The organism is Rhizobium sp. FG113, from assembly GCF_057809895.1.
On the sequence record NZ_JBMDKV010000015.1, the window covers coordinates 56,343 to 168,237 of the forward strand.

The 111,895-nt window shown below is 61.2% G+C and carries 115 protein-coding genes, 2 tRNA genes and 1 pseudogene (2 of these 118 only partly in view); 34 read left to right on the forward strand and 84 right to left on the reverse strand.

Annotated features, from left to right (window positions below):
- Together aceA and ACODTZ_RS26455 are read left to right on the forward strand one after the other, a co-directional pair.
- Window positions 1-857 carry the 3' portion of an isocitrate lyase gene (gene aceA, locus ACODTZ_RS26450; protein WP_489029326.1) on the forward strand. It extends 433 nt beyond the left edge of the window, so the window shows 857 of its 1,290 coding nt (coding positions 434-1,290); the start codon falls outside the window, past its left edge; it ends in the stop codon at window positions 855-857.
- 23 nt (window positions 858-880) lie between these two features.
- Window positions 881-1,117 (forward strand): SMc00767 family acetate metabolism repressor, encoded by a 237-nt coding sequence (locus ACODTZ_RS26455; RefSeq protein WP_111561727.1) that lies wholly within the window; start codon window positions 881-883, stop codon window positions 1,115-1,117.
- 33 nt (window positions 1,118-1,150) lie between these two features.
- Here ACODTZ_RS26455 and ACODTZ_RS26460 read toward each other — a convergent pair whose 3' ends face one another.
- The 5 genes from ACODTZ_RS26460 to ACODTZ_RS26480 form a co-directional block, all read right to left on the reverse strand.
- A complete protein-coding gene (locus ACODTZ_RS26460) occupies window positions 1,151-2,020 on the reverse strand; it encodes a LysR family transcriptional regulator (RefSeq protein ID WP_209232725.1) in 870 nt (289 codons plus the stop codon).
- 298 nt (window positions 2,021-2,318) lie between these two features.
- Window positions 2,319-4,169: a methyl-accepting chemotaxis protein gene (locus ACODTZ_RS26465; RefSeq protein WP_489029328.1), complete on the reverse strand. Its 1,851-nt coding sequence runs from the start codon at window positions 4,167-4,169 to the stop codon at window positions 2,319-2,321.
- Window positions 4,170-4,366: 197 nt separating this feature from the next.
- Window positions 4,367-6,895, reverse strand: coding sequence for a methyl-accepting chemotaxis protein (locus ACODTZ_RS26470; protein ID WP_112979876.1), 2,529 nt, complete (start codon window positions 6,893-6,895; stop codon window positions 4,367-4,369).
- Window positions 6,896-7,195: 300 nt separating this feature from the next.
- The gene (locus ACODTZ_RS26475) at window positions 7,196-7,339 is read right to left on the reverse strand and encodes a hypothetical protein (protein ID WP_489029331.1); all 144 of its coding nucleotides are present in this window, start codon (window positions 7,337-7,339) and stop codon (window positions 7,196-7,198) included.
- A gap of 164 nt (window positions 7,340-7,503) precedes the next feature.
- Window positions 7,504-8,724 carry a BaiN/RdsA family NAD(P)/FAD-dependent oxidoreductase gene (locus ACODTZ_RS26480; protein WP_489029333.1) on the reverse strand — a complete coding sequence of 407 codons (1,221 nt, stop codon included), beginning with the start codon at window positions 8,722-8,724 and terminating at the stop codon, window positions 7,504-7,506.
- Between the two features lie 88 nt (window positions 8,725-8,812).
- Between ACODTZ_RS26480 and ACODTZ_RS26485 the strand changes: the two genes are divergently transcribed.
- The 5 genes from ACODTZ_RS26485 to edd all read left to right on the forward strand — a co-directional run bounded on the left by ACODTZ_RS26485 (window position 8,813) and on the right by edd (window position 15,776).
- Window positions 8,813-10,249, forward strand: coding sequence for a glutamine synthetase family protein (locus tag ACODTZ_RS26485; RefSeq protein ID WP_018898473.1), 1,437 nt, complete (start codon window positions 8,813-8,815; stop codon window positions 10,247-10,249).
- 10 nt (window positions 10,250-10,259) lie between these two features.
- Window positions 10,260-11,558: an NAD(P)/FAD-dependent oxidoreductase gene (locus tag ACODTZ_RS26490; protein ID WP_489029335.1), complete on the forward strand. Its 1,299-nt coding sequence runs from the start codon at window positions 10,260-10,262 to the stop codon at window positions 11,556-11,558.
- A gap of 134 nt (window positions 11,559-11,692) precedes the next feature.
- The gene (zwf, locus tag ACODTZ_RS26495) at window positions 11,693-13,168 is read left to right on the forward strand and encodes a glucose-6-phosphate dehydrogenase (protein WP_047508339.1); all 1,476 of its coding nucleotides are present in this window, start codon (window positions 11,693-11,695) and stop codon (window positions 13,166-13,168) included.
- A gap of 11 nt (window positions 13,169-13,179) precedes the next feature.
- The gene (gene pgl, locus ACODTZ_RS26500; protein ID WP_113009943.1) at window positions 13,180-13,878 is read left to right on the forward strand and encodes a 6-phosphogluconolactonase; all 699 of its coding nucleotides are present in this window, start codon (window positions 13,180-13,182) and stop codon (window positions 13,876-13,878) included.
- A gap of 77 nt (window positions 13,879-13,955) precedes the next feature.
- Window positions 13,956-15,776, forward strand: a complete 1,821-nt coding sequence (gene edd / locus ACODTZ_RS26505) for a phosphogluconate dehydratase (protein ID WP_111561720.1) — start codon at window positions 13,956-13,958, stop codon at window positions 15,774-15,776.
- A gap of 83 nt (window positions 15,777-15,859) precedes the next feature.
- On the opposite strand, the gene ACODTZ_RS26510 is transcribed toward edd, so the two are convergent.
- From ACODTZ_RS26510 to ACODTZ_RS26535, 6 genes are all read right to left on the reverse strand, one after another.
- Window positions 15,860-16,213: a hypothetical protein gene (locus ACODTZ_RS26510; RefSeq protein ID WP_112979872.1), complete on the reverse strand. Its 354-nt coding sequence runs from the start codon at window positions 16,211-16,213 to the stop codon at window positions 15,860-15,862.
- Between the two features lie 173 nt (window positions 16,214-16,386).
- On the reverse strand, window positions 16,387-17,478 hold the full coding sequence (locus ACODTZ_RS26515) for an ABC transporter ATP-binding protein (RefSeq protein ID WP_047508342.1): 1,092 nt from the start codon (window positions 17,476-17,478) through the stop codon (window positions 16,387-16,389).
- A gap of 24 nt (window positions 17,479-17,502) precedes the next feature.
- The gene (bglA, locus tag ACODTZ_RS26520) at window positions 17,503-19,155 is read right to left on the reverse strand and encodes a beta-galactosidase BglA (protein ID WP_489029338.1); all 1,653 of its coding nucleotides are present in this window, start codon (window positions 19,153-19,155) and stop codon (window positions 17,503-17,505) included.
- 45 nt (window positions 19,156-19,200) lie between these two features.
- Window positions 19,201-20,364 carry an ABC transporter permease subunit gene (locus tag ACODTZ_RS26525; RefSeq protein WP_489029340.1) on the reverse strand — a complete coding sequence of 388 codons (1,164 nt, stop codon included), beginning with the start codon at window positions 20,362-20,364 and terminating at the stop codon, window positions 19,201-19,203.
- 1 nt (window position 20,365) lies between these two features.
- Window positions 20,366-21,379: a carbohydrate ABC transporter permease gene (locus ACODTZ_RS26530; protein WP_047508348.1), complete on the reverse strand. Its 1,014-nt coding sequence runs from the start codon at window positions 21,377-21,379 to the stop codon at window positions 20,366-20,368.
- Between the two features lie 157 nt (window positions 21,380-21,536).
- Window positions 21,537-22,898, reverse strand: coding sequence for an ABC transporter substrate-binding protein (locus ACODTZ_RS26535; RefSeq protein ID WP_111561718.1), 1,362 nt, complete (start codon window positions 22,896-22,898; stop codon window positions 21,537-21,539).
- Window positions 22,899-23,170: 272 nt separating this feature from the next.
- On the opposite strand from ACODTZ_RS26535, the gene ACODTZ_RS26540 reads away from it, so the two are divergent.
- Window positions 23,171-24,193: a LacI family DNA-binding transcriptional regulator gene (locus tag ACODTZ_RS26540; protein WP_026283001.1), complete on the forward strand. Its 1,023-nt coding sequence runs from the start codon at window positions 23,171-23,173 to the stop codon at window positions 24,191-24,193.
- Window positions 24,194-24,204: 11 nt separating this feature from the next.
- Here the strand turns inward: ACODTZ_RS26540 and folD are convergent, their stop codons facing one another.
- From folD to ACODTZ_RS26670, 26 genes are all read right to left on the reverse strand, one after another.
- A complete protein-coding gene (gene folD / locus ACODTZ_RS26545; RefSeq protein ID WP_489029343.1) occupies window positions 24,205-25,104 on the reverse strand; it encodes a bifunctional methylenetetrahydrofolate dehydrogenase/methenyltetrahydrofolate cyclohydrolase FolD in 900 nt (299 codons plus the stop codon).
- 122 nt (window positions 25,105-25,226) lie between these two features.
- Complete coding sequence (locus ACODTZ_RS26550; protein ID WP_489029345.1) at window positions 25,227-27,011, reverse strand: GumC domain-containing protein; 1,785 nt, start codon at window positions 27,009-27,011, stop codon at window positions 25,227-25,229.
- Between the two features lie 95 nt (window positions 27,012-27,106).
- The gene (locus ACODTZ_RS26555) at window positions 27,107-27,919 is read right to left on the reverse strand and encodes a WecB/TagA/CpsF family glycosyltransferase (protein ID WP_489029347.1); all 813 of its coding nucleotides are present in this window, start codon (window positions 27,917-27,919) and stop codon (window positions 27,107-27,109) included.
- A gap of 249 nt (window positions 27,920-28,168) precedes the next feature.
- The gene (locus ACODTZ_RS26560) at window positions 28,169-28,702 is read right to left on the reverse strand and encodes a hypothetical protein (protein WP_111561713.1); all 534 of its coding nucleotides are present in this window, start codon (window positions 28,700-28,702) and stop codon (window positions 28,169-28,171) included.
- On the reverse strand, window positions 28,702-29,067 hold the full coding sequence (locus tag ACODTZ_RS26565) for a hypothetical protein (RefSeq protein WP_018898457.1): 366 nt from the start codon (window positions 29,065-29,067) through the stop codon (window positions 28,702-28,704). The genes ACODTZ_RS26560 and ACODTZ_RS26565 overlap by 1 nt, the downstream gene beginning before the upstream one ends.
- 17 nt (window positions 29,068-29,084) lie before the next feature.
- Entirely contained in the window at window positions 29,085-29,651 is a 567-nt protein-coding gene (locus ACODTZ_RS26570; protein WP_047507456.1) for a rod-binding protein, read from the reverse strand.
- Between the two features lie 32 nt (window positions 29,652-29,683).
- Entirely contained in the window at window positions 29,684-30,097 is a 414-nt protein-coding gene (locus ACODTZ_RS26575; protein ID WP_047507454.1) for a hypothetical protein, read from the reverse strand.
- Window positions 30,098-30,101: 4 nt separating this feature from the next.
- A complete protein-coding gene (gene fliR / locus ACODTZ_RS26580; protein WP_209232716.1) occupies window positions 30,102-30,854 on the reverse strand; it encodes a flagellar biosynthetic protein FliR in 753 nt (250 codons plus the stop codon).
- Window positions 30,851-32,938: a flagellar biosynthesis protein FlhA gene (gene flhA, locus ACODTZ_RS26585; protein WP_018898453.1), complete on the reverse strand. Its 2,088-nt coding sequence runs from the start codon at window positions 32,936-32,938 to the stop codon at window positions 30,851-30,853. Before flhA ends, fliR begins: the two co-directional genes overlap by 4 nt.
- Window positions 32,939-33,025: 87 nt before the next feature.
- The gene (fliQ, locus tag ACODTZ_RS26590; RefSeq protein WP_018898452.1) at window positions 33,026-33,292 is read right to left on the reverse strand and encodes a flagellar biosynthesis protein FliQ; all 267 of its coding nucleotides are present in this window, start codon (window positions 33,290-33,292) and stop codon (window positions 33,026-33,028) included.
- 69 nt (window positions 33,293-33,361) lie between these two features.
- The gene (gene flgD / locus ACODTZ_RS26595) at window positions 33,362-33,802 is read right to left on the reverse strand and encodes a flagellar hook assembly protein FlgD (RefSeq protein ID WP_047507450.1); all 441 of its coding nucleotides are present in this window, start codon (window positions 33,800-33,802) and stop codon (window positions 33,362-33,364) included.
- Window positions 33,793-34,242 carry a flagellar biosynthesis repressor FlbT gene (flbT, locus tag ACODTZ_RS26600; RefSeq protein ID WP_018898450.1) on the reverse strand — a complete coding sequence of 150 codons (450 nt, stop codon included), beginning with the start codon at window positions 34,240-34,242 and terminating at the stop codon, window positions 33,793-33,795. Before flbT ends, flgD begins: the two co-directional genes overlap by 10 nt.
- Window positions 34,239-34,586 (reverse strand): flagellar biosynthesis regulator FlaF, encoded by a 348-nt coding sequence (gene flaF, locus ACODTZ_RS26605; protein ID WP_047507449.1) that lies wholly within the window; start codon window positions 34,584-34,586, stop codon window positions 34,239-34,241. The genes flbT and flaF overlap by 4 nt, the downstream gene beginning before the upstream one ends.
- Before the next feature lie 41 nt (window positions 34,587-34,627).
- The gene (locus ACODTZ_RS26610; protein WP_081992980.1) at window positions 34,628-35,749 is read right to left on the reverse strand and encodes a flagellar hook-associated family protein; all 1,122 of its coding nucleotides are present in this window, start codon (window positions 35,747-35,749) and stop codon (window positions 34,628-34,630) included.
- Between the two features lie 4 nt (window positions 35,750-35,753).
- On the reverse strand, window positions 35,754-37,214 hold the full coding sequence (gene flgK, locus ACODTZ_RS26615; protein ID WP_047507446.1) for a flagellar hook-associated protein FlgK: 1,461 nt from the start codon (window positions 37,212-37,214) through the stop codon (window positions 35,754-35,756).
- A gap of 19 nt (window positions 37,215-37,233) precedes the next feature.
- Window positions 37,234-38,520 carry a flagellar hook protein FlgE gene (locus ACODTZ_RS26620; RefSeq protein WP_047507444.1) on the reverse strand — a complete coding sequence of 429 codons (1,287 nt, stop codon included), beginning with the start codon at window positions 38,518-38,520 and terminating at the stop codon, window positions 37,234-37,236.
- A gap of 128 nt (window positions 38,521-38,648) precedes the next feature.
- A complete protein-coding gene (gene rem, locus ACODTZ_RS26625) occupies window positions 38,649-39,320 on the reverse strand; it encodes a transcriptional activator Rem (protein WP_018898445.1) in 672 nt (223 codons plus the stop codon).
- Window positions 39,321-39,601: 281 nt separating this feature from the next.
- Entirely contained in the window at window positions 39,602-40,186 is a 585-nt protein-coding gene (locus ACODTZ_RS26630; RefSeq protein WP_047507442.1) for a lytic transglycosylase domain-containing protein, read from the reverse strand.
- The gene (gene fliK, locus ACODTZ_RS26635; protein WP_489029354.1) at window positions 40,107-41,525 is read right to left on the reverse strand and encodes a flagellar hook-length control protein FliK; all 1,419 of its coding nucleotides are present in this window, start codon (window positions 41,523-41,525) and stop codon (window positions 40,107-40,109) included. The genes ACODTZ_RS26630 and fliK overlap by 80 nt, the downstream gene beginning before the upstream one ends.
- 1 nt (window position 41,526) lies before the next feature.
- Complete coding sequence (gene motC / locus ACODTZ_RS26640) at window positions 41,527-42,972, reverse strand: chemotaxis protein MotC (RefSeq protein ID WP_489029356.1); 1,446 nt, start codon at window positions 42,970-42,972, stop codon at window positions 41,527-41,529.
- A 3-nt stretch (window positions 42,973-42,975) separates the two neighbouring features.
- Complete coding sequence (locus ACODTZ_RS26645) at window positions 42,976-44,235, reverse strand: MotB family protein (RefSeq protein ID WP_489029358.1); 1,260 nt, start codon at window positions 44,233-44,235, stop codon at window positions 42,976-42,978.
- On the reverse strand, window positions 44,232-44,873 hold the full coding sequence (locus tag ACODTZ_RS26650; RefSeq protein ID WP_112979859.1) for a hypothetical protein: 642 nt from the start codon (window positions 44,871-44,873) through the stop codon (window positions 44,232-44,234). Before ACODTZ_RS26650 ends, ACODTZ_RS26645 begins: the two co-directional genes overlap by 4 nt.
- Before the next feature lie 170 nt (window positions 44,874-45,043).
- A complete protein-coding gene (locus tag ACODTZ_RS26655) occupies window positions 45,044-46,009 on the reverse strand; it encodes a flagellin N-terminal helical domain-containing protein (protein WP_181459214.1) in 966 nt (321 codons plus the stop codon).
- Between the two features lie 288 nt (window positions 46,010-46,297).
- On the reverse strand, window positions 46,298-47,206 hold the full coding sequence (locus tag ACODTZ_RS26660) for a flagellin N-terminal helical domain-containing protein (RefSeq protein ID WP_047507430.1): 909 nt from the start codon (window positions 47,204-47,206) through the stop codon (window positions 46,298-46,300).
- A gap of 257 nt (window positions 47,207-47,463) precedes the next feature.
- The gene (locus tag ACODTZ_RS26665) at window positions 47,464-48,354 is read right to left on the reverse strand and encodes a flagellin N-terminal helical domain-containing protein (RefSeq protein WP_047507428.1); all 891 of its coding nucleotides are present in this window, start codon (window positions 48,352-48,354) and stop codon (window positions 47,464-47,466) included.
- A gap of 279 nt (window positions 48,355-48,633) precedes the next feature.
- Window positions 48,634-49,521 carry a flagellin N-terminal helical domain-containing protein gene (locus tag ACODTZ_RS26670; RefSeq protein ID WP_047507425.1) on the reverse strand — a complete coding sequence of 296 codons (888 nt, stop codon included), beginning with the start codon at window positions 49,519-49,521 and terminating at the stop codon, window positions 48,634-48,636.
- Window positions 49,522-49,900: 379 nt separating this feature from the next.
- On the opposite strand from ACODTZ_RS26670, the gene ACODTZ_RS26675 reads away from it, so the two are divergent.
- Window positions 49,901-51,808 (forward strand): O-linked N-acetylglucosamine transferase, SPINDLY family protein, encoded by a 1,908-nt coding sequence (locus ACODTZ_RS26675; protein WP_489029362.1) that lies wholly within the window; start codon window positions 49,901-49,903, stop codon window positions 51,806-51,808.
- Between the two features lie 112 nt (window positions 51,809-51,920).
- On the opposite strand, the gene fliP is transcribed toward ACODTZ_RS26675, so the two are convergent.
- The 13 genes from fliP to flgF all read right to left on the reverse strand — a co-directional run bounded on the left by fliP (window position 51,921) and on the right by flgF (window position 60,902).
- Window positions 51,921-52,658, reverse strand: a complete 738-nt coding sequence (fliP, locus tag ACODTZ_RS26680; protein ID WP_047507422.1) for a flagellar type III secretion system pore protein FliP — start codon at window positions 52,656-52,658, stop codon at window positions 51,921-51,923.
- Window positions 52,655-53,164, reverse strand: coding sequence for a flagellar basal body-associated FliL family protein (locus ACODTZ_RS26685; RefSeq protein ID WP_047507419.1), 510 nt, complete (start codon window positions 53,162-53,164; stop codon window positions 52,655-52,657). The genes fliP and ACODTZ_RS26685 overlap by 4 nt, the downstream gene beginning before the upstream one ends.
- An 11-nt stretch (window positions 53,165-53,175) precedes the next feature.
- Entirely contained in the window at window positions 53,176-53,892 is a 717-nt protein-coding gene (gene flgH, locus ACODTZ_RS26690; RefSeq protein ID WP_047507417.1) for a flagellar basal body L-ring protein FlgH, read from the reverse strand.
- Window positions 53,889-54,437 carry a MotE family protein gene (locus ACODTZ_RS26695; RefSeq protein WP_489029364.1) on the reverse strand — a complete coding sequence of 183 codons (549 nt, stop codon included), beginning with the start codon at window positions 54,435-54,437 and terminating at the stop codon, window positions 53,889-53,891. Before ACODTZ_RS26695 ends, flgH begins: the two co-directional genes overlap by 4 nt.
- Entirely contained in the window at window positions 54,434-55,555 is a 1,122-nt protein-coding gene (locus ACODTZ_RS26700) for a flagellar basal body P-ring protein FlgI (RefSeq protein WP_112979858.1), read from the reverse strand. Before ACODTZ_RS26700 ends, ACODTZ_RS26695 begins: the two co-directional genes overlap by 4 nt.
- Window positions 55,552-56,037, reverse strand: coding sequence for a flagellar basal body P-ring formation chaperone FlgA (gene flgA, locus ACODTZ_RS26705; protein WP_489029366.1), 486 nt, complete (start codon window positions 56,035-56,037; stop codon window positions 55,552-55,554). Before flgA ends, ACODTZ_RS26700 begins: the two co-directional genes overlap by 4 nt.
- 17 nt (window positions 56,038-56,054) lie before the next feature.
- Window positions 56,055-56,843, reverse strand: coding sequence for a flagellar basal-body rod protein FlgG (gene flgG / locus ACODTZ_RS26710; protein ID WP_047507406.1), 789 nt, complete (start codon window positions 56,841-56,843; stop codon window positions 56,055-56,057).
- A gap of 20 nt (window positions 56,844-56,863) precedes the next feature.
- The gene (gene fliE / locus ACODTZ_RS26715; RefSeq protein ID WP_047507403.1) at window positions 56,864-57,190 is read right to left on the reverse strand and encodes a flagellar hook-basal body complex protein FliE; all 327 of its coding nucleotides are present in this window, start codon (window positions 57,188-57,190) and stop codon (window positions 56,864-56,866) included.
- A complete protein-coding gene (gene flgC, locus ACODTZ_RS26720) occupies window positions 57,190-57,606 on the reverse strand; it encodes a flagellar basal body rod protein FlgC (protein ID WP_047507401.1) in 417 nt (138 codons plus the stop codon). Before flgC ends, fliE begins: the two co-directional genes overlap by 1 nt.
- A gap of 4 nt (window positions 57,607-57,610) precedes the next feature.
- Window positions 57,611-58,003: a flagellar basal body rod protein FlgB gene (gene flgB / locus ACODTZ_RS26725; RefSeq protein WP_047507399.1), complete on the reverse strand. Its 393-nt coding sequence runs from the start codon at window positions 58,001-58,003 to the stop codon at window positions 57,611-57,613.
- 169 nt (window positions 58,004-58,172) lie between these two features.
- Window positions 58,173-58,718 (reverse strand): hypothetical protein, encoded by a 546-nt coding sequence (locus tag ACODTZ_RS26730; protein WP_047507398.1) that lies wholly within the window; start codon window positions 58,716-58,718, stop codon window positions 58,173-58,175.
- A gap of 44 nt (window positions 58,719-58,762) precedes the next feature.
- Window positions 58,763-60,151, reverse strand: a complete 1,389-nt coding sequence (gene fliI / locus ACODTZ_RS26735; RefSeq protein WP_489029370.1) for a flagellar protein export ATPase FliI — start codon at window positions 60,149-60,151, stop codon at window positions 58,763-58,765.
- A gap of 16 nt (window positions 60,152-60,167) precedes the next feature.
- Entirely contained in the window at window positions 60,168-60,902 is a 735-nt protein-coding gene (gene flgF, locus ACODTZ_RS26740) for a flagellar basal-body rod protein FlgF (protein ID WP_047507394.1), read from the reverse strand.
- Window positions 60,903-61,176: 274 nt separating this feature from the next.
- Between flgF and motA the strand changes: the two genes are divergently transcribed.
- The 6 genes from motA (at window position 61,177) to ACODTZ_RS26770 (ending at window position 66,346) form a co-directional block, all read left to right on the forward strand.
- On the forward strand, window positions 61,177-62,049 hold the full coding sequence (gene motA, locus ACODTZ_RS26745) for a flagellar motor stator protein MotA (RefSeq protein WP_018898423.1): 873 nt from the start codon (window positions 61,177-61,179) through the stop codon (window positions 62,047-62,049).
- A 6-nt stretch (window positions 62,050-62,055) separates the two neighbouring features.
- The gene (locus ACODTZ_RS26750) at window positions 62,056-62,994 is read left to right on the forward strand and encodes a FliM/FliN family flagellar motor switch protein (protein WP_047507392.1); all 939 of its coding nucleotides are present in this window, start codon (window positions 62,056-62,058) and stop codon (window positions 62,992-62,994) included.
- Window positions 62,995-63,056: 62 nt separating this feature from the next.
- Window positions 63,057-63,626, forward strand: a complete 570-nt coding sequence (fliN, locus tag ACODTZ_RS26755) for a flagellar motor switch protein FliN (protein WP_047507388.1) — start codon at window positions 63,057-63,059, stop codon at window positions 63,624-63,626.
- Window positions 63,627-63,655: 29 nt separating this feature from the next.
- Complete coding sequence (gene fliG / locus ACODTZ_RS26760) at window positions 63,656-64,696, forward strand: flagellar motor switch protein FliG (protein ID WP_018898420.1); 1,041 nt, start codon at window positions 63,656-63,658, stop codon at window positions 64,694-64,696.
- 125 nt (window positions 64,697-64,821) lie between these two features.
- On the forward strand, window positions 64,822-65,901 hold the full coding sequence (flhB, locus tag ACODTZ_RS26765) for a flagellar biosynthesis protein FlhB (protein ID WP_047507385.1): 1,080 nt from the start codon (window positions 64,822-64,824) through the stop codon (window positions 65,899-65,901).
- A 4-nt stretch (window positions 65,902-65,905) separates the two neighbouring features.
- Window positions 65,906-66,346, forward strand: coding sequence for a hypothetical protein (locus ACODTZ_RS26770; RefSeq protein WP_047507383.1), 441 nt, complete (start codon window positions 65,906-65,908; stop codon window positions 66,344-66,346).
- Window positions 66,347-66,367: 21 nt separating this feature from the next.
- On the opposite strand, the gene visR is transcribed toward ACODTZ_RS26770, so the two are convergent.
- From visR to ACODTZ_RS26835, 13 genes and pseudogenes are all read right to left on the reverse strand, one after another.
- Window positions 66,368-67,117 carry a transcriptional regulator VisR gene (visR, locus tag ACODTZ_RS26775; protein WP_047507381.1) on the reverse strand — a complete coding sequence of 250 codons (750 nt, stop codon included), beginning with the start codon at window positions 67,115-67,117 and terminating at the stop codon, window positions 66,368-66,370.
- Window positions 67,118-67,130: 13 nt separating this feature from the next.
- Window positions 67,131-67,877 carry a transcriptional regulator VisN gene (visN, locus tag ACODTZ_RS26780; RefSeq protein WP_047507379.1) on the reverse strand — a complete coding sequence of 249 codons (747 nt, stop codon included), beginning with the start codon at window positions 67,875-67,877 and terminating at the stop codon, window positions 67,131-67,133.
- Window positions 67,878-68,190: 313 nt separating this feature from the next.
- A complete protein-coding gene (fliF, locus tag ACODTZ_RS26785) occupies window positions 68,191-69,879 on the reverse strand; it encodes a flagellar basal-body MS-ring/collar protein FliF (protein ID WP_047507377.1) in 1,689 nt (562 codons plus the stop codon).
- A 151-nt stretch (window positions 69,880-70,030) separates the two neighbouring features.
- The gene (cheT, locus tag ACODTZ_RS26790) at window positions 70,031-70,423 is read right to left on the reverse strand and encodes a chemotaxis protein CheT (protein WP_489029375.1); all 393 of its coding nucleotides are present in this window, start codon (window positions 70,421-70,423) and stop codon (window positions 70,031-70,033) included.
- Window positions 70,424-70,435: 12 nt separating this feature from the next.
- Complete coding sequence (gene cheD, locus ACODTZ_RS26795) at window positions 70,436-70,990, reverse strand: chemoreceptor glutamine deamidase CheD (RefSeq protein ID WP_047507372.1); 555 nt, start codon at window positions 70,988-70,990, stop codon at window positions 70,436-70,438.
- Window positions 70,987-71,376, reverse strand: a complete 390-nt coding sequence (locus tag ACODTZ_RS26800; RefSeq protein WP_018898412.1) for a response regulator — start codon at window positions 71,374-71,376, stop codon at window positions 70,987-70,989. The genes cheD and ACODTZ_RS26800 overlap by 4 nt, the downstream gene beginning before the upstream one ends.
- The gene (gene cheB / locus ACODTZ_RS26805) at window positions 71,376-72,416 is read right to left on the reverse strand and encodes a protein-glutamate O-methylesterase CheB (RefSeq protein ID WP_047507370.1); all 1,041 of its coding nucleotides are present in this window, start codon (window positions 72,414-72,416) and stop codon (window positions 71,376-71,378) included. Before cheB ends, ACODTZ_RS26800 begins: the two co-directional genes overlap by 1 nt.
- Entirely contained in the window at window positions 72,413-73,324 is a 912-nt protein-coding gene (gene cheR / locus ACODTZ_RS26810; RefSeq protein ID WP_018898410.1) for a protein-glutamate O-methyltransferase CheR, read from the reverse strand. Before cheR ends, cheB begins: the two co-directional genes overlap by 4 nt.
- Window positions 73,321-73,788, reverse strand: a complete 468-nt coding sequence (locus ACODTZ_RS26815; RefSeq protein WP_018898409.1) for a chemotaxis protein CheW — start codon at window positions 73,786-73,788, stop codon at window positions 73,321-73,323. The genes cheR and ACODTZ_RS26815 overlap by 4 nt, the downstream gene beginning before the upstream one ends.
- A 3-nt stretch (window positions 73,789-73,791) precedes the next feature.
- A pseudogene (locus tag ACODTZ_RS26820) lies at window positions 73,792-76,038 on the reverse strand (chemotaxis protein CheA).
- Between the two features lie 17 nt (window positions 76,039-76,055).
- Entirely contained in the window at window positions 76,056-76,421 is a 366-nt protein-coding gene (cheY1, locus tag ACODTZ_RS26825; protein ID WP_018898407.1) for a chemotaxis response regulator CheY1, read from the reverse strand.
- A gap of 2 nt (window positions 76,422-76,423) precedes the next feature.
- Window positions 76,424-76,714 carry an STAS domain-containing protein gene (locus ACODTZ_RS26830; RefSeq protein WP_047507366.1) on the reverse strand — a complete coding sequence of 97 codons (291 nt, stop codon included), beginning with the start codon at window positions 76,712-76,714 and terminating at the stop codon, window positions 76,424-76,426.
- 63 nt (window positions 76,715-76,777) lie between these two features.
- Entirely contained in the window at window positions 76,778-78,391 is a 1,614-nt protein-coding gene (locus ACODTZ_RS26835; RefSeq protein WP_489029382.1) for a globin-coupled sensor protein, read from the reverse strand.
- Between the two features lie 646 nt (window positions 78,392-79,037).
- On the opposite strand from ACODTZ_RS26835, the gene ACODTZ_RS26840 reads away from it, so the two are divergent.
- Window positions 79,038-80,462 (forward strand): ArnT family glycosyltransferase, encoded by a 1,425-nt coding sequence (locus tag ACODTZ_RS26840; protein WP_489029384.1) that lies wholly within the window; start codon window positions 79,038-79,040, stop codon window positions 80,460-80,462.
- A 4-nt stretch (window positions 80,463-80,466) separates the two neighbouring features.
- On the opposite strand, the gene ACODTZ_RS26845 is transcribed toward ACODTZ_RS26840, so the two are convergent.
- Window positions 80,467-80,772 carry a helix-turn-helix domain-containing protein gene (locus ACODTZ_RS26845; RefSeq protein ID WP_489029386.1) on the reverse strand — a complete coding sequence of 102 codons (306 nt, stop codon included), beginning with the start codon at window positions 80,770-80,772 and terminating at the stop codon, window positions 80,467-80,469.
- 35 nt (window positions 80,773-80,807) lie between these two features.
- Between ACODTZ_RS26845 and ybaL the strand changes: the two genes are divergently transcribed.
- The 4 genes from ybaL (at window position 80,808) to ACODTZ_RS26865 (ending at window position 86,497) form a co-directional block, all read left to right on the forward strand.
- A complete protein-coding gene (ybaL, locus tag ACODTZ_RS26850; protein WP_489029388.1) occupies window positions 80,808-82,619 on the forward strand; it encodes a YbaL family putative K(+) efflux transporter in 1,812 nt (603 codons plus the stop codon).
- Between the two features lie 54 nt (window positions 82,620-82,673).
- Entirely contained in the window at window positions 82,674-83,060 is a 387-nt protein-coding gene (locus tag ACODTZ_RS26855) for a hypothetical protein (protein WP_489029390.1), read from the forward strand.
- A gap of 92 nt (window positions 83,061-83,152) precedes the next feature.
- Window positions 83,153-85,693: a protein translocase subunit SecD gene (gene secD, locus ACODTZ_RS26860; protein ID WP_489029392.1), complete on the forward strand. Its 2,541-nt coding sequence runs from the start codon at window positions 83,153-83,155 to the stop codon at window positions 85,691-85,693.
- A gap of 108 nt (window positions 85,694-85,801) precedes the next feature.
- Window positions 85,802-86,497, forward strand: a complete 696-nt coding sequence (locus tag ACODTZ_RS26865; RefSeq protein ID WP_489029394.1) for a sensor histidine kinase — start codon at window positions 85,802-85,804, stop codon at window positions 86,495-86,497.
- 7 nt (window positions 86,498-86,504) lie between these two features.
- Here ACODTZ_RS26865 and ACODTZ_RS26870 read toward each other — a convergent pair whose 3' ends face one another.
- The 3 genes from ACODTZ_RS26870 to ACODTZ_RS26880 all read right to left on the reverse strand — a co-directional run bounded on the left by ACODTZ_RS26870 (window position 86,505) and on the right by ACODTZ_RS26880 (window position 88,429).
- The gene (locus ACODTZ_RS26870; RefSeq protein ID WP_489029431.1) at window positions 86,505-86,942 is read right to left on the reverse strand and encodes a response regulator; all 438 of its coding nucleotides are present in this window, start codon (window positions 86,940-86,942) and stop codon (window positions 86,505-86,507) included.
- Window positions 86,943-86,956: 14 nt separating this feature from the next.
- Window positions 86,957-87,661 (reverse strand): response regulator transcription factor, encoded by a 705-nt coding sequence (locus ACODTZ_RS26875; RefSeq protein ID WP_489029396.1) that lies wholly within the window; start codon window positions 87,659-87,661, stop codon window positions 86,957-86,959.
- A gap of 393 nt (window positions 87,662-88,054) precedes the next feature.
- A complete protein-coding gene (locus ACODTZ_RS26880) occupies window positions 88,055-88,429 on the reverse strand; it encodes a response regulator (RefSeq protein WP_489029398.1) in 375 nt (124 codons plus the stop codon).
- Window positions 88,430-88,685: 256 nt separating this feature from the next.
- On the opposite strand from ACODTZ_RS26880, the gene ACODTZ_RS26885 reads away from it, so the two are divergent.
- The 7 genes from ACODTZ_RS26885 (at window position 88,686) to ACODTZ_RS26915 (ending at window position 98,502) form a co-directional block, all read left to right on the forward strand.
- Complete coding sequence (locus ACODTZ_RS26885; RefSeq protein ID WP_489029433.1) at window positions 88,686-90,740, forward strand: sensor histidine kinase; 2,055 nt, start codon at window positions 88,686-88,688, stop codon at window positions 90,738-90,740.
- On the forward strand, window positions 90,727-91,152 hold the full coding sequence (locus ACODTZ_RS26890; protein WP_209232698.1) for a response regulator: 426 nt from the start codon (window positions 90,727-90,729) through the stop codon (window positions 91,150-91,152). Before ACODTZ_RS26885 ends, ACODTZ_RS26890 begins: the two co-directional genes overlap by 14 nt.
- A gap of 2 nt (window positions 91,153-91,154) precedes the next feature.
- Entirely contained in the window at window positions 91,155-92,768 is a 1,614-nt protein-coding gene (locus ACODTZ_RS26895) for a response regulator (RefSeq protein ID WP_209232697.1), read from the forward strand.
- A 62-nt stretch (window positions 92,769-92,830) separates the two neighbouring features.
- On the forward strand, window positions 92,831-94,390 hold the full coding sequence (locus ACODTZ_RS26900) for a VOC family protein (RefSeq protein ID WP_489029400.1): 1,560 nt from the start codon (window positions 92,831-92,833) through the stop codon (window positions 94,388-94,390).
- Between the two features lie 574 nt (window positions 94,391-94,964).
- On the forward strand, window positions 94,965-95,882 hold the full coding sequence (locus ACODTZ_RS26905; protein ID WP_489029402.1) for a glycosyltransferase family 2 protein: 918 nt from the start codon (window positions 94,965-94,967) through the stop codon (window positions 95,880-95,882).
- 55 nt (window positions 95,883-95,937) lie between these two features.
- On the forward strand, window positions 95,938-97,428 hold the full coding sequence (locus tag ACODTZ_RS26910; protein ID WP_489029404.1) for a lipopolysaccharide biosynthesis protein: 1,491 nt from the start codon (window positions 95,938-95,940) through the stop codon (window positions 97,426-97,428).
- A gap of 51 nt (window positions 97,429-97,479) precedes the next feature.
- A complete protein-coding gene (locus tag ACODTZ_RS26915; protein WP_047507341.1) occupies window positions 97,480-98,502 on the forward strand; it encodes a polysaccharide pyruvyl transferase family protein in 1,023 nt (340 codons plus the stop codon).
- 5 nt (window positions 98,503-98,507) lie between these two features.
- On the opposite strand, the gene ACODTZ_RS26920 is transcribed toward ACODTZ_RS26915, so the two are convergent.
- Both ACODTZ_RS26920 and ACODTZ_RS26925 read right to left on the reverse strand, forming a co-directional pair.
- The gene (locus tag ACODTZ_RS26920; protein ID WP_489029406.1) at window positions 98,508-99,401 is read right to left on the reverse strand and encodes a DMT family transporter; all 894 of its coding nucleotides are present in this window, start codon (window positions 99,399-99,401) and stop codon (window positions 98,508-98,510) included.
- A 154-nt stretch (window positions 99,402-99,555) separates the two neighbouring features.
- Window positions 99,556-99,984, reverse strand: coding sequence for an OsmC family protein (locus ACODTZ_RS26925; protein WP_018898387.1), 429 nt, complete (start codon window positions 99,982-99,984; stop codon window positions 99,556-99,558).
- Between the two features lie 271 nt (window positions 99,985-100,255).
- On the opposite strand from ACODTZ_RS26925, the gene ACODTZ_RS26930 reads away from it, so the two are divergent.
- Entirely contained in the window at window positions 100,256-100,462 is a 207-nt protein-coding gene (locus tag ACODTZ_RS26930; RefSeq protein ID WP_047507335.1) for a hypothetical protein, read from the forward strand.
- Between the two features lie 57 nt (window positions 100,463-100,519).
- On the opposite strand, the gene ACODTZ_RS26935 is transcribed toward ACODTZ_RS26930, so the two are convergent.
- Window positions 100,520-100,924: a heme-copper oxidase family protein gene (locus ACODTZ_RS26935; protein WP_111561686.1), complete on the reverse strand. Its 405-nt coding sequence runs from the start codon at window positions 100,922-100,924 to the stop codon at window positions 100,520-100,522.
- 229 nt (window positions 100,925-101,153) lie between these two features.
- Here ACODTZ_RS26935 and ACODTZ_RS26940 point away from each other — a divergent pair, with 229 nt between their 5' ends.
- Window positions 101,154-101,402, forward strand: a complete 249-nt coding sequence (locus tag ACODTZ_RS26940) for a hypothetical protein (RefSeq protein WP_018898384.1) — start codon at window positions 101,154-101,156, stop codon at window positions 101,400-101,402.
- Window positions 101,403-101,439: 37 nt separating this feature from the next.
- Here the strand turns inward: ACODTZ_RS26940 and ACODTZ_RS26945 are convergent, their stop codons facing one another.
- Together ACODTZ_RS26945 and ACODTZ_RS26950 are read right to left on the reverse strand one after the other, a co-directional pair.
- Window positions 101,440-101,673: a hypothetical protein gene (locus ACODTZ_RS26945; protein WP_026282982.1), complete on the reverse strand. Its 234-nt coding sequence runs from the start codon at window positions 101,671-101,673 to the stop codon at window positions 101,440-101,442.
- Window positions 101,674-101,828: 155 nt separating this feature from the next.
- Complete coding sequence (locus tag ACODTZ_RS26950) at window positions 101,829-102,098, reverse strand: hypothetical protein (RefSeq protein ID WP_047507331.1); 270 nt, start codon at window positions 102,096-102,098, stop codon at window positions 101,829-101,831.
- A 330-nt stretch (window positions 102,099-102,428) separates the two neighbouring features.
- Here ACODTZ_RS26950 and ACODTZ_RS26955 point away from each other — a divergent pair, with 330 nt between their 5' ends.
- Complete coding sequence (locus ACODTZ_RS26955) at window positions 102,429-103,409, forward strand: flagellin N-terminal helical domain-containing protein (RefSeq protein WP_112979836.1); 981 nt, start codon at window positions 102,429-102,431, stop codon at window positions 103,407-103,409.
- A 119-nt stretch (window positions 103,410-103,528) separates the two neighbouring features.
- Here ACODTZ_RS26955 and ACODTZ_RS26960 read toward each other — a convergent pair.
- From ACODTZ_RS26960 to ACODTZ_RS27005, 10 genes are all read right to left on the reverse strand, one after another.
- A tRNA-Phe gene (locus ACODTZ_RS26960) sits at window positions 103,529-103,604 on the reverse strand.
- 181 nt (window positions 103,605-103,785) lie between these two features.
- Complete coding sequence (gene yacG, locus ACODTZ_RS26965) at window positions 103,786-103,995, reverse strand: DNA gyrase inhibitor YacG (protein ID WP_489029410.1); 210 nt, start codon at window positions 103,993-103,995, stop codon at window positions 103,786-103,788.
- A 32-nt stretch (window positions 103,996-104,027) separates the two neighbouring features.
- Entirely contained in the window at window positions 104,028-104,648 is a 621-nt protein-coding gene (locus ACODTZ_RS26970) for a Maf-like protein (protein ID WP_018898379.1), read from the reverse strand.
- A 56-nt stretch (window positions 104,649-104,704) separates the two neighbouring features.
- Window positions 104,705-104,923 carry a translation initiation factor IF-1 gene (gene infA, locus ACODTZ_RS26975; RefSeq protein ID WP_003545338.1) on the reverse strand — a complete coding sequence of 73 codons (219 nt, stop codon included), beginning with the start codon at window positions 104,921-104,923 and terminating at the stop codon, window positions 104,705-104,707.
- Between the two features lie 130 nt (window positions 104,924-105,053).
- Complete coding sequence (locus ACODTZ_RS26980) at window positions 105,054-105,530, reverse strand: arsenate-mycothiol transferase ArsC (protein WP_489029413.1); 477 nt, start codon at window positions 105,528-105,530, stop codon at window positions 105,054-105,056.
- 5 nt (window positions 105,531-105,535) lie between these two features.
- Window positions 105,536-106,009 carry a UPF0262 family protein gene (locus tag ACODTZ_RS26985; protein ID WP_018898377.1) on the reverse strand — a complete coding sequence of 158 codons (474 nt, stop codon included), beginning with the start codon at window positions 106,007-106,009 and terminating at the stop codon, window positions 105,536-105,538.
- A gap of 3 nt (window positions 106,010-106,012) precedes the next feature.
- A complete protein-coding gene (gene hisD, locus ACODTZ_RS26990) occupies window positions 106,013-107,311 on the reverse strand; it encodes a histidinol dehydrogenase (RefSeq protein WP_413397024.1) in 1,299 nt (432 codons plus the stop codon).
- 38 nt (window positions 107,312-107,349) lie between these two features.
- Window positions 107,350-107,787, reverse strand: a complete 438-nt coding sequence (locus ACODTZ_RS26995) for a DUF2948 family protein (protein WP_489029416.1) — start codon at window positions 107,785-107,787, stop codon at window positions 107,350-107,352.
- Between the two features lie 162 nt (window positions 107,788-107,949).
- Window positions 107,950-109,242 (reverse strand): UDP-N-acetylglucosamine 1-carboxyvinyltransferase, encoded by a 1,293-nt coding sequence (gene murA, locus ACODTZ_RS27000; RefSeq protein ID WP_489029418.1) that lies wholly within the window; start codon window positions 109,240-109,242, stop codon window positions 107,950-107,952.
- A gap of 104 nt (window positions 109,243-109,346) precedes the next feature.
- The gene (locus tag ACODTZ_RS27005) at window positions 109,347-109,541 is read right to left on the reverse strand and encodes a hypothetical protein (RefSeq protein ID WP_018898373.1); all 195 of its coding nucleotides are present in this window, start codon (window positions 109,539-109,541) and stop codon (window positions 109,347-109,349) included.
- Window positions 109,542-109,694: 153 nt separating this feature from the next.
- Between ACODTZ_RS27005 and ACODTZ_RS27010 the strand changes: the two genes are divergently transcribed.
- Window positions 109,695-109,769: transfer RNA gene (locus ACODTZ_RS27010), tRNA-Thr, on the forward strand.
- A 117-nt stretch (window positions 109,770-109,886) separates the two neighbouring features.
- Here the strand turns inward: ACODTZ_RS27010 and ACODTZ_RS27015 are convergent.
- Window positions 109,887-110,216 (reverse strand): hypothetical protein, encoded by a 330-nt coding sequence (locus ACODTZ_RS27015; protein WP_489029420.1) that lies wholly within the window; start codon window positions 110,214-110,216, stop codon window positions 109,887-109,889.
- 235 nt (window positions 110,217-110,451) lie between these two features.
- On the opposite strand from ACODTZ_RS27015, the gene ACODTZ_RS27020 reads away from it, so the two are divergent.
- The 3 genes from ACODTZ_RS27020 to ACODTZ_RS27030 all read left to right on the forward strand — a co-directional run bounded on the left by ACODTZ_RS27020 (window position 110,452) and on the right by ACODTZ_RS27030 (window position 111,437).
- The gene (locus ACODTZ_RS27020) at window positions 110,452-110,595 is read left to right on the forward strand and encodes a hypothetical protein (protein WP_156144778.1); all 144 of its coding nucleotides are present in this window, start codon (window positions 110,452-110,454) and stop codon (window positions 110,593-110,595) included.
- Between the two features lie 133 nt (window positions 110,596-110,728).
- Window positions 110,729-110,983 (forward strand): hypothetical protein, encoded by a 255-nt coding sequence (locus tag ACODTZ_RS27025; protein WP_489029422.1) that lies wholly within the window; start codon window positions 110,729-110,731, stop codon window positions 110,981-110,983.
- A 211-nt stretch (window positions 110,984-111,194) separates the two neighbouring features.
- Entirely contained in the window at window positions 111,195-111,437 is a 243-nt protein-coding gene (locus tag ACODTZ_RS27030; RefSeq protein WP_018898368.1) for a DUF982 domain-containing protein, read from the forward strand.
- Window positions 111,438-111,765: 328 nt separating this feature from the next.
- On the opposite strand, the gene ACODTZ_RS27035 is transcribed toward ACODTZ_RS27030, so the two are convergent.
- Window positions 111,766-111,895, reverse strand: partial view of a hypothetical protein gene (locus tag ACODTZ_RS27035; RefSeq protein ID WP_489029424.1) — the final stretch only. Its footprint extends 131 nt past the window's final position; only the last 130 of its 261 coding nucleotides appear in the window; its start codon lies off the right edge, out of view; its stop codon occupies window positions 111,766-111,768.

Sequence of the window (111,895 nt, forward strand, 5' to 3'; positions counted from 1 at the left end):
TCGCCGATGCCGAAGCAGGGTTCGGCGGGCCGCTTAACGCCTTCGAGATCATGAAGGCCTATATCGAGGCCGGTGTCGCGGGGGTTCATTTCGAGGATCAGCTGGCGTCGGAAAAGAAGTGCGGCCATCTCGGCGGCAAGGTTCTGATCCCGACCGCCGCCCATATCCGCAATCTCGACGCCGCGCGCCTTGCCGCCGACGTCATGGGGGTGCAGACACTCGTCATCGCCCGCACCGATGCGGAAGCCGCAAAGCTCTTGACCTCCGATATCGACGAGCGCGACCATCCTTTCGTCGACTACGATGCCGGTCGCACGGTCGAGGGCTTCTATCAGGTGCGCAACGGGCTGGAGCCCTGCATCGCACGCGCCGTCGCCTACGCGCCGCATTGCGACCTGATCTGGTGCGAGACCTCGAAGCCGGATCTGGAGCAGGCGCGGCGGTTCGCCGAGGGCGTGCACAAGGTGCATCCGGGCAAGCTGCTCGCCTACAACTGCTCGCCGTCGTTCAACTGGAAAAAGAACCTCGACGACGCGACGATTGCCAAGTTCCAGCGCGAGCTTGGAGCCATGGGCTACAAGTTCCAGTTCATCACGCTGGCGGGCTTCCACCAGCTGAACTTCGGCATGTACGAACTCGCCCGCGGCTACAAGGACCGGCAGATGGCCGCCTATTCGGAGTTGCAGCAGGCGGAATTCGCCGCCGAAGCGAACGGCTACACGGCGACCAAGCACCAGCGCGAAGTCGGCACCGGCTATTTCGACGCCGTGTCGATGGCAATCACAGGCGGGCGGTCCTCGACCACCGCGATGGGGGAATCGACCGAGCACGCACAGTTCAAGCCAGCAGCCGAGTAACACGATCAGAGGAGGAGAAAGCCATGCCTACGCTCGCACGCGTCAAGGAACGCGCAGAGGAACAATCCACCAGCATGACACCGGATCAGCAGGGCATGATCCGCATGCTCGCCAATGATCTGCACCGGCTGAACCAGTCGGTCATGAAGGCGGTCGATGCAGGTGTTTCGGTCGAGATCGTCCGCTCGGCCCGCCATCACGGCGGCGATGGAAACTGGGGTGACTTGCTAATCCCCGTCATTGTTGCCGGCCGGAACTGACTAGCCCCCAATCCGAACCTGCAACGCGGCGCCTCAGCTTCGGCTGGGGCGCTTTCCCGCGAAAAGATCGCTGTAGCTCTTCAACAGCTTGGTCATGCGGTCGGCGACGGTGCGGATCTCCTGGCGATGCCGGTCTTCGTTGTTCATGACGATCCACTGCTGGTGGCGCAGATCCTGTAGCTCCGGGCCAAGGCGCTGCAGGTCTGGATCAAGATCGCCGACGAAACAGGGCAGCACCGCCTTGCCGGCGCCGGCGCGCACGAGGTCGAGCAGCGAGCGCGGACGATTGACGGTGGCGACGATGGCGCCTGCGGCATTGCGGTGCGGCCAGCGCAGATAGTTGGAGATCGCATCCTCCTCCCCAACAGCCAGCCAGCGCTCTTCCTGTTCGCCGGCATTGCGCCTGGCATAGACGGCGTAGGCCACCTCCCCCAGCAGCCGCGCGGCGAGATTGTTTTCCTCCGGCTCAAAGGCACGGATGCCGATATCGATTTCGCGATAGTTCAGGTTGGCGCGCGCCTCGCCTATCGTCATCGAGACCGCGAAATGGTCGCCGGGCATGCGGATGGCGCCGAAGTTCTCGGCCATCAGCCAGGCGACCCAGGTGCCGGCTGCGATCCGCACCGTCGCTCCGACGCTGCTTGCCTGGCGCCAGGCATCCACCTTGCGGGCGGCGGCCTCCATGTCCTTCAGATGATCGAGCAAGGACTGGCCATCCGGCGTCAGGCGGTAGCCGGTCTGGCTGCGGGAAAAGAGCGTGCGGCCGATCTCCTGTTCGAGATCGAGCATCCGCCGGCCGATCGTGGCCGGGCTCAGCCCGCTTGCGGAAGCCGCCCCCGTCAGGCCACCGAGACGCGCGACCTGCAGGAAGAGCTGAAAGGAATCCCATTGCGTGCTTTTCATGAATGAAAAACATAATGGGATTTCGTGCGTTTATGAAGCGAATTTTGGCGAATACCCTATGTCAATCTTCAATTCAGAAAGGACACGGTCATGATCGAGCTGTTAGCCTTCATCGAGCTCGCCAAGCTCAACGAGAGGAGTTTCGACCCGTATCGTGCGCGGGCCGAGGAGGCCTTCTACCAGGGCTACGGACAATCGAAGCTCGAGCGTTTCGCCGCTCGCGTTCTCGCCATGCTGCCCATGAAAAAGGGCCGCCCAGAGGGCAGCCCTTCGATGATCAAACCCGATGGAGAACCGATCAGGCCGCGTTTCGCATGCGGACCTGCTGCGGGGCCGAAGACGCATCGATGCGGAATTGCTGTATCAGCGACATGAGCGCATCGGCTTCGCTCGCCAGCTGGCGGCTCTGCTCGGTGGTATCCTCGACCATGGCCGCGTTCTTCTGCGTCATCTGATCCATCGCGTTGACGGAGCTGTTGACTTCCTGCAGGGCCGCCGACTGGTCGGCGCTGGCGGTGGCGATGGTTTCGACGTGCTTGCTGATCGCGATGATCTCGCTGCTGATCGAGGCCAGCACCGAGCCGGTCTTCTGCACCAGCCCGGAGCCTGCCGCGACCTCGCGGGTCGAGGTTTCGATCAGGCTCTTGATTTCGCGCGCGGCATCGGCCGAGCGCTGGGCGAGTTCGCGCACTTCCATGGCGACGACGGCGAAGCCCTTGCCTGCTTCACCTGCGCGCGCGGCCTCGATGCCGGCGTTCAGCGCCAAGAGGTTGGTCTGGAAGGCGATGTCGTCGATCACTTCGATGATCTGCTCGATCTGCTTGGAAGCCGCTTCGATGCGGTCCATCGCGGCGACGGTATCGCCGACCACGACAGTCGAGCTATCCGCCGTCTTCTTGGTGACGATTACGGCGCTGTTTGCCTCGCGGGCGCGTTCGGCCGAAGAGCGCACGGTGACGGTGATTTCTTCCACGGCGGCAGCGGTTTCCTCCAGGCTTGCGGCCTGGGCTTCGGTGCGCTTGGAGAGCTCATCGGCAGAGTGCAGCATGGAGCCGGAATTGCGGTGGATCGTCACGGCGTTGTCACGGATGCGCGAGAGCGTATCCTGCAGGCGTTCCAGCGAGGCGTTGAAATCGACCCGCAGCTGTTCAAGCCGGCCGACGAAAGGCGTTTCGATCGTTTCCGATACGTCGCCGCTCGACAGGCGGCCAAGGCCGGCGGCGAGCTCACTGACGGCAAACTGGATCTGGTCGTCGAGCGTGCGCTTTTCAGCGTCGTTTCGGCTGCGCTCCGCGTCGCTCAGGGCGCGCTGTTCAGCCGCCTGCGTCTCCAGCATGAGCCGGGCGCGCGCACCTTCCTGGAACAAAGCAAGCGCCTTGCCGATCGCGCCGAACTCGTTCTCTTTCTCGGTGCAGGGGATTTTCGTGTCGAGATTGCCCGAGGAGATCGTGTTGATGGCGCCCGTCAGGGTCTCAAGCGGACGGATCGTGGCGCGGATCGCGAAGTAGGCGATGACGCCGACGATCAGCAGGACCGCGAGGCCAACGCCGACCACGAGGGTCAGAAGCTGCTGCAGGCTGCTGTAATAGACTTCCATCGGAATACCGATGAAGAGAACGCCGACGGTGGAGCCCGTTGCACTCTTGACCGGGAAATAGCCGGTCATGAACTTCTTGCCGAAGAGATCGGCCGGGCCGTAATAGGCTTCACCCTTGGCGAGAGCCGCCTGCGCCGGATGGCCGGCGGCAAGCTTGGTGCCGACGGCGCGATCTCCGTTTTCCTTCTTCACATTGGTCGAGACACGGACATAGTCGTCACCCTGGCGCTCGAACACCGTGGCGTAGCCCGCGATGGAGGCCGCGGTGCGATCGACAAGCGCGTGGTCGCCGAGCGACGATGGCAGCTTCTCTTCACTGACGCCCACCAGCTTGTTGTCACGGACATCGACCTTCGCGGACGGATCGCCGGCTGCATAAAGCACCGCCATCGCGCGGCTGGCATCCTTGGCGTCGGTGACCGCACTGGTCATGACGTACGCGCTAAGATTGTAGTAAGTTACAGAAACAATCGCCGCTGTACTGAAAACCAGAAGAGCAAGCGTAATCGCGACGATCTGCCGAACAATAGACGCTGAGAAAAAGCGAAGCATACAAAGACCCCTGAGGAACAATCGAGGTCGAAACTAGTGGGAAAGTTTTAAGATAAATTGCAAAGAAACTGACGAACATCACATTCACAGCCGCAAAAATGCATGGGTGATTTCCTGCAGACTCACGCATTAGAAAACGTGCAAATGGCCCCGCTTCCGGAGCCATCGCAGATTCGTATAGATGATACCGGGCGTCGTCAGGCGGCGCGGTAGACCTTTTCCTGGCTGCCGCTGTCGATCTTGAACTGCCTGATGAGGCTAAGGAGAGCGTCGGCTTCGTTGGCGAGCTCGCGGCTGGCAGCCGTGGTTTCCTCGACCATCGCGGCGTTCTGCTGGGTCATCTGGTCCATCTGGTTGACCGTGGTGTTGACCTCCTGCAGCGCGCCCGACTGGTCGTGGCTGGCGCGGGCGATGACTTCGACATGCTCGCTGATGGCGACGATCTGGGTGCTGATCTTTGCCAGCACCGTGCCGGTCTGCTGCACGAACTGCGAACCGGAGTTCACCTCGTTGGTCGACTTGTTGATCAGCCCCTTGATCTCCTGCGCGGCAGCGGCCGAGCGCTGCGCCAGTTCGCGGACTTCCATGGCGACGACGGCGAAGCCCTTGCCAGCTTCCCCGGCGCGCGCGGCCTCGATGCCGGCATTGAGCGCCAGAAGGTTGGTCTGGAAGGCGATCTCATCGATGACACCGATGATCTGCTCGATCTGCTGCGAGGCTTCCTCGATGCGGGTCATCGCGTCGATCGCATTGTTGACCACGGTCGCCGAGTCATCGGCGCTGCGCTTGGCCTGGCGCACGACCTGATCGGCTTCCTTGGCGCGTTCGGCGGACGAGCGCACGGTGACGGTGATCTGGTCGACGGCGGCTGCCGTCTCTTCCAGAGAGGCGGCCTGGTTTTCGGTGCGCTTGGCGAGATCCTCAGCCGACTGGGCCATCTGGTTGCCATTGCCCTGGATCATTTCGACGTTGTCGCGGATCTGGCTCATGGTTGCCTGGAGGCGCATCATCGAGCCGTTGAAATCCTGGCGAAGCTGTTCGAGACGGCCGATGAAGGGCGTGTCGATCGTGGTCGAGATATCGCCCTGCGACATGCGCTCGAGGCCAGAAGCAAGTGCGTTGACGGCGAATTCGATCTGGCGGTCCATCTCGCGTTTTTCGGCGTCGTTGCGCTGGCGTTCGTGCTCGGAAGCGGCACGCTCCTCGTCGCTCTGCTCCTCGATGCGGATCTTGGAGATCGCGTTTTCCTTGAAGATGCCAAGCGCGCGAGCCATGTCGCCGATTTCGTCGTGGCGCTGTTCACCTGATATGCTGGTGTCGAGCGCGCCATCGGCGATGCGGCGCATGGCCGATGTGATCTGGCCGATCGGCCGCTGCAGGGTCAGGACGAGCGCGATGCCGCCGACAACCGAGAGCAGGATGCCGAGACCAGTCGTGAGAACGGAGATACCGTTGGCCTGTGTGCGCTCGACGCCGGCGGTCTGCTTCTGCAATTCGGCGAATGCGGTGAGTTCGCCCCAGACGGCGTTCAGCTGCGTGCGGGCGGAGGCGTAGTCGGCGACGCGCTGCTCAATGGTGGCGACGAGGCTTTCGGCATCCTTGTCCATCGAGGCAAGCGCCGGCGACATGGCGGCGACGATGTCCTCGGCGAAGTTCATGCCCTTGGCGCTGGCGAGCAGCGTGTTGAGGTTGGTGCCGAGCGTCGCGATTTCCTGGTGCAGGCGAACGCGGTTGTCCTTGTCTGGCTTGGCGGCGAATTCGCCGAGCACCAGCTGCAGCGAGTAGATCGCGCTTTCGAGGCGGCGCGTGTCTTCCAGCACGGAGTTGGTCTGGGCGATGCGGCTGTCGAGCTCGACGAAGGTGGTCGTGGCGGCACGCATCATCTGCGTCGCGGTCAGCTGGGTGTAGGTCGACATCTGGCGGAAGCGCGACACGAGACGGCCGAGATTGGCGATCGCCTCGTCGGTGCCGGCGTCAGCTGCGGTCGCCTGCGCCTTCACGTCGCTGATCGTCTGAGCGAGCGACTGCGTCATGCTCTTCTGGTTCTGCGGGACGGAGATCTCGATCAGGCGCTGGGCTTTAAGGATGCCTGGGAGCGCGTCGGTGACCACCTTGAGCTTGTCGGCCGGCAGTTGCGCCTTGCCGAAATCGGCCATCACGGCTGCCAGCGCATCGCCGCCCTTCAGGAGCCGATCGGCGGCGCGGAGCGTCGCGGTGGCATTGCCTTCGTCGTTGCGAATGTTTTCCTGCAGCTGCTGGGCGTCGTAATTGACGTTGAAGCGGCTGGAGATCATCACCTTCTGCGCTTCGTCGATCGACTTGCGCAGGGCTACTTCCTGTTCGTGCAGGGTCCAGAGCTTGCCGACGGTGTCGGAGATACCGGAAGTGCCATCGGTGGCGGCCTGCAGATTGGCGCGGCCGGCATTGTCGCCAATCTGCTTCAGCGTTGCGCTTAGCGTCGCATGCTGGGTGGAGACATCGGCGTAGAGTTTGTCGCGCGCTTCCTCATTGGTCACACGCAGGAAATCGTCCATGGAGCCGAAGAGATCCTTGAAACCGCTCAGCGACTGAAGGACGCTGTTGGAGATCTCCATTCGACCCTGAAGCAGGCCGGACGCATAAAGGCCGGTGAAGCCGACTGCTGAAATGCTTAAAACAAACGGCAAGACAAAGATGAGGACCTTGGTCTTGATCCTGAAACGGGAAAGAATCCTGTCAATAAACATGGGGGTTCCGGCCTTCCATACACCACTCCTCCCACCGGCGGCGAGATTGCGCGTCGGCTGAGTGCATCGAACATTTTGGAACAATGGGGGATCGCGAGCGCATGCTCGGACGGCAATCATTGCCTGTCACGCTCCGCAAGATGCGAGGCGCCCATAAGTCATACTAAAGCTTTGCCGAAGATGCGTTAATTTTTATATAAGCTTAGGTAGCCGGATATCGCAGCAAACCGGGCGTTCGCGCGCTTATAGTGCAGGCGCATAGGCGCGCCGCAAGGTCTCGCTGTCTTGAAGGGGAGTACCTTAGAGCATTCGCGGAAGGAAGAGCGCCATGACGGCGGCGGCGGCACTGGCGGCCAGGACGAAGTAGCGGATTGCGACAAGCCGTGTATCCGGCTGGGCCTTGGCAATTGCGATGGCGCGGGCGCGTCGTGTGTCCTTGTTCATCTGCAGAACCTCACTTCTCTATGTCACAACAATCCAACAAAAGACTGTGCTCGTAAAGCCTTATTTAGGAAGCCAATTTAAGCACGTCATCGGGACAGGATGGCGCACCCTGCTTAAGAACTCTTGAATCCTTCAACTGGTTTCATCTTTACGAAGAATAAGCTTTATAGACTGTCACCGGCCGCGACACCCGACGCCCAGGCCCACTGGAAATTGTAGCCGCCGAGCCAGCCGGTCACATCCACGCACTCGCCGATGAAGTGAAGACCGGGCACCGTCTTGGCCTGCATGCTGCGGGAATCGAGTGCTGCGGTGTCAATGCCGCCAAGCGTGACTTCGGCCGTGCGGTAGCCCTCCGAGCCCGAAGGCTTGATCGTCCAGTTCTGCGCGGCATCGACCAAGCGCGCCAGCACCTTGTCGGACATGTCGGCCATGTTGCCGGCGACGCCGGCGCGCTCGGTCAGGTATTGCGCCAGACGCTTGGGGAGCACCTCGCCGAGTGCTGTCTGCGCCGACTGGCGGCCATTCGCCTGCTTTGTCGCCTTCAGGTGCGCGAGGAGATCGACGTCGGGCTCGATGTCGACGGTGATCTCATCGCCCTCGCGCCAATAGGACGAGATTTGCAGGATGGCCGGGCCGCTCAGGCCGCGATGGGTGAAGAGCAGCGCTTCGCGAAAGGCGGTCTTGCCATGCCTGAGTTCGGCCGGAGCGGCGATGCCGGACAGGGGCGCGACGCTTTCGAGCAATTGCGGGTCGAGCGTCAGCGGCACGAGGCCGGGGCGGGTTTCGATCAGCGGTAGGCCGAACTGTTCGGCGATGCGATAAGCGAAACCGGTCGCGCCCATTTTCGGGATCGACTTGCCGCCGGTGGCGATCACCAGCGAGGTGGCGTGATACTCGCCCTCGGAGGTCGAGACGCGAAAGCCGTCTTCGGTCTTTTCGACCGCGGCGATCTCGGTGCGCAGCTCAAGCCTGACGCCAACCGCCTGCATCTCGTCCAGCAGCATGCGGATGATGTCCTTGGCGCTGTCGTCGCAAAACAGCTGGCCGAGCGTCTTCTCATGCCAGGCGATCCTGTGGCGATCGACCATGGCGACGAAGTCCGATGGCGTGAAGCGGGCCAGCGCCGACTTGCTGAAATGCGGATTGGCCGAGAGGAAATTCTTCGGCGAGGCGTGGATATTGGTGAAGTTGCAGCGACCGCCGCCGGAGATGCGGATCTTGTCGCCGGGCGCCTTGGCATGGTCGAGCACGACCACCGAGCGGCCACGCTGGCCGGCGCGGATGGCGCACATCATGCCGGCGGCGCCCGCGCCTATGACGATCACATCGCTTCTTCGCTGCACGGCTGTTTCCTTCGTCGAAAGGCGTCTTCTTTTTTCCATCAATAGGCGAAAGTCAACGTGCCTCCCCCCTCGCCAATTGCCAAACTCCGGTTATTATGGCTGCAAGATCAACGCAAACCGGTGTGTCATGTCCCCAAAAAAGACGACGCTGAAGCCTGCCAAGAACGTTCCCGCCTCGAAGAAATCTCCTCCGGACCCTGGATATCTTCGCGGCGTGGCCTCCTGGAAGGAAGCAGCGCAGTTCTTGCGGGCACGCGGGATCGAAGACATCGAATGCATCACGCCCGACCTTGCCGGCGTGCCGCGCGGCAAGATGATGCCGAGCTCGAAATTCACCTCGAACACATCGCTGGCGCTGCCTTCCGCGATCTATCGCCACACGATTTCGGGTGAATATCCCGAGGAGACCGAAAGCTTCCGCTACGAGCCGCGCGACAGCGATTTGAAGCTGGTGCCCGACCTTTCGACGCTTTCCGTCGTGCCGTGGGAGACCGATCCGACCGCGCAGGTGATCTGCGATATCGTCAGCGCCGATGGAGAAGAGGTCCCCTACACACCGCGCAACGTCTTGAAGCGGATCATGAAGCTTTATCATGATCGCGGCTGGAAGCCGATCGTGGCGCCCGAGATCGAATTCTATCTCGTTGCCAAGAACGACGACCCGGATTATCCGCTGCATCCGCCGAAGGGCCGCTCGGGCCGCGCCATTCTGGGCGGTCAGGGCTATTCGATCGCCGGGATCAACGAGTTCGACGAACTAATCGACGACATCTACCACTTCTCCGAAAAGCAGGGACTGGAGATCGACACGCTGATCCACGAGGAAGGCCCGGCGCAGCTCGAGATCAACCTTCGCCACGGCAATCCGATCGAGCTTGCCGACCAGGTCTTCATGTTCAAGCGGACGATCCGCGAGGCGGCGATGAAACATGGCATCTACGCCACCTTCATGGCCAAGCCGATGCAGGGCCAGGCCGGATCGGCGATGCACATCCATCAGTCGGTCATCCACGAGGACACGGGCAAGAACGTATTTTCCAACCCCGATGGCTCGCCCTCGAAGGAGTTCTTCCACTTCATCGGCGGCATGCAGAAATACGTGCCGAGCGCGCTCTGCATGCTGGCGCCCTACGTCAACTCCTACCGCCGCCTGACGCCCGACATGTCGTGCCCTGTTAACAACGCCTGGGGTTACGACAACCGCACGACGGCGTTCCGCGTACCGGTTTCGGATCCGCAGGCGCGGCGTGTTGAGAACCGGCTGCCGAGTTCCGACGCCAACCCCTATCTGGCGCTGGCGGCTTCACTTGCCTGCGGCCTGCTTGGGATCATGAAGGAAATCGAGCCGACGGCGCCGACCGAGGATTCGGCCAATGAAGGCTCGATCGACCTGCCGCGCGGTCTGCTCGAAGCCGTCGCGCTGATGGAGGACGAGCCTGCCTTCGAGGAAGTGTTCGGCCGCGAGTTCATCGGGCTCTATGCCGGCGTCAAGCGCGGCGAGTTCGAGACCTTCATGCAGGTGATCAGCCCGTGGGAACGCGAATTCCTTCTGCTCAACGTGTGAGGATGGCGCCATGACATCCGAACAGAAATGGCAGAGCCCGATCGCGCCCGGCATTTCGTGGTATCAGGCGACAGTGGGCGAGCGGCCCACCTACCCCGAACTCGACGGATCGAAGACATGTGACGTCGCCATCATCGGTGGCGGCTATACCGGGCTGCAGGCCGCCTATCATCTCGCCAAGGCGGGCGTGTCTGTTGTGCTCATCGAGGCCTGCCGGTTCGGCGATGGCGCGTCGGGCCGCAATGGCGGGCAGCTTGGCACCGGGCAGCGCTCGTGGCCGGAGGAGCTTGAGGAGGAGATCGGCTTCGAGCGCTCGAAGGCGCTGTTCGATCTGGCCGAGGACGCCAAAAAGCACCTCCTCACCTTCGCGACCGAGCACCAGATCGACATCGATTTCATGCCCGGCCAGATGAACGTGGCGCATAAGGCGAGCTACGAGAAGGATTTTCGCGACAATGTGGAGATCGGAGCCAGCCGCTACGGCTACCCGCACGCCACCTTCATGGACAGAGCCGAAACGCAGGAGCGGCTAGGGTCGACGCGCTTTTTCTGCGGCGTACGCGATACCGGCACCGGCCACATTCACCCGCTGAAGCTCCTGATCGGGCTGGCGCGGGCGGCGGCAGCTTCCGGCGCTCAGGTCTTCGAAATGACGAAGGCGACGGCGATCCGCCAGGGCGGCGGCAAGGTGACGATCGACACGCCGCGCGGGCAGATCACCGCCGACAAGGCGCTGATTGCTTGCAACGGCTATATCGACAATCTCGAGCCGATTACCGCAAGCCATGTCATGCCGATCCGCTCGTTTATCGGCGCCACCGTGCCGCTCGGCGAGAAATCCTCGGTCATTCCGGGCAGCGAGGCCGTTGCCGATTCGCGTTTCGTCGTGCGCTACTTCAGGAAATCCAAGGACGGGCGGCTGCTGTTTGGTGGCCGCGAGGCTTATACGGCGGACAATCCGCGCGACATATCGCAGCACATCCGTCGGCAGATCGCCGAGATCTATCCCGAACTCGATAACGTCGAAATCACCCATGCCTGGGGCGGATCGGTCGCGATCACCATGCCGAGGCAGCCTTTCGTGCGCGAGGTCATGCCCGGCGTCACCTCGATCGGCGGCTATTCCGGCCATGGCGTGATGCTTGCGAACTATTGCGGACGGCTCTATGCCGAAACTGTGATCGGGAAATCCAGGGACCTCGAACTGTTCAAGGCGCTGAAAATTCCGGCCTTCCCGGGTGGTCCGGCGATGCGTGCACCCCTGCTCTTCCTGGCGCTTTCCTGGTTTGCGCTGCGCGACAAGTTTTAGTCCGATTGCGCATTTCCTCGCGAGGCTTTTCGATCTAAAACCAGTGCCGGACAAATTCGTTGCAGCGCACACTGGCTTTTTTAAATCGATTAGATTAAAGAGGCCAAGAACCAGTCTGATTGAGAGATAGCCTCATGAGCAGCCAAATCATTCCCGTTGAACCTTTCGATTACGTCGTCTTTGGCGGCAGTGGCGACCTTGCCGAGCGCAAGTTGCTGCCGGCCCTCTACCATCGTCAGATCGAAGGCCAGTTCTCCGAGCCGACCCGCATCATCGGCGCTTCCAGAAGCGCACTGACCCACGAAGAATACCGCAAGTTCGCGCAGGACGCTCTGAAGGAGCACCTGAAGAAGGGCGAGTATGACGAGGCTGAGGTCGCCAAGTTCTGCGAACGCCTTTACTACGTACCTGTCGACGCCCGCTCCGACGCCGGCTGGGACCAGCTGAAGAAGCTGCTCGACGAGGGCAAGGACCGCGTGCGCGCCTTCTATCTGGCGGTCGCACCCGGCATCTTCGGCGACATCTCGCAGAAAATCCACGATCACAAGCTGATCACCAAGACCACCCGCATCGTCGTCGAAAAGCCGATCGGCCGCGACCTGGACTCGGCCCTGCAGCTCAACGACACGATCGGCAAGGTCTTCAAGGAAGAGCAGATCTTCCGTATCGACCACTACCTCGGCAAGGAAACCGTGCAGAACCTGATGGCGCTGCGCTTTGCCAACGCGCTCTATGAGCCGCTCTGGAATGCACAGCATATCGACCACGTGCAGATCACCGTTGCCGAATCCGTCGGCCTCGAAGGCCGTGCCGGCTACTACGATACCGCCGGCGCGCTGCGCGACATGGTGCAGAACCACATCATGCAGCTCGTCTGCCTGGTTGCCATGGAAGTCCCGTCCTCGATGGATTCCGAAGCGGTTCGCGACGAGAAGCTGAAGGTGCTGCGCGCGCTGAAGCCGATCGATGCGTCCAATGTCGAGCAGACGACCGTTCGCGGCCAGTATCGCGCCGGCGCTTCGGCGGGCGGCCCGGTCAAGGGTTACCTCGAAGAGCTCGAAGGCGGCGTGTCCAACACCGAAACCTTCGTCGCCATCAAGGCCGAGATCAACAACTGGCGCTGGGCTGGCGTTCCCTTCTACATCCGCACCGGCAAGCGTCTTGCCGGCCGCATGTCGGAGATCGTCATCACCTTCAAGTCGATCCCGCACTCGGTCTTCGACCAGTCGGCCGGCCGCATCAACCAGAACCAGCTGATCATCCGCCTGCAGCCGGACGAAGGCGTCAAGCAGTCGCTGATGATCAAGGATCCGGGCCCTGGTGGCATGCGCCTGCGCAACGTTTCGCTCGACATGAGCTTCGCCGATTCCTTCCAGGTTCGTAACCCCGACGCCTACGAGCGCCTGCTGATGGACGTCATCCGTTCGAACCAGACGCTGTTCATGCGCCGCGACGAAGTCGAGGCTGCGTGGCAGTGGGTCGACCCGATCCTCAAGGGTTGGGAATCCACCGGCCAGAAGGTTCAGGGCTACACGGCCGGCACCTGGGGCCCGAGCCAGTCGATCGCGCTCATCGAGCGTGACGGCCGCACCTGGCACGACAATCTCTAAGGATCGAAAGAATGGCAGCGACCATGCACAATTTTGCCAACGCCGCCGAACTGGCGCGCAACCTTGCCGACAAGGTCGCTGCATCGCTTTCGACGGCCATCGCCAAGAAGGGAACGGCTGAAATCGCCGTTTCCGGCGGCTCGACGCCGAAGGCATTCTTCCAGGAACTGTCGACGCGCGATCTCGACTGGACGAAGGTGACCATCACCCTCGTCGACGAGCGTTTCGTGCCCGCAGACAATCCGCGCTCGAACCATCTGCTCGTGATCAGTAATCTCCTGCAGAACAAGGCGAAGGCGGCAAAGTTCCAGCCGCTCTACCAGCCGGCGGCAACAGTCGAGGAAGCTGCAAAGCTTTCGACGGCGGCCACGGCTTCGATCGGCAATCCGTTCGATGTCGTCATTCTCGGCATGGGCGGCGACGGCCACACGGCTTCGTTTTTCCCTGGCGGCAGCAATCTTGCGGTCGCTCTTGATCCGAAGACGCCGCGCGGCATCATCACCATGGACGCTGACGGCGCTGGCGAACCCCGCCTGACCTTCACCTTCTCCAGCCTGCAGGATGCGGGGCTGCTCGTTCTTCACATCGAAGGCGACGGCAAGAAGGACGTTCTGGCGAAGGCCGAGGGTGCCGGCGACGAGGCGGAGATGCCGATCCGGGCAATCCTTCGCCGCGCCGCGACGCCCGTCGACATTTACTGGGCTCCATAAGCCGACGGCCTCAATGGCCAACACGGCTTAGAGCCGCGAACAGACAATCGAATACCAGCAAACGACAAGGATCTCCCATGTCCGCTCATTCGCGCGTTGCCGCCATCACCAACCGTATCGTCGAACGGTCGAAACCGTCGCGAGAACTCTATCTCGAGCGCTTGCGAAACGCGGTGGGCAAGAGCGTGGTTCGCTCTTCGCTCGGCTGCGCGAACCTGGCACACGGTTTCGCGGTCTGTTCCCCCGCCGAGAAGGATGCACTGGCCGGCGACCGTGTTTCCAATCTCGGCATCATCACTTCCTACAACGACATGCTCTCGGCGCATCAGCCGTTCGAGACCTATCCCGCGATCATTCGCGAGGCGGCAGCGGAAGCTGGCGGCATCGCGCAGGTGGCAGGCGCCGTTCCTGCCATGTGCGATGGCGTGACCCAGGGCCAGCCGGGCATGGAGCTCTCGCTCTTCTCGCGCGACCTGATCGCCATGGCTGCCGGTATCGGCCTGTCGCACAACATGTTCGATGCAGCCCTCTATCTCGGCGTCTGCGACAAGATCGTACCGGGCCTGACGATTGCCGCGCTGACCTTCGGCCATCTGCCGTCGATCTTCGTACCGGCCGGGCCGATGACCTCGGGCCTGCCGAACGACGAGAAGTCGCGCGTGCGCCAGCTTTACGCAGAGGGCAAGGTCGGCCGCGCCGAGCTGCTTGAGGCAGAGTCGAAATCCTACCACGGACCGGGCACCTGCACCTTCTACGGCACGGCGAACTCCAACCAAATGCTGATGGAGATCATGGGCTTCCATATGCCGGGCTCCTCCTTCATCAATCCCGGTACACCGCTTCGCGAAGCATTCACCCGCGAGGCGACCAAGCGGGCGCTGGCGATCACTGCGCAAGGCAATGAGTTCACGCCGGCGGGCGAGATGATCGACGAGCGCTCGATCGTCAACGGCGTCGTCGGCCTGCACGCCACCGGCGGCTCGACCAACCACACGCTGCACCTCGTTGCCATGGCGCGCGCCGCCGGCATCGAGCTCACCTGGCAGGATATCGCCGAGCTCTCCGAAGTGGTGCCGCTGCTTGCCCGCGTCTATCCGAACGGGCTTGCCGACGTGAACCATTTCCACGCGGCCGGCGGCATGGGCTTCCTGATCAAGGAACTGCTGAAGCACGGCCTGGTGCACGACGACGTGCGCACCGTGTTCGGCCATGGGCTGCAGGCCTACACGATCGATCCGCGCCTTGGTGAGGATGGAAACATCGTGCGCGAGCCCTCCCCGGAAAAGAGCGTCGATCCGAAGGTGCTCGCGAACATCGAAACGCCGTTCCAGGCCAATGGCGGCCTGAAAATGCTGCGCGGCAATCTCGGCAAGGGCGTGATCAAGATCTCGGCCGTGAAGGCCGACCGCCACGTCATCGAGGCGCCGGCGATCGTCTTCCACAGCCAGCAAGAGCTTCAGGACGCCTTCAAGGACGGCAAGCTCAACCGCGACTTCATCGCCGTCGTCCGCTTCCAGGGGCCAAAAGCCAACGGCATGCCGGAGCTGCACAAGCTGACGCCGCCGCTCGGCGTGCTGCAGGACCGCGGCTTCCGCGTAGCGCTTCTGACAGACGGGCGCATGTCCGGCGCGTCGGGCAAGGTTCCGGCGGCAATCCATGTGACGCCGGAGGCCGTCGACGGCGGACCTATCGCGCGCATCATGGATGGAGACATCATCCGTCTCGATGCGATCGCCGGCACGCTCGAGGTGCTTGTGGACGCAGCGACGCTCGCCGACCGCAAGCCTGTCGTGGCCGACCTCTCGGACAACGAATTCGGCATGGGCCGCGAGCTCTTCGCCCCCTTCCGCCGGGCCGTCGGCGCATCCGACAAGGGCGCCAGCGTGCTGTTCCACTAAGGCGGGGCGATCAACCGTTAAAAACGACAAGGCCCGCGAGACGATCTCGCGGGCCTTGTTGTTTTAATCGGCGCGATCAGCGATCAGGCGCGGATGTCGAGCACGCGGTCGCGATGGGCCGGGTGGGTGCTGTAGACGAAGATCTTGTTCAGCTCCTTGTCGGTCAGCATGCGCAGGAAGCGAACTTCCACGGTGTTGTTGGGATTAACACGGGTCAGCATGCAGCCGATCTTGGTGATGCGGGCATCGGGAAGATCGAGATAGAACTGACGCGGAAGGTTGAACTGCGTCAGGATCGCAAGGACCGCGCTGCTCTTGGAAATGCGGATGATGTCGCAACGGCGCGAGGCCATGTTCATGACGCCCTTCTCGGTATATTCGAGACGCGCCGCGTTCATCGTATCCTCCATCTTAAACCGCACTTCGCGGTCGTACATGAAGGATTCTTCCTTATTCAAAAAATGTCCTGATGACTGGGGGCTCGGTGTCGCCACTGTCGTATTCCTCTAAGTATGCAATGAGGAAAGACTACCAAGCGATCTTTAACAGAAGGTTCGAACAACATAGCGCCGGGCCGCATTATTCACACGGCCCGGAAGCGATTTACAACTTACTTGCGATAGGTTCGACCTTCTGCATCAAAGAGATGCAGCTTCGAACGTTCGGCCGAGAAATGCATCTTCTGGCCGCGCTTCACATCATAGATGCCGGGCAGCTTGACGATGATCGGCTCGTTCTGAACGAGGCCCTCGATATAGAGCAGCGTCACCTCGCCGAGCGCTTCCACGATCGAGACTTCGCCCTCGAAGAGATAGTCGTCGGTTGGACCGGCGATGCGCAGGTCTTCCGGGCGAACGCCGAAGCTGGCGGTCTTGCCCTTTTCGGAGGCTGCCGTCGGGATATCGAGCGTGACGGACTTGCCGCCGGTCAGCGTGACCGTCGTCGTGTTGCCGGCTTCCGTGACGGTGGCCGGGATGACGTTCATGGCGGGCGAGCCGATGAACTTGGCGACGAAGAGATTGGCCGGACGCTCATAGAGCTCCAGCGGCGCGCCGACCTGCTCGATATTGCCGGCGGACAGAACCACGATGCGATCGGCCAGCGTCATCGCCTCGACCTGGTCGTGGGTGACGTAGATCATCGTCGTATCGGCCATCTGCTCGTTGAGGCGGGCGATCTCGATGCGGGTGGCGACGCGCAGCGCAGCATCGAGGTTCGACAGCGGCTCGTCGAAGAGGAAGACCTTCGGGTTGCGGCAGATGGCGCGGCCGATGGCAACACGCTGGCGCTGACCACCTGACAGCGCCTTGGGCAGGCGATCGAGATACTTGGTGAGCTGCAGGCTTTCGGCCGCCGCACGCACGCGACGATCGATTTCCTGCTTGTTCTCGCCGGCGATCTTCATGCCGAAGGCCATGTTGTCGTAGACGGTCATATGCGGGTAGAGCGCATAGGACTGGAACACCATGGCGATGCCGCGCTTGGAAGGCGGGACGTCGTTTACCAGCTGGCCGTCGATATACATGTCACCGCCGGTGATGTTCTCCAGGCCGGCGATCATGCGCAGCAGGGTGGACTTGCCGCAGCCCGACGGACCGACGAACACAACGAATTCGCCCTCCTTGATATCAAGATCGATGCCATGGAGCACGTCCACGGCACCGTAGGATTTGCGAATGTCCTTGAGTGTCAGTCCAGTCATCGAGTTCTCCTCCTCCAGAAGTCTCTAGGCGAGCCGAGCGAAATACGCGCCCCAGGCGGGTATATCGATCTTGTCGCCATAGTTATTGCTGACGAAACCATGGCCCGTCAACGCCTGCCAGTTACCTTCAGGTAGAGCGACCAAGGCTTCGGTCGCGCTCATGTTGAAAACGCAGAGCAGTTTTTCGTTGCCATATTCGCGCTGGAAGACCAGCATGTCGCCCTGCGGCTCCATGAACTTGATCTCGCCCTTGGCGAAGGCCGGATGCTGCTTGCGGAAGGCGATGAAGCGGCGGTAGTGCTCGAGCACCGAGGTTTCGTCGCCCTGCTGAACGCTGACGGCGCGCAGAATATGTTCGACCGGGACCGGCAGCCATGGCTTGACGGTCGAGAAGCCACCCTGGGCGACCTGGCTATCCCAGACCATCGGTGTGCGGCAACCATCGCGGCCCTTGAACTCCGGCCAGAACTGGATGCCGTAGGGGTCCTGCAGGTCCTCGTAGGCAAGATCGGCTTCCGTCAGGCCGAGCTCCTCGCCCTGATAGAGGCAGACGGAGCCACGCATGGTCATCAGCATCGCCGCATATTGCTTGGCGAAGGCGTCACGATCGGCAACGAGCGAGCCCCAGCGGGTCACATGGCGCACGACATCGTGATTGGAGAGCGCCCAGCAGGCCCAGCCATCGGGGGCGGCAGTGGCGAAATCGTTCATCACGTCTTCGATGCGCTCGGGCGAGAGCGGATCCGGCGACAGGAACTCGAAGGCGTAGCACATGTGCATCTTGTCATCACCCGACGTGTATTCGCCGACGATCTCGAGACCACGCTGGCTATCGCCGACTTCGCCGACAGCGGCGATATCCTGGAACTCCTCGAGCACCGCGCGAAAGCGCTTCAGGAAGGCGATATTCTCCGGGCGGTTCTTGTCGTAGATGTGTTCCTGGAAATTGTAGGGGTTGACCGCAGGCGCCGTCGAGGCGTTGCGGCGCTCGGGAGCGAGCGCCGGATTGTCGCGCAATTCCTTGTCGTGGAAGTAGAAGTTGATGGTGTCGAGGCGGAAGCCGTCGACGCCGCGCTTCAGCCAGAAGCGGACGACATCGAGCAGGCGGTTCTGAACCTCGGGATTATGCAGGTTGAGATCCGGCTGCGAGGTCAGGAAGTTGTGCATGTAATATTGCATGCGGGTCGGATCCCACGCCCAGGCGGAGCCACCGAAGATCGACAGCCAGTTATTGGGTGGGGTGCCGTCCGGCTTCGAGTCGCTCCAGACATACCAATCGGCCTTTGCGTTGGTGCGGCTGGAACGGCTCTCGACAAACCAGGGATGCTGATCCGACGAATGCGAGATGACGAGATCGATCATCACGCGGATACCGAGGCGGTGAGCTTCGGCGATCAGGGAATCGAAATCAACCAACGTGCCGAAGATCGAGTCGACGTTCTCGTAGTCGGAGACGTCATAGCCGAAATCGCGCATGGGCGAGGTGAAGAAGGGCGAGATCCAGATGGCGTCGGCGCCAAGGGCCGCCACATGCGGCAATCTCGCGGTTATGCCCTTGAGATCGCCGATACCGTCGCCGTTTGAATCCTGGTAGGAGCGCGGGTAGATCTGGTAGATCACCGCGCCGCGCCACCAGTCCTTGTCCGCCGTCAGGTTGGATTGAGATGCCATGCTCATATGTGGTCCTGTTGGATATTGTCTTCTGAGTTTCCTGGGAAATCACTAGCCGCCCTTGACCGAACCCGAGAGCAGACCACGCACGAGATAGCGCTGCAGTGCGAAGAAGACGAGCAGCGGTACTATAATCGTGATGAAGGCCGAGGCCGTCAGGATTTCCCAGTTGCCGCCGCGCGAGCCGAGCAGCGCGTTGAGCGCACCCGTCAGCACGAGGTGATCCCTGTCGGTGCCGAGGAAAACCATGGCGACGAGCAGGTCGTTCCAGACCCAGAGGAACTGGAAGATCGAGAAGGAGGCGAGCGCCGGGAAGGACAAGGGCAAAACGATGCGGGTGAAGATCTCGAAATCACTGGCGCCATCGACGCGGGCGGATTCGATGATCTCCTTGGGCAGGCCCGCGATGTAGGATCGCAGGAGATAGATGGCGAGCGGCATGCCGAAAGCGGTGTGCGCCAGCCAGATGCCGGGATAGGTCTTAGACGGCGTATCGAGCAGCATGCCGACCTGATTGTAGAGCCGGAGAAGCGGGATCAGCGACATCTGCAGCGGCACGACGATGAGGCCGACGACCAGCGCGATCAGGAGCGCGCGGCCGGGGAATTCCATCCAGCTCAGCGCATAGGCCGCGAAGGCGGCGATCAGGATCGGGATGATCGTGGCCGGGATCGTGACCGTCAGCGAGTTGATGAAGGACTGGCCGATCCCCTCGCCCGTCAGCACCGTGCGATAGTTCTGCAGGGTGAATTCCGGCGGCGTGGCGACGGAGACGTAAACGCGGCGGCCGCCGTCATCCGGGCCGAAGGCGGCGTTCTTGGCGTAGCGATAGGTTCCGTCTTCGTTGACCGTGAGTGTGAGGCCATCGCCGAGATCCGCGGTCTCGCCGGCCTTGTAGGCCGAGGGCTGCGCGACGCGGGTGCCGAAGGCATTGATCGAGCGCCCCTCCTGGCCCTCCAGCACATTGCCTGTGATGACATAGGCGGGGCCATCCTGCTTTTGCTGGTCGACCTGGCCGAGACGGGCGGCCACGGTGCGCGACGAGCCGGAGAAGGCGGTCCACCAGCCGGAGACGACGATCTGGTCCTTGTCGCGCAGCGCGCTGACGAAGATGCCGAGCGTCGGGATCAGCCAGATGATGACGATCACGAGTACGGCTGCGTGGACGAACAGGCGGGCCGGGCCGATCTTGAAGAAATCGCGGGTCAGGGTCATCTCACTTGCCTCCCAGTTCGCGATTGGCGCGGCGGACGTTCCACACCATGATCGGTGTGACGGCCAGCATGATGATCAGCGCGATGACCGCACTTCGTCCGCTGTCGCCGCCGCCGCGGAACATCCAGTTGAACATGAGATTGGCGAGAACCATCGTGTCCCACTGACCGTTGGTCATGGTGAGAACGATATCGAAGACCTTCAGCACGAGGATGGTGATCGTGGTCCAGACGACGGCGATCGTGCCCCAGACCTGCGGCACCATGATGCGCCAGAAGATCTGCCAGCCATTGGCGCCATCGATGACGGCCGCTTCGATGGTCTCTTCCGGAATGCCGCGGAGTGCGGCCGACAGGATGACCATGGCAAAGCCCGTCTGGATCCAGATGAGGATGATCATCAGGAAGAAGCTGTTCCAGAAGGGCACCGAGATCCACACCTGCGGCGTGCCGCCGAAGAGCTGGACGATGGCGTTGAGCAAGCCGATCTGCGTGGCGTTGCCGCCACGATATTCGTAGATGAACTTCCAGATGACGGAGGCGCCGACGAAGGAGATCGCCATCGGCATGAAGACGATGCTTTTCGCGATATTGCCCCACCAGATGCGGTCGGTCATGACGGCGATGACGAGGCCGAAGAAGGTGCAGGCGGCGGGAACGACGGCGAGCCAGAGGATGTTGTTGAAGATCGACTGGCGGAACTCGCGGTCACCCAGGGCCCACTGGTAATTGCTGAAGCCGACGAACTCAGCCCCGGAGCGATCGTAGAAGGACAGGATGACCGTCGCGACCACGGGATAGACGAGATAGACGACCAGCAGGAAGAGCGCCGGGAACAGGAACAGCCACGGCCGGATGACGGAGCGGCGGTTGAGGTTCTGCGAGGCGGCGCGAATGTCGCCGTCCTTCACCGGAAGCGCCATATCAAGGAGCTTGTTCGAGAAATAGAAATAGGCCGCGCATGCGAATACGGCGACGACCACGACCCCCAAAGCGGAAACCAGCTGCGATAGCATTCATCCCTCCCCTGATGCCTACGTCTTTTTGAAATCACGCCGCCTGATGGCCGCTTGCTTCGGACGCAAGAGGCGGCGATGGCCGGCGCTTGTGACGGCGTCCGGCCAGGCATTAAGTCCATGCCGCCCGAGCAGGCGGCATGGAGATCAGGCGATGTTATTTGATGCCGTCCCAGGCGCTCTGGATTTCCTTGGCGGTATCCTGAGCGGACTTGCCGCCGACGAAATCGACCATGCCGGTCCAGAAGGCGCCGGCGCCGATCTTGCCGGGCATCAGGTCGGAGCCGTCGAAGCGGAACGTCGTTGCCGTCGTCAGGATTTCGCCTTCGCGCTTCATCTGCTCGTTGGCGTAGGCGGCCGTGTTGACGCCCTTGTAAGGGGTCAGGAAGCTCGACTGCGCCATCCAGACTTCATGCGCGATCGGCGTCTTCAGGAATTCCACGAAGGCGCGAGCGGGCTTGGAGTCCTTGGCGATGGTGACCAGCGTGCCTGCGCCCAGAACCGGCTTGCCGAGTTCGGGATGCGAGGCGAAGGTCGGCATGTAGAAGAAGTCCGCATCCTGGCCCATCTTCGTGCCTTCAGGGAAGAAGGACGGGATGAAGGACGCCTGGTGGTGCATGTAGCACTTCGGCGGCACGGCGAAGAGGCCCTTCGGGCTATCGCGGAAGTCGGTCGAGGCCACAGCCTTGACGCCACCATCGACATAAGCCTCGTTCTTGGCGAACTTGCCGAACTCATCGATGACGGAGACGACTGCGGGATCATCGAACTTCAGTTCGTTGGTGGTCCACTTGTCGTAGGCTTCCGGCGGCTGCATGCGCAGCATCAGGTCTTCGATCCAGTCGGTCGCCGGCCAGCCGGTGGCGCCGCCGGAACCGAGACCGATGCACCACGGAACGCCGCCGTCCTTGACGATCTGCTCGGAGAGAGCCTGCAGCTCTTCCATCGTAGTCGGGACCTTGTAGCCCGCTTCCTTGAAGTTTTCAGGCACGTACCAGACCAGCGACTTCACGTCGGCCTTGTAGGGGAAAGCGAAGAAGGCGTCCTTGCCGTCCTTGCCCTTGTAGGTGCCGTAGCCGACCCAGCTGTCGCCGGCGCCGTAATTGTCCTTGATCCACTTGGAGTTCTCATCGCCGAGCGGCGAAAGGAAGCCCTTGCTGGCGAGATCGGCGAGAAGGCCCGGCTGCGGCAGGATCGCGATGTTCGGCGGCGAACCGGCCTGCGTGTCGATAACGATCTGCTGTTCGTAGTTTTCCGAGGACGAGTACTTGGCGTCGATCCCGGTCGCCTCGGTGAAATAGGCGAGAATGCTGCGGAACAGCGTCTCGTCCTCGCCGCGCCATGGCCCGAAGATCGTCAGTTCCTGACCCTTCAGGTCGGCATTGGCCGCCTTGAAGTCATCGTAGCTCTTCCAGTTGAATTTGGCGTCCTCACCCGGCGCGAATTTCAGATCGGCTGCGGACGCGCCGCCCGCCAGAAGCGCTGCCACGGCAACGCCCATCAAAAATGACTTTTTCATGTGATCAACCTCCCATCACAATCCCAATCACGCCCTGCAACCGAAATTCCAAAGCGCTTTGACAACGAACTCATTTCACTTTCGGCATAAAAGAGTCAAGGCAATTCGCAAAACCCGGCTTGAGGCCTTTGGATATCGCAATGCAGCAACGCCTATGGGGCAATATGGAGCGATTTTTCTTGAGTCAAGCCGCGCAGCTGCTACATTGCCAAAAGCGCTTTGGATGCCATTTGGGAGACATGACCTCCAAGGCGTTGGAGGAAGTTTAACACGTGAATCTGAAACAGCTATCGGAAATGCTGGGCCTGTCCCAGACGACGGTGAGCCGTGCGCTGAACGGCTATCCCGAGGTCAACGAGGCGACACGCGAGCGCGTGCTGCGCGCCGTGCAGGAGACCGGCTACCGTCCCAACAAGGCGGCCCAACGGCTGGCGACCGGCAAGGCGGGTTCGATCGGCCTCGTCATGCCCACCGCGCCCGGGCATTATTCCGACGTGCATTTCGGCGAATTCCTGACCGGGCTCGGCGAGGAAGCGGTAAGGCACGACTTTCATTTCGTGATCATGCCCGCCGATCCCGACGACGAGGTGGGCGCGCTGAGGCGGCTGGCGATCAGCGGCAATGTCGACGCACTGTTCGTCGCCTATATGCGCGGACACGATCCCCGGCTGCCGCTCCTAAAGTCGCTTTCCATGCCGTTTCTCGTGCATGGCCGCTCGTTTGGGATTGAGCCCGATTACCCCTATCTCGACATCGACAACGAAGGCGCCTTCTACGATGCGACGCGGCTGCTGCTACAGCTCGGGCACACGCGCTTCTGCCTGCTGAACGGGCCGGAGCATCTGGATTTCGCGATCCGCCGCAAGAAGGGCGTCGTCTCGGCACTTGCCGAGCGCGGGCTGGAGCTGCCGGAGAACTGCACCAGCCACATGTCGATGACCGACGAACACGGGCAGTTCGCCATGGAGCGCTTCCTGCAGCTACCGGAGCCGCCGACGGCCATTCTCTGTTCCAGCACGGTGCTGGCGCTTGGCGCCATCCGCGCGGTGACGCAGGCGGGGCTGAAGCTTGGCGAGGATATTTCGCTGATCGCCCATGACGACGTGCTGCCGCATCTGAAGCCGGAGAATTTCTCCGTGCCGCTCACGACGACGCGCTCATCGCTGCGTGCGGCGGGTGTCCGGATCGCCGAGCGGCTGATCGGGACCGTCAAGCAGGACGGCCCCTTCCCCGAACAGGAACTGTGGAAGACGGAGCTGATCGTGCGGGCGTCGACGGGCGCGGCGCCGCGCTAGGTCTATCCGGATCAGAACTTCGGCGGCGTCTGGCCGGCGGCGCGATGCGCGGCAATCACGGTGTTGGCCATCAGCATGGCGATGGTCATCGGGCCAACGCCACCGGGAACAGGCGTGATGACATCCGCGACTTCAGCGGCCTCGGCGAATGCGACATCGCCAACGAGGCGCGTCTTGCCCTCGCCCTTTTCGGGCGCTGCGATACGGTTGATGCCGACGTCGATGACGGTGGCGCCGCGCTTGACCCAATCGGCCTTGACCATCTCGGGACGACCGACGGCAGCAACCAGGATATCGGCGTTGCGGCAAACAGCAGGCAGATCCTTGGTTCTCGAATGCGCGATGGTCACCGTGGCGTTGGCGTTGAGCAGCAGCTGCGCCATCGGCTTGCCGAACAGATTGGAACGGCCGACCACGACGGCGTTGAGGCCGGAGAGATCCTCGCCGTGGGTGCGGCGCACGAAGACCATGGCGCCGGCGGGCGTGCAGGAGACAAGGCCGGTCTCGAGATCGCCGACCGCCAGCTTGCCGGCGTTGACGACATGGAGACCATCGACATCCTTTTCAGGCAGGATCGACTGGATGATCGGCTCGGAATTCAGGTGCTTGGGCAGCGGCAGCTGCACGAGGATGCCGTGGATCGTGTCATCGGCGTTCAGCGAGGCTACCAGCGCGGCCAGTTCTTCCTGCGTCGTCTCGAGCGGCAGCGTGTGCTGCACGGACTTGAAGCCGCATTCCTTGGCCATCTTGCTCTTGGAGCCTACGTAAGCGTGGCTTGCCGGATCGTCGCCGACGATGATGACCGCGAGACCGGCCTGAACGCCGCTCTGCTTGTGCAATGCCGCGGTCGCGGCCTTCACCGTGTCGATGACCGAAGCTGCAACCTGTTTACCGTCGATTACTGTCGCCAAGACCGTCTCCCTGCCATTACCCGCCATTCTAGTCGGCGGCATCAGACACAATTTGCCCGTCCACGCCCTATCCTGCCTGAAACGAGAAATGCAAGAACAATCATGTCGCAGTTGAGCGACAATCAGGCCGTCGCCGCATAGGAGCGAAGGCGATCGCGCATGGCGGCGATCTCGGCGCGCAGGATTTCGACCTCGTCGGTGGCGTCCTCGACCACAGGCTCCGGCACGGATGCGAGCGGGATGTCGACCGACGGCTCGATGGCGGTGACGGGCTCGACATGCGCAACGTCTCTGCTCGGGTCCACGCGTCTGCGGAAGCCGGCAAGGCCGGCGAGCGCGCCGAGCGCCGGGGCAAGCCACGGGCTGCGGCCCGGTTCGATGGCCGTGACCACGGGCGCCTTGATGACCTGCACATGCGTGCCATCTGTGCCGATCGCGCCGGTGCTGAGCTGATCTTCGAGACGCTGGCGCGCAACGGCGGATTTCTCGCGCAGTTCCGTCAGCTTGGCGAGATCGACGCCGGTGTCGCGGCTTTGCGCGATCAGCGTGTTGCGTTGGTCGCCAAGCTGCCTGACGGCGGCGACCGTTGATTTGACTTCGTCGGCGGCATCGCGCGACAGCCTGCCGAGTTCCTGGCCGATGCTGGCGCGCAGGCCATCGACTTCGGCCTGCTGGGCGATCAGACGTGGATGGCGGGGGCCGAGGCTGGCGGCAAGCTGCGCTAGCGTCGATTTGGCAACGGCGTAGCGGCCGCGGCGGTCGTCCAGCGCCGGTGAGGTGATGTCTGCGGCAAGCGCACCGGTCAGCGCATCGTCTGCTGTCGCGGTCTTCAGCAGGTCGGCGCGCGTCTTCGCCGCCACGACCTTCTGCTGTGCGTCCTTCAGGGTCTCGTTGGCCTGCACAAGCTGCTGCTGCAGTCTGGTTGCGACCTCGACATTGCCTTCGCCGTTCTGCTTGGTGAATGCCTCGAGATCGGCGTCTGCCACCGCACTCGCCTTCTTCACCGCGCCGTCGTTGACGCTTGCGGCCGACACCGGATGCGCGACGGTCGAGACGAGATAGGACGCGATGCGCGCGGATTTCGCCGCACTTGCCGTCGTGACGCTGAAGCCGATCGTTCCCGACTTGGGGTCGGCGGATGCGCGAATGGCGGCGGCGAGAGATGCTTCGGCGCGCGAAACAGGATCGGCGGCGGCACCGCTGGCGGACAAGAGATCGACCGCGACATTGAACGCGCTGCCGCTGGCGCCGGCAAACTCGGCGTCGCGGTCGAGCTGCAATTTGGCGACGGCCATGGCGATAGTTTTCTGCGAGATCAGTGCATCATGCGCGGCGCTGACCAGCGCGTGATGCTCCTTGGCGGGACCTTCGACACCAAGCAGACTCTGCGCCCGAAAGCCGGATGGCTCGCTTGGGATAAGCGTTCCGCCAAGCGCGCCCAATGCGCACAGTGCGCCGGCTGCGATCAGCGAGCGGCCGCTGCGCGGGGATGCCGGCGCTTGATGCTCGACGGCTGCGTGGGTGATGGATTCGACGTGGAATTCCTGTGCGGCCAGATCGTCGATCAGGTCGTCCATCGCTGCGTCGTCCATGGCGGCATTGATGGTGGCAGCGTCATCGATGGGCTGATTTGGGGCCGTGGCGGTATCGTTGGCGGCCTCTAGCCTTTTGCCGAGGATGGTTTCGATGCGGCTGACGAGTGGCGCGGTGGTGTCTTGCGGCGCGGGTTGCTCAAGTTCCGGCAATCGCTGCGCCTGGAGAGCCCGTTCGATGACACGCAGGAGCTCGGCTTCCGGGACGGCCATTTCGTCCTGATAACGGCCGCTGGAAAAGCCGTTCGAGCCGGCTTCATCCTTCGGCTGGGATGACCATGAGTGGGTGGGACGTCTCGAATGATTTTCGCGCATCACCAAGTCTCGTGCATGGAACGATCGAACCCATCGCAGTCGCGTGTGGTTAATCGAGCCTAAACAGGCTTGGCAAACAAAAGGTTAATTTTCGCTCAATCTCGACGTGTATCGCCCATTTCCGAGCGCTTCATGATCACCTTGCGCCGGCTGAACCGGTACTTGGCTACGTGATAGAGAAAGACCGGGATGCCCAGCGCGTAGCGGCGCCAGAGCCGACCGGGTTCCTGGACGAGCCTATAGGCCCATTCCAGGCGCATCGAGCGCACCAGCTTCGGCGCGCGCGGCACCGAGCCGGAGACGAAATCGAACAGGGCGCCGACCGTCAGCACCAGCCGCGCGTGATCGGCGCGAATGTGCTTGTGCGCCCACTTTTCCTGCAAGGGTGTACCCATGCCGACGATGATGATGTCGAGATCCTGCGCCGCGATCTCGGCGACCACGGCCGACGGATCGTTCTTGTCGAAGAAGCCATCGGAGATGACGGCGAATTCATGCCAAGGCGCATGCCTGCGGAAATTGGATGCCGCGCGCTCGACCACGGCACGCGTGCCACCGATCAGGCCGATGCGGCGGGGTTGTTCCATGAAGGTCAGCAGGGCGGGCACGAAATCGGTGCCATTGAGATTGGCCGGGAAAGGCGATCCGTGGGCGATCTGCGAGGCGATGTTGAGGCCGATGCCATCGGGCAGCACGAGGTTCTGCGAGAGAATGTCGCGATACTCTTCATCGCGCAGCGCCAAGAGCATGTTGTGTGCGTTGACGAAGGAGATCGATGTCTGGCCGACGGGCATGGACAGGAGCTCGTTGATGAAGACGAGCGCGTCGTCCCAGCCGAGATCGCAGACAGGCAGATCGAAAATGGCGCGACGAGAGGCGAGGACCGCGAAGTTCGCGATCAGATTCATTCCCGCTTCCTGACGATAATGCTTCATGGCTCGGAGATCCCGGTAACACTGAGGTCTGCCTGGGATCAGGCGCCGGCTTCCAAATCTGGAATGCGGCGCGTATGTCAGCCCATCACGGGACGGTATAACAGGGCTACCTCAAACAACCTTTAGGAAAACCTGTCGACTTTGCTGAGCGATATCAGGGATTTGTTAACCATCGCGGATGGCTGGTCGCGGTGATGAGGCCACCGCGACGATAAGCGGGCGTCAACCGCCGGCGGCCGGGTCCTTGACGGGCTCTGGCGGCACGACATTGACAGGCTTGCCGGTCTTCTTCGGCTGCCCGGAGGCGTTGGCGGCGACCTCTTCCTTGGAGAGATAATCAAGCTGCTCCAGCAGCACCTGGTCGATATATTCGCCGCCCAGATGCGTGTTGAGATCTTTCTTGATCATGTCGCGGAAGGCAATCGGATCGAAAGCCTTCATGTTCGATATATCGACCATCTTGTTGCCGACGAGCAGCGAGAAGAGTTCGTCGGTGGTCATCTCGGTGAGCGGCAGGGTCGCGCCCTTGAGCATCTCCTTGTTGACCATGAAGGATATCTTGCCGAGGAAATAACCGCTGACGGCGCCCTCGTGGACAACAGGGATGGTGATGGACTCGCCCTTAACAAGCTCGACAAGGCTCTGCTTCGACTGATCGGGCGCGGGCGCCGGCGCCGTTGCCAGATGCACCGACATATAGACCGCCGCCAGCGTGATCACGCAGACCCAGACGCCTGTAAGAACGAGTTTAACCATCAGTGTTCACGCGCCAGGAACTGTTCCTGGGAGTAGGTGCCGTCGGCATCCGCATCCTGAACCGCGTTCTTCAGGAGATCGGCAACCGTACGCACTGCTTCGAGATGAGCCTCGACGCGACGGGCGTTGAGCGCCAGCTTTTCCTTCAGGCCATGCAGCTGCTCGAGATGCGAGGCAGCGAGTTCCTTGGGGTCCGTATCGCTGAAGAGCATCGACAGCTCATATAGGCAGCGGCTCTTGTGGGCATTCGACACCTTGAGATCGAACTGCGGATCGCTGCCGATACGCGTGTTCTCGTTGTCGATGATCATTTCCAGGCGTCCAAGAACCGATTTGATACGGTATTCGTTCGAGATTATTTCCATTGTTCTCCTCGATTCCCTTAGGCGTCGTTTGCGGACTTGTTGTCCGTCGATGTCACGCCAAATGTCTGGCGCTGAATTTCATTGATCATGCTGACCGCGGCATTGCGGTCATCCTGGTCGGTAGAGGCGTTGACGACCCTGCCTTCCTGTTTCTTCAAGGCATCGTGATAGAGCTGCTTGGCAACGCCGATGCCATCGCCCTTGGCGATGGTGTTGCCGAGCTGTTCGGCCATCATGCCCTTCCAGATGTCGCCCGTGGCGCCCTTGCCGTAGACGTCTTCGCTCTCGTTGGGCAGCATGTTCTTGATGAAGTTCTGCAGCACCATCGCTTCGAACTTGCGATAGGTCTCGGGAACTTCTTCCGTCTTGCCGGTGCGATTCTGGACGTCGCTGAGGCCTGCCTTGTTGGAGGCGCGGTCGAGAATGTCCACCGCCGAGGTGAAGCCCTTGCCTGCTTCGGCAAGGCTGTTGGCCGCGAATGCAGCCTGGTTTGCCTTCAGTTTTTCCTGAGCGGCCTGAACCTCCATGGGGTCGGCCGCCTTGACAACATCCAGCACCAGATCACTCGGGGGTGAAATCGCCACGTCATAATCCTCTTGATTTCAGATCGAGGGGATTATGAGTTTTGAAGCTTGCTGGAGGCTGGCGTACCGTATTTTTGATCGATGATATCATAGACCGCGTTGTCATCGGCCTCGCGGCGCTCGTCTTCGAGGGCCTCGCGCATGCCATCTTCCAGCCGGTCGCCCTTGGCGCGCTCCTGCTGAACGCGCATCTGGTGAACTTCCTGCATGCCGTTCAGCTGCTTGTCCTTGATGCCAAGCCGGTTGAAACGATCCGCATAGCCCTGCGAGAAGGCGTGATGCACCGGATCCATCGAGCCCAGCGCATGGATCACGCTGTCCATCTCTTCGCTGACTTCGGCGCGCTGGCGTGTGGTCTCGGCGAGATCGAATTCCGCCATCTGTTCGAGATGCCGCTGAACGGCGACGAGGCGTTTGAGCTTGTCCGAGCGCGTCTTCTCAGCCATCCGCCTACTGCCCGATAAACACGCTGGTGAACGACTGGCCGAACTGGCTGATCATCGCCGCGACGGCGAAATAGAACAGGAAGAGGCCGCCGAACAGCAGATAAGGCGTGGAGATGAAGTAAACAGGGATCTGCGGCGCCAGCTTGTTGATGAAACCGATCGCGACGTTGAACAGCAGGCCGTAGATCAGGAACGGGCTTGCGAGGCGCAGCATGATGAATGTCGTGGTCGACAGCGTGTCGGCGAACGAGATCAGCGTGGCGCGCATCTGCATGGCGCCGCCAAACGGCATCGATGTGTAGGAATCGATCAGGGCCCTGAAGACGATGTGATGGAAGTCCATCATGAAGAGAATCATCATGCCGGCGAAGATGATGAAGCCCGCGATGGCGCTTTCCTGGCCTTCTTCGAAGATATCGGCGGCGCTCGGCTGGGTATAGCCGATCATCATGGCGGCGATGTTGGCGGCGAACTGGAGGCCCAGCGTATAGAGGCGGGCCAGCATGCCGAACATCACGCCGATCAGCGATTCGCTGAAGATGAAGCCGATATAGGTCGCGTTCGAGGTACGGACGGCCGGATAGACCGTGTCCCAGAGCACCGGCATGATTGCCAGCGACAGCGCGCCGGCGATGAAGACCCGCAAGATCGAAGGGATACGCGCCGAGGAAAAACCCGGCATTGTCAGCACACAGCCACCGATCCTGCAGAAGATCAGAAAGAGTGCCAACACGGTCCCTTGCGGGTCAGTTATCATGAAATAGAGCCTAGAATCTTTATCTCGATGCCCTTTGCCAGTTCCACATGCGAGAGAACCGGGAGCGTGGCGAACAGGCGTTCGATGATCATGCGCACATAGGACCGTGTTTCCGGCGAGGTGACAAGGGCGAAAGGCAGGCCGCGATCCATGAATTCACGGATAACTTTGCTCGCCTGCTCGCTGAACTCCTCCAGCATGCGCGGATCGATGTCGAATTCGACGACTTCGCCCTTGTTGTCGCGCTTCAGCGCCTGGTGGAAGGCGAGGTCCCACTTGCTGCCGAGGCGCAGCACGCGAAGCACGCCGTTGTCGGCAAGGTCGCCGCAGAGCTGCTGCGACATGCGCACGCGAACGTGCTCGACGATCTGCTCGGTCTTGCGGACATGCGGCGCAAGTTCGGCCACGGCTTCGAGGATGAGATGCAGGTTACGGATCGAGACGCGCTCGGCAAGCAGCAGCTTCAGCACGGCCTGCAGGCCCGAATAGGACATGTGCGAGGAGCAGATCTCGTCGGCAAGCTTCTTATACTCGGGATCGAGACGATCGATCAGAACCTTGAGGTCCTTGTAGGAGAGAAGCGCCGGCAGGTTGTTGCGGATGACTTCGCTCATGTGGGTCAGGACGACGGAGACGTTGTCGATCGGCTGGAAGCCTTCGCGCTTCAGATCTTCCGTGAATGCCTCGAGTACGGAGACGGCCGGCATGCCGAAAGCGGGTTCGCGGATCTCGTCGCCCGGCACGCGCGGCTTGCGGCCGGAGCCGGTGACGACGAGGACTTCGCCGACGCGCAACTCGTTCGAGGCGACCGTCGTGCCGTGGATGCGGATCTGGTAGGACTTCTCGGTGATGGCGATGTCGTCGGTGACCTTGATCTCCGGAACGACGAAGCCGTACTGGGTCGCGAACTTCTTGCGCATCTTGCCGACGCGGAAGGCGAGTTCCTGGTGGGCGCCGAGAAGGCGCGAGGAGACCATCTTGCCAAGTGCCAGCTCGATTTCCGAGGTGCGCAGCACTGATTTGACCGAGTCCTTCTCCAGTTCTTTGTTCTCGACGACCTTCTTTTCTTCCTGCTCGCGCAGGATCTTGTTTTCCGCATCGATCTGACGCGGGATGAACCAGGCGCCGAAGGCGAGAACGCCACCGAGGAACATGAACGGGATGAACGGCAGGCCGGGCATGAGGCCAAGCACGATCATCAGTACCGCGGAGACCGACAGCGCGCGCGGATAGCCGCTCAGCTGATCGACAACGGCCTTGTCGGTCGAGCCGACGGTGCCGCCGCGCGAAACGAGAAGGCCGGCGGCCAGCGAGATGATGAGGGCCGGCATCTGCGATACCAGACCGTCGCCGACAGAGAGCTTGACGAAGACGTCAGCCGCTTCGCCGATCGGCATGCCGTGGCGGAAGTAGCCGATGATGATGCCGCCGAAGACGTTGATGGCGGTGATCAGGAGGCCGGCGATGGCGTCGCCGCGCACGAACTTGGACGCACCGTCCATGGCACCGAAGAAGGAGCTTTCCTCTTCGAGTTCCTTACGGCGGCGCTGCGCCTCGCGCTCGTCGATGATGCCGGCCGAGAGATCGGCGTCGATCGACATCTGCTTGCCGGGGATGGCGTCGAGGGTGAAGCGGGCGCCGACTTCCGCGATACGGGTGGCACCCTTGGTGATGACGATGAAGTTGATGGTAATCAGGATCAGGAAGACGATCAGACCGATGACGAAATCGCCCGACATCACAAGGCTCGCGAAGCCGGCGATGACGCCGCCCGCCGCATCGTGGCCTTCGTTGCCGTGCGAGAGAATGACGCGGGTCGTCGCGATGTTCAGCGACAGGCGCGTCATCGTGGCGATCAGCAGGATGGTCGGGAAGGACGAGAACTCGAGCGGCTTCTGGATCCACAACGCGACCATCAGGATCAGCACGGACAGCGCGATCGAGAACGCCAGGCCCATGTCGATGAGGAACGGCGGGATCGGCAGGAAGAGCACGCAGATGATGACGACAATGCCAAGGGCAAAGCCAACGTCACGCAGGCTGGGGCCGGCTTTCGGAAGGGGGAGTGCGGGTGGTTGCGCCATATCGATTCCGTCTCGTCATGAGATGTACGGGCATGATGCCCAGAATTCGGATCGATAGTTAAATGGCGAAGCTTGCGCGAGGGTGGCTCAGAAGCCGGATTGGATGCGCGAGAAGACGAGATTGGTGAAGATCGAGATCTGCGAGCCGACGAAGGGAGCGGAAATGCCGATCGTCACCAGAACAGCGACGATCTTCGGGACGAAGGTGAGCGTTGCTTCCTGGACCTGGGTCAGCGCCTGGAACAGCGCGATGACGAGACCGACGATCATCGCCGCGGCCACGGCCGGCCCGGCGGAAACGAGAACCGTCCAGATCGCCGCCTGGAACAGATCGAGTGCGTCAGCTTCATTCATCCAGGCAACCTCATATCGCCTTTCGGTCCGTCCGCAACCCGGCCGGACCGTCGTTCAGTTTCTTGTCGATCAGCTACCGGTCGTGGTCGAAGCCGGTGCCTTATCGGCGACAGTGATTCCCGCCTGGACAAGAATACTCTTCCCATCGGTGGTCGTCGCGATAATTCCGTCGGAATACACTTTTACAGAATCGACGGTGCCGGCGACGGAGCCATCGGCGCTGGTCATGTACTTGCCGACGTAGCTGCTGGCCTGCGTCAGGCTCGAGCTTGCCAGAAGCGTGTCCAGCTTGGTGTTGGTCTGGATCGTCTGCTCGACCTGCGAGAAGCTGGCGAGCTGCGCCATCTGCTGGCTGGCATCGACGGGTTCCGTCGGGTCCTGGTTCTTCATCTGGGCGATGAGGAGCTGCAGGAAGTTGTCGTAGTTGAGCGTCGCCTTCTGCTGAGCGGTCGACGTCGTCGATGAGGTGTTCTGCGTCGTTGTCGCGGAACCGGTTGCGCCTACCGCCATGGTGCGATCTCCTTGCGAATCTGCTCAACCATTGCAGGGTGCATTTCCTGGTTGTTCAGAATGTTGTCCTCGATAACGTAGAGACCGCGGATGGCCTTGAGAGCGTCGAAGGCGCGGCCGGTCGAAACCAGACCGTCGATGCGCTTCAGCTCGGCCAGAACTTCCTCGTTCTTGAAGCAGGTCAGAAGCATCGTCACCGACTTGCGGAACATTGCCGTCGACTGATCCTTGCCCTCAGGGTTGATCAGGATCATCTGCGCGATGAAGTAGAGCTGGCGCAGAGGCGTTGTCGCGTCTTCCGGCTGGAGAACGTGGTTTTCCAGAAGGAACGTTACATCATTCAGGAATTCCAGCGCGACCTTGCGATCGACGCGCAAAACCGCACCGTTGATGAAGATCTTTTCCCCGGCTTTTAGCGAGATACGAAGCGTGCTTTTCATTTAAGTCCATCCCTGATGATGGTGGTAACGTCAATAATGCCTTGAAAGTTGGTCGACTGCCGTTTCCGGATCCGGTCGCTTTCTTTCAAGATCCAAATAGCGATCGAGATCAGATTGGCGCGCAACTGAACTTCGAGCTGATTGTCCGGATGCTTGAGGTCTTCGATAAAGCTCACCCAAACGCGTCGGGTGTAAAACAATGCATCGATAGCCTCACGGCCATACTTCTCTTTGTCGCGTGCAAGCGCGAGTAGCTCGATGGACCGGTCGAGAACTTGACGTTCCCGCTCCTTGGCATCGGCCACCGAGTCTTGCATGACCTCGGCGTAAGAGAACTGATACATTCATGCATCCTTCTTTGTACTTGTACTTCTACCGCTGATCATCAGAGGTAGTTCACGAGGCTCAACTGCTGAATCTTTGAAACGATCGTGTATGCGGTTTCGAGCTGCGTCTGCAGGGTGTTGACCAGTGTGGACGCTTCCGACTGATCGACGCCCTGAAGGTCGACGAGCTTGTTCTGAATGATGCTGGACTGCGCATCGAGGGCGTCGTTGGCCTTCGTGACGCGCTCCTGGGACAGACCGAGCTGGCTCGCCTGCGTGACGATGCCGGTGGTGCCCTGCGCGGCGTAGCCGATTGCCTTCGAAGTGGTCATCGCCAATGCGTCGCCACTGAGGCCGGTGCCGGCGAGCGCCGAAACGGTGATGGACGCGAGCGCGAAGTAGCGCATGCCTTCGGAGTTCGAATTGGTCGAGGACGTGACGGTCTCGGAGTTGCTGATCCGGCTCGTCATGTTCTGGTTCGACGCGCTCGACCAGTCGGCCCATGCCGGTGGTGTCACGTAGGCCAATGGCGGGGTCGGCGCGCCAACGCCCGTAGGCGGGAACGGCAGCGGCGTCGAGGTCGCATTCAGCGTATCCTGCGAGAACATCGGCTCGACGAAGTTGGAGATGAACGTGTCCATCTCGTCGCCGGTCAGTTCGGACTTGGTCTTGCCGAGGCTGCTTGCCCAGGCATCGAGATTGGTCTGGATCGCGGTGGTCGCGGCATCCGTCTGGTCGGTCAGCGGCTGGATATCGGTGTTGATGCCGGAGAAGAGATATTCGCCGTTGAGCATCGAGTTGCCGGTGTCCATCAGCGACGACAGCGCATCGCCCGCCGACTGCATCGCAACGGTGATGCTGGTGTTGTCCTGGCTGCCCTGCAGCGCCGTCAGCTTCGAGACGAGCGCATCGCCCGCCGTCTTCATGCTGGTCAAACCAAGCTGGGATGCTTCGAGACGGCCGGATACAACCGAGTTGCTGCCCTTCAGCGCCTGGATGCGGGTGACTTCCGCGCTGAAATTCACGCTCTTGGCGGCACCCGAGCCCAGCGAGGCACCGATATCAGCGTAGACACCGGTCGTGGCTTCAAGCGAGGATTTGACGAGCTGGGTCTGCGACTGGCGAATGGTCAATCGCATCGCGTTTTGAATAGCCGAACTCGAAATAAATGAACTTTTCATGGGCTTACCTCGCAATGTCCAGCAGCGACTGGTACATCTCGTTGACGGCGTTCAATATCTTCGTCGCCGCCTTGTAAGACTGCTCAATATCAAGCAGCAGTGTCAGTTCCTCGTCAAGGTTGACGCCTGTCTCATTTGAGTACGCTTCGGTTGAGCGCGAGAGGGCAGCGGTTGTATTTTCCGATGCCGTCGTTGCGTCGCTTCGCATCTGTTCGAGCCAGCCGACCGAATTCTGCGCGTAGCTGATGATGCTGACATTCGAGGAGATGCCGGCGTCCGAAGAGAACGTCTGTGCCGAGCCCAGCGCGGTGTAGAGGTCATCGAGGTTGTCGGAGAAACCGCTCGCGCCTTCCGTGTTGAGGTTGGTCAATCCGGTGATGGAGCCGTCGCGCAGCTTCATCGGATCGCCACCCTGGCTGGTGATTACCGCTGTGTTTACCGTAATCGTACCTGCGATGCCGTTGATGACATCCGTGGTCGTCGGCGTATCGCCGTCGAGGCCCGTCGATGTCTTCCAAACGAAGAGACCCGGCTCGGTCGTCGCGCCGTCGGTTTCCGAGAACATCGTCACCAGCGACCTTGCAACTTCATCGAGCTGCGACTGGAAGGTCGGAGCGACGTCGTCGCGGATCTGCAGGAGGGACTGAAGGCTGCCCTGAGCGGTGGTCGTGGACCCCTGCCCGCTGGTGAGCGCCACGCCGTCGATGTAGACGCCGTTGCCTTTCGTTCCGGTCGTGTAGGTTTCCTGCGACACGAAGGTGACCGCGCGCGGAATGGTGTCGAAGACGACCGTGCCGTCATTCGTGTAGAGCGCCATGTCGCCATTGGCGCGATCGGCGGTCTTGACGCCGACGATCGAGGAAATCTGCTTCAGCAGCTTGTCGCGCTCGTCCAGCGCATCGGCCGGGTTGCCGCCGCTGGCGGTCGCGCCCTTGACCGCGTCGTTGGCCGTCTTGAACTGCGCGAGCAGCGTGTTCAGCGTGTTGACCTGGGTCGAGATCTCCTTGTCCGCGTTCTGGCGGATAAGCTGGACCGACTTGGTCGCGTCGTTCAACGAGTTGGTGACGTCCTGCGCCGCGGTGACCGCGCTCTGCGCCGCAATCGCGCTGCTCGGCGACGTGCGGAAAGCTTGGAGTTTCTGCTGGAAGGTCGAGAGATAGGTGGCCGGCGACGTCTCGTAATCATTGCCGCCGAGCACCGACTTCAGGTCGGTGAGGCCGCTCAGCAAGGTCTGCTGAGCGCTATCACCGGCGCTTGCCTTCAGCCACTGCCGCATCAGGGCGTCTTCTTGCGCCCTGCTGATCTTTACAACCTGCGCACCGTTCAGCGAGGTCGTGACCATCGCCTGACGGCGCACGTAATCGCTGTTGCTGGAATTCGAGATATTGTTCGATACGACGCTGCTCTGAGTGCCGGTATTGTTGAATATGCTCTGCGCGGTGTTCAGTGCTGATGTAAGCGACATGGCTAACCCGTTACCCTACTTATCTCTTGAGGTTGACGAGGACGTCCATGATGTCGGACCCCGTCTGGAACACCTTGGAGTTGGCAGTGTAGCTGCGCTGCGATTCGATCATTTCGGTCAGTTCGCCGGCGAGGTCGACGTTCGAGCTCTCGATCGCACCCGACTGGATGGAGCCGAAGCCGTTGGTCTGCGGGAAGCCCGTGACGGTGACGCCCGAGGTGCCGTTGGCGCTGTAGACGTTGCCGCTCATGAGCGTCATGTTGTCCGGGCTTGCGACGGTTGCCAGCGGAATGCGGTAGAGCGGCTTGGAGGTGCCGTCAGCATACTTCGCCGAGACCGTGCCATCCTTGCCGATCGAGACGCTGTCGACCGGGCTTGCAGCCTGGCCGTTCGGCGTACCCTTGCCGGAGAAGTCGGAAGCGAGCTGCGTGAAGCCGGAGAGATCCATCTGGATCTGGCCCGTCGTCACCGGGTCATCGATCAGAAGCGAGTTGCCGGAGACAAGGTTGCCCGACGCATCGAATTCCATCGTGCCACCGCCGACGGCGTCCGTCGAATAGGGGAAGGATGTCGTGCTACCGACCGTTGCGTCGGAATGGCGGTAAACCGCGACTTCCCAGGTGCTCGCTGCGCCCGTTGCAGGCGGCGGCACCTCGGCGTCCGTCTTGGTGAAGTAGAAATCGTATTGGACGGTATTGCCGAGCTTGTCATAGCCGACCATCGAGATCTGCTTCGTGTCAGCGGTGACGGGAGCGGTGTTGCTGCTCGGCAGGTTGCCGGTCGCAATTTCGGCGCCAGAATCCAGGTTACCGGCGAAGGTACCAGCCGTGGAGGCGATCGCCGTCAGCCCGGACTGGGCGACGTTGACAGGAACAAGGCCGGAGAAGCCGTTGACGACGACGGCGGGCGCACCCGAATCGTAGGAGTAGCCCATCAGCTTGAAGCCGGCGGAGTTGACGAGGTTGCCTTCGTCGTCCTTGGTGAAGTCGCCGGCGCGGGTCAGAACCGGAACGCCGTCGGGGCTCTGGACGATGAAGAAGCCGTCACCGGAGATGGCGAGATCGTAGCCCGAGGTCGTGTAGGAGATATCGCCCTGTGCGGAGACCGACTGGCGAACAGACGTCTGCACGCCGCCCGAATTGTAGTTGCCCGAGCTCGAAGGCAGGACAAGCGACGAGAAGGCGGTCGATACCGCCTTGTAACCCGACGTGTTTACGTTGGCGATATTGTCGGCCACGGTGCTGAGGCGGTTCGCCTGTGCGTTCATGCCGGACACAGCCGTCTTCATGCTGCCGAAAATGCTCATCTGAAAACCTCGATTCCCTTAGTAGGCTTGAGAGTATCCGGTGGGCCTTGCGTGAAGCTGTCTGGCATTTGCGTGATCGAAGAAAGATCGGAGCCTAGACCGCTGCGCCCATAGCGGACGTTGAAAAACTATTCCCAATCAATGCAGTAGCCGAGGAAGCGCTTGGAATCGACCGGGTCGACACCGAGCTTCTTGCGCAGCTTTTTACGAAGCTTGGAAATGTGGCTTTCAACGACGTTCTCTTCGACTTCCTCGTCGAAAATCCCGTAGATGGCATTGAAGATCTGGGTCTTGGTGACGCGGCGACCGCGGTTGGCAATCAGGTATTCGAGGATGCGGCGCTCGCGGCGCGGCAGTGCGAAGACTTCGCCGTGGATCTCGGGATCGCGGCCATCGGAGAAGACGCGGATGGCGCCGATATCCGTGTGCGTCGAAATAGCCTTCAGGCGGCGGCGGATGGCCGCTGCGCGTGCAAGGATTTCGCGGGGGTGAACCGGCTTGCGAACAACGTCGTCAACGCCGCAATCAAAAAGTGCAAGCGTGTTTTCGAGCGAGGGCTGGTCGCTGACCGCGATGACGGGTGCCATCGAACGATCGCGAATGGCGCGCGGCAGCTCGAATGTCTGCTGTCCCTGGCCAATCAAAAACGCCTCGACAGCCGCGATATCCGAATCGGCAGCCGTCTGCACCCACTCTCCAAACTCGTTTGGATCAAAACCGGTCGAAGGAATACCTTCTCGACCAAAAAGGGAAGTGTAGCCATCCTTCACGAGCTCACGCTCATCAACCACTACGATCATTCGTCCGCCTCCGAATCACTTGTGGCACATCGATGACCTATGGGTACGAATCGCACGATTCTGGGACAAGCTGTAGGAACTCACTGGCGGAAATTAATAGTTGTTAAGAATTGCCCCCCGATTTGCTCTATATTTAGTGGGTAGGCAAAATTATGCACACAAAAGTTTCGTGGAAAAGTTAACATGTCCTAAATTGTGACTTGCCTTGCCACATTGGCCCGAATTCTTGCCATATTATGACACATTTCCGGTTTGTTCTTTTTTCGCTATCTTTGGGCGAGTTAGCCGCGGCAGAAATTGCTCGCATTGGGAGTCCATTTCCCATAGCCCGTGGCGACCAGATTGGCGATGACGCGGCAGACATATTGCTTCTGCGCGGGGTCATTATTGGGGCCGGCGTGGTAGCGGGCGACCGCCATGGTCCAGGTCTCGTGGCGATCGTGCAGGTTCTTGAGGAACCGTGCGGCGTATTCCACGTTGGTGCGGGGGTCGAACATCTCCTCCAATGACCGAAAATTCTCCCCGTGGTAGAACTGGTTGATCTGCATGCAGCCGACATCGATCAGCTTCGCGCCCGACCTGTGAGCCGTATCCACCTGCCTCAGCGCGTCGCGCTCCGAGGGCGGGAAGAAGGGCTTGCCCTCTATGTTCAAGGCATAGGGGTAGAGCGAGCCCTTGCGGCCCGTTTCGGTCAATCCGACGGAATAGAGGATGCCCTCGGGGATACCATACTTCAGTGCGGCCGACTGGATCTCCTGCTCGCAGGCGCCATCGGACGCCCGCGCGTCAGAGGTATACGTCGCCAGTGCCGCCGCTGCCAGAGGAGCCAGCAGAAGCGCTCGTAGCGTCGCTCTCACCTGTAACATTGAAGCCCCCTGCACTGCGCTGCCCCGTTTGATTCTGACGCTCACGCGCCTCGCCGCCCTGCCCCTGCGCAGAGCCCTGCTGCGAGCCGCTCTGGGCGTTCGTCTGGCTGCTGGTATCGGTGTTGGCGACGGGCGCCATGCTGACGCTCACGCCGTCGATGGCGTAGCCCTGGCTGCGCAGAGACTCCAGCATCTTCGTGTGGTCTTCCCTGAGCTGCCTGTAGGCTGCTGCTGTCTCGACCTTGAGATCGACGTTCAGCGTGTCGCCCTGCAGCCTCAGCGTCGCGGTGACGAGGCCGAGATCGATGGGGTTCATCTGGATCTTGAGCGTGTTGACGACCTTGCCGGTGCTGCTGAGCTCAGCAGCGTTCGACAGGGACGACGATGCCTGCATGGCATGCGCCCATTCCTTGTCGCCGGCGATCGCTGCCGTGACGGCCGCGGAATTCGTGTTCTGCGCAAGGCCGATATAGCGGCGGGAATCGAGGATCGTGACCGTCTCGACATTCGCCTTTCCGCCAACGTCGGCCGCATCCTTCTCGATGCCGAGATGCATGTCCATGGACGTGCCACGGCTGTCGGCGCGCGTCAGCCGGAAGGTCTGGCCTACCGTATCACCGGCATCGGTAGCGCCGGGCATGTCCACGTCGGACGCGGCGTCGCTGGCCGAGGTCAAGGCGCTGGCGACATCGGCGACGGCGTCACCCTTGGTTTTCTGCTTGCCGGAAGACTTGTCCTTGGCGTCAGTGGGCGCAGAATCCTGCGCCTTCTGTGCGAACAGTGCGGCAGCGGCGGCCGATGCACCATCGACCGGCGTGTTTCCGAGCATGCTCAGGACATCCGAGACAGCATTGTCGTCGGCTGATCCGGGCTTGGCCTCGGTCTTGACCGGCTTGCCTGTCTTGTCGTCCTTGGATGTCGGCGCGGCGATCTTGTCGGCCACGTCTTCGGCAGTGCCATCGACTGCAGCATCATCGATCTGCTTGCGCAGCGACTTGATATCGATCCGGCCCGTCTTCTGAGCGTCCTTGCCGGCATTGGCCGCCGTCGCATCGGCTTCCGCCTGCGCCAGTGCGGCTGAATTGCCAAGATCGATTACAGCTTTCGGGTTCTGCCGATGCGGCGCCGGGCCTACGGCGCCGTTGCCGCCATCTGCAGTACCAGAGGGCTGTTGGCCATCGGCATTGGCGCCCTGGTTGCGATCGGAACCGGCATTGGCCTTGTTCAGAACGTCCGAGAAGCCACCGCCTTCGGTATCCGAGCCCTTGCCGGCCGGCCGGCTGGCTTTCGCGCCTGCGGCAGCATCTGCGGCACCGGCCGGAACGCTGATATCCATCATATCAATTGCTTTCCTTGTTCAAAAGACCGTCGATCTCATCCAACTGAGAGCGGCTCGAGGTCACAAATGAGCTGAATGCAGGGTCGGCGTTCTGTAGATCCGCTGATTGCGATCCGGCCGACGGCATGGCGTCGGGCACCGCCCCCTCTCCGGCCGATCCTCCCTCGGCCGCCTGTTCAGAACTGGCTTCTTGACCATCTGGTGTATTAGCAGAGCCTTGCGTCAGGCTTGCAGCGTCCGGTTGCCGAAGCACCTGCTCGGCCACCGACCGCGCAGCGGCCCGCAAGATCTGGTCGCGCGGCGAAAGCGCCTTGTCAGCGATCGTCGAAATATCGCGGGCGGCCGTATCGATCTTGTCGGTCGGGATCGCGGCCATGCCGCCGTAGAAATCAGCCAATGCGCCAAAGGCGTTGTTGTTGTCGCCCGACAGGGCCTGGGCGCGGCCGGCGGCCATGCGGGCGAGTTCGCCCTTGCCCGCTATCGCTGCGGCACGCGCGATCCGCAGGTAGATTTCCCGTTGGCGCGCCTCATCCATGAAGGACAGGATGCCGATGACGTCATCCGGCTTCACATCATGATCGTGATCGACCAGCAGCTTGACGAAGAGATCGGCGAACTGGCTGGCATAGGGCGAATGCAGGAAGCGGCGGATGTAGCGCTGCGAATATTGCAGCCCCTGGTCCACCAGCCCCTTATCGACGCAGATCGCGACCGAGCGGCGCAAGGCCGCCTCCTCGATGATCGTGCCGGGCGCATTGAGACGCGCGAGATCGTAGAGCTTGAGCGCCTCTTCCGGGCTCTTGGCGATCGTGACGTTGCCGCCGACCAGCGCCAGATAGGGACCGATCTTCTTGTCCTTATATTCCTCGGCGGTATCCACCAGCGTCTTGGCGACGAGAAGACCCTTGCCGCTCAGATATTTGCGCAGGATGTCGGTCACGCGGTTGTCGAAGTAGCCGTTGACGTCGCGCGCCACCAGATATTCCAGCGTCTGCGGATTGCCGCCGCTCATGGCGTAGATCAATGCGGCATCGACGTTGCGATCGTCATCGAAGACGGCCGGATCGACGGCGCGCAGGCGCTTGTCGATGGTGCCGAGCATGAAGCGCTGCATCTCGCTGGCGGAATGGTCGCCGAGCACGACGGAATCCTGCACGAACTGCAGGGAGCGCAGCATCTTGTAAGGTACGGTGTCGCCGCTATCGTCCTGCGGCACAACAGGCAGCGCCTCGGCCGTCGATGTTGCAGCACCATGCGCGGCAGCAGGGGCTTCCGCTTCGGCAGGTGCAGGCGTCTCGCCATGCCCTGCCGGCGCCTCGGCGTGTCCAGCTGGCGCCTCGGCGTGGGCGGCGAGCGGCGCGGCTTCTTCCGCGCGCACAACGCCGCTTGCCGTCAGCGCAAGGCTGAAAGCGAGGGGCAGGAGATGCCTGTGCTGCCGGCGCTTCATCGATTATCCCTGATCGGCCTGGAGAAGAATTTCGATACGACGGTTGGACGCGTTGAATGGATCTGCGGCGTCCTTCAGCTTGCGGTCGGCGAAGCCGGAGACCTGGGAGACGCGCTTCTCATCGAGCCCGCCGCGCACCATCATGTAATAGGCGGCCTGGGCGCGATCCATCGAAAGACGCCAGTTCTCGTTCTCGCCCTTGTACTGACGGCCGTCAGTATGCCCGCGGATGGCCACGACGCCGTTCTTCGCCTTCAGCACCTCACCGATCTTCTGCATTGCAAGGACCATCTCCCTGCGCGGCACGGCGGAGCCCACGTTGAACATGGAATCGTCGCTCTGGTCGGAGATGCTGACCAGGAGGCCACCTTCGGCCGGGGTTACCGTCAGACCTTCGGCCAGCTTGCCGGCGATGCCGCCGATCTGCTGGGCGATCTGCTGCTGAAGATCCTTGGCTTCCTGCTGCTGCTCGACGGCCTTTTGCTCAGCGGTCTGCGTGTCAGGCGCGATACCATCCTTGTCGGCGGTCTTGTCATTCGTCTTGTCGGTGGTCTTGTCCGCCGTTTCAGGGTTCGCGGCGTCAGCGGCCTTGGCTGCGGCCTGCTCAGCCTTTGCGTCTTCGGCCTTCGCGAGTTCGATCGCCTCCTTGGCCGGATCGTCCGGCTGCGTCTTGTCGGCGCGAGTCACCTCTATCTGCTTCGTCCAGAAGTCGGGATCGAAAGGATCGCGATAGGCTTCACCGCCATCGGCGCCGGTCGCGGGGCCGGAATCGGCCGCACCGCCCTCGCCCTTGGCGCTGACGTTGGCCTGCTGGCCCACTTCCTGGGCGATTTCGGCGAGAACCGAATAGGGGTTCTCGAAGAAGTCAGCTTCGGAATAGTTCTTCTGGTCGCCTGATGTCGAGGTCTGGTCCTCGCCGCTGGCGGCGGCGGCACCCTGGTTCGGCTGGTCCTCTTTTTCCTTCGACCTGTCGGCCTTTTCCTGCCCGTCGGCCTGGTCGACCGGCTTCTTCAAGCCCTTCTCGGTCGGCTTTTCGTCCGAGAGCTTGATCGGGTTGAAATAGGTGGCGACGGAGGCCTTGGTCTCTTCGTTGGCGGCATTGACCAGCCACATGACGAGGAAGAACGCCATCAGCGCGGTCATGAAGTCGGCATAGGCGATTTTCCAGGCGCCACCATGGGCACCATCGTGATCGCCACCACCATGTCGCTTGATGATGATGACCTCGTTCTTGCCGTGGTGATGATTTTCGCTGTCGCTCATTCCAGAACTTTCTTGACGCTCGCCGCCCAGGCAGACATGCGGGTTACGAGTACCGAGTCATCAAACTCGGCGATCAGGTCGATGTCGTCGTTTTCATGATGGCGCAGCAGGTCCGCCTTCTCGCCGAGTTCGTTCTTCAATATATTGAAGAGCGTTTCCGGGCCCTTGACCGTGATCGTGCCGGTCTCGCCTTCCAGAACGGCATCGCGGAGCTGCGCGGCCAGTTCGACGGCAGCCTTTTCGGCGAGCGCTTCGGTCAGGACGGGAGCCAACGTGCGTGCGACCGTGGCGCTCACAAGATCGGCGACCTCGGTGGAGATTGCCTTGATCCGCGAGGAAACAAGCTCGGCGATCTCGGTCTCGTACTTGTTGCGAAGCTCTTCGATCTCGCGCTGGTGAACGAGCGCAACGGTCTGCGCTTCAGCCTCGAATTTCTCGGTCAGCTCGGCGGTCGCCTTGGCCTCGCCCATGGCGTTGGCATCACGGCGCTCCGCCTCGATATCGACCACCGGCTCGGGGGCGATGTCGTCGAAACCACCGAAACCGCCCAAATCGTCGGAAAACGGTGTTTCGACCACGGATGGGGCGACGACGGCTGGTTCGCCAAAGTCTTTCAGACGAGACAGCAGCGCGCTCACTCAACCCACCTCGTATCAGCAGAAGCCTGCGCCATGCCGCGCCTCACATTGCACCAAACAAATATTTCGCGCGGTTTTTCACCACGCCCGTTGTCCCTGACCCTAGGAGGCCAAACTTGTGCGAAGATGAAGGGCGCCGCCGCGGGGCGGCGCGCAACCGTGGCCCGCAATCACTGCAGCAGCACGAGAACCTTGCTGGCGGCGGTATTGAGGATGGAAACCGCCTGCACGCCCATCTTCTGCTGGGTCTCCAGAGCCTTCTGGCGCACGGACGCCTCGTCCATGTCCGTATCGACAAGCGCACCGACATTCTTCTCGATGATATCGGCCATGTTGGCGGTGTAGTCGATGCGGTCGTTGATACGCGCGCTCATCGTGCCGAGGCCGGCCGCGGTCGTGGTCAGCGTCGAGAGAAGATTGTCGACAACAGCCATCATGTCATCGACCTGCTCGGTCGTGGTGTTGTTGTCGAGCTTGATCTCGTCGCCATCGGCGCCGGTGACCGATCCGGCACTGAGCAGATAGTAGTTGCGTGGGGCGGTCGAACCCGTGTCGTTCAAGGTGCTTGCGTCGACAGTCTTGGTCAGCAGGCCGCGATTGGCGTTGCTGGTGTCGATCATGACGGTCTGGTCAGCCGGGAAGGTGATGTTCTGCGGCTGATATTCGCCGGTCGGCGCCCGGGTGAAGCCGCCAATGACCGAGCGCGAGGTGGTCAGCGTCGCATCCTGGTTGAACAGCCAGTTTTCGCCGGCGATGCTCGTCGACTGAACCGTCGTCTGCATCTGCTGCTTGAGCTGCTCGATCGTCGTGTTGAGCTTTTCCTTGTCGACGCCGTCTTCCTTGGCGCTGACAAGCGTTGCGCGAATGCTGGTCAGCTGATCGATCAGGCTATCCATCGCGGTATAGGCGGTATCGACCTTCGAGGCACCAACGCCGAGCGCATCGTGGATGTTGGTCATGGAGCTGCCATCGGAGCGCAGAACGCTCGCAAAGGACCAGTAGGTCGCGTCATCCGCCGCCGTTTCCACGCGCATGCCCGATGATACCTGCTGCTGGGTGGTCGCTGCTTCCTTGTTGATGATCCGCAATGCGGCGAGAGCGTTTACCTGGGCGGAGCTGGTGATTCGATAGGTCATTTTTGGAGCTCTATGGTAGAGGAGAGGATAGACCGGACCGCCGGCAGCGACAGGCGTGGCTTCATGCCGCCAACCGGATTTTTCCGATCGGCTCGTCGCTAAACAAATCAATTCTTAAGAGAAGTTAACCAAGGCCTACAGCCAGCGCAAGTAGCCGACAAACGGTCTCGCAAGCCTCGCGCAACCTTGATTCTCTTTTCAAAAACAAAGAGAAAGCCGCGTCTTGCGAGACGGCTTTCAAGGCTTTCACGATTGTCTTCAGGGCGTTTGGAACGCCGGCTGACCAGCTTAGTTCTGGAACAGCGTAAGGACGTTCTGGGCGCTCGAATTGGCGATCGACAGCGACTGGATCGCCAGCTGCTGCTGGGTCTGGAGCGCCGTCAGCCTGCTCGATTCCTCTTCCATGTCGGCATCGACGAGACGGCCAACGCCTGAGTCGATCGAGTCGCTGAGATTGGAAACGAAGCTGTCCTGAAGGTCGATGCGGGTCGAGATCGAGCCCAGCTGCGATGCCGCCTTGGTAAGCGCGCTGAGGCCGGTCTCGACGTTGCCGAGCGTGGTGTTCAGATCTTCAACGCTGAGCTGCGAGATGTCCATGTTGTAGATGGAGCCGTAGGTACCGAACTCAGAGCCGATGACGCCGGTGGTGGTGTCGATCTCGCCGGTTGCCTGCATGCCGAAGAGGACGTTGCCATCGGGATTGTCATCGAGATTGTAGTCGGTTGTCTGAACCGAAACCTCGCCATTGGCGCCGCGAACGAAGGACGACACGACACTCTTCGTGCCGCTGCCGGCGACCCAGTTCTCGCCCGAGAAGGAGGCGGACTGCGCGACGCTCAACAGCTGCTGCTGGAGCTGGCCGATCTCATCCTGGATCTTCGTCTTGTCGACGCCGTTTTCGGTGGCGGCGACAACCTTGGCCTTGATCTCGCTGACGATGTTGATGGCATTGTCCATCGCCGCATAGGCGGTGTCGACCTTCGCCGCACCCAGACCGAGCGCGTCGGAAACGGCCGAGAGAGCCTTGTTGTCCGAGCGCATCGTTGTCGCGATCGACCAGTATGCGGCGTTGTCCTTGGCTTCGGCAACACGGTATCCGGAAGACACATTGCCCTGTGTCGTCTCGAGATTGGTGTTGATGCCGCGGAGTGTCTGAAGCGCGGCCATGGCCGCAACGTTGGTCAAAATGCTCGTCATGAAAAGAGCGCCCCTTGTTGGCAAACTTTTAAAAAGGGACATCCCGGTCTACCGCCGGGAACGGTTCATCAGCCTCATGCCTGCTAACCGCTTCTTAAGCTTGGTTAACATACCGTTTAATGATGGCCACAAGACATGAGTTTGGTTAACAAAAAGTTAACGGCAATAAAAAAGCCGCGCTCCGGAGAGCGCGGCTTTCGAAAACCACCCGCCGAAGCGGCGGCGTATTCCTTTGCTGGCGCCTGGCGCCGGCGATCTTAGCGGAACAGCGAGAGGATGTTCTGCGAAGAGGAGTTGGCGATCGACAGCGACTGAACAGCGAGCTGCTGCTGGGTCTGGAGTGCCGAAAGCTTGCTGGACTCTTCTTCCATGTCCGCATCGACCAGACGGCCAACGCCGGAGTCGATCGAGTCGGAGAGCTTCGAAACGAAGTCCGTCTGCAGGTCGATACCCTTCTGCAGCGAGCCGAGCTTGGAGCCGAGCGAGGTCATGCTCTTCAGAGCGCTTTCCGCGTCGGTGATCAGTTCATCGATCGCACCCTTGGTGTCGGTCGAGGTGATCGAGAACTCGGAGATCGAGTCGGTGATGAGCGTGCCGGAGCCCGGGCGATCCAGGATGCCGGTCTGGTCGTCGCTGAAGAGCAGATCGTCGGCCAGAGCGGAGTAGCCCGAGGTGCTGACGCTGACGCCGCCTGCAGTACGGATGAAGGAGGAGACGACCGACATGGTCTGGCCAACAGAGCTGGAAACCCAGTTTTCGCCGTTGAACGAAGCCGAAGCCGAGATGCTCTTCAGCTGCTGCTGAAGCTGCTTGATTTCGTCGTTGATCTTGCCCTTGTCGACGCCGTCTTCGGTCGCGGCAACGAGCTTGGCCTTGATTTCGGATACAACGTCGATCGAGCTCTGAACGGCGGTGTAGGCCGTGTCGACCTTGGCGGCGCCCATGCCCAGTGCGTCGGAAACGGCCGAAAGGGCGCCGTTGTCGGACTTCATGGTCGTTGCGATAGACCAGTAAGCAGCGTTGTCAGCTGCCTTGCCGACGCGGAGACCAGACGACACAGCGCTCTGGGTGTCCGAGAGGTTGTTGTTCACGCTACGCAGCGTCTGAAGAGCTGCCATTGCGGAATTGTTCGTGAGAATGCTGGTCATTTTAAAAAGCCCCTTTTTCGGCAATTTTTCATACGAAGGGACATTCCGGACTATTACCGGAAACGGCGGTCAGCGTCATGCCTGTTGACCGTGCATTTGCTGATCAACTCACCGTTTCGATGAGCCCATATGACGGCAACATGGTTAAGAAACACTAAACCCGGCGGGAAGAAATTTAAGAAATACCCGAGACTTAGCCGAAGCTAACGTACCGCAATAAAAAATGCGGCCGGGAAAGCCCGGCCGCACTGAATTTCAGATGTCTTGCGTTTTCCGCTATTAACGGAAGAGCGAGAGGATGTTCTGCGAAGAGGAGTTCGCGATCGACAGCGACTGGATCGCCAGCTGCTGCTGGGTCTGCAGTGCCGAAAGCTTGCTGGACTCTTCTTCCATGTCCGCATCGACCAGACGGCCAACGCCGGAGTCGATCGAATCGGAGAGCTTCGAAACGAAGTCGCTCTGCAGGTCGATACCCTTCTGCAGCGAACCGAGCTTGGAGCCGAGCGAGGTCATGCCCTTGAGAGCGGTTTCCGCGTCGGTGATCAGGCTGTCGATGTCGCCCTTGGTGTTGGAAGAGCTGATCGAGAATTCAGAGATCGACGCGCTGACCGTGCCGCTGCCGTCACGATCGAGAATGCCGGTGCCGCCAGCGAACAGCAGATCGTCTGCCGACGAGGTGTAGCCGGCCGTCGAGACGCTGACGCCGCCTGCGGTGCGGATGAAGGACGAAACGACCGACATGGTCTTGCCAGCGGCCGAGCTGGAAACCCAGTTTTCGCCGTTGAACGAAGCCGAAGCCGAGATGCTCGTCAGCTGCTGCTGGAGCTGCTTGATTTCGTCGTTGATCTTGCCCTTGTCGACGCCGTCTTCAGTCGCGGCAACGAGCTTGGCCTTGATTTCGGTTACGACGTCGATCGAGCTCTGAACGGCGGTGTAAGCCGTGTCGATCTTTGCCGCACCCATGCCCAGCGCGTCGGAAACGGCCGAAAGAGCGCCGTTGTCGGACTTCATGGTCGTTGCGATCGACCAGTAAGCAGCGTTGTCAGAAGCCTTGCCAACGCGCAGACCCGACGACACAGCGCTCTGGGTGTCAGAAAGGTTGTTGTTGACGTTACGCAGCGTCTGAAGAGCCGCCATTGCGGAGTTGTTGGTGTTAATGCTTGTCATGGATCCGTCCCCGAAATTCGATACCAATGGAGGACATTACCGGACTTATGTACCGGCAATGACGGTTCGGCTTCATGCCACTTGGTCATTCTGCATTGGGACCAAACCCGTCATGTCGAGGATGACTTTCGCAGCAAAACCTTGCGGACTAATTAATGGCACTCCGCCATTTTCCGAACGAATACAAATGGTTAACTAGTCGTTAAAGCAGAACTTAAACAGCTTAACGGCATTTTCGGGGTTACTCGTCCCCCTGTCGCTTCCTGCCTCAGGCAAGGTTCACGTGTCATTCTGGGCCATAATGGCCTCATTGGGTCCGCGGCAAACCGGCCGGCGGCACCTGGTGTTTGCCGCGTAAAGAACTGAACGAGGTTTGAACGTGAATCGTGTGGTTTCGTTTTCCGCAGCATCAAAAGACTATCAGAGCGGGCGCTATACCAAGTCGCTGGAAACGCTGAATGCGTTGCTCGAAACACAGCAGGATGCGAAGACCTACGCCCTTTTGGCCCGCACTCTGTTGCAGCTGGGAATGAAAGCCGATGCGGCAATGGCCTTCGCGGTGGCCGGCGAGAAGGCTGGACAAAGCGGATCGGAATTTTCCCGCAAGGCAGCACTGCTCTATTTCGAGGTCGGCAATCACGACGAGGCAATCAGACTTGGCCTGCGGCATATGCTGAACCAGAGCCTCGATGCGGAGCTCGCCTATGCGCTGGCCTCGATCTACAAGAAGCGCGGCCAGGAAGAGTTGCTCAGCCCCTTCGTCAAGGTGCTCGCGGAAAGCAGCAACAGTGACCACACGCTGCTTGCCATCCGGTTGCTCAAGAACGACCCGAGCGACGAAACGCAGGCGCTGCTGATCCGCAACCTGTTCAAGCGCTTCCCGAAGCTGGTGCCGTTGCGTTTCCTCTATCTGATGTTCGCCAGACATGTCAGCGATCTGACGAGTATCAAGCTGCACAAGCAGATCATCGACGAGTTGATCGCCAATGGCCAGACCGCGTTCCTGCACCATGAGAGCGAATTCTATAATCTTCAGTGGTGTGGCGACGAAGCGCTCAATCGCATGACGTCGAGCATGAACAACGCCGTGACGGCCGAGCAGACCACCGCACGACGCACACGACCGCATCAGTGGGCGGACAAGATCCGCGTCGGCTACCTCTCCAACGACCTCTTCGAGCAGCACGCGACCATGAAGCTGATGGGCCGTGTTCTGGAGCTGCACGACAGGGACCGATTCGACATCACGCTCTATTGCCATTCGCGCGCCTCGAACCTGGAGCACAATACGTTCGACCGAAGCCTTTGGGGCCGGGTTGTCGAGGTGGGCGATCTATCCGACGCGGCGATGGCCGAACGGATGCGGGCCGACGGGATCGATATTCTGGTCGATCTAAAGGGCCCGACATTCGAGACGCGCTATCACGTTTTGAACAAGGGGCCCGCCCCGATCCAGATTTCCTGGCTCGGCTTTCCGGGCAGCGCCACGAACACGGATGTCGACTATATCATCGGCGACCGGTTCGTTCTGCCGGAGTCCTCGCGCCCGCATTATCATGAGAAATTCATCCGGCTGCCGGACACCTACCAGCCGAACGACCCCTTCCACCGGCCGACACCCGGCTTCGTGGACCGCGGCGAATTCGGCCTGCCCGACGACAAGTTCGTCTTCGCCTCGTTCAATGCCAGCCGCAAGATCACGCCGGAAACGGTTGACGTCTGGTGCAACGTGCTTCGCCGGGCGCCGAACAGCGTGCTTTGGATGATGGCGGTCTCGAAGCAGACGGAAGCCAATCTTCGCGAATATTTCAAAAGCCGCGGAATTCCAGCCAAGCGTCTCGTCTTCTGCGGCCACGCGGATTATCGCAGCCATATCGACAGGCAGCAGGCGGCCGATCTCGCGCTCGACACCTGGCCGTACAACGGCCACACCACGACGTCGGAGCAGCTCTGGGGCGGCTTGCCCGTTCTGACGTTGAAGGGCACCAACTTCGCCTCGCGCGTGACCGAGAGCCTGCTGAACGCGATCGGGCTGCCCGAACTGGTGGCCGATGATGCACAGGGCTATGAGGACATGGCTGTCGCGCTCTACGAGAACCCCGAGCGGATCGCCGAATTCAAGCAGACGATCGACGACAACAGGATGATCAAACCGCTGTTCGACGCGGAACGTTTCTGCCGGCACCTCGAGACAGCCTACGAGATGGCAGTCGAGCGCGCCAAGCAGGGGCTGGAGCCAGACCACCTGGACGTACCCGCCCTGCCCGCCAGAACCACACCGTTCTGACACAGCTTGCGACGGGTTCGCGATCTTTTAAAACATCAAAACAAAAGGCCGGCGATCTGATCGCCGGCCTTTTGTTTTGAAAGCTTGGACGGTGTCGTCCGCGTGCAGTGCCTCAGTTGAAGGATCGGACCAGGCTGCCGACGAGCAGGTTCCAGCCGTCGATCAGGACGAAGAAGAGTATCTTGAACGGCAGGGAGATCGATGTCGGCGGCAGCATCATCATACCCATGGCCATGGTGATGGTGGCGACGATCAGGTCGATGACGAGGAAGGGAAGGACGACGAGGAAACCGATTTCGAAGCCGCGCCGAATTTCCGAAATCATGAAGGCGGGAACGAGCACGCGGTAGTCGATCGTGGCGCCGGTATCGACCGTCTGGCCGCGCTCACGGGCGAGATCGACGAAGAGCGCCAGATCCTTGTCGCGGGTGTTGCGCGTCATGAAGGTGCGGAAGGGCTCGGCGATCCGCTCCACCGCCTGTTGCTCATTGATCTGGTTCGACAGGAGCGGCTGAACGCCATCTCGCCATGCCTGATCGAAGGTCGGCTGCATGACGTAGAAGGTCATGAACAGCGACAGCGACAAGAGGATCATGTTCGAGGGGGTGGAGGCGAGGCCGAGGCCGGTGCGCAGGATGGAGAAAGCAATGACGAAGCGCGGAAAGCTCGTCACCATGATCAGGATGCCGGGCGCGACCGACAGAACCGTCAAAAGACCGAAAGTGCGGATGATCCATGCCGCAACCGAACCGTCCACCGGCAGGTTGAGCAGGTTCGACGGGAGCTGCTGCGCATGCGCCAGCTCCGGGACCGCCATCATGGCAGCCAAGATCACTAGGAATCGAATCATTCGATGACGAAGGTCCTGAACATGACTTTCGATACGCGTCCCTGCGCCCGAAGGTCAACACGCTCCTGGATGTCATCCCTAAGATATTCGAAGCCGCGCGGGCCCTCGATCTGCTGCAGCGAAACAGTCCGGATATAGGCCATGATATCCTGGTGGATATCTTCGGCGAGCTTCACATCCGGCGGGCCGGAGAACAGCAGCGCCACTTCGAGACGCACCCAGTTCTCGGAGGGATAGGCGAGGTTCGAGGTGATCGGCTCGAGCTGGACAACGTTGTTGGCTTCCGTCGAGATCTTCTGGAGCCCGGTCTCGCCAGCCTTTGCCTGTTCGGCCGCCGCAGCGGGCTGTTCGGCCTCCTGCGCGGATTTCACGCTGGGCGCGATCATGCCGCCGACGACCCAGCCACCGCCGCCGCCAAGGAGTGTCAGGACGGCGAGGCCGATGATCGTCATCATCATCGCCGACTTCTTCTTCGGCTGGCCCTCGGTGCCTTCTGCGTCTGCCATTGTGCCGGACCTTAGAGTGGCGAGAGGATATCGACGGCCTGCTGGCCGCGCGGGGGCTGCTGCACTTCCATCAGACGGCCGCGGCCACCATAGGAAATGCGCGCTTCGGCGATCCTGTCGTAGGAGATTTCGTTGTCGGCGGTCACGTCCTGCGGACGCACGATACCGGCGACGTTCAAGATGCGCAGTTCCTGGTTCAGGCGCACTTCCTGCGAGCCGCTGACGACAAGGTTGCCGTTTTCGAGGATGCCGGTGACGACGGCCGCGACCATCAGGTTCAGCTTGTCGGTGCGCTCGATCTTGCCCTTGCCATCCGTGCTCGTGTCGGAGCCATAGGTGACGTCGGTTTTCGACGACGGGTTCCAGCCGAGGATGTTGGCCTGCGCGTCCCAATTCAGCCCGCTGCTGTTCTCGCGACTGCGCTTGCTGTTGTTTTCGAACGAGCCCTTGTCGTTGATCGAGATGTTGACCGTCAGGATGTCGCCGACGTTGAGTGCGCGAGCATCCTTGAACAGAGCGGCCTTGGAATCACTCCAGAGCGAATAGCCCTGGGCGACCTGGCGCGGCTGCTTCGGATACATCGACATCTGCTGCGTCTGGCCATAGGCAAGACCGCTGCCGATCGGGCTCATGGCGGGCGCACGGCCGATCTCGTTGATCGCCTGCGGGGATTGGCAGCCGGCCAGAATGGCTACAGCGGCAATCGCGACCGGGAAACGCTTGTTCATGAGGGGTCCTTCGACGTATTGGGATCGGACGCGCTGGCGATGATATTGGCGATAACCGCAGCTTTCTGCGGATCCATCTCGTTCAGGATCAGGCTCGACTGCGTGGCGTTCAGCCGCATGATCACGGCGGCCGCCACTTCGACCTTCACTTCCTGAAGCTGCAGCGCCGCGGCGTCCGGCTTCATCTTCTTGTAGATATCGGTCAGCCCGGCCTCGGCCTGCTTCAGGAAGTCGTTACGACGCTTCAGCCAGTCCTGATACTCGTCGCGGCGCTTCGTCATTTCGGCCATGCGGCTATCGACGTCTGCCCGGAGCTTGTCGAGTTCCTGCTTCTGTAAAAGATATCGCTGTTCGCGGGCGGGTTCGGCGATGTTGCTGCAGAACTGCTTGATTTCTTCCTCGGAGGTAAGCTCGCCACCTGCCGAGGTGCGCGCTTCCTGCGCGAAGGCGCCGGGAATGGTCAGCATGACGACGGCAGCCGTAGGCAGGACCAGGCGTTTCGCCAGCTCCGAAACCGTCATGTTCGCGAAAGAGATCTTCGTCATTGCAGGACAAGCTCCGCTTGCAGCGCACCGGCTGATTTGATGCCCTGCAGAATGGCGATGATGCCATCCGGCTTGACGCCGATGTTGTTAAGGCCGGCCACGAGGGTCTTCAGGTCAGGCCCGTCGATGAGAGCGACATTGCCGCCCGTTTGCTGAGCCGTGATATCCGTCTGCGGCTGGACGGCGGTGACGCCGCGCGAGAAGGGCTCGGGCTGAATGACCTGAGGCGTTTCGCTGACCTGAACTGTGAGCGTGCCATAGCTGACGGCGACCGGTGAGACGCGGACATCCGCGCCGATGACGATCGTGCCCGTCCGCTCGTTGATGACGACCTTGGCGGGCGTATCGGTCTCGACAGCCAGATTTTCGATATCCGCCATCAGACGCGTAAGATCCGCTTCCCTTGGCTTCTGGACGATCACTTCCTGCGCGTCCTTCGCCTCGGCGACGGGGCCGCCAAAGCGGCCGCGCGCGTAGCCGTTGACCACGTCGGCGATGCGAACAGCGGTGGAGAAATCCGGATTGCGCAGCTGCAGGACGAGGTTGATCGAATCCTTGAAGCGCGACGGAAGCTCTCGCTCGATGATGGCGCCGCTCGGCACGCGACCGGAAGTCGTGACGCCTTCGGTCACGGTCGCGGCCTGGCCCTGCGCGGTGAAGCCGGAGACGACAACCGAGCCCTGGGCGACGGCGTAGATCTGGCCATCGGCGCCCGACAAAGAGGTCATGATCAGCGTTCCGCCGCGCAGCGATGTGGCGTCACCCAGCGAGCTGACGTTGACGTCGAGCCGGCTGCCGGGGCTTGCAAAGGGCGGCAGGTTGGCGGTGACCATGACGGCCGCGGTGTTCTTGGCGTTCGACTGGCCACCCTGCGTGGAGATGCCGAGGTTCTGCAGCATCGCGCGCATCGACTGTTCGGTGAAGGGCGATGAACGGAAGCCGTCGCCGGTCCCCTGGAGACCGACGATAAGGCCGTAGCCGATCAGCTGGTTGTCACGGCCTGATTGCAGCGACGCAATATCCTTGATGCGCGAGCTCATCGCCGATGCCGGCGTGACAGCCAGGACGTTCGGCGCAAGCATTGCAAGTGCGATGAAAAGACGAAATAGGATCTTCATTTTGCAGCCACGTGTATGGTGCCGTTCGCGAGCACGGTGCCGCTAACGATCACGCCGGAGTCCATGTTGCGCACACGGATCATCTGGCCGGTCATGCCATCTTCAAGCGGAGAGCCGGCGGCCGAGATTGCCATGGCGCCGACCGTGAAGATCAGCCTGGTCGAGGAGCCGCGCGTGACCGTATAGGGCTCGCGCAGGGCCGAGATCGAAATCGACTGGCCGGGAAGCAACGTTCGCTTGGAAATCATGCCATCCACCTGGCCGATGGACTTGGCGTAATCGCCCTGCAGATTGGGGTTGGTGACTTCGACTTCCTGCAGCTGGGCACTGGAGATCGTTTCGCCGGGATAGATGATGGTGGTCGGAATGACCGCGTAACCCATGTCGGCGGCGGCAAAAGCCATCGGCGCCGCAAGGGTCATGGCCGCAACCAGTGCGGCTTTCGCCCATCCACGAAGATGTTCTACCCGGCAAAACGTCATGTTTCGGCCCTTCCCTGTTACTTCAGGTTCTTGCTGACGATGGAGGCCATTTCGTCGGCGGTGGTGATGACTTTGGAGTTCATTTCGTAAGCGCGCTGTGCCGAGATCAGCTCGGTGATTTCCTTCACCGGGTCGACGTTGGACGATTCCAGGTAGCTCTGCTTCAGATAGCCGTAGCCCGGATCGTCGGGTGTGCCGACGACGGGCTGGCCGGAAGCCGGCGTTTCCTGGAAGAGGTTGTCGCCGAGCGGCTTCAGACCGGCTTCGTTGACAAAGTCGGCGATCTGCAGCTGTCCGAGAGTCGTGGGCACTGTCTGGCCCGGCAGCATTGCCGTCACTTCGCCGGAGCGGCTGATGGTAAGCTGCGTCGAACCTACGGGAATGGTGATGTTCGGCGCGACCGTGTAGCCGTCGACGGTGACGATCTGGCCGGTCTCGTTCTTGTTGAACGCGCCGGCACGGGTGTAGAGCGTCGTGCCGTCTGGCGCCTGGATCTGGAAGAAGCCACGGCCGATCAGGGCGACGTCGAGGTCGTTGCCGGTCTGGGCAAGTTCGCCCTGGATGTGCAGGTTGCGGACAGCGGACGTCTGGACACCGAGACCGATATTCGCGCCCTCGGGCACGATCGCCTGGTTGGCGCGGTTCGAAACGCCCTGCGCGCGTTCGGTCTGGTAGAGCAGATCCGTAAACTCGGCGCGGGCGCGCTTGAAGCCTGTGGTGTTGATGTTCGCGATGTTGTTCGCGATGACCTCAAGATTGGTCTGCTGGGCATCCATGCCCGTTGCTGCAATGGCAAGCGCTCTCATGGCTCAATCCTTAAAATCAACTACATCTGCATCTTGGTTACTTCGAGGAAGGCCGAAACGACCTTGTCTCGAATGGCAATCGCGGTCTGAAGGGTCTGCTGCGCCTGCATCACGGCATCGACGACTTCACGCGTCGTCGCGGTGCCCTTGATGCCTTCGAAGGACATGTTTTCAGCGCCCTTGATCGAATTGACAGCGTTGGTGGCCGCATTACCGAGGACAGATGCGAAGCTGGCGTCGTTGGTGGCGCTTTGGGCGGACGACGAGGCCTGGGATTTGCCGAGATCGACGCCGCTCAGATCACGCGTTACCGACAGGGAGCTGAGGCTGTTTATGCTGTTAATCATTATTGGCTCTTCAGAAGGTCGATTGTCGATGAAACGAGATCGCGGGTTTGCTTGATGACCTGCAGGTTGGCGTCGTAGGAGCGGTTGGCCTCGCGCATGTCGGCCATCTCGACCAGCATGTTGACGTTCGGAAGCTTGACCACGCCCTTGGCGTCCGCAGCAGGATTGTTGGGATCGAATTCGGTGCTGAACTTTGATTCATCGACGCCCAGCTTCTTGACGTTGACCGTCGTTACGCCCGTTGCGCGATCCATGGCTTCGCCGAAGGTTATGGTCTTGCGGCGGTAAGGATCAGCGCCTGGGGTATCCCCCGTGGAGCGAGAGTTTGCGATGTTTTCCGAGACGATGCGAAGACGCGTCGACTGCGCCTCAAGGCCGGAGGCTGCGATTTTGGAAGCGGCTGACAAAGGATCCATGTTTTTAGCTCTTCACCGTCATAAGCATCAATCGGTTGAATGACCCCACGAGCGAGGTGTTCAGCTCATATTGGCGCTTGATTTCGCCAGCCTTGGAGAGCTCCTCGGCGAGACCGACCGTGTTGCCCGATTCCTGCACGCCCATTTCCTCGTCAAGCGCAGCATCCTTAACGTCGATGTCGTTCTTGGTGCTGAGATCGTTGCCGCTCAGATGTGCGGCGTTGGTCCGCGCCATCGCCACGTCCGAATTGTCGAGAACAGCCTGAAAAGGCGTGATGTCCTTGGCGCGATACTTTGGCGTGTTGGCGTTCGCGATGTTGCCGGCAACGACTTCCTGACGAATCGACAGCCATTCCGCCTGCCGCGAGGCCAAGTCGAACAGTTGAATCGGTTGCATGGAACTCTCCTTTTTACTGCCCCGAACCTAGGTCGGTAATCTTGCGTCAGACTTACGGAGAATGCGTTCTTGCTTCATAAGGGCGAGCTGGGATCGGCAGAGACGAAAAAGGCTCCCCCGCTGGGCGGAGGAGCCTTGAAAAGCCGATGCTGGCCCGACGTCCACGACGTCAGTAAACTTCACCCCTGGACGTGATGATCACCCATTTTCCGTCGCGCTGCTCGAGCGTCGCAAGACGGCTCTCATCCGGCAGGATCGAGCCGACGCGAACGACATACATGCCCGATGTATCCTCGATCAGCGCACGGCCGTTGGCGACATGCAGCAGGCGGAAGGCCGACTTGCCGGGGAACGGCTGATCTTCGGCGGGGGCGCCCTTGTTGTCTTCCTTGCCGATGGAGGAGACCGTTGCCGTCGTCAGCGGGTCGACCGGGACCTCGGGCTTTACTTCCGGCGGGTTCCTGTTGGCCATCGCCAGCGGTGAAACGCTGAAGACATTGCGCGCCGGCCAGTTCGGCAGGTCGCGCGTGCGGTCGCCTTCGGCGACATTGAGACCGAACTTGTTCTCGTTGAAGAACACGTACCACGGAAAGATCGCGGATGCGCCGGCGAGCAGCAGACCCGCGACCGTGAGAACGCGATCGTTGAACGTCGACCTGCGACGGCCCTGCGGCTTCAGCGGCGGAATCTTTTCGTCATCGTCGAAATCGGTCACATCTAGTCTTTCTATCTTCAAGCGTCGGCTATCTTCTAATTCGGCTATCTGCGTACCGGCTGGTTGCCGATGCCGGCGGCCGCCTTCAGGGCTCCGGCCAGGTCGGCGAAGGAATCCGGGGATGGCTGATCGCCGGGGGATTGCTTCAATACGTCGTAAATGACGGGCACCTGCTTGACCGCCATGTCGAGATCCGGATCGGCGCCCTGCCGGTAGCCGCCGATCAGGCGAAGATCGCGGGTTTCCTCGTAGCGGTGAACGAGGGCCTTGAGGCGCGAGACGAGCTTCTCCTGATCCGGCGTCCAGGCCTTGCGGGCCAGACGCGAGATCGATGCGAGCGGATCGATCGGCGGATAGCGGCCCTCGTCGGCCAGGCTGCGTTGGAGAACGAGGTGGCCGTCGAGAATGCCGCGGGTGGAGTCGGCGATCGGATCGTTGTGATTGTCGCCATCGACGAGGATCGAAATGATGGCGGTGATGGTGCCGGTGCCTTCCGGGCCGGGGCCGGCGCGCTCGAGCAAGCGCGGCAGTTCGGTGAAGACGGAGGCCGGATAGCCGCGCGCGATCGGCGGCTCGCCGGAAGCGGTCGCGACTTCGCGGATCGCGTGGGCGAAGCGCGTGACGCTATCGACGATCAGCAGCACGTTGTCGCCCTGGTCGCGGAAATGCTCGGCGATGGTGATCGCCGTCAGCGGCGCCATCTTGCGCAGCATCGGGCTTTCGTCGCTGGTCGCAACCACGACGACCGATTTCTGCATGTCGGCGCCGAGCGTATCCTCGATGAATTCGCGCACTTCGCGGCCACGTTCGCCAACGAGCGCAATCACGACCTTGTCGAAGGCGTCGGCGCGGGCAAGCATGGAGAGCAGGGTCGACTTGCCGACGCCCGAGCCGGCGAAAATGCCAAGACGCTGGCCGAGACACAGCGGAGAGAAGATGTCGATCGCGCGCACGCCGGTCTTGAAGCCCTTCTCGACACGCTGGCGTGTCATCGAGGGCGGCGCCGTGTTGGAGATAGAGCGGCGCTTCAGTCCCTCGACAACGGGGCCCTTGCCGTCGATCGGCTCGCAGAGCGAGCTGATGGTCCGGCCGCACCAGCTGTCAGACGGCGCGATGCGGAAGGCGCCCTTGCGGATGACGGTATCGTGAACACCGATCGGCTCGCCTGGCTCGATGGGGCAGACATAGGCAAGATCCGGCTCGACGCGCACGACTTCACCGAGATGCACGCCCGTCGCCGACTTGTGGGCGACGAACTCTCCCAGACGCAGATGACGCGACAGGCCCGTGACCGTGTAGTGACCGGTCGCGATGGTCTGCACATGGCCGCCGGGGGCGATCATGAAATCGGGATTGGCGTAGCGTGCGGAGAGCGCTTCGAGATGGATCAGCTTCTTGGAAAGCGCCGCCTCGGTCAGCTGTTCATTGCCCATGGATCAAACCTTCCGCTTAGCGGCTACCGCCCAGCGTCTTGATGGCTTCGCCGAAGGAGGATTCGCTGTCCTTGGTGAGCGAGGTCATGCTTTCGAAAGCACGGTTGACCTCAATCAGCTGAGTGATTTCGCGCATCGCGTTGACGTTCGAATTTTCGAGATAGCCCTGCTGGACGCCGACATTGAAGCGGTCGACAACGGCGGTCGGCGTCTGGGTGGTCATGATGCCGCTGTTCTCATAGCGGAGATAACCCTTGGAGATATCCGCCTCGAAGAGGCCCAGCGCGGCGACCTGCCGGTTGTTCTGGTAGATCATGCCGTCGGCGCCGACCTTCGGCTCGCCAGCGGTTCTGTCGAGCATGATCGGCCCGCCGCCGGTGTCGAGCACCGGATATCCGCGCACAGAGACCAGCTCACCGTTATCGGTCAGCGTGAAGCGGCCATCCTTGGTCAGAACCCGGCCGGCTGGCGTGTCGAGCGAGAACCAGGCATCGCCCTTGATCGCGAAATCGAGCATGTTGCCGGTGTGGTTCATTTCACCATTGTCGGCGGACAGGTAGTCGTTGCCTTGCGAAACATAGGCGATCTTCGCGTTGAGCTTGTTGTCGGTATCGCCAATCAGCTGGTTGAACTTGACCTCGGTGCCGCGGAAGCCGGTCGTGTTCACGTTCGCCAGGTTGTCCGCGATCGTGTCGAGGCGACGCATAAGTGCCATCTGCGACGACAGCGAAACATAAAGACCGGATTGCATCTGGGTAGGCTCCTGGCATTGGCGATGAACGTTACGAAACCAGGGCGTTTGCAGTGTGTTCGACCCCGATCCCGCTGAGGCGGCATCTCAGACATGGGCATGGTGGCCCATTCGTCACCAATAGATTGTCAGCAAATCCTTGCGCGAAGCTGGCATCTGGAATGCTTGGCAAAAAGCTTGCCGGAAAGCTTAATCGTCAAGGCAAGGATCAGCCTCACGCAAGCCAGCGCTCCTATCCCTTCGGTTGAAAATAACGATCAGGTTTGGACTGGCGATGAATATCATTATCGGATTTGTGATTGTCTGCGGCTGTATCGTCGGCAGCTTCATGGCCATGGGCGGTCACATCGACGCGCTCTGGCAGCCCTTCGAGCTCGTCATCATCGGCGGCGCCGGCATCGGCAGCTTCATCATGGCCAACCCGATGAAGGTCGTGAAAGACTCGGGCAAGGCGCTTGGGGAAGCATTCAAGCATTCGGTTCCGAAGGAGCGCAACTACCTCGACACGCTCGGCGTTCTCTATTCGCTGATGCGCGACCTGCGCACGAAGTCGCGCAACGAGATCGAAGCTCACATCGACAATCCGGCCGAATCGTCGATCTTCCAGTCCGCGCCGACCATCCTGAAGAACAAGGAAATCACGGCGTTCATCTGTGACTACGTTCGCCTCATCATCATCGGCAACGCACGCAGCCACGAGATCGAAGCGCTGATGGACGAAGAGATCAACACGATCCTTCACGACAAGATGAAGCCTTACCACGCCATCCAGACGATGGGCGACGCCTTCCCGGCAATCGGTATCGTCGCGGCCGTTCTCGGCGTCATCAAGGCCATGGCGCACATCAACGATTCGCCTGAAGTTCTCGGTCACCTGATCGGCTCGGCGCTCGTCGGTACCTTCCTCGGCATTCTGCTTTCCTACTGCGTATGCTCGCCGATCACCTCGCAGATCAAGATCGTGCGCTCCAAGCAGCACCGCCTCTACGTCATCGTCAAGCAGACGCTGCTTGCCTACATGAACGGCTCGGTTCCGCAGGTTGCTCTCGAATACGGCCGCAAGACGATCTCGGCCTACGAGCGTCCTTCGATCGACGCCGTCGAGCAGGAAATGATGAACCCCGGTGGCGAGAACAAGGCGGCCTAAACGGACATGAACGCTCAACTCCAGAAACCATTGATGGACGACGCGCTGCTCGCGAAGCTGACAGGCCGGCTGGGCGACAAGGCGACGGTGGAAAAGCTCTGCGCCGCCTTCGGCGACGTCTACCGGGTGTTTCTCCCCGATGTCATCAAGAGCGAGACCGACCTCGACGTGCAGGTCAACTATCTCGGCTGCCACGCCGGCTACAAGCACGACCTGGTCGCCGATCTCGGAGAGAGCGTAACGCTGGTCGACGGATCGCTTCGCAACTGGTCGCCCGACTTCACGCTGTCCTGCGGCAACGGTTTCGTCATCACGCTGATGGAGCATCTGCTCGGCGCATCACCCGAGACTGTCGAGCAGCCGGCGGACCGCCTGCTCTCGATCATCGAGCTGGAACTGGCCGTCACGGTGTTCGAAAAGATCGCCAACGTGCTGCGCTCGGCCGTCAACGCGCCAGGCGGGTTCGAGCCCAGCCTCGAGCTGCCGCACGCCGCCGAGACGCGGCCAAAGGCGCCGGACGACAAGCCGGATGAATTCGCAGCCGCGATCAACATGTCGATCACGCTGTCAGGCATCACATCGGAATTCTCGCTGATCGTTCCCCAGGCTGCGCTCTTGAAGACGACCGTTGTCGTGCCGCGCGCCAAGAACGCATCGGCCAATTCGTCGGAATGGACGGAGCAGATGAGCGAGCAGGTCCGCCGCTCGCAGGTGACGCTGGAAGCAAAAGTCCGCCTTCAGGAGCTGACGCTGCGCACGATCTCCAAGCTTGCGGCCGGCGACGTCATTCCCTTCCTCGACAGCGGTGACGTCCGCGTCGATGTCAGTGCCAACAGCAAAGAGCTCTATGTGTGCGAGTTGGGGCGCTCGGGCGAGAATTATACCGTCCGGGTGAAGGATACGATCAACTCGGATGACGACCTCATCCGCTACTTAATGAATTAACCGATTTCGGCCCCTGCCCCTCAAGGCAGGTTGAGGCAAGTTTCAACTGGAATAGTGATTTCATGGCGACGAAAAAAACAAAGAGCACCGATCTCGAGCAACCAGGCAACGAAGCCGAGCTTGATCAGGCTATCGATGACCTGCGTGGCGTTCTGAAAACCGACGCGGACGGCGGCATGCCCGATTTCGGCGGCGGCGATCTCGACGCGTTTGGCGGCGGCACCGATCTGTCGGCCTTTGGTGGCGATCTGGAGACCGGCACCGACACCGACTTTGGTGGCGGCGATTTCGGAGGCTCCTCTGACTTCGGCGGCGTTTCCGATTTTGGCGACAGCTCGGCGACCCCTGGCGTCGCAGCCCCGCTCGGCAGCGCGATGCAGTCGAACATGGATCTGATCATGGACATCCCGATCGATGTTCAGATCATGCTCGGCAGCAGCCGCATGCAGGTCTCCGGCCTGATGAACCTGAACGAAGGCGCCACGATCGCGCTGGACAAGAAGATCGGCGAGCCGGTCGAAATCATGGTGAATGGCCGCAAGATCGCGCGCGGCGAGATCACCGTTCTCGAAAATGACGACACACGTTTTGGCGTAAAACTGATAGAAGTTTTAGGTACTAAGAAAGCCTGATCCCGCTGTAGGGACGGAGAGGTTAGACCATGATGGACTTTGACGATTTCGGCGGCGCTCTTGCCGAGAAACCGTTGACCCAGGCTGAGAAAGCAGCGGCCGTTCTCCTCGCGATGGGGAAAGGGGTTGCTGGCAGACTGTTGAAGTATTTCACGCAGGCCGAACTGCAGACGATTATCGGATCCGCGCAGGCTCTGCGCGCGATCCCGCCGGATGAGCTGCTCGGCCTTGTGGCCGAGTTCGAGGATCTGTTCACCGAAGGTGCAGGTCTGATGGACAACGCCAAGGCGATCGAAAGCATCCTCGAAGAAGGGCTGACGCCCGACGAAGTCGACAGCCTGCTTGGCCGCCGGACGGCGTTCCAAGCCTATGAAACCTCGATCTGGGACCGGCTGGGCGAAGGCGATCCCGCCTTCATCGGCAAGTTCCTGCTGCGCGAACACCCGCAGACGGTCGCCTACATCCTTTCCATGATGCCCTCTTCCTTCGGCGCCAAGGTGCTGATGCAGATCCCCGACGGCCGCCGCGCCGACATCATGAACCGCACCGTCAACCTGAAGTCCGTGAGCCCGAAGGCAGCGCAGATCATCGAAAAGCAGGTCATGACGCTGCTCGCCGAGATCGACGCCGAGAAGAATTCGATCGGCTCGACGAAGGTTGCCGAACTGATGAACGAGATGGACAAGCCGCAGGTCGATACCCTGCTCACGTCGCTCGAATCGATCAGCCGCGAATCGGTCAACAAGGTTCGTCCGAAGATCTTCCTGTTCGAAGACCTGATGATCATGCCGCAGCGCAGCCGCGTCATGCTGCTGAACGACATTTCCGCGGATATCCTGACCATGGCGCTGCGTGGCTCCTCTTCGGAGATGAAGGAAGCCGTTCTCGCCTCGATCAGCCCGCGTCAGCGCCGCATGATCGAATCCGACCTGCAGAGCGGCACGACGGGCATCAACCCGCGCGAGATCGCGATCGCCCGCCGCGCCATTGCACAGGAAGCGATTCGTTTGGCCAATTCCGGCCAGATCCAGCTCAAGGAAGGCGAAGCCGAAGGTGCGGCCGCCGCCTAAGCCGCTGTTACTGTGTACAGATAGGCCCGAGACGAACGCCGCGATTGATCGCGGCACCCACGGGGACTACAAAAGCAAGGGTCGCGCGCTGGCGCGGCCTTTTCTTTTGAGTAGGAGTCGCGACCGTGGCGGACGACGACAAGGACAGTAAAACAGAAGCGCCTACCGCGAAAAAGCAAAGCGACGCGGCTGAGAAAGGCAATACCCCCTTCTCGCGCGAACTGCCCCTCTTCGCCACGGTTCTCGCCACTTACATCTATCTGATCTTCTTCTTGCCGAACGGGCTCAGCGCCGTCGGGGCTTCGCTGAAGGATATTTTCGAGCAGCCGGACCAGTGGAAGATCGATACCGGCCCTGATGTCCTGTCGCTCTTCGTCCACCTCGGCTGGGTCTGTGCGCAGCTGCTCGCGCCAGCGATGATTCTCTTCATGGTGTTCGGCGTTGCCGCTTCGATCGGCCAGAACCTGCCGGTGCCAATTCTCGAGCGGATCAGGCCGCAATGGTCGCGCATATCGCCGGCCAAGGGCTGGTCGCGACTCTTCAGCCTGCAGGGCCTCATCGAGTTCGGCAAATCGCTGACGAAGATCGTCATCGTCGGCGTTGTCATGGTGCTCATGCTACGCAGCGACTACTTCGCGTCGATCGATGCGATATTTTCCGACCCGACGACGATCTTCACCCGCATGATGTCTGCCATGCAGAAGATCACGCTGGTGGTTTTGATCGCGACCGCGCTGGTGGCGATCGTCGACTTCTTCTGGACGCGCTATCACTGGTTCACCGAGCTGAAGATGTCGCGCCACGAAATCAAGGAAGAAAACAAGCAATCGCAGGGCGACCCATTCGTGAAGGGCCGCCAGCGCGCATTGATGCGCGACCGCGCAAGACGCCGCATGATCGCGAACGTGCCGCGCGCCACCATGGTCATCGCCAACCCGACCCACTTTGCCGTTGCGCTGCGCTATGTGCGCGAGGAAAACGACGCGCCGATCGTCGTTGCCAAGGGCCAGGACCTAATTGCGTTAAAAATCAGAGAGATCGCCGAGACGAACGGAATACCGGTTTTCGAAGATCCGCCGCTTGCGCGCTCCATGTTTGCGCAAGTCTCGGTGGATAGTGTCATCCCGTCAGTATTCTACAAGGCCGTCGCGGAACTCATTCATCGGGTGTACGCGGCGCAGGCCAAGAACAACCGGGTAAGATAAACGAATGAAAAAATGCCCCTACTCTGCCCAGCGCGAGAAGATTCTTGCCGAAGCAATCAGCCCGGTCGCCACCGAATTGCGGCTGCTGGACGCTTCGGACCTGATTTCGATCCTGCGATTTGAGTATTACGGCAATCTTTCAGACCTCGTTTCCTCGGCAGCCGAGATGTTCTTTCATCCCGGCACGGTCAATTTCGGCCATGGCGGCAGCTATACGCTGGAATGGGGCGGCAAGCCCGAGGTTGTCATCGACCTGGAGATCAAGCCGCGCGGCGTGACCGTCTACGCGCAGCTGACGCTCGCCGCCGAGCATGCCGGCATCGAGATCAACCACATCGCTTTCGAGAACCCTTCGGCGAATCCGCACGAAAACACGGCGTTTCTCGAGCACAGCCTCAACCAGGCGCGCTACAATGTGCCGCCGCTTCAGGCGCTCGCGAGCTAACTATTCCGCAGAAAGCATGTCTCAGCTGATGTAGCCGAGCCGGATTGCCTTGGCGATCGCCTGGATGCGGTTGACCGAATCCAGCTTGATCGTCGCCGAGCCGAGATAGGCGTTGACGGTGTGCACCGACAGGCCCAGCTTGTCGGCGATTTCTTCGCTGATGCGACCATCGCCGGCGAGCTGCAGGCAGGCGATCTCGCGTTCGCTGAGCGCTTCGGCGGCGGCGACGCGACGCTCGTCGAGCGACAGCAGGTCGATCATCACCTGGCAGGCGCGGCCGTGCAGCTCGACGACCATCTCGTTCGGTGGATCGAGATCATCGCCGGTGAAGACGACGAAGCCGTTGCCGATCGCGCCGAGGCGAACGGGGAAAGCAAGGCCGGAGAACGGCACGAGGCCATCTGGAAGGCGCACGACGAATGGCGCCATGCCGATGGCGCCAGGGAAGCTGCGATCATGGCTGCCGGCCCAGGCGAGCGGCAAGAGCGACTTCTCGACGTGCTCGATCAGCGCGTCGCCATAGGCATCGACAAAGTTCTTGTGCAGTGAGGCATTGGCCGAACCCCAGTTCTCCAGCTCGCAGATCAGGCGCTGCTTGGCCGGGAGGCCGGAGCCCGACATGCGGTAGACCGCGAAGTTCTGCGCGTCGGCGAGCTTCTGCATGGCGACGAGGCGCGGGAAAAGATCGGATCGGCTGCTGACCCTGTTGGCGCGCGTGGAGCGCGAGATGGTGTCGGAGCTGCTGATCGACCGGCCCGATGCATATGCCATGAGCGCGCCCTCCTTACACCAGGTTGTTTCTGACCGCGAAAGCGATGGCTTCGGAACGGGTCTTCGTCGCCGTCTTGCGCATGACGCTGGTAATGTAGTTGTTGATCGTGTTTCGCGAGATGCCGAGGATCATCGCGATTTCGTCGCTGGTCTTGCCTTCGGCGATCCAGAAGAGACACTCGAGCTCGCGATCGGTCAGTTCGAAGTCGCGATCGGACTTGGTACCGCTGTACTGTAGCAGGCTGGTGTAATAGGCCGTGAGAAGGCCGACATCCCTGAGGCGCTCCTGCGAGAGGATGAAGCCATCGTCGAACAGGAACATCAGCGCCAGGCGCGAGCGCCCGATATTGAACATCAGCGAACAATATTGGCGGCTTGCACCATCGGGAACGTCAGCTGTGTCAGGCAAGACGGCGAAATGCGGCTGGAAGAGCTGCATGCACTTCTCAAGCTCGGTGGCGCGACCGAAACCGCCCACGAACGCCTCTGCGAGATTGGTGACGAGATCGAATGGCCAATCGGACGAGACCACGAAATCGAGGCCGGCTTCCTGCAGCAAATCAGCGCGCGCCAGGAGATAGTGCGAAGCCCCCACGTAATCGGTCAGGATGCGCAACCCCGGCTGCAACCTTCCCGTGCCCGCTATCTCACACAGCTGGGCAATGAGTTCCGAGCGCGATGACAGGTTGGTCGCAGCAATCCCGACGAAGTTCCCTGTCCTCGTTTCGCTCTTGAGAGCTTGCAATATCTGCATGTCCATTGGCAATTCCTGAGGCTGAGAACCTATCACGAAAAAAGCTTGATCACGTCTGTCAGCAAAGAAATGCACCTTCCCCGCGAATCATCCAAGGTTACGTCAATGAAAGCAAATCACCATCTCCGAGTTCTGGGGATTTACTTTTGTCGCGAACTGTGCGGCGATTCGCACAAGGAATTCATCTCTTAGAAGTTATAGTAAGCTAAGATGATTCGAGGCCATATGGCAATACGATTCGCGTCAAACGCGAGTCATGCACCGTTTTCGTGCTTGCGATGTGCCAAAAAAGATAAGGGCCGGTTTCCCGGCCCTTTTGTTATGCGGCGTTGTCGACCGCCCATTTCCTGAGGATTTTCGCTGCGCGTTCCTCGTTGATCTCGACCATGCGGGCGAGCTTGCGCTCCGGCCCTTCCTTGACCCGGCGATTGAAGCTGCCGTCGTCGTCGCCGAGGCTGAGGAGATCTTCCGTGCTGTCGAAGCCGAAGTCCGAGCCGAAGCCGTCCATGAGGGCTCCGCCGCTGGCGTCGCCTGCCGGAGCGAAGTCCGGAAGTTCGAGACCGGCGCTTTCGATCGAGGTGTCGCCGGCGATTGCGGCACCGCCACCGTTCATGCTGCGGACCATCGGACGGACACCCATCCAGATGACCAGGAAGGCGACGACCACGAAGGCGAGCGAGTTGATGATGCCGGCGAGGTTGCGGCTCAGCATGTCCATGACACGGACGCCGGAACCGGTTTCCTCAAGAAGCTGGTTTTCGAGGAAGTCCATGGCCGTGACGGTGACCACGTCGCCGCGATCGGTGCGGATGCCGGAAGCGGACGAAACAATCTTCTGCATCTCGGCGAGATAGGCATCGATCTTCGCCTGATCGACAGGCTCGCCGACCATCTTGGCGATACGGCCCTTGTTGACCACGACAGCGATCGACAGCTTTTCGACCTTGTAGCTGTTACGCGTGGTCGCCGTGGTCTTGCTGTTGATCTCGTAGTTGGTCTGCTCTTCCTTCTTGTCGGACTTGTCCTGCGAGGCCGGTCCGCTTGAGCCACCAGACGGAGGAGCGGCCTGCGGCACGTTCTGCTGGACGGTGGTGGCGTTGTCGTTGGCTGTCTGCTGCGACTGGGCCGCTTCCTTCGTGGAGCGCACAGAGCGCTCGACCTTGGATTCCGGATCGTAGACGGTTTCCTGGATCTGCTGGGCGTCCGTGTTCAGGTCGGCGGTAACGCTGGAACGGAAGTTGTCCATCCCCAGGAACGGGGCGAGCGCCTTGTCGATGTTGGATTCGATCTCGGACTGAACGTTCTGGACGATGCCGAGCGAGCGGTTGAGGTTGCTGTTGCTGGCCTCGTCGCCGGAGGCGAGCAGCTGGCCGGCGGAATCGAGAATGGTCACGTCACCGACATCGAGCCCCGGCACGGCCGAGGCGACGAGGTGACGGATGGAGCTTGCCGCGGCGCGGCCGGTCGAGGCACTCGCTCGAAGCATGACGGATGCCGTCGGCTTCTGCTCGGCGCGGCGGAAATTGCCGACCTCGGGCATGACGATATGAACGCGTGCCGCCGATACGCCGGAGATGGATTGGATCGTGCGGCCAATCTCACCTTCCAGCGCGCGAACGCGGGTGACTTCCTGCATGAAGGAGGTCAGGCCGAGCGAGCCGACCTTGTCGAAGAGTTCGTAGCCGGCATTGTTGCTGTTGGGCAGGCCCTTTTCGGCGAGCAGCAGACGCGACTTGCCGGTCATGCCGGCGGGCACGGTGATGCTCGAACCGTCGGAGCCGACCTGGAACGCAATGTTCGATTCTGCGAGCGCAATGCTGATCTGGTTCAAATCGGACGAATCAAGCCCGACATAGAGCGTTTCCTGAGCGGGTTTGTTCACCAATAGAGCGGCGCCGAGAATAAGCGCCACGGAAACCACCCCGATGCCGGCCAACGCCAGCAGGCGATTCCGCCCAAGGGAACTGAAGTTCCTAATAACCGGAAGTAATTGATTTAACAGATTCATTCTGTTCTCGCACGATCTTTACAGACAAAGCAGGCCTATCGCCTAATTTGACCTATAGAAGCCGAAACTTGTGCGAGCGTTTCGTATTGACGTGTAAGTAAGAGGCCGGGCAGAGCTTTCCCGATTAGCATGAAGCCAACCAGGAAAGGCTCTAGAAGAAATCGAAGTCGCCGGCTGCCTTGTTGATCGGCTGGGAATGATCATGGCGCATGCCGCCACCGCCCAGTGCGCGCTGCATCTCGCTGAGCTTCACGAGGCTGAGCGCGGTTGCGACGTCGACCATCCATTCATTGGAGATCTCGCCGGTTATCGTGTCGATGAATTCGGCGATGCCGCGCGCCTTCTGCACGGCAAGATCGATCCCCTGCAGGACCTTCATGCTCTCAGGGGCGTTCAGCAGATTCTCGCCGCCGATTTCCAGAAGCTGAGGCTCGATCCGTTCAATCAGATAGGCGACATCGTGCAGTTCCGACACGACCCGCATCAGGATATCGGGCAGTGCTTCGACCGGCGACGGCTGATCCGCCTGCGCATTCACATTCATTAGGACCTCGGCTCAGAAGAATTCGATACTGGTTTCAACTGGCTTCTGCGGAGCAACCGGACGCTGTTCGAGCGCGACGGTCTTCTGGGTTTCGGCACCTGTGAGCGGGTACTGTCGAGCGCGACCGGAAACCGGCCAGAACTCGAGCTTGCGCCCGTGATCGCCGCCGGTGCTTGAACCGACGATGGGGATGCCTTCATCCTTCAGAAACTGCGTGGCAAAAGCGGCATTCTGTTCCCCGACATTCGAGAATGTCGAGATCGTCTTCGCTCCTCCGAAGATCTTGGCTTCCAGGCGGTCGCGACGCGCGCCCTGCTTCAAGAGACCGTTGATCAGCAGTTCCATGAGATGCACGCCATAGCGCGTGGCATCTCCCCCCGTCATAGGCGTCGTGGCGTTGCCCGGCAGAAGGAAGTGGTTCATCCCTCCCACGCCGGCCACAGGATCCCGTAGGCATGCAGCCACACACGAGCCAAGAATGGTCGTCAAGACCGCGTTCGGATCATTCAGGACCTTCCATTCGCCCTGAATGATATGAACACGGCGGGCCGCAACCTCGATCGTCATTTCAATGCTCCAAATACGGCCTCGATGGCCGCCTTCATCTTTTCGATCGTGAAGGGCTTGGCCAGGACGTTATTGGCGCCGAGTGCCGCTGCCTTGGTGACCAGCGCGCGGTCGCCCTGCGCGGTGAGGATGATGAACGCCGCCTTCTTGGTCGTCGGATTGCTGCGAACAGCCTGCAAGAAGCCGAGACCGTCCATGTTGGGCATGTTGAAGTCGGAGATGACCAGGTGATGCGGCTGCTGGGCCATGATCTTCATGCCCTGCACGCCATCGCCGGCGGCGGTGATCTGCTTGAAGCCGAGTTGGGTCAGCGCGTCGCTGAGCAGCAGGCGGCTGGTGACCTGATCGTCAACGATCAGAACTTTGATTTTCTCTGCGAGTGACATTAGTCAGTTCCTTCCTTACGGGCGGTCATCTTCAAGATTTCTTCGCCAATGGCATTGAGTGGCAGCTGTTGTTCGACAGCCCCGAGTTCGAAAGCTACTCTCGGCATCCCGTAGACCACCGAGGTCTTTTCGTTCTGTCCGAGGGTACGGGCGCCTGCATGGCGCATTTTCAGGAGACCGGCGGCGCCGTCGCGGCCCATTCCGGTCAGGATCACGCCGACAGCATTGCGACCCGCAAGCTCGGCGACCGAATCAAAGAGAACATCGACCGAGGGGCGATGGCCGTTTACCGGCTCGCGCTCGACAAGGCGGCAGCAGGGCGCCGATGGATTGACCACCTGCAAGTGCCGCTCACCGCCGGGTGCCAGATAGATCTTGCCGATTTCGAGCCGCGCACCATCGGTCGCTTCCTGCACGACAGGAGCGCAGAGGCGGTTCAGCCGCTCCGCGAAGCTCTTGGTGAAAGTCGACGGCATGTGCTGCGTAATCACCGTCGGCGGGCAGTTGGCCGGGAATTTCTGCAGCACGGTGATCAGCGCTTCCACGCCACCGGTCGAGGAACCGATCGCGACCACCTTGCGGCCGACACGATAATCGGCAACCGCGGGCGGCGGTGTTACGGGCTGCGGGGCCATGATCGGGCGGCGCTGCGAGCGGGCGGCGGCCTTTACCTTTTCGGCGAGGTCGGCGAAGGGGCGCATGTCGCCCGGCTGCGGCTTGCTCACGCAATCGAACGCGCCGATCTCCAATGCCGCCAATGTGGCGTTGGTGCCGCGATGCGTCAGCGTCGACACCATGATGACGGGCATCGGGCGCAGGCGCATGATCTTTTCGAGAAAATCGAGGCCGTTCATGTTCGGCATTTCGATGTCGAGCGTCACGACATCCGGATTGAGCTTCTTGATCGCCTCGCGCGCTTCCATGGCGTCGCCGGCCTGGCCGATGACGTCGACGTCAGGATCCGACTGCAGCACGGCGGTGATGAGACCGCGCATGGTGGGAGAATCGTCAACAACGAGAACACGTGCCGCCATGCTCATCCCTTCCTCCCAAAGCCCTTGGTCGTATAGCGGTATGTGGTGATACCGATATTGTCGAAGACATGCTTGGAATCGCCGGACACCCGCTCGGAATGGCCGATATAGAGATGACCGCCCTCGGGCATGAGCTCGGCGAAGCGCGACCAGATCTTCATCTGGGTCGGTTCATCGAAATAGATCACGACGTTGCGGCAGAAGATGATGTCGAACTTGCCCTTGAACGGCCACTGGGCCATCAGGTTGAGCTCGTTATAGGTGATCAGCCGCTTGACGCGATCATCGACCTGGAACTTGCGGCGCCCGTCGATATTGACCTCGCTGAACCACTGCTTGCGCATGGCAGGCGAAACGGTTTCGAGCGCGTTTTCGTCGTAGGCGCCAGCGCGGGCGATGGCGAGAATCTTCGGATCGATATCGGTGGCGAGGATCTTGAAATCGTAATCGGCGATATTCGGCATCATCGACAGCACCGTCAGCGCGATCGAATAGGGCTCCTGGCCATCCGACGAGGCGGCCGACCAGATGCGGACGCGACCGCCCGACTTGGCACGCTGCAACAACTCCGGCAGCACGTGATCGCGCATATGCTCGAAGTGATGGTTTTCACGGAAGAAGCGCGTGAAATTGGTCGTCAGATGCGACAGCATTTCGCGGCGCGGCCCAGCACCCGCCTGCGAAGACACCAGCGAACAGTATTCGCGGAAGCCGGAGAGGCCGAGATTGCGAATGTGCTTGGAAAGACGCGAATAGACCAGCGATGCCTTGGTCTCGTTGAGGAAAATGCCCGCATCCGAGTAGATCATCGCGGCGATTTCCGTGAGGTCGCGGCGCGTCAGCGGGTATTCGCCGCTCGCCAGAACCTCATCGGGGCTCCCCGGTCTTACATCTTTTGCACTCAAGACACTCATGCAGCTTCGCTTTCCGCGTCAGGGAATATGGCTTCCAGTTCCAACAGGCAGATCAGACGTTTTTCGATCGCCATGATCCCACGCGCGAACTGGCGCTGCAGTTCGGACGCGATCTCGGGCGTTGGCTGTACGTTGTCTTCACTAACAGTCAGTATATCCGACACCGCATCTACAAGCAGACCAACTACTTTTCGGTGAACTTGGGCCACAATAATGACATGGCGCTGCGTCGGCTCGGTCGGCTTCATGCCGAGACGGGCCGATAGATCGATGATCGGCAGCACGGCGCCACGCAGATTGATGACCCCTTTCATGTAGGAAGGCGAGTGCGGCATGGCCGTTGCCGGCGTCCAGCCGCGGATCTCGCGAACCGACATGACATTGACGCAAAACTCCTGATCGCCGACGCGGAACGCGATCAGCTCGCGGTGCCCTTCGCTCAGATTTTTCACGATATAGGACATAACTTAACCCGCCGCCGCCAGGGATACTTCCTGTCTCAGCGCCTGGCCGCGCGAAGCGCCCACGACTGCGTCGACATCGAGAATGAGCGCGACACGACCGTCGCCCAGGATGGTTGCCGCGGCAATGCCCGGAACGTGGGTGTAGTTCGCCTCAAGGCTCTTGATGACGACCTGACGCTGACCCTGGATCGCATCGACCATCAGCGCGCGCTGACCGCCGCCTTCGGATTCGACGAGCAGGGCAACACCTTCGACCGGATTGGCCTGGGTGGCGCGGAAGTTCAGGATGCGACCGACATCGACCAGCGGGCAGAAGGAGTTGCGGATCGAGATCAGGCGATGGCTGGCACCGAAGGAGTGGATGGCCGAAGCTTCCGGCTGCAGCGTTTCGACGATCGCGGTCAACGGAACCACGAGTGTCTGGCCAGCGACCGTGACGACCATGCCGTCGAGAACGGCGAGCGTCAGCGGCAGGCTCATGGTGAAGACGGAGCCCTGGCCCGGCTTCGATGTGATGCTGATACGACCACCGAGCGCCTGGATCGAACGCTTGACGACGTCCATGCCGACGCCGCGACCGGAGATGTCCGAGATCTGGTCCGCGGTCGAGAAGCCCGGCGCGAAGATCAGGTTGTCGATCTCCTCGTCGGACAGGTTGGCGTCCGGCGAGATCAGGTCATTGTCGATTGCCTTCTGCTTGACACGTTCGCGGTTGATGCCGCCGCCGTCATCCTGCAGTTCGATCAGGATGCGGCCCGAACGATGCTTCGCGGTGAGCTTGATCGTACCCTCAGGATCCTTGCCAGCGGCAGTGCGCTTTTCCGGGCTTTCAATGCCATGGTCGACGGCATTGCGGATCATGTGGGTCAGCGGCTCGGCAATCTTGTCGATAACCGTCTTGTCGACTTCGGTATTTTCACCTTCTGTGACGAGGCGGATCGACTTGCCGACCATGTCGGCGACTTAGCGGACGATACGCGACATGCGCTGGAAGACCGGCTTCACCGGCTGCGCGCGGATCGCCATGACCGAATCCTGGATCTCGCGGGTGAGCTGCTGCAGCTCCTCGAGGCCCATGTTGATCGAAGAGGTGCCGGTCGTGTCGTTTTCGATGACGCTCTGGGAGAGCATCGCCTGGTTGATGACGAGCTCGCCGACGAGGTTGATCAGGCGGTCGACGCGATCGAGATCGACGCGGATGGTCTGGCCGGCGCTGTTGGCGGCGGCATTGTTCTGGGCGGCGGCGGCAGCAGCGGCGTTGGCTGCAGCGGCCGATTCCTTCTTTTCGACGCGGGCGGCGGCGGACGCGATCTGCGTCACGTTCGAAGCCGTTTCGGCAGCAGCAACTGCAGCAACTGCATCGTTCTTTTCAGCGGCCGGAGCTTCCGGGCCGTCATCCAGCGCCGAGAGGTCGAAGGGAACGGGCACCATCGGCAGTTCCTCGGCCGGAGCGGCTTCGGTTTCGGCGGCGACGGTCGTGATGGTCAGCTCGCAATCCCACTCGGCGAATTCGAAGACCGCGCGGATCGCTTCTTCGCCCTTGTCGGTCTTGAGCGTGATGTTCCAGTAGAAATAGGCGGCTTCGGGATCGAGCTCGTCGACACCCGGCAGCGCATCCATGTTGCAATAGATGCTCATCTCGCCGAGGCGGCTCAGATCGCGCAACAACAGTGTCGCATCGTTGCCCTTGGAATAGAGCTCGAAGCGCGGCTTGAAGGTGATCTCGAAGGTCTCGTCGTCGCTGAAGTCGTCGAACGAGAACGGGATCGGCTCGAAGCCGCTCTCGTCGGTCGGCTTGACGGGTGCTGCGGCAACCGGCACTGGGGCGGCTGCAGGCGCTTCGGAAGCGGCTGACGGCGATGGGAGTTCGCCGTTGGCAAGCGCTTCCAGCTCCTTGACGAGGCCACGGCTGCGGCTTTCGTCGACGCTGCCGCCGTCACGGGCGGCATTGGTCAGGTCCGCGAGCACGTCGGCCGACTTGAGCATGACCTTCAGGACGTCCTGGGTCGGCTCTAGCTTGTTGGAACGAACGCAATCAAGTGTGGTCTCGAACACATGGGCGAAGGCGACGAGATCGTCCAGACCGAAGGCGCCAGCGCCGCCCTTGATCGAGTGAACGGCGCGAAATACCGCGTTGACGGTTTCCGGATCACGATCGCCATCATTCATTTTCAGAAGACCGGATTCCAGTTCCGCGAGCTGTTCCTCGCATTCCTGGAAAAAGATCTCTTTGATTTCGTTCATATCCATAAAAGAAATTCCTGAGTTTAAGCGGTTACGCGCTCAATGGCATCGATCAGCTTGGCAGGGTCGAAAGGCTTGACGATCCAGCCGGTGGCGCCGGCCTGGCGTGCACGATTCTTCTTCTCGGCATCGCTTTCGGTCGTCAGGACCAGGATCGGAATGGCGCGGTACTTGTCGTTGCGGCGAACGCCTTCGATGAAGCCGAAGCCATCGAGACGCGGCATGTTGATGTCGGTGACGATGACGTCGGGGTGGGATGTCTCCAGAACCTCGAGACCTTCGACGCCGTCTTCAGCCTGGATCGTCTCGAAGCCCGCATTGTTGAGCGTCACGAGAAGCATGTTACGGATCGTCCGTGAATCATCCACGGTCAGCACTCTTTTCTTCATTACTAAATCTCCTTGGCGAGCAGCGGGTGAACATCCACACCGATCAGCTGCATGGTTTTCTGAAACGCGTCCGAAACCTTGGTGAAGGTGAACGCATGCTTGTCTTGATCCCAGGTCTTGGCGGCGGACATCAGCACCTGCGCGCCGAGAGCGCCGATGCGCTCGACGGCCGATGCGTCGATCGACACGGCGCTGCCGCGCATCGACAGGAACTTGTCGCGCAGAGCCGATGCTTCATTGAGGTCAATGGTCGCCGCCAGATTCAGCGTCTTCCCACTCTTTTTTGCTGCCATCAGACTTTTCCTATCTGCTGATTGGCGCCCAACGAATGTGAGCCGCCGTCATAATTCAGTGCTTCAGTAAGCATTTCGTCCGCCTCCGAAACTTGCGAGCGGAGGGTTGAAATCGAATGCCGCGTCGGCTTCCTCGACAACCCGGCGGGCGGGCTGGACATCGACGGCGCGAACGGGGCGACGCTCTGCAGCCTCGGCGCGATTTCGGGCGATGCGGAACTCGCGAACCGTGCGGCCAAGCTCGACGATGACGGTGTGGAGATCGTCGGCGCCGTCGGCTGCATGCGATGCGGCGCCGGCACTTTCTGCGACGCGTGCGCCGAGACCCTTGACGTCGGTGGTAACCACGTCGAGCACGGAGGCGTTGTCGCTGGTCTGGCTGGCGACCGAGGCGATGGCGGCGTTGATATCGGTGACCTGGCGCACGATGCTGCCGATCGAATCCTGCGTACGGCCGACCATCTGCACGCCGGCATCCACCTGCGACTTGGTGGTGGTGACCAGCGTCTTGATTTCGCGGGCAGCATCAGCCGAGCGTTGCGCCAGCGCACGGACTTCCTGCGCGACAACAGCAAAGCCGCGGCCGGAATCGCCGGCGCGGGCGGCTTCGATGCCGGCGTTGAGCGCCAGCAGGTTGGTCTGGAAGGCGATCTCGTCAATGGCGCCGATGATCTGGCCGATGCGCTCGGCGGACTGCTCGATATCGGCCATGGCGGAGATGGCGCGGCCGACGACCTCACCGCTTGCTTCGGCTGCCGCGCGCGTCGATGCGGCTGCGTCCTCGGCCGCGCGGCTGCCGGCGACGCTGCGACGCACGTTTTCGGAGAGATCGGCGAGTGTCGCGGCCGAGGCCAGCAGCTGCTCGGCGTGGCCGGAGGCGTGGCCGGAGAGATTGCGGGCGGACTGGCCAAGCACCTGCACGGATGCCTCGGCCTTCAAGGTGCGTTCGCTGATCGCGCCGAACTCGGTCTGCAGTGCTTCCAGCGCGCCGTTCAGCGCCAGGGCGACATCATTATGCGGACCGTCCTCGGTGACGACGGCGCGGGCCGTCAGGTCGCGGGCGGCCAGACCTTCGATGACGTCGGAGAATACGCGGGCGACCTCGGCCTTGTCGCTGTTTCGCTGATCGGCGATCTGGCGCTGCTGCGAGGCCCGCAGGGAATTGAAGCGCAGCGACACGGCGATCTCGACATCGACCATCACGAGGCGGATGAGCGCGGTCATGAGATCGGCGATCTCGCGCTTGCGGCGCTTGACGCTTGGCAGGAAGGAGGAGCCGGCGAGCTCATCGGCGAGGCCGGCTATGACATGTTCGAGGACGACGCCATGGCCGGCGACATGCCAGCGAGGGTCCAGTCCCATCTTGCTTTCGGAATCCGACAGGACCTTGACGCGCTCGGCGTAGAGGCTGTCGAAGCGCGCATCGGTCAGCACATCCCAGTGCGACGTCTGCAGATCATGGAGCCGATCGACCTGACGCTCGCTCTCGAAATTGCGGGCAGCATCGGGGAAAGACTGGAAACGCTGGAAAAGATCGCGAAGGCCTGAGGTCAAGTGCTGCTGGAGCGCCGGGCGATAGCGCCGCACCATCTCGCACTGCTCGGCATCGAGGCCGGCAAAGCGCAGGCGGTCACGCAGGCTGCCCGCCTGTGCTCCACGATCCTGATCCGATGGCATATTCTGCCCCACGCCTGTCCCCAAACCAATGCCCGGGCCTATTGCCCGAAGAGAAATCAAGCCTCCTGACATCGACACGGATAACGATCGGACGTGACGCGGGCTAACGCCGGCGCTCAGACCTGTCGCGATCAGTGCGGACTATCTTAGAGCTACTTGAGAGATCGATACCGGATTAAGCCGGTACGGCGGTTCGGCGTCATGCCTGCTAGGAACGCTACAATTTTCCCATTCCGACGTGTATTGCAATGTTTATGGTTAATTCCTTGCCTGAAGGTTAATACCCATTTTATGAATGTCGGCTTTCGGAGCAACGCGAATAACCATCCATGAAATACTGGTGTGACGTTGCGCCGCTGCTACAAGTTCGAAGCAAGCTTCGTGTTATATCCCCGGCAAATCACGACATGACGTCATAGGGATTGAGCAATGATTGTTCTGGGTTTGGGGGCATGTTTTCTTGCTGTGTCTGTTCTCACAGCCGTCGCACTTCTCGACCGTATTGAAGCGGGCCGCGTTGCCATGCCTCTGCGGGTGCTTTGAATTCCCGTCATAAAACAACAGTAATGGGCGTGTTTAACCACTGAGCCGGCGAAGCGTTGCGCATCGGCCGGAGGTGGTTTGTCCAGCTTACGGAATCAGACGCATGTCCCCACGCCTCGGTATCCTCATCATTATCGGCGTGACGCTTTGGCGCATCGTCACCTTGCACTTCGACACGACGGATCTGTTCGTCGATGAGGCGCAATACTGGTTCTGGTCGCAAAATCTCGACTTCGGCTATTATTCGAAGCCGCCGATGATCGCTTGGGTGATCCGCGCGATGACCGAGCTTTCGGGATCGACCGCGATCTTCTGGATCAGGCTGTGCGGGCCCCTTGTTCACATGGCGGCCGCTTTCGTATTGATGAAGATCGCCAAGCGCTTCGTCAGCCCCGAGATCGAGGGGTGGACGGGTGTGACCTACATCACGCTGCCCGGCGTCGCTCTGTCTTCCGTCTTCTTCTCGACCGACGTCATCCTGCTCTTCTTCCTGGCTGTCGCGCTTTTTGCCTATTTCGGCCTGACCCGCCAGCGCTCGATCGCACTGGCGCTATTGATGGGCGTGGCCTTCGGCTGCGCCTTCCTGTCGAAATACGCCATCCTGTTCGTCGTGCCCGGCGGCCTGATCGCCCTGCTGCTTCTGCCGATGGCGCGGATCGGCTGGCGCGACTTCTTCATTTCGGCGGTGACGGCCGTCGTGGTGGCAGCGCCGAACCTCTGGTGGAATGCGACCCATGACGCCACGACGATCAAGCACACGACCAGCATCGCCCACTGGAGCGGGCTGAGCCTCAATATCGGGCACGGGATCGAGTTCTTCGCCGCGCAGTTCGGCGTTGTCGGCCCTATCGTGTTCTTCGCGATCCTCTGGGCGGTCTACCGGGCTTTGAGAGGGCAAGGCAGCCCGATCGAGAAATTGCTGATCTGGCTCTCCGTGCCTGTCGTGCTCCTGATCACCTTCCAGGCGCTGATCGCCAAGGCCTACGCCAACTGGGCGGTGACGGCTTATGTCGCCGGCACGATCCTCGCCGTCTGGCTGCTTCATCGGGTCTGGCCCAAGGGGCTTCGCGTGTCGTTCGCGATCAACGGCACGGCCAGCCTGCTCTTTCCGCTCGCCGCCATCTTCGCGCACCAGCTGGTGCTGCCGAATGGAAACGAGGTGATGAAGCGTTATCTCGGCCGCAGCGACGTCAGCCGCGAAGCCGGCGATCTGGCGCGGCAGGCGGGTACCGCGATCATCGTCAGCGACAGCCGCGATATCCTGGCGGACATGTACCATACGCTGAGAAACGAACCCTTGAAGATCTATGCGCGGCCGCCGGCGGAAGCGCCTGACAACTACTATGAGCAGACCTTCGCGCTGCCCAATACTGTCAGTGACGACGTATTGTTCGTGACCACACAGCCCTTCGAATGCGCGGAGACGCCGCAGACCATCAAGTCATGGCAGCCGAGCGAAGGCTACTATCGCGGAAACATGATCTACGCCTACAAGGTGAAGGCCGGCTGCCTGGAAGCGGCGAAGTAGCGTATCATTCGCTTGCGGACCGCAGGCAGATACAGGTGCCCTTGCCTTCGACCTCGATGAAGGCAACGCCGCCATTTTCGAAGGCCAGCCTCAGTTGCGCTTCCGTGGCGCGGTGCAGCTCGTGGTGCTTGCCTTCATAGTCGCGGATCGTGCTGCGGGAAACGGCGGCATGGTCGGCGAGATCGACCTGCGTCCAATCCAGCAGACCCCTGGCCGCACGGCACAAAGCGGGGGTGAGAATTGTTTCCTTCGCGCCTTGACCCATAATGTCAAACCACCCATATTGGTTGATATTAGCCATATATGTCATAATTTAATCAGGATTTCCAGTCGGGGAGACCGCGTATGCCGCACGATACACCTTTGATTTCGACAATCGTCGGGGGTCTCGTGCTTGCGTTCATCCTCGGGGCCTTCGCCAACCGGCTGAAATTGCCGCCCCTGGTTGGCTATCTCATCGCCGGCATTCTGGTGGGGCCGCACACACCGGGCTATGTGGCGGATCAGAACCTCGCGCCCGAGCTTGCCGAGATCGGCGTCATCCTGCTGATGTTCGGCGTCGGGCTGCACTTCTCCCTGAAAGACCTTCTCTCCGTGCGCGGGATCGCGGTGCCGGGCGCCATCGTGCAGATCGGCTTCGCCACCCTGCTCGGCTGGGGCCTGGGCGCGCTGATGGGATGGCCGACGGGCGGGAGCCTCGTCTTCGGGCTCGCTCTTTCCGTCGCGTCGACCGTCGTGCTCCTGAAGGCTTTGCAGGAGCGGCGGCTCGTCGAGACGGAGCGCGGCAAGATCGCGGTCGGCTGGCTGATCGTTGAAGACCTTGCCATGGTGCTGGCGCTCGTCCTCATTCCGGCAGCCGCCAGCATCGGCAGCGGCCACGGAACCGTCGAGCCGCTGTCGGCCGCAGTGAACCGCATATTCGGCCTCGACATGGGTATCGGCGGCATCATCGGCATGACGCTGGTCAAGGTGGCGCTCTTCGTTGGCGTGATGCTGATCTTCGGCCGGCGCGTCATTCCCTGGACGATGCACCGCATCGCCCACACCGGGTCTCGCGAACTCTTCCGCCTCGGCGTCCTGGCAATCGCGCTCGGCGTCGCCTTTGGCGCATCGAAGCTCTTCGGCGTGTCGCTGGCGCTCGGCGCTTTCTTCGCCGGCATGGTTCTCGCCGAAAGCGAGCTCAGCCATCGGGCGGCGCAAGAAAGCCTGCCGCTTCGCGACGCCTTCGCGGTGCTGTTCTTCGTTTCCGTCGGCATGCTGTTTGATCCGAACATCCTGATCGAAAAGCCGATCCCGCTGATCGCCACCATCTTCATCATCGTCATCGGCAAGTCGGTCGCCGCCTTCCTCATCGTGCAGCTGTTCCGCAAGCCCGTGGGAACGGCGCTGACGATTTCGGCAAGTCTTGGCCAGATCGGTGAATTCTCCTTCATTCTCGCAGCCCTTGGCGTCGATCTCGGACTTCTTCCGGAAGAAGGCCGTGACCTGATCCTTGCCGGCGCCATCATATCGATCATCCTCAACCCGCTTCTCTTCTATGCCTGCGAAAAACTGCGGCCACTGCTGGAGCCGAAGCGCGAGGAGCCCCAACCCGAGCCGGCCGCGGAAGCCACGGCCGAAGTGGTGGAAGAGCCGCCGGTCGTGGTGGACGAAGTGCATGCGACCAAGCTGTCGGGCCACGCCATTCTCGTCGGCTATGGCCGGGTCGGGAGCATTGTCGGGCAGAACCTGAAATCATCAGGCACACCCTTCCTCGTCATCGAGGATTCCGACCACCGGATCGCGGCGCTTCGCGATCAGGGCATCGAAGTGATCGGCGGGAACGCGGTCACGCGCGAGGTGCTCGATCTCGCCAATCTCAAGGGTGCGCGAAGCCTGGTCATCGCCATTCCCAACGCATTCGAGGCTTGCCGCGTGGCCGAACAGGGGCGCGAGGTCAATCCCGGCGTGCTGATCGTGGCGCGCGCGCATTCGGATGCCGAGGTCGAGGAACTGAAGCAATATGGTGCTGATACCGTCATCATGGGTGAGCGCGAAATCGCCATGGGAATGCTTGACCGTCTCTCTCAAGTGCATCATGACAGTTCACCCTATGAAGTCGAGACCGAGGCTGGTATAAGCGCGGCCGAGGAAACGCCTTCTCCAGAGAAGCAATGAGAGAACTTTGCGCCGTTGAGCCGGTTCGAGATTGAAAATCCGCAGGACGACCAGATGAGGTTCGATACGCGCCGCATGACCGGTCGCGTTGCCGTCTCGCTGGCCGTCGCGATCTTCGCCTATCTCGGCCTGTTGTTCGGCGGCAATCTCGTGCTCGGCCCCGCGCGCGGCCCCAACAACGCATTCTCCTCTTCGAGCAAGGACAGCCAGCCGCTGCAGCTGGGCGCGCGCGACGTCGTGCGCGGCGTGCTGGCAGCCGACCGGAAGGTCGCGCAGAAATACGCGACCTATGCTTCCGGCGACGCGGCTACCGCTGACCTGCAAGTCTTCGAGCGCCTGTCGCTCGGCTTCATCAAGCTTTCGCAATCGACTTCGCCCGCCTTCTACGCGGCTGACGCGAAGCCCTATGATTCGCATGGACCGCCCGCTTTCGCGGCCTGACGACACGCGCCCCGGCGCCTCCCATTGCATTTACGACACGCCTGCCTGCGCCTGAAGCGCAGGTTCCAGCGTTATCAAGGATAGACAACACAATGCGCACCTCACCATGGCTGGTGGCCACCTATACGGTGATCATTCTCCTCGGCATTCTGATCGCACTGCCGAATGCCCTGCCGCAATCCACATTGCAGCGCCTTCCCTCGTGGCTCCCGCACCAGCAGGTCTCGCTCGGTCTCGACCTTCGCGGCGGCTCGCACCTCGTTCTCGAAGTCGATGAAGCCGACCTGACGCGCGAGCGTCTGCAGTCGCTTCTGCAGGACGCGCGCCGCGTGCTGCGCGAAAAGAACATCCAGCCGAAGTCGGTGGTTCGTAACCAGAACCAGATCGTCGTGACGCTGAACGACCCGGCACAGACCGACGAAGCCGTCACGCAGCTGCGCACGCTCGGCAACACGATCGCAACAGGCATTTCCGCCGGCCAGTCGGACCTTTCGGTCACGACCAGCGGCGGCAACATCATCGTTGCCTTCTCGGCCGCCGGTATCTCCAGCAACGTCGACAGCGCCGTCCAGCAGAGCCTTGAAGTCATTCGCCAGCGCGTCGACCAGGTCGGCGTCGCCGAACCGACGATCCAGCGCATTGGCGGCAACCGCGTTCTCGTGCAGCTTCCGGGCGCGCAGGATCCGACCCGTCTTCGCCAGCTTCTCGGCTCGACCGCCAAGATGTCCTTCCACATGCTCGCGCCGAACAATGCTCCCGGCCCCGGCGTGACGATGCTGAAGGATGACGAGGGCAACACCTATCCGGTTCTCGACCGTGTCGAAATCTCCGGTGACCGTCTTTCTGACGCCCGCGTCAGCTTCGACCAGAGCCAGCAGCCTGTCGTCAGCTTCCGCTTCGACAGCGCCGGCGCGACCCGCTTCGCCGACATCACCCGCCAGAACGTCGGCAATCCCTTCGCCATCGTTCTCGACGACAAGGTGCTGAGCGCGCCTGTTATCCGCGAGCCGATCACCGGTGGTTCCGGCCAGATCTCGGGCAACTTCTCGACCGATACGGCCAACACGCTTGCCGCCATGCTGCGCGCCGGCGCCCTGCCCGCCAAGCTCACCGTCATCGAAGAACGCACGGTTGGTGCCGACCTCGGTGCCGATGCGATCCAGATGGGCATCTATTCCGGTCTCGTCGGTTTCGTCCTCGTCGCGGCCTTCATCTTCCTGCTCTACGGAACCTGGGGCATTCTCGCCAACGTCGCCCTGCTCATCCACACGATCCTGACCTTCTCGGCACTGACGCTTGTCGGCGCCACGCTGACACTGCCCGGCATCGCCGGCGTCGTGCTCGGCATTGGCCTTGCGGTTGACGCCAACGTTCTGATCAACGAGCGCATCCGTGAAGAAACCCGCAAGGGCAAAGGCTCGTTCGCGGCCATCGACACCGGCTTCCGCCGCGCCTACTCGACCATCATCGACGGCAACATGACGGCGCTGATCGCCGCCGCAATCCTGTTCTGGTTCGGCACCGGCCCGGTTCGCGGCTTCGCCGTCACCATGGCGCTCGGCCTGATCATCTCGATGTTCACCTCGGTCGCGTTCGTTCGCGTTTCGATGATCGAGATCACCCGCCGCTTCAAGCTGAAGACCATCAACATCAAGCCGCTGCTGCCGGTCTTCTACCCCTACGACAAGCACATCCAGTTCATGAAGGCGCGCTTCTTCGGCGTGACCGTCTCCGCGCTGCTGTCGGCCGCATCGGTCGTGCTCTTCGTCCATCCTGGCCTCAACTACGGCGTCGACTTCCGTGGTGGTATCCAGATGTCGGTGAAGACGCAGGAAGCAGCCGATCTCGCCAAGTTCCGCGAAGGCCTGAACAGCCTCGGCCTCGGCGAAGTCTCGCTGCAGTCCTATGGCGACAACAACACCATGGCCGTGCGTGCTCAGCGCCAGGACGGCGGTGAAGAGGCGCAGACGGCTGCCGTCACCAAGCTGAAGGACGAAATCGTCAAGATCGATCCGTCGGCAACCGTGACCGGCACCGATGTCATCGGCCCGAAGGTCAGCGGCGAGCTTGCATGGGCGGGTATCCTGTCCGTCGTGATCGCCAGCCTCGCGATGCTGCTCTACATCTGGTATCGCTTCGAATGGCCGTTCGCGGTCGGCGCCATCGTCACGCTCATTCTCGACGTGACCAAGTGCATCGGCTTCTTCGCGCTGACGGGGCTCGACTTCAACCTCACCGCCATCGCGGCGATCCTGACGCTGGTCGGCTATTCGGTGAACGACAAGGTCGTCGTCTACGACCGCATGCGTGAAAACATGCGCCTCTACAAGTCGATGCCGCTGCGCGAACTGATCGACAAGTCGATCAACGAGACGCTCGCCCGTAGCATCTACACCAACGTCACCGCCTTCCTCGCTTTGCTGCCGATGGCAATCTGGGGCGGCAGCGCGGTCGAAAGCTTCGCGATCCCGATGGTGTTCGGCATTCTCGTGGCCGCCGCATCGTCCGTGTTCATCGCGGCGCCGATCCTGCTCTTCCTCGGCGACTGGCGTACGCGCCACCGCGCCGCGGTTTCGAGCAACGACGACAAGGTCGACATCATTCCGCCGAGCTCGCGCAAGTCGGCAGGCTGATCCGGGTCGACCTTTTCAGGTTGTTTCGTGAAATTGATGCGGGCGCCGGTTGCAGAACCGGCGCCCGCTTTCTATTCTCCGCCTGGGCTTAAATCCGGCGGACGAGACATGTCACCATCGACGACAGAGACCGACGAAATGCGCATCAAGCGCTTTCTCGCCATTGCCTCGCACGACCTGCAATCGCCGCTCAGGCACATCGCCATGTATGCAGAGATCCTGATCGACGAGATCGGCGACAGGATCGATGCCGAGCACCTGGAATATCTAAGCACCATCCTTGCCAAGACCCAGGCCGCTCAGGAGCTGACGAAGGGACTGATCAGCTTCGCCTCCGGCGCGCCGAGGCTTGTGATCAGCGATGTCGATACCAAGCTGCTGGTGACGCAGATCTGGGCGGAACTACGCTTCGAGGTCGATGCGCCGAAGGCCACGATCGAGACAGGCGACATGCCTGGCATCCGGACCGATGCTGGGATTCTGGGGCTGGTGCTGAAGAACGTGATGGCGAACGGGCTGATGCACCGCGCTGATGCCGACGAGGCATGCCGCCTGACGGTCGAGGCGGAGCTCGATGCCACGCATTGGACGATCCACATCGCCGACAACGGCCCGGGCATCGCGCCGGAGCATCAGGAGAGCGTGTTCACCGCCTTCTGGAGCCTGCTGCCGGAGGGTGCCGCGAAAAGGCCGGGCCTGGGGTTGGCAGCGGCGCGGGAGCTGGTGACCGCGCTTGGCGGGACGATCTCGCTCACATCATCGGCGGAGACGGGAAGCCGGTTCACGATCCGACTGCCGGTTTGATGGCACGTCAGATGTTGTAATCGTCCTTCCAGACGTCGGGCATGTCATAGCGAACATATTCGCGGATGATGTGCTGCAGCGTCTCGACGTCGATCTCGTCCTTGCCGATACGAAAGTCGACGCCGTAATCCTGGAACTGCTGGAAGTAGCTGTCCGAGACATCCATCGATATGACGCCAATCGGGCCGGTGAAGCTCGCGGCGCGCAGCTTCGGCACGGTCTCGCGAAAATCGGCGTTCGGCAGCAGGCGGTTGTCGAGCAGGATCAGATCGAACCTGTCGCTATTTAGCTTTGCCAGCGCATCGCTGACCGATTGCGCGTAGTCCATCTCGACTTTCGGCTCTGTGAGTGCCGCGACGGTCTTCTTCAGGGAGCGGAATTCGATGAATTCGTCATCGACGAACAGGATCTTGACGGCCTCGCCGCGAACCGTCTCTGGTTTCACTTCAGCGTTTTCGGTCACGAAACAAGTCCCATGCGCAACGCCATGGCCACCATGTGCACGCGATTGACCGCGCCTAGTTTCCGCACCGACGCCGCGATGTGCGAATTGACGGTGTGCTCCGACAGGCCGAGGATGATGGCGATCTCCGCCGATGTCTTGCCTTCACTGGTCCAGCGAACCACTTCACTCTCCCGTTGGGTCAAACGGCCTGACATTTCGTTGACCAGGATTTCTTCGTAGAACTTGTCGAATATCCGCATCGTATCGAGCAGGATATCGGCGACTTCGCCCTGGTCCGGCTGCTGGCGCTTGCCGCTGAAGGCGACACAGTAGCGGCGCCCCTCAGGCGTGAAAAGCGGGATGAGCAGAAAGCTGTTTGTGTCGAACTCATTGAGGACGAGATCGGGCGGGTAGCCCTCCAGATTGTTGGCCCTGCCGCTCATGGGGGTCGCCAAGAACTGCGCGGCCTTTGACTTGATGAAGCCGAGCGCGCGGCCCATGGCGTAGACGAAGAAGCCGGTCTGGCGCTCGGCGACATTGGTGATGATGATATCGCGCGCGCCGAAGGGTTGCGACGCCTCGGAGATGCGGGCGAGCGCGAAGCTGTCGAAGGCATAGTGATGCGCGGCCGCCTTCAGAAGTCGAAAGAAATCCGTGCGGTTGATCGCCCGCCCCAATTCCGGGCCAGCGTGAAATGGAAGTGCCATCGCGCTACTCATTCCGCATTCCTGCTTCTTGGCTCCTACGTGCCTGTGGTTACCGGTTGAGCGGCATCCCCGAACTCTGGAGACACGCGCCAGACTGATACAGTTAATGACCGAGTGCGGAGTTTCGAGGGAAACCGCCGCGACGCGCCGATCACAAAATCGGCATGCGGCCTCTGTTTCCGCCTATTCCCATGCCGTCAGCGATGCGTTTCGCGCACCAGCGAGACGACAGACTTCGGTTACGGATTTTTCCAGGGTTGTTTCGTCAACAAAGTCAAACGGCTCTCCCCAGCATCGTCTCACACTGCTTCATGCGTATAGTGTGAAATGTAGCCAAAGTCGTGTCAATGAGACTTGCAACCATTGCGTCATAAATACCTAAGAAAGTCGATTGTCTTTGATAGACTATTGCCCGGGGCCCACGAGTGCACTGAGGTCGATCGGTTTTTCGACGTATAGATCCGCCCCGCAGGCCAAGGCCCGCTCGCAATCCGCCGTCGCGTCCGACCCCGAGCAGATAGCGATTCGCATCGAGACGAAGCGTTGATCGGCGCGCAGGCGCGTGACGAGGCCGATGCCGCTATCGACGGGCATATAGAGATCGACGATCACGAGCGCCGGCAGCGCCAGACCTTCGGCGGCGGATAAGCACAGCGCCTCAAAGGCGGCATCGGCGGTCTGGAAGCATGAAAGAGCGATGTCGGGGCGTTCCTTGCGGCAGACATACTGCGTGTAGAATAGGTCGTCGCGGCTGTCATCCACGTAAAATACCGCCGGCATTACCACCCTCCCGTGCTCGCGCCGGCGCCCCGTTCGACCGCAGGGCACAGCATCCGTATCGGGCATATTGCCGGTCGGCGCCGAAGCCGCAACTATCGCGGCAGATGTATATTGAATAATTTTCAATTCTGGAAATAGTAACCGCCGGACGGGAGAGCAACGCGTGGTGAAGCCGATCATTGGTCGAAGGACGAGTGCCCCCTGGCGCCAGGAACGACACCGTTTGACCACGATCGTGCTCGGCGTGCTGCTGCTCATGCTGGGCGCCGTGATCCTTTTCGCCTGGGTGCGGCAGATCGAGCCTCTTCTTTTCCTGATACCGGATTCGCCTGCGATGGCGATCAACACGGCGATATGCTTCTGCCTCACCGGGATCGCGCTCGTCATCTCGGTCTATACCGGCGCCAATGCGCGCCTTGCCGCTTTCCTGCTGTTTTCGCTCGCCGCCGCGATGAGCGGGGTGCGGCTGATCGAGCTGACATTCGTCGGACGCCAACCGCAGATCATGGAGCGCTTTCTGGCCGGCATTTTCGTCGATCCGGCATTCTTCGGCCGCGTCGGCGGCGGCATGGCGCTGATCACCGCCGTGGTCATGTTCTTCTCCAACCTCGCTCTGGCGCTCACCCCGCCGGACCAGAAGGGCAAGGCGCGGCTGTTCGAGGAGCTTGTCGGCTATGTGGTGATCGGCCTCGGCATCGCGGCGCTGGCCGGATACGCGATGCATACCGAGCACATCTATCGCTGGGGATCGAACATCGGCATGGCGGTGCATACCGCCGCCGGCGTGACACTGCTCGGCTCGGCGATGCTGGTGCGATCCTGGTGGCTGCAGCCGGATCATCATGGCGGCATGCCCGTCTGGCTGCCCGGCGCGCTGTGCTTCATCGGGCTGATGATCGATCTCTATACCCCGCTCGGGGTGGTGAACGGCATGATCTATGTGCCGCTGATCCTGACCTCGCTGTGGTTCAACAGCCGCACGGCGCCCTTCAACCTGGCCTTCGTCTGCTCGATCCTGATCCTGCTCGGCTTTCTCGCCGTCGACCGGCATGGCGAAGGCTATGGCTACGAGGCGACGAACCGCGCCATCACCGTCGGCATGCTCTGGCTGGTGGCGACCTTCGTGTTCTTCTTCCAGCGCAAGAGCGACAGCCTGGATGCCGAGCGCATCCGCTTCGACACGGTGACCCGCAATACGCCGAACGCGATCGTCGCCATGGACCCGCAGGGCAAGATTTCGCTGTTCAATCCGGCAGCCGAGGAGATGTTTGGCCGGACATCGAAGGAGGCGATCGGAGAGAGCGTCCATATACTGCTGCCGGAGACCTTTCATGCGGGGCTAGACGACTATTTCCGGCGATCGCTGCTCTTGAGCGAGGAGGGCGGGACCGGGACGACGGGCACCATCTCCGGCATCCGGCGCAATGGCGAGACGTTCCCGCTCGATGTGTCGCTCAGCGCCTTCCGGACCGGGACAACCGTTACCTTCGTCGCCATTTTGCGCGACATCAGCCTGCGGGTGCAGCAGGAGGAACAGCTGCGGACAATGTTCCGCCAGCTTCAGGCTTACACGGCCGATCTGGAGCGCAGCAATTCCGATCTCGACGAGTTCGCCTATATCGCCTCGCATGACCTGAAGGAACCGCTGCGCGGGATGCACAACCATTCCCGCTTTCTGCTTGAGGACTACGAGACGGTGCTCGACGAGGACGGCGTGCGTCGCATCAACCGCATCGTCCGGCTCAGCCAGCGCATGGAGAAGCTGGTCAACGACCTGCTCTATTTCTCGCGCATCGGGCGGCAGCAGCTGGCGGTGAAGCGCACCGATGTCCATGCCATCGTCAAGGACGTGGTCTCGACCATGGAGCTTTATCTGGAAGAGCGGCGGGCGAAGGTGCTGGTCGAGGGCCAGCTTCCTGACGTCGTCTGCGATTCGCTGCGGCTGACGGAGGTCTACCGCAACCTGATCACCAATGCCGTGAAATACAACGACAAGCCCGAGCCGGTCGTGACCGTCGGCCACGTCGCCGAGCTTTTGGGCGAAGACGGGCGGCGGACGAGCGACGTCTATTTCGTGCGTGACAACGGCAAGGGCATTCCCCGCGAGTTTCACGAGGATATCTTCCGCATCTTCAAGCGTCTGGAAAAGACGCAGGAATCGGACGACGGCACCGGCGCCGGGCTGACCTTCGTGCGCAAGATCATCGGCCGTCACGAGGGCGACGTCTGGCTGGAGTCAGAGGTTGGCCAGGGCACGACTTTCTATTTTACATTGGGTCACAAGCGCGAGGGGCAGCATGCAGCACCGTGAAACACAGCCGATCCTGATCGTCGAGGACAGCGAGGACGATTACGAAGCAACCATCCGCGCCTTCAAGCGCGCCAAGCTCAAAAACCCGGTGCAATGGGCGCCATCGGGCCAGCAGGCGCTGGATCTGCTGGCGACGATGGAAACACGGCCGGGCCTCATCCTGCTCGACCTCAACATGCCGGGGCTCGATGGCCGCAAGACGCTGGAGGCGATCAAGTCCAACCCGGCCTGGCGGAAAATCCCGGTGGTGATCCTGACCACGTCGGACGACGAGCGCGACATCGAGGGCTGCTACGCGCTCGGCGCCAACACCTATGTCCAGAAGCCCGTCGATCTCGACGGTCTGTTCGCGGCCATCCAGCGGTTGAAGGAATACTGGTTCGAGATCGCCATATTGCCTCTGGAGGGGTGAGCATGGCCGAGGGCAGCGCGGTACTTGTTATCGACGACAATATCGACGACCGCGAGGTTTACCGGCGGATGTTGGCGCGCGCGCCGGGCGCGAACTATGTGGTCTACGAGGCTGAAAACGGCGACGAGGGCATAGCGCTCAACGCGCAGAAGCGGCCGGATTGCGTGTTGCTCGACTACTCGCTGCCGGGCCGCGACGGCGTCGGTGTGCTCGAGGAGATATTGAAGCTCGACCCCTCCGCCAACGTGATCATGCTGACTGGCCAGGGAAGCGAGACGATCGCCGTCGAAGTGATGAAGGGCGGCGCGCGGGATTATCTCACCAAGGACACGCTTTCGCCGGAGACGCTGCACCGCTGCATCCAGAGCGCCATCATGCATGGCGATCTCGCGGCCAAGCTGGAGCAGAAGCAGCAATCACTCGAGATTTTCACCCGCGCCATGGCCCACGACCTGAAGGAGCCGCTGCGGACGATCAAGTCGTTCAGCAGGCTGCTGCAGGCATCGCCCTCGCTCGCGCATGACGATCACGACCTGCTCGGCTACGTGCTCAGCGCGGCCGACCACATGGAGGAGCTGATCGTCAAGGTGTCGGGCTTCTCGAAGCTCGAGGCCTCCGGCGATCTCGAGGCCAAGCCGGTCTCGCTGTCGGCGATCGTCGACCAGGTGGAGCGCAATCTGCGCGAACAGATCAGCAGCCGTGGCGCCGAGATCGAGCGTAGCTCCTTGCCCCAGGTGATGGGCGACGGGACGCTTCTGGTGCAGATGCTGCAGAACATCATCTCCAACGCCATCAAATATTGCGAGGCCGGGGTGCCGCGCGTGCGCATCTCGGCACAAGGCGAAGGCACGCTCTGCCGGATCGCCGTCAGCGACAACGGGCCCGGCATCGCGCGCGATCATCGCGAACTGATCTTCCAGCCATTCAAGCGGCTGGTCGGGCGCGGCATCGAGGGGACGGGGCTCGGGCTGGCGATCTGCCGGCGGATCGCGCAGCTGCATGGCGGCGCCATCTGGTGCGAGGATGCCGATGGCGGCGGCACGACCTTCATCATGGAGCTGCCGCTGGCCTTGAGTGAGGCGGACAGGGCGCCCAAGGGGGCGGCAAGCCCACGGCAAGAGGAGCAGCGCACGGATAAGATCGGCCGGGTGGCCGAGGTGCTTCTGGTCGAAGACAGCCCGGCAGATGTGCAGCTTTTGAAGATCAAGCTGATGAGGCGTGAGAAGGTGACGTTCAACCTGCATCTCGCTTCGAACGGCCTTGAGGCGATGCGGTTTCTTCAGGAGCGGGCAACCGGTGGTCACGATCCTTTGATCGACCTCATCCTGCTCGATATCAACATGCCGATCATGGATGGGTTCGAGGTTCTGGAGGCGCTTTCACGCGACGCGCGGCTGAGGACGATACCGGCCTTCATCCTAAGCACATCAAGCGATGAGGACGACATGGAGCGCGCCAAAACGCTTGGCGCGCGGGCCTACATGATCAAGCCGCCGACGCGGCAGCAGCTGGAACTTGCGCTGCAGGATGTTCAGACTTTGGATTTGCAGCCTTGCGGAGATGCCCTAATTCTTTATGGAGAGCAAACAAGGCACCAAGCAAACGCAACGATATGACTGTTATCCTCACCTTCATCTCCGCGCTCCTTCTGTACCCAATGCAATCCGGGCTCCCCTCTATGGCTTCAGGCATACACCACATCACGCTGCTGACCCGAAAGGTGCAGGCGAACGTCGACTTCTACGCCGGCTTTCTCGGCATGCGGCTGGTCAAGCAGACCGCCGGCTTCGAAGACGCGACGCAGCTGCACCTCTTCTATGGTGACGCGGAAGCCACGCCCGGCTCGCTCGTGACATTCCTTGTCTGGGAAGATGGCGCTCCTGGCCGCGCCGGGTTCGGGCAACTCAGCGAACTGGCGCTGGCGATCGACCCTTCCAGCATCGGCTACTGGCTGACGCGGGCGATGAGCTTCGGCGTCCGCACGGAAGGTCCGGCCGACGAATTCGGCGAGCCGGTGCTGCGCTTGAAGGATCCCGACAACATCATCGTCAAGCTTGCCGGCACGCCGGCGCTGAAATCGCCTGCTCCCTGGCATGGCGCCGGCATTCCGGTCGAGCACGCCGTGCAGCGGGTGCGCGGAACGACGATGCTCACCGAAGAGCCGGAAAAGAGCCGCGCCTTCGTCGAGAGCCACTTCGGTTATCGCTTCCAGGAGAACCGCGGCAATATCGACCGGCTGGTTTCGCAGTCCGGTGATATCGTCGACATCAGGAACGCCAAGGGATTCTGGTCGAGCGCATCGGGGACCGGCACGTTCGACCATGTGGCGTTCCGCGCAGAGGACGACGCGGCGCTGTCGAAGGTTCATGATGCGCTGAAGAGCGAGGGTGCAAGCGCGTCGGATATCAACGTGCACGACCGCAAGTATTTCCGCTCGCTCTATGTGCGCGAGCCGGGTGGCACGCTGATCGAGCTTGCGACCGACAAGCCGGGCATGACGGTGGACGAGCCGGCGGCGACGCTGGGCGAAAAGCTGTTCGTGCCCAAGGACCCGATCACCGATCTCAAGGACCTGAAGGTGGTTCTGCCGCAGTTCTCGATGCCGGGCGAGCCCCGGATCAATTATCGCGAGCTACCCTTCGTGCACCGCTTCTATACGCCGCCTAACCCCGACGGCACCGTTCTTGTGCTGCTGCACGGCTCGGGTGGCAACGAGACGACGCTGATGCCGCTGCTGCACAAGGTGGCGCCGCGCGCGACGCTGCTCGGCGTGCGCGGACGCGCGACAGAGGAAGGCATTCCGCGCTGGTACAAGCGCATCACGCCGTTCTCCTTCGACCAGCAGGACATCAAGAACGAGGCTGAGGCCTTCGCCGCCTTCATCGACGGCGCGGTGAAATCCTATGGGCTCGATCCGAAGAAGCTCGTCTATGTCGGCTATTCCAACGGCGCCAACCTTCTGAACTCGCTGCTCTACCTGCACCCGAACCTGGTTCACAAAGCGGTTCTGCTGCGCTCCATGCCTGTGCTCAGCGAATTTCCGCATGCGGACCTGAAAGGCACCGATCTGCTTGTCATCAGCGGCAAGACGGACGCCTATGGGAAATATGCAAGCGACCTCGAAACACGGCTGAAGACCTCGGGCGCAACGGTCGATTCGACCGTCATTCCGACGGGGCACCTGCTCGGCGATGACGATGTTCCGGTCATTCAGAAGTGGCTGACGCACGAGGAATAGCGCGTCAGCGGGTTGGCCAGCGGAGCTTCATCCACTGTCGGCAGGACACACCCGCTGGTCGTATTCTGTAATTTCTACTCGGACCCGTCGCATTCTTCCAAGTTATGCGGCGGGTTTTTCTCTGGCAAAAATGTCCGATCCGGCCGGTCTTCTTCGTCGATATTGGTCCGACGAGAACAGCTGTCTTTTACCTCTCAGCCATTTCGCCGGTGCGAAGAAGCGCAATGCGGCCATGAGAAAACGGCGAAAGCAACGTTATTGCACTTCTATATATTTTTATATTCACAATGCTTAAATCTGGTCTATTTCGACAATAATCATAATCAATCAAACAGAATTACGACTTCGTGAATATTAAATAAACACGAATTATTACAATTACTTTTCTTCACTCCAGAAATAATATCGCATTAATATCACCCTTCTGCGATTAATAATATACCAGCAAGAAATCACCACATTGTTTTGGTTTTTCAGCAAACTGTATTGGTTTGCTGCAACGCAAAATGTTTCTTGCCGAGGTTGGGGGAGCGCCCTACCCTTCCCCCGACATCGACTGCAGAAGGGAACCCGAATGCCTCCTCAGCCCGTGGACATCAGCCTGATCATCTCGTCGAGAAATCGGGCTTATGGACTGACGAACTGCCTGGATGCCGTATCGAATGCTGCGCGCCAGACCAGCGATCTGAGCCTGGAACTCGTCTTCGTCGACAATGGTTCCACCGACAACACGTCCGCGATCGTCAGCGAATGGGCAAAGACGGCGCCGATCAGCACCAATCTCGTTTACGAAGCGAAGCCCGGTCTTTCGGTTGCGCGCAATAGCGGGCTGGCTGCCGCCAAGGGTCGGATCATCGCTTTCACGGATGATGATTGTGAAGTGTTTGCCGATTACTTCACGGTGATTGCCGCACTCTTTGCCGCCGACACCGACATCGTCATGCGGGGCGGTCGTATCGAGCTTGGCGACGCGCGCGATCTGCCTGTCACGATCAAGCCCGAGCTGGAGCCTGCCGTGCTGACGAGCGAGCTGCATGCCGGCGGGTTCATCCATGGCGCCAACATGGCGTTTCCACGCGCGCTGATCGACAAGGTCGGTCTGTTCGACACGCGCTTTGGCGCCGGCTCGCCCTTCCGCTCCGGCGAGGATACCGATTACGTGCACCGCGCCTTCAATTCCGGCATCCGCGTCGAATACATTCCGGATTTCGCGGTGAAGCACTTCCACGGGCGCCGGGAACTCGGCGACGTGAAGAAGCTGCAGAGCGGCTATGCCTTCGGCAACGGCGCGCTCTACGCCAAATACCTCTTCGACCGTCGCTCGAACATGCGCGGCATGCTGCGCTGGGACATTCGCCAGGCAGTGCTGGAGGCAATGGGCCGCCGCAAGCTCAGCGATGAGCTAGGGCTGACCTATCGCAGCCAGCTCAGAGACAATTTCACCGGCATGGTCGCCTATTGGCGCGGCCAGAAGACGGGCCGGGCCGCTTGAGCGGTCCCGAGCCCCTGAAGCATCGCGCCTCAGCGCCCAATCGATTGGATACTGAATGACAGATACGGCAATTGGCCACGCCGAGCTGAAGAAGAAGACCGCGCTTTCCGTCCTCTGGTCGGTCATCCGCGTGGCGTGGAGCACGGTTGCGACCTTCGTGATCTTCGTCATTCTCGCCCGCATTCTCGGACCCGGCGACTTCGGCACCTTCGCGCTCGCGAGCCTCTTCGTCGAGATCGGCAGAGTGCTTGCCTATGCCGGCCTCGGTGACGCGGTGACGCGCCAGCTCGATCTCGACGAGGAACTGGCCGATACCGCCTTCTGGGCGACGATTGCCTTCAGCGCCATCGTCGCCGCTGTCGTCTTCGTCTTCGCACCCTATTACGGCGATCTGGTCCGCGATCCGAAAGTTGCCGAGATCCTGCGCTGGCTGGCGCCGCTGCTGCCGGTGTCGTCGCTCGCGGTCATCCACAATGCGCGGCTGGCACGCGAATTCGGCCACAAGAACCTCGCGGCCCAGGCGATCGCCGCCAGCCTGCTTTCCGGCATCACCGCCGTCGCCTGCGCCTTCATGGGCTGGGGCGTGTGGGCGCTGGTCGCCCAGACCGCCGTCAACGCCGTGGTCACAGTGCTGCTCGGCTGGGTCGCCTATCCCTGGATGCCGAAGTTCCGCTTCAACGTTCCGCTGTTCCGCTCGATCTTCCTGTTCAGCATCAGCCTTGTCGTCACGCAGCTGATGTGGATGCTGCTCGCCCGCGTGCAGGACATCTTCATTTCGCGCTGGTACGGCCCGGTCGAAGTCGGCCGTTACCGCATTGCCTGGCGGCTGATCGAGCTGATCGGACAGGCCGTGCTGGCGCCGATCGGCAGTGTGGCGTTGGTGACGCTGTCGCGACTGCAGAACGACCGCGTCGCATTCCGCAATGCCTACAACAAGATCGTCGGCGCCGCCGCACTCGGCACCATTCCGCTGCTGCTCGGCTTCGGCGCTCTGTCCAACGACATGATCGCCATGCTGTTCGGCGACAAGTGGGGCAATGCCGGCGATATCGCCACGGTTCTCGTGCTGATGGCCGTGCCCTTCGTGATGAACTTCTTCGCCTCGTCGGCGCTCTCCGCCGTCAACCGCGCGGAATCGATCCTCTCGGTGGCTGCCCTGCAGCTCGCCGCCACGCTGGTGCTCACCTGGCTGCTCGTGCCCTACGGTGTGGTTGCCGTTGCGGCCGGCTATACGCTGCGCGCCTGGCTGACGCTGCCCTACCAGCAGTACGTGCTGGCGCGTTTCGCCAGCATCGATGCGATGAGCACGCTGAAGGCCGTGGCGCTGCCGCTCTGCGGTTCGCTGCTGATGGCAGCCGGTGTCTGGCTCGCTCATCCTGTCATCGTCGAGCATGTCCAGAACCGCTGGCTGTCGCTCGGCCTCAGCATCGGCCTCGGCGCGGTGATCTACCTCGCCTTCCTGCCGATCTTCGGCCGGTCGGTCATCCGCCCCTACATCGCGCTTGCAATGTCGCTCAATCCGTTTCGCAAACACGCGCAGGCCTGAGGCCTCGCGCATCACTTTCGGACCTCTTGTCCCTAAAACAAGGAGCCTTCAATGGAATCTAACCTGACGATCATCAACCGCCTGCAGGGCGTGATCGAGAAGAACCTGTCTGACGTTTTCGACCCGTCGGAGCGTTATGCGCTGCTCGACTTTCCAAACCACTACAATATCGGCGACAGCGCGATCTGGCTGGGCGAGCTTGCATATTTCGACAAGAAGCGCTCGCGCCCGTCCTATGTGACCGAAATCCCGACTTTCGACGAGGATCGCATGCTCGGCGCCATTGGCGACGGCCGGATCTTCCTGCACGGCGGCGGCAATTTTGGTGACATCTGGGCCGGCTACCGCCAGTTCCGTGAAAACATGCTGGAGCGGCACAAAGGACGGCCGATCGTGCAGCTGCCGCAGACCATCCATTTCAAGGATCAGGCCAACGTCGACAGCACGGCGCGCGCGATCGAGAAACACGGCCAGTTCACGCTGCTCGTGCGCGACAAGAAGAGCCTTGCCTTTGCGCAGCGCTGGTTCCAGTGCGAGACGCGCCTGTGCCCCGACATGGCCTTCTGCATCGGCCCGGTCGCAAAGCCGGTGCCGCAGCATGAGCTGCTCTTGAACCTGCGCGAAGACCAGGAGGTCGGCACGCCACAGGACCTGACGGCGGCGACGCAGCGTCCGGGCACGGTGAAGTCGGATTGGCCGGATGAGCCCGCCGATTTCCAGAAGCAGACCAAGCATGCGGCCATCCTGAAGGGGCTGCTCTCAGGCAAGATCGGCGGCCGCGCCCGCATGACGGAACTCGCCTACCGCGAGCGCGCGCAGCAGCGCTTCGACCGCGGCGTGGCACTCCTGGGTTCGGCACGGCAGGTGATCACCGACCGCATGCACGGCCACATCATGTGCGTGCTGATCGGCGCTGACCATTGCGTGCTCGACAACAGCTACGGCAAGACCAGCAGCTTCATCGAAGCCTGGAACACCTGCAACACGGAGAAGGCGGAACTGGCGGCGACCGTCGACGAGGCGCTTGATATTCTCGACGCGAGACGCATGCAGAAGCAGGCCGCTGTCGCCTAAGGCAGTTACCCTCGCCGGGCGATCATGATCCCGGCGAGGACCACAAGACCACCGATCGCCTGCATTGGGCCGATCGGCTCGCTGAGCAGGATCCATGCGAGGATGGCGGCCACGACCGGCTGCAGGAGCAGCGTCAGCGACGAGAAGGCGGCCGGCAGATAGGCCAGCGCATAGGTGATCGCCACCTGCCCGCTGGCGTGGCTGATGAAGGCGAGACCGAAGACCATGGCCCAGCCATAAGCGGTGGTCGGCAAGAGATGACCTTCCACGAAGAAGCCGAACGGAAAAAGACAGACGGCGGCCGACGCCGTGCTCCAGAGCATGATGCGAACCGTATCGAAGCGCGTGCGCAACCTGCCGATGGCGAGGATGTATAGCGCGTAGGCGACTGCAGCGAGAACGGCGCCGCCATCGCCGCGCAGATCGCCCTGACCGAGTGCGGCCGGACCGCCCTTGAGAACAACGACACCGGCGATCGCCAGCACCAGCCCGACCACGAATACGCGCGTGACGGCAGCGCCCATGAAGAGCACGCCGATGATGGTGACGAAGACCGGCGCGAGGTTGGCAAGCAGCGTCGCATTGGCGACGGATGTGATCGTGATCGACAGGTGCCAGGTGATGAGGTCGACAGCGAGAATGACGCCGGGAAGGATGAGCATGCCGCGATCCGCCCAGGTCTCGGGCTTCGGACCGGTCGCGCCACCCTTGATGAGCGAGAAGATGTAGATCGGGAAGAAAGCCAGCGCCACGCGCCAAAAGCCTGTTGCCATCGGCCCCACTTCCGACAGTCGCACGAAAATCGGCGAGCCGCCGATCGCGGCGCCACCAAGGATTAGCGCGGCAAGCGCGAAACGTTGCGAGGGAGCGGACTGCGGGAGAGCGGAGACTTGCGACATGGCGTACCGTGCTTGCGGCGTCGGGTGCGATCGAGTGGCGCCATCATGCACCGCAAGTAGCAGAAGCAGCGGCCTCAGAATAGCCCGGGAACGACAGGCGCGGTCGATATCGTCGCCGGCGCGGCTCGCGCTACGCCGGCGCCAGCGGAAATGGTCAGCCGGAGATGACCGTCGAGAATTCCGGATTGCCGCGGATCGTGTTGCTCACGGTGCAGATCTCGTCTTCGGCGGCGTGGGCGATCTTCTGACGGGTCTCTTCGTCGATGTCGCCCTTGATGGAGAAGACGATGTTGAAGGTCTTGACCCGCGACAGGCCTTCGGTGGCCTTCTCGCCGGTGACGTCGGCCTTGAGCTCGGTGATGCGATCGAGAACGCCGAGCTGGCTCGCCGCCATGCGGGCGCTCAAGACCAGGCAGGCTGAGAGGGAGGAATAGAGAAGGTCCAGCGGGTTGAAACCCGGCTGTGACGGGCTGGTGACGATATCGATCTCGCCGCCGGTGGCGGAGGTGACATGCGGGAAGCCGGTGCGGCCGAGAACGGCGCTGGCGCCAACGGGACGAGTGCGAACCTTTAGGTCTGCCATGAGTTATTCCTCGGAGATGATTCGTGCCTGTAGATAGGAGCTTCGATTGGCGGGCGCAACGCGCTTTTCGCCGCTGATGCAATCGCAATCCACAAAGGCACCACGCGCTGCAACCAAGGAAGGAAATCGGCATGAAATACCGATTCGGGACACCTTGAGAGGCAAAAGGTCAAGCTGAGTTAGACATCCCCATTTCTAGGGATAGCCCGGCATCCGCCTCGCAATGCAATATGATGTCGCACTAAAACAGAAATGACTATCGGAGTGATCCATGCGAGAACTTGAGACAGTTGCTGTTGCACCCAACGTCGTCTTCGAAAGCGCGCCGTTCGGTTACGTCCGCAAGGTCTATGTCGATGATGAAGCCTGTTGGGGCCTGTTCGACCAGGATGGCGATGTGATCTTCGTCGGCGATGCGCCGATCGACTGCCATTCCTATGCAGCCAAGGAGCATATCCGCGTTCAGGTCGTGCACTGATCCTGCTTCCACGGCGCCCGTCCCCAAGAACGAGCGCCGCAGGGCAGTTGGAAGACTTCAGCGATAGGACGGCGTTGATGGCGTCATGGCCACCTGTTCGCCGGAGAAGATGACGAAGGCGAACAACAGGACGCCGATGAATGTGATGATCGAGGCGATTGCCACGACGGGTTCCATCGCCATGTTGCCGAGCAACATCAGATAGAGGCTCGGAACCATGAGCGTGACGCCCGCGGTATAGATGCCGTACTGGATCATCGCGATGCGACGTTCGGCCTTTCGCGGATTGAGCGCGTAATAGCCTCCGAAGAGCGCCATCGTCACCCAACCCAAGAGATTACAGTGTGCATGAGCGCCGATCACGCTGTGATCCTGCGAGATTGCCATGTTCAGGCCCATTCCGATACCAAGGATCAGAAACAGAATGGCCGTCTTGAAATATAGATGCGAGATGCGTGGCATTTGAATCTCCCCTCTTTTCGGCAAGGGTAATATTACCACTGCAGAGGCGAGTTGAGAACGACGCCCTTATCAGTAGGTTGCGACATGCGCGGCGAGACAACTTGCGTCGTTTCTCAGAGAAATCGGATGTGTCACGAATTTCCGCCCAGATTGCCGGATATCGTCATGAATACTTCGTTAAAGCCTGTGGAATAGCATGGCGCGTGCGAATGAGTTGCGGAGAACCGAGATGCGGGAGATCTACAGGCCGTTTGTCACCAGTGACGATCCCGATCGGGATGTGCGCTGCCAGGACGCGATGCAATTCGCGTTCGAGGACCTGACGCGCGCCTGTGTCGCTTCCGGCTGGAGCGAGCGCGAAAGCATGGAGGCGATCATCAGCCTCGCGGAAGAGCGCCTGCGCGTGCTCGGCGCCAATGACGACGCCAAACAGCTTCTCGATGTTCTGAAAAAGATGATCCAGCAGCCGGCGGCCTGAGGGCTTTCGCCACATCCCCAGTTGTGGGGCCCAATTGTCAGGCGGATTTCGCCAACGGCACGTCGACGCTGTCGGCAAGGATCTGTGCCTGCGCGACCGACAGGTTATGCGACGCCATCAGGAGCAGGCAGAGCGCCACGGCGCGCGGCACATCCTGCTCTCCCGTCGCCCATAGGCGGCTGGTGATCTGATCGACTCCAAAGAGATTTTCCACTCCAGCAGTGGTCAATCCCAGGACCGCCAGAGCGGCTCTGTATTCCAAAGCTTTCATGTTTGCTGTTCCCGGCGCGCTTTATGCGCACTTATCTTTCGGAGTGGCCCACTTTAGTTTCGGTTTATTTTGAAGGGTCTCCGCAAGCGACGTTTTCCAGTCTGAAAACGACAGTCACAGCAGTGTCACGGTGTCAGAGTCTTTCTGGACAAACTCTAGTGAACCGACGGCTCGTCCGCATCATCGAGGAATGTGCGGATGCCGTCGCGCTCGACGGTGGCCAGAAACTCGTCGAAAGCATCGCGATCGGTCTCGAAGCCCTCTTCCCACTCGATCAGGTCGTCGTCTTGCGTCACGACTTCCATCTTCCAGTCGCCATTGGTGCCGGCGGGGCGGAAAATGTCGACCAGAACGGTCACGCCATCATCGGTAAACTCGCCAGCGAGTTCGGAATGCTCGAGCTTCGGTTCTTTCGTCTTGGCCATGTCACTCTCTGCTGGTCCTGCGGGATGGACCGCTGTAGCAGCCCTGTCGTTTGCCGCCAAATCAAAAAGATGGATTGCGCCGAGCGCAGCAACGATCGCCGCCGAGGGATGCGGCCTCACCGCGCCTGAGCCGTTTCTTTATCGTTGCTTGGCTTTTTACATGCCGCCCAGCGGACTGGAATCAATATCAGCGACGAGAAACTCGCTAAAATCCATTAGTGCCAATAGGCACTTTGTTAACCAGCGCAGCTATACTTTGGCACCCATAGGATGCGTAATATCACATCCAACAAATCAATATAAATCTAAAGTTACATTTCTGAGTTTCTCATGACGTCTATTGTCACGAATATATCCGCGAATAACGCGCTGCAGACGCTCCGTTCGATCAACTCGAACCTCGGCGAGACCCAGAAGCAAGTATCAACGGGACTGCGCGTCGGCAAAGCCGCCGACAACGCGGCATATTGGTCGATCGCCACGACGATGCGCTCGGACAACAAGTCCATTTCGGCGGTCCAAGACGCGCTGGGGCTGAGCGGCGCCATTCTCGACACGACCTACGAGGCAATTGCCTCCTCGATCGATGTGATGTCGGAGATGAAGGCGAAGCTGGTCACGGCTTTCGAAAATGGCGTCGACAAGACGAAGGTCAACGAAGAGATCACGCAGCTGAAGGGTCAGTTGACCACGACGCTCGGCGCGGCATCGTTCAACGGCCAGAACTGGCTCTCGTGGAACAGCGGCGTCGATTCCGCCGACAAGCAGATCGTCACCTCCTTCATTCGAAACAATGACGGCACCGTCAAGCTCGGCACGCTGAGCTACGCGATCAATACGCCGCCACCCCAGACCGACACCAACGTTCAATACTTCGTGGACAATGGCGGATCCGGCGAATACGGGATCCTGTCGACCGAAGCTTTCGCCATACAGGCGGGGTCGGCCAAGAACTACGTGGTCCTCAAGGGCGCCACGGCGCCGCCGACAGCGACCGACCTTGCGATCGACAACTCGACGACCTCGGCGGAACTCGATGACATGCTCTCGACGCTCGAAGGCATGACCAAGCAGATGACGAAGGTCGCCTCCGACATCGGCTCGCTCAGCCGGACCGTGGATCAGCAGAGTGATTTCGCCTCGAAGCTCAGCGATTCGATCGACAGCGGCATTGGCCGCCTCGTGGACGCCGATATGGAAGAACAATCCTCCAGGCTGTCAGCGCTGCAGACACAGCAGCAGCTAGCCATTCAGTCACTCTCGATCGCCAACTCCTCGCCGCGCAACATCCTCAGCTTGTTCCAAGGCTAAAAAGCCACGCCGCAGCCCGTTTGAACTTACAACGGCACTCGCTCACACGCGGGTGTCGTTCGACGCATTTTGCACGTCTGGCATGGGCTGAGGCAGAGACTGATCGAGGAAAAAAAGAGTGGTGCCCAGACGCGGATTTGAACCACGGACACGCGGATTTTCAATCCGCTGCTCTACCAACTGAGCTATCTGGGCATTCCTGCTTCGGCGCATCTCTCGTTTCCGAGAGCTGTAGGGGCTTGGTTTTCCCCGGAAGCGAGCGGGGTTATAACATCTTGTTCGGCCATGGCAAGCGCCAAATGAGAGTTTTTTGACAGACCTGTGAATTTTCCGAATTATCGAACAAATTGAACGGCTTCCCGAGTGGGAAACACCATCAGTTCTCGTCGGGGTACTCGGCCTTCGTCTCATCCTCGGCAACGGAAATGGCGTAGGAGCCGGTCAGCCAGCGCGAAAGATCGACTTCGCGGCAACGGTTCGAGCAGAATGGATAGTGCTCGCGCTGCGAGGGTGTGCCGCACTCCGGGCACGGGTGCGCCTTGCGCAGCGGTTCGATCTTGGCGCTCTGTCTGGTTTCATCGGGCATGGTCATTCCTTCGGGTTTTCGGCCCGCCGGCTTCAAGCCTCGGGCCACCGGCTGTGGACGTCGAAGCCCTCGCCGGTCAGAAGCAAAATGGTCTCGTACAGCGGCAGGCCGACGACGTTGGTGTAGGAGCCGACCATCTTCTGCACGAAGGTGCCGGCCAGCCCCTGGATGCCATAGGCACCCGCCTTGCCACGCCACTGGCCTGAGGCCAGGTAGTTTTCGACCTCGAAACCGGACAAACGCTTGAAGCGCACCTTGGTTTCCACGATCTTCTGGCGGATCTTGCGGTCGGGCGTCACCAGGCAGACGCCGGTGTAGACCCAATGGCTGCGGCCGGAGAGCAAATAAAGCGAGGCCGAGGCCTCGTCGGCGAACTCGGCCTTGCCGAGAATGCGGCGACCGACGGCGACGACGGTGTCGGCGGCCAGGATGTAGCTGCCCTTCCAGGTCATGTCGCCCTTGATGGCGGCCAGAGCCGCCTCGGCCTTTTCCGTCGACAGGCGACGCGCCAGCGAGCGCGGGTGCTCCGACTTCTTCGGCGTCTCGTCGATATCCATCGGCATCAGGCGCGAGGGTTCGATCCCTGCCTGGTTGAGCAGGTCAACGCGGCGGGGGGAACCCGAAGCCAGAATGAGCTTGTATTTGAGCGCCATGGAACCTCGACTACCGGGCAGACGGAAGCGAAAGCCTTAGGGCTTTCGGATCAAGCTTACTTGAAGCGGTAGGTGATACGGCCCTTGGTCAGGTCGTATGGCGTCATTTCCACAAGGACCTTGTCGCCAGCGAGAACGCGGATACGGTTCTTGCGCATGCGGCCAGCGGTGTGGGCGATGATCTCGTGCTCGTTTTCGAGCTTCACGCGGAACGTCGCATTCGGCAAAAGTTCGGTGACGATACCCGGGAACTCGAGGACTTCTTCTTTAGGCATATAGGTGTTTTCTTCCTGTCGGTTGAGATGGCGGCATTGGCCAAGCTTGGGGCCGCCTCAAAATTTGGGCGGAAACTACACAATCAACGGGGGTTTGTGAACCAAATTGATCGCGTTTCCTTTATTTGTTTCATGCGGACTGCGCGGCGATACCACTTCGGTCTAATAGACGGTTCTCGATAAGCTCGGTGAGGTGATTGCGCACCTCGCGATAGCTCTCCAGAATCTGCTCCCGTGTGCCTTGTACGACAGTCGGGTCCATGGTCGGCCAGTAGACCACCTCGACGGCGCTCGCGCGCGTCAGTTCCAGCGCTGCGTGGTGGGCTTGCGGCGAGAGCGTGATGATCACGTCGAAATAATCGTCTTCCAGATCTTCCAGCGTGTGCGGCAGATGCCGACCGAGCGACAGGCCGATTTCATCAAGCACCACATCGACGAAGGGATCGCGTTCGCCGGCACGAACGCCGGCAGACCTTATATAGGTATTTGATGGCAGCAAACTACGGGCAATCGCCTCGGCGATCGGCGAGCGGATGGCATTCATCCCACACATGAACAAAATCGCGCCCGGCCTGATGCTTGCGCTTGTCGGTTCGAGCTCGCTCATCCCGGTCATCCGCGCCAGTAGAGAACGCAGACCAGCGTGAACAGGCGACGCGCGGTGTCGAAATCCACCTCGATCTTGCCGTCCAGCCGGTTCTGCAGCGTCTGCGAACCTTCGTTGTGGATACCGCGCCGCCCCATGTCGATCGCCTCGATGCGGCTTGGAGAGGCGGAACGGATCGCCTCGTAATAGCTCTCGCAGATCATGAAGTAATCCTTCACGATGCGGCGGAACGGGGTGAGCGAGAGGATGTGGGTGGCGACAGCCTCGCCGCCTTCCGTTGTGATGGCAAAGACCAGCTTGGTATCGACAAGCGAGATGTTCAGCCGGTACGGGCCGCCGGCGTGGCCGACGGGCGTAAATGTGTTTTCCTCGATGAGATCGAAGATGGCGACGGCGCGCTCGTGTTCGACATCGGGCGTCGATCGGCCGATGGTGTCGTCCAGGACGACGTCGCAAAGCCGGAAGTCGCCCGCAGCCATCGCTTACCGTTCCAGGTTGAGGCGGATCGCAACCGACCGCGCATGGGCGTCGAGGCCTTCGGATACTGCAAGCGCGATAGCAGCCGGACCCAGCGTGCGCAGTTGTTCAGAACCGAGGCGCAGGATCGAGGTGCGCTTGACGAAATCGAGAACCGAGAGGCCGGACGAGAAGCGCGCGGAGCGGGCCGTGGGCAGCACGTGGTTGGAGCCGCCGACATAATCGCCGATCACCTCGGGCGTATGCGCGCCGATGAAGATGGCGCCGGCATTGCGGATCTTGTCGACCAGCGCATCCGGATCGGCGACGGCGATCTCCAGATGCTCGGCGGCGATGCGGTTTGCGAGCGGAATGGCGTCGCTGATCTCCTTGACCAGAATGACGGCACCGAAATCACGCCAGCTGGCGGCGGCCGTCTCGGCGCGGTTCAGCGTCTTCAGCTGGCGCTCGACTGCCGCCTCGACCGCCTTGCCGAAGGCCGCGTCGTCGGTGATCAGGATCGATTGCGCGCTGACATCATGCTCTGCCTGGGCGAGAAGATCGGCTGCGATCCAATCCGGATTATTGTCCTTGTCGGCGATGACGAGGACTTCAGAGGGGCCGGCGATCATGTCGATGCCGACAGTGCCGAAGACGTGGCGCTTGGCGGCAGCGACATAGGCGTTGCCGGGACCGGTGATCTTGTCGACCGGCGCGATGCTATCGGTGCCATAGGCGAGCGCCGCCACGGCCTGGGCGCCGCCGATGCGATAGATCTCGGTGACGCCGGCAAGCTTGGCAGCGGCGAGCACGGCGGGGTTGACCTGGCCGCCCGTTGCAGGAACGACGATGACGACGCGATCGACCCCGGCGACCTTGGCCGGAATGGCGTTCATCAGCACCGAGCTCGGATAGCTCGCCGTGCCGCCGGGAACATAAAGGCCGACTGCCTCGATCGCCGTCCAGCGCGAGCCGAGCGTCACGCCCATCGCGTCTTCGTAGATATCGTCCTTGGGCAGCTGGCGGGCGTGGTGGGATTCGATGCGGACGGCGGCGACCTTGAGCGCGCCCAGCACTTCGGCGGGCACGGCCTCGACAGCCGCGTCGATTTCCGCCTCGGTGACGCGCATCGGTGTCTCGGCGAAATCGATGCCCTCGAACTTCCGCGAATATTCGGCGAGCGCCGCATCGCCACGGGCGCGCACGTCATCGATGATGGCGCGAACGGTGGTGTTCACGTCCTCGGACATTTCGCGCTTGGTCGTCAAGAACGCCGCGAAACGCTGCCCGAAATCGTCCGATGCCTGATCCAACCAGATTGCCACGCGTCAATTCCTCTCGGTATGCTTCGATAAATGCGTATTCAGGCGCCGGGATGGCGCGGCTTGGAAGCGGTTTCCCATGCGCCGCCGATATCCGCAAGCTGAACCTCGACGCACTCGACATCGAGCGCAATGGTGGCGCCGGCGGCCAGATCGATCTGGATGGTGCCCTCGGGCCCCTCGCCTTTCTGCTCGAAGCGGATGGCGAGCAGCGACAGGACGTCCTCGCGGTTCTTCTGATTGATGCCGACGGAGCGGACGGCCAGTACGCGCTTGAAGACGATGGCGGCGCGGCGGCGCTCGAAGCCCTTGCGCTTGGCACCGGCTTCTTCCCAGACGAAACGGTTGGCGGCGATGGAGAACTGCTGGTCGCGCGGCGACCAGGAAAGATCGGCGACCTTGAAGACACTATCCTGCGTATGCGCGGAGACGACGGCAAGGTCTTCGCTATCCAGCGCAACAAGCTTCAGGTCGGTCATTCAGGCAGCACCCCTTTGTCTCCGATATCGCCGGGATGGCGATATCCGGCGCCGCGGAATGGCGGTGCCGTAGGACAAGGGACATAAGGCGCCAAGGCCCGTTGCGCAACGGGGACAAAGGGCGAATGACCGCCCTTTGTCTCGTTACGTCTACAGTTGCGCTTATTCGCTGACGCGTTCGACGATCGCGCCGCAGCGGGTGAGCTTTTCTTCCAGGCGCTCGAAGCCGCGATCCAGGTGATAGACGCGCGACACCATGGTCTCGCCTTCGGCCGCAAGACCAGCGATGACGAGCGACACGGAAGCGCGCAAATCGGTCGCCATGACCGGGGCGCCCTTCAGGCGCGGCACACCCTCGATCTTCGCCGTCTGGCCCGACAGCGAGATCTTGGCGCCGAGGCGGGCCAGCTCCTGCACATGCATGAAGCGGTTTTCGAAGATGGTCTCGGTGACATGCGAGACGCCGGTCGAGCGCGTCATCAGCGCCATGAACTGCGCCTGCAGATCGGTCGGGAAGCCCGGGAAGGGATCGGTGACGATATCGACCGGGCGGATGCCGGCGCCATTGCGGCGGACGCGCATGCCGTTGTTGGTGGCGGAGATTTCAGCGCCGGCGCGGCGCAGCGTCTCGAGCGCGGTATCGAGCAGCGCCACATCGGTGTTTTCAAGCACGACATCGCCGCCGGCCATGGCAACGGCCATGGCATAAGTGCCGGTCTCGATCCGATCCGGCAGAACGCGGTGGCGCGCGCCGGAGAGCGAGGTGACGCCTTCGATGGTGATGGTCGAGGTGCCGGCGCCGGAGATCTTGGCGCCCATGGCGATCAGGCAGTTGGCGAGATCGACGACCTCAGGCTCGCGGGCGGCATTGCCGATGACGGTGGTGCCGCGGGCGAGCGTGGCGGCCATCATCATGACATGGGTCGCGCCAACGGAGACCTTCGGGAAGGTGTACTTGGCGCCGATCAGGCCACCCTTGGGGGCGGTGGCGGTCACATAGCCGCTGTCGATGTCGAGCGTCGCGCCGAGCGCCGTCAGACCGTCGAGGAAGAGATCGACCGGGCGCGTGCCGATGGCGCAACCGCCGGGCAGCGAAACGCGGCACTGACCTTCACGCGCCAGAAGCGGGCCGATGACCCAGAAGGAGGCGCGCATCTTCGAAACCAGCTCGTAGGGAGCGGTCGTGTCGACGATGGTGCGGCAGGTGAAGTGGATCGTGCGCGAGTAGCTGTCTTCCTGGCGTTCGCGGCGGCCATTGACCGAAACGTCGACGCCATGGTTGCCGAGGATGCGCAGCAACTGCTCGACATCGGCCAGGTGTGGCACGTTTTCGAGCGTCAGCGTATCGCTGGTCAAAAGCGAGGCGATCATCAGCGGCAGGGCGGCATTCTTGGCGCCGGAAATGGGAATGATGCCGTTAAGCTCATTACCGCCGACAATTCTGATACGATCCATAAGCGCTTACGGGCCACGCCCGCCTTTCTGAAACTCTGTCTTTTAAAAGGATGCGGGTCTTTAGACGAAATCCGCGAAGGCTTCAATTCGAAGCGGACGGAACATTACGATTCGTCCATTTTTGCGGCAGGCAGTCCATTTGTCTCGTCGGCCTGGCCGGAACGGCGCGCACGCGTCTGTTGTTTGCGGCGGGAAAGATTTTCCCGCAATTTTTCCGCGGCCCGATCGCGGCGCAATTTCGCCTGCTGCTCGATCGCGTCTTTGCGGCCCTTGCGGGCATTTTCAGTGTCTTCGGTCATGTTTCATGGCTTACCCGAATTCGCGGCAATCCAAAAGTGGCGACGTGAAACTGACATAAGTTTGAAATTGCGTCTTGCGCTCGTCCCGAAGCTGTGGCAATAGCCGCCCCGTTCACGCAACGCAGCCGCTTCGGTTGCCAGCGTCTGGTCCTCGCTGCCGTAGCTCAGTGGTAGAGCACACCCTTGGTAAGGGTGAGGTCGGTGGTTCAATCCCACTCGGCAGCACCAGTTTTCTCCCCGGTAGAAACAATACGCATCATACGTCTGATCGACGAATGCTTATGCCTGTTCAGCAAAAAGGGCCGAACAAGCCGGCCCCTTTTTGATTACGGATGTCCATCCGCCTTAGTTGTCGTACTCCCGGCAAGCCTCGCTTATAGAGGCGCCGCTTTCGCCGCCGCGGGTGTCGACGCCCGAGTTGGCGCGGGGCATGGATCGGCAGTCGAGCGTCTTTGGCTGAGCCGTGATCGACTGTGTGGTCGTCGGGTCGACGGGCGTGACTGTTACCGGATGGGTGCCGTTGTCGCTGCTCGTGTAATCGCTGGAAAATGTTCCGGCGCTCGAGCCGGTCGAGCCGCCATTGGTGGGGCCGATCGAATCTGGGTTGGATTGCGCGAAGGCGGATGTGGCCAGGCCCGCGGCAAGAATGGCCGCCGTGATGACAGACGTTCGCATGGGAATTTCCTCTTCCTCGTCGGTTTTCACTATCGGGTTACGTTTGGACAACCCGACCGCAATGGGTTTGTTCCGTGATTTGCGGCAATCGTGACTTGTGACGACGCCCGCCGCTGCGACATTCGGCGTCAGATATCCCGATTTGCGAAAGAGCGGCCGACTGGTTAAGACGTGGCGCTAACGGCTTCGCCGGCCGAGACCATCAGTGAGCCGGGCGACGCTGCAGGAGATGACGATGAGCACCGACGACAACGACCAGCAGAACGGCAAGGGCACGAAGGCAATCATTTTGATCGCCATGGTTCTGGCTGCCATCACCGCCGTTTTCGGCGCGCTCGCCGTCTACAAAGCCGTGTTCGTCTACACCATCGCACCCTAAGGCTTGGCCCGCCGCCGGGATGACCCGGACATGAACACGCCTCTCAGCTCACATTCATGCTGCGCTTATTATTCGTATTGAACAAATTCTCGATACGAACGTTTCGTCAACGCTGTTATGAATGGAGACTAGCATGAAGAAGCTTATTATCGCTGCCGCCGTGGCCATCGCATCGCTTAGCGCAACGGCAATGCCATCCTTTGCCGATAGCGTGACGGTGAGAATCGGTCAGCCCGGCTATCACGGCTACCACGATCGCTACAACCACCGCCCCTATTACGGCCATTCCAACCGCCATCATCCCGTGCGCTATGATTGCCGCATGAAGACCGTGAAGTACCACAGCCACGGCCGGATCGTGACCAAGACCACCCGCGTCTGCAGCTAAACGCGCAGGTTTGCTGGATGTTTCAAGCACTCGGTCGCATGGCCGGGTGCTTGTCTTTACATACGTCTTTGGTTCGTTACGCCGAACGCGTATGTCTTTTCCCATTTGCGGGTTTGTGAATTATCGCTAAAATGCTCCCGCACACTGCTTTGCGGGAGGAGCAGGCAGAACGCTGCAGAGTACCTGGCGTGAGCAATGGAGGAGTGCGCAAATGGCAAGCGAAAAGTGGAATGATCCTATTCAGGTCGGTTTCGAAACCACCGGTGCACGGACGATATCCGGCCCGTTCGACGCGCTGACATGCCTGACCGAGCTCTGGCCCAATGTTCGCGGCCTGCGCTACCTGAAGGCCCGCAGCACGTGCCGAGCCGCCCTTGACGGCCGCAAGAGCGTGGAAGAAGCGCGCGCGGAGTTCGTCGCGGCGGCAGAGGAAGCAAGGCTTCACGTCCACTAGAAGCACCGACGCGGGCCAGAACGGTCCACAAGTGGTTCGAAATAAAGCAGAGTTGATTTTTGCTTAACCCTTGCCGGAGCTTGTCGGGGGTAGCCGGACGAAGCCGGTTGTCTTGGGCGCGCAACGCTCACTAGAACATTGGCAGCCATCATGATGATGGTCAGAGGCTCGTCACCCTCTGTGCCAAAAGCGCAGGCGGGCCTCGTATATTCCTCTCAAAACAATCAGTTACACAAAGCAGCCGAGCGCCGCCGTGACACGATCGTTAAAGACCGCGCATCAACGCGGCGCGCCAGCGGCGGGCTGGTTAATTGAGCGTTAGCTGATATCAGCATCCGGTATCGGCGCTTGCCACTTCCACATATCCCACACCGATGATCGTGCCGTCATTGGCGCGAATGAAGGATGGGACGTAGTGCGCGCCCGCGGGAACGCAGGCTGTCGCATCGCCATATTGG

Coding starts and splice junctions, on each gene's coding strand:
- ACODTZ_RS26455 (WP_111561727.1), top strand. CDS start 881: ATGCCTACGCTCGCACGCGTCAAGGAACGCGCAGAGGAACAATCCACC.
- ACODTZ_RS26460 (WP_209232725.1), bottom strand. CDS start 2,020: ATGAAAAGCACGCAATGGGATTCCTTTCAGCTCTTCCTGCAGGTCGCG.
- ACODTZ_RS26465 (WP_489029328.1), bottom strand. CDS start 4,169: ATGCTTCGCTTTTTCTCAGCGTCTATTGTTCGGCAGATCGTCGCGATT.
- ACODTZ_RS26470 (WP_112979876.1), bottom strand. CDS start 6,895: ATGTTTATTGACAGGATTCTTTCCCGTTTCAGGATCAAGACCAAGGTC.
- ACODTZ_RS26475 (WP_489029331.1), bottom strand. CDS start 7,339: ATGAACAAGGACACACGACGCGCCCGCGCCATCGCAATTGCCAAGGCC.
- ACODTZ_RS26480 (WP_489029333.1), bottom strand. CDS start 8,724: ATGGAAAAAAGAAGACGCCTTTCGACGAAGGAAACAGCCGTGCAGCGA.
- ACODTZ_RS26485 (WP_018898473.1), top strand. CDS start 8,813: ATGTCCCCAAAAAAGACGACGCTGAAGCCTGCCAAGAACGTTCCCGCC.
- ACODTZ_RS26490 (WP_489029335.1), top strand. CDS start 10,260: ATGACATCCGAACAGAAATGGCAGAGCCCGATCGCGCCCGGCATTTCG.
- zwf (WP_047508339.1), top strand. CDS start 11,693: ATGAGCAGCCAAATCATTCCCGTTGAACCTTTCGATTACGTCGTCTTT.
- pgl (WP_113009943.1), top strand. CDS start 13,180: ATGGCAGCGACCATGCACAATTTTGCCAACGCCGCCGAACTGGCGCGC.
- edd (WP_111561720.1), top strand. CDS start 13,956: ATGTCCGCTCATTCGCGCGTTGCCGCCATCACCAACCGTATCGTCGAA.
- ACODTZ_RS26510 (WP_112979872.1), bottom strand. CDS start 16,213: ATGTACGACCGCGAAGTGCGGTTTAAGATGGAGGATACGATGAACGCG.
- ACODTZ_RS26515 (WP_047508342.1), bottom strand. CDS start 17,478: ATGACTGGACTGACACTCAAGGACATTCGCAAATCCTACGGTGCCGTG.
- bglA (WP_489029338.1), bottom strand. CDS start 19,155: ATGAGCATGGCATCTCAATCCAACCTGACGGCGGACAAGGACTGGTGG.
- ACODTZ_RS26525 (WP_489029340.1), bottom strand. CDS start 20,364: ATGACCCTGACCCGCGATTTCTTCAAGATCGGCCCGGCCCGCCTGTTC.
- ACODTZ_RS26530 (WP_047508348.1), bottom strand. CDS start 21,379: ATGCTATCGCAGCTGGTTTCCGCTTTGGGGGTCGTGGTCGTCGCCGTA.
- ACODTZ_RS26535 (WP_111561718.1), bottom strand. CDS start 22,898: ATGAAAAAGTCATTTTTGATGGGCGTTGCCGTGGCAGCGCTTCTGGCG.
- ACODTZ_RS26550 (WP_489029345.1), bottom strand. CDS start 27,011: ATGCGCGAAAATCATTCGAGACGTCCCACCCACTCATGGTCATCCCAG.
- ACODTZ_RS26555 (WP_489029347.1), bottom strand. CDS start 27,919: ATGAATCTGATCGCGAACTTCGCGGTCCTCGCCTCTCGTCGCGCCATT.
- ACODTZ_RS26560 (WP_111561713.1), bottom strand. CDS start 28,702: ATGGTTAAACTCGTTCTTACAGGCGTCTGGGTCTGCGTGATCACGCTG.
- ACODTZ_RS26565 (WP_018898457.1), bottom strand. CDS start 29,067: ATGGAAATAATCTCGAACGAATACCGTATCAAATCGGTTCTTGGACGC.
- ACODTZ_RS26575 (WP_047507454.1), bottom strand. CDS start 30,097: ATGGCTGAGAAGACGCGCTCGGACAAGCTCAAACGCCTCGTCGCCGTT.
- fliR (WP_209232716.1), bottom strand. CDS start 30,854: ATGATAACTGACCCGCAAGGGACCGTGTTGGCACTCTTTCTGATCTTC.
- flhA (WP_018898453.1), bottom strand. CDS start 32,938: ATGGCGCAACCACCCGCACTCCCCCTTCCGAAAGCCGGCCCCAGCCTG.
- fliQ (WP_018898452.1), bottom strand. CDS start 33,292: ATGAATGAAGCTGACGCACTCGATCTGTTCCAGGCGGCGATCTGGACG.
- flgD (WP_047507450.1), bottom strand. CDS start 33,802: ATGGCGGTAGGCGCAACCGGTTCCGCGACAACGACGCAGAACACCTCA.
- flbT (WP_018898450.1), bottom strand. CDS start 34,242: ATGAAAAGCACGCTTCGTATCTCGCTAAAAGCCGGGGAAAAGATCTTC.
- flaF (WP_047507449.1), bottom strand. CDS start 34,586: ATGTATCAGTTCTCTTACGCCGAGGTCATGCAAGACTCGGTGGCCGAT.
- ACODTZ_RS26610 (WP_081992980.1), bottom strand. CDS start 35,749: ATGAAAAGTTCATTTATTTCGAGTTCGGCTATTCAAAACGCGATGCGA.
- flgK (WP_047507446.1), bottom strand. CDS start 37,214: ATGTCGCTTACATCAGCACTGAACACCGCGCAGAGCATATTCAACAAT.
- ACODTZ_RS26620 (WP_047507444.1), bottom strand. CDS start 38,520: ATGAGCATTTTCGGCAGCATGAAGACGGCTGTGTCCGGCATGAACGCA.
- rem (WP_018898445.1), bottom strand. CDS start 39,320: ATGATCGTAGTGGTTGATGAGCGTGAGCTCGTGAAGGATGGCTACACT.
- ACODTZ_RS26630 (WP_047507442.1), bottom strand. CDS start 40,186: ATGTTACAGGTGAGAGCGACGCTACGAGCGCTTCTGCTGGCTCCTCTG.
- fliK (WP_489029354.1), bottom strand. CDS start 41,525: ATGATGGATATCAGCGTTCCGGCCGGTGCCGCAGATGCTGCCGCAGGC.
- motC (WP_489029356.1), bottom strand. CDS start 42,972: ATGAAGCGCCGGCAGCACAGGCATCTCCTGCCCCTCGCTTTCAGCCTT.
- ACODTZ_RS26645 (WP_489029358.1), bottom strand. CDS start 44,235: ATGAGCGACAGCGAAAATCATCACCACGGCAAGAACGAGGTCATCATC.
- ACODTZ_RS26655 (WP_181459214.1), bottom strand. CDS start 46,009: ATGACCTATCGAATCACCAGCTCCGCCCAGGTAAACGCTCTCGCCGCA.
- ACODTZ_RS26660 (WP_047507430.1), bottom strand. CDS start 47,206: ATGACGAGCATTTTGACCAACGTTGCGGCCATGGCCGCGCTTCAGACA.
- ACODTZ_RS26665 (WP_047507428.1), bottom strand. CDS start 48,354: ATGACCAGCATTCTCACGAACAATTCCGCAATGGCAGCTCTTCAGACG.
- ACODTZ_RS26670 (WP_047507425.1), bottom strand. CDS start 49,521: ATGACAAGCATTAACACCAACAACTCCGCAATGGCGGCTCTTCAGACG.
- fliP (WP_047507422.1), bottom strand. CDS start 52,658: ATGATTCGATTCCTAGTGATCTTGGCTGCCATGATGGCGGTCCCGGAG.
- ACODTZ_RS26685 (WP_047507419.1), bottom strand. CDS start 53,164: ATGGCAGACGCAGAAGGCACCGAGGGCCAGCCGAAGAAGAAGTCGGCG.
- flgH (WP_047507417.1), bottom strand. CDS start 53,892: ATGAACAAGCGTTTCCCGGTCGCGATTGCCGCTGTAGCCATTCTGGCC.
- ACODTZ_RS26695 (WP_489029364.1), bottom strand. CDS start 54,437: ATGACGAAGATCTCTTTCGCGAACATGACGGTTTCGGAGCTGGCGAAA.
- ACODTZ_RS26700 (WP_112979858.1), bottom strand. CDS start 55,555: ATGAAGATCCTATTTCGTCTTTTCATCGCACTTGCAATGCTTGCGCCG.
- flgA (WP_489029366.1), bottom strand. CDS start 56,037: ATGACGTTTTGCCGGGTAGAACATCTTCGTGGATGGGCGAAAGCCGCA.
- flgG (WP_047507406.1), bottom strand. CDS start 56,843: ATGAGAGCGCTTGCCATTGCAGCAACGGGCATGGATGCCCAGCAGACC.
- fliE (WP_047507403.1), bottom strand. CDS start 57,190: ATGATTAACAGCATAAACAGCCTCAGCTCCCTGTCGGTAACGCGTGAT.
- flgC (WP_047507401.1), bottom strand. CDS start 57,606: ATGGATCCTTTGTCAGCCGCTTCCAAAATCGCAGCCTCCGGCCTTGAG.
- flgB (WP_047507399.1), bottom strand. CDS start 58,003: ATGCAACCGATTCAACTGTTCGACTTGGCCTCGCGGCAGGCGGAATGG.
- fliI (WP_489029370.1), bottom strand. CDS start 60,151: ATGGGCAATGAACAGCTGACCGAGGCGGCGCTTTCCAAGAAGCTGATC.
- flgF (WP_047507394.1), bottom strand. CDS start 60,902: ATGCAATCCGGTCTTTATGTTTCGCTGTCGTCGCAGATGGCACTTATG.
- motA (WP_018898423.1), top strand. CDS start 61,177: ATGAATATCATTATCGGATTTGTGATTGTCTGCGGCTGTATCGTCGGC.
- ACODTZ_RS26750 (WP_047507392.1), top strand. CDS start 62,056: ATGAACGCTCAACTCCAGAAACCATTGATGGACGACGCGCTGCTCGCG.
- fliN (WP_047507388.1), top strand. CDS start 63,057: ATGGCGACGAAAAAAACAAAGAGCACCGATCTCGAGCAACCAGGCAAC.
- fliG (WP_018898420.1), top strand. CDS start 63,656: ATGATGGACTTTGACGATTTCGGCGGCGCTCTTGCCGAGAAACCGTTG.
- ACODTZ_RS26770 (WP_047507383.1), top strand. CDS start 65,906: ATGAAAAAATGCCCCTACTCTGCCCAGCGCGAGAAGATTCTTGCCGAA.
- visR (WP_047507381.1), bottom strand. CDS start 67,117: ATGGCATATGCATCGGGCCGGTCGATCAGCAGCTCCGACACCATCTCG.
- visN (WP_047507379.1), bottom strand. CDS start 67,877: ATGGACATGCAGATATTGCAAGCTCTCAAGAGCGAAACGAGGACAGGG.
- fliF (WP_047507377.1), bottom strand. CDS start 69,879: ATGAATCTGTTAAATCAATTACTTCCGGTTATTAGGAACTTCAGTTCC.
- cheT (WP_489029375.1), bottom strand. CDS start 70,423: ATGAATGTGAATGCGCAGGCGGATCAGCCGTCGCCGGTCGAAGCACTG.
- cheD (WP_047507372.1), bottom strand. CDS start 70,990: ATGACGATCGAGGTTGCGGCCCGCCGTGTTCATATCATTCAGGGCGAA.
- ACODTZ_RS26800 (WP_018898412.1), bottom strand. CDS start 71,376: ATGTCACTCGCAGAGAAAATCAAAGTTCTGATCGTTGACGATCAGGTC.
- cheB (WP_047507370.1), bottom strand. CDS start 72,416: ATGAGCATGGCGGCACGTGTTCTCGTTGTTGACGATTCTCCCACCATG.
- cheR (WP_018898410.1), bottom strand. CDS start 73,324: ATGAGTGTCTTGAGTGCAAAAGATGTAAGACCGGGGAGCCCCGATGAG.
- ACODTZ_RS26815 (WP_018898409.1), bottom strand. CDS start 73,788: ATGTCCTATATCGTGAAAAATCTGAGCGAAGGGCACCGCGAGCTGATC.
- cheY1 (WP_018898407.1), bottom strand. CDS start 76,421: ATGAAGAAAAGAGTGCTGACCGTGGATGATTCACGGACGATCCGTAAC.
- ACODTZ_RS26830 (WP_047507366.1), bottom strand. CDS start 76,714: ATGGCAGCAAAAAAGAGTGGGAAGACGCTGAATCTGGCGGCGACCATT.
- ACODTZ_RS26835 (WP_489029382.1), bottom strand. CDS start 78,391: ATGCCATCGGATCAGGATCGTGGAGCACAGGCGGGCAGCCTGCGTGAC.
- ACODTZ_RS26840 (WP_489029384.1), top strand. CDS start 79,038: ATGTCCCCACGCCTCGGTATCCTCATCATTATCGGCGTGACGCTTTGG.
- ACODTZ_RS26845 (WP_489029386.1), bottom strand. CDS start 80,772: ATGACATATATGGCTAATATCAACCAATATGGGTGGTTTGACATTATG.
- ybaL (WP_489029388.1), top strand. CDS start 80,808: ATGCCGCACGATACACCTTTGATTTCGACAATCGTCGGGGGTCTCGTG.
- ACODTZ_RS26855 (WP_489029390.1), top strand. CDS start 82,674: ATGAGGTTCGATACGCGCCGCATGACCGGTCGCGTTGCCGTCTCGCTG.
- secD (WP_489029392.1), top strand. CDS start 83,153: ATGCGCACCTCACCATGGCTGGTGGCCACCTATACGGTGATCATTCTC.
- ACODTZ_RS26865 (WP_489029394.1), top strand. CDS start 85,802: ATGTCACCATCGACGACAGAGACCGACGAAATGCGCATCAAGCGCTTT.
- ACODTZ_RS26875 (WP_489029396.1), bottom strand. CDS start 87,661: ATGAGTAGCGCGATGGCACTTCCATTTCACGCTGGCCCGGAATTGGGG.
- ACODTZ_RS26880 (WP_489029398.1), bottom strand. CDS start 88,429: ATGCCGGCGGTATTTTACGTGGATGACAGCCGCGACGACCTATTCTAC.
- ACODTZ_RS26885 (WP_489029433.1), top strand. CDS start 88,686: ATGCTGGGCGCCGTGATCCTTTTCGCCTGGGTGCGGCAGATCGAGCCT.
- ACODTZ_RS26890 (WP_209232698.1), top strand. CDS start 90,727: ATGCAGCACCGTGAAACACAGCCGATCCTGATCGTCGAGGACAGCGAG.
- ACODTZ_RS26895 (WP_209232697.1), top strand. CDS start 91,155: ATGGCCGAGGGCAGCGCGGTACTTGTTATCGACGACAATATCGACGAC.
- ACODTZ_RS26900 (WP_489029400.1), top strand. CDS start 92,831: ATGGCTTCAGGCATACACCACATCACGCTGCTGACCCGAAAGGTGCAG.
- ACODTZ_RS26905 (WP_489029402.1), top strand. CDS start 94,965: ATGCCTCCTCAGCCCGTGGACATCAGCCTGATCATCTCGTCGAGAAAT.
- ACODTZ_RS26910 (WP_489029404.1), top strand. CDS start 95,938: ATGACAGATACGGCAATTGGCCACGCCGAGCTGAAGAAGAAGACCGCG.
- ACODTZ_RS26915 (WP_047507341.1), top strand. CDS start 97,480: ATGGAATCTAACCTGACGATCATCAACCGCCTGCAGGGCGTGATCGAG.
- ACODTZ_RS26920 (WP_489029406.1), bottom strand. CDS start 99,401: ATGTCGCAAGTCTCCGCTCTCCCGCAGTCCGCTCCCTCGCAACGTTTC.
- ACODTZ_RS26925 (WP_018898387.1), bottom strand. CDS start 99,984: ATGGCAGACCTAAAGGTTCGCACTCGTCCCGTTGGCGCCAGCGCCGTT.
- ACODTZ_RS26930 (WP_047507335.1), top strand. CDS start 100,256: ATGCGAGAACTTGAGACAGTTGCTGTTGCACCCAACGTCGTCTTCGAA.
- ACODTZ_RS26935 (WP_111561686.1), bottom strand. CDS start 100,924: ATGCCACGCATCTCGCATCTATATTTCAAGACGGCCATTCTGTTTCTG.
- ACODTZ_RS26940 (WP_018898384.1), top strand. CDS start 101,154: ATGCGGGAGATCTACAGGCCGTTTGTCACCAGTGACGATCCCGATCGG.
- ACODTZ_RS26945 (WP_026282982.1), bottom strand. CDS start 101,673: ATGAAAGCTTTGGAATACAGAGCCGCTCTGGCGGTCCTGGGATTGACC.
- ACODTZ_RS26950 (WP_047507331.1), bottom strand. CDS start 102,098: ATGGCCAAGACGAAAGAACCGAAGCTCGAGCATTCCGAACTCGCTGGC.
- ACODTZ_RS26955 (WP_112979836.1), top strand. CDS start 102,429: ATGACGTCTATTGTCACGAATATATCCGCGAATAACGCGCTGCAGACG.
- yacG (WP_489029410.1), bottom strand. CDS start 103,995: ATGCCCGATGAAACCAGACAGAGCGCCAAGATCGAACCGCTGCGCAAG.
- ACODTZ_RS26970 (WP_018898379.1), bottom strand. CDS start 104,648: ATGGCGCTCAAATACAAGCTCATTCTGGCTTCGGGTTCCCCCCGCCGC.
- infA (WP_003545338.1), bottom strand. CDS start 104,923: ATGCCTAAAGAAGAAGTCCTCGAGTTCCCGGGTATCGTCACCGAACTT.
- ACODTZ_RS26980 (WP_489029413.1), bottom strand. CDS start 105,530: ATGAGCGAGCTCGAACCGACAAGCGCAAGCATCAGGCCGGGCGCGATT.
- ACODTZ_RS26985 (WP_018898377.1), bottom strand. CDS start 106,009: ATGGCTGCGGGCGACTTCCGGCTTTGCGACGTCGTCCTGGACGACACC.
- ACODTZ_RS26995 (WP_489029416.1), bottom strand. CDS start 107,787: ATGACCGACCTGAAGCTTGTTGCGCTGGATAGCGAAGACCTTGCCGTC.
- murA (WP_489029418.1), bottom strand. CDS start 109,242: ATGGATCGTATCAGAATTGTCGGCGGTAATGAGCTTAACGGCATCATT.
- ACODTZ_RS27005 (WP_018898373.1), bottom strand. CDS start 109,541: ATGACCGAAGACACTGAAAATGCCCGCAAGGGCCGCAAAGACGCGATC.
- ACODTZ_RS27015 (WP_489029420.1), bottom strand. CDS start 110,216: ATGCGAACGTCTGTCATCACGGCGGCCATTCTTGCCGCGGGCCTGGCC.
- ACODTZ_RS27020 (WP_156144778.1), top strand. CDS start 110,452: ATGAGCACCGACGACAACGACCAGCAGAACGGCAAGGGCACGAAGGCA.
- ACODTZ_RS27025 (WP_489029422.1), top strand. CDS start 110,729: ATGAAGAAGCTTATTATCGCTGCCGCCGTGGCCATCGCATCGCTTAGC.
- ACODTZ_RS27030 (WP_018898368.1), top strand. CDS start 111,195: ATGGCAAGCGAAAAGTGGAATGATCCTATTCAGGTCGGTTTCGAAACC.